Origin of the sequence: Qipengyuania flava (genome assembly GCF_011762005.1) — a bacterium.
Lineage (GTDB): Bacteria > Pseudomonadota > Alphaproteobacteria > Sphingomonadales > Sphingomonadaceae > Qipengyuania > Qipengyuania flava.
The window spans coordinates 280,201-393,255 of record NZ_JAASQU010000001.1 but is presented as its reverse complement, the minus strand read 5'-3'; the positions used below and the strand labels follow the sequence as shown (position 1 = coordinate 393,255).

Annotated in this window: 108 protein-coding genes (2 of these 108 cut by a window edge); 36 read left to right on the top strand and 72 right to left on the bottom strand. The window is 65.0% G+C overall.

From position 1 onward, the window contains the following. Together FHS69_RS01950 and FHS69_RS01945 are read right to left on the bottom strand one after the other, a co-directional pair. Positions 1-1,086 carry the 5' portion of a pyridoxal-dependent decarboxylase, exosortase A system-associated gene (locus tag FHS69_RS01950; RefSeq protein ID WP_166776125.1) on the bottom strand. The gene continues 141 nt to the left of window position 1, outside the view, so the window shows 1,086 of its 1,227 coding nt (coding positions 1-1,086); the start codon lies at positions 1,084-1,086; its stop codon lies off the left edge, out of view. Then, positions 1,083-2,597, bottom strand: coding sequence for an acyl-CoA ligase (AMP-forming), exosortase A system-associated (locus FHS69_RS01945; RefSeq protein WP_243844505.1), 1,515 nt, complete (start codon positions 2,595-2,597; stop codon positions 1,083-1,085). The genes FHS69_RS01950 and FHS69_RS01945 overlap by 4 nt, the downstream gene beginning before the upstream one ends. Before the next feature lie 26 nt (positions 2,598-2,623). On the opposite strand from FHS69_RS01945, the gene FHS69_RS01940 reads away from it, so the two are divergent. The 4 genes from FHS69_RS01940 to FHS69_RS01925 are packed head-to-tail and all read left to right on the top strand — an operon-like array spanning position 2,624 to position 5,396. Beyond that, entirely contained in the window at positions 2,624-3,589 is a 966-nt protein-coding gene (locus tag FHS69_RS01940) for a GNAT family N-acetyltransferase (protein WP_341801650.1), read from the top strand. Positions 3,590-3,632: 43 nt separating this feature from the next. After that, complete coding sequence (locus FHS69_RS01935; protein ID WP_067466371.1) at positions 3,633-3,935, top strand: acyl carrier protein; 303 nt, start codon at positions 3,633-3,635, stop codon at positions 3,933-3,935. Positions 3,936-3,993: 58 nt separating this feature from the next. Continuing rightward, positions 3,994-4,623 (top strand): alpha/beta hydrolase family protein, encoded by a 630-nt coding sequence (locus tag FHS69_RS01930; RefSeq protein ID WP_243844504.1) that lies wholly within the window; start codon positions 3,994-3,996, stop codon positions 4,621-4,623. Continuing rightward, complete coding sequence (locus FHS69_RS01925; RefSeq protein WP_166776119.1) at positions 4,620-5,396, top strand: hydrolase 1, exosortase A system-associated; 777 nt, start codon at positions 4,620-4,622, stop codon at positions 5,394-5,396. The genes FHS69_RS01930 and FHS69_RS01925 overlap by 4 nt, the downstream gene beginning before the upstream one ends. Here the strand turns inward: FHS69_RS01925 and FHS69_RS01920 are convergent. The 7 genes from FHS69_RS01920 to FHS69_RS01890 form a co-directional block, all read right to left on the bottom strand. Further along, complete coding sequence (locus FHS69_RS01920) at positions 5,393-6,589, bottom strand: class I SAM-dependent RNA methyltransferase (RefSeq protein WP_166776118.1); 1,197 nt, start codon at positions 6,587-6,589, stop codon at positions 5,393-5,395. The two genes, FHS69_RS01925 and FHS69_RS01920, sit on opposite strands and share 4 nt — an antisense overlap. Continuing rightward, entirely contained in the window at positions 6,586-7,971 is a 1,386-nt protein-coding gene (locus FHS69_RS01915) for an NAD(P)H-hydrate dehydratase (protein ID WP_341801649.1), read from the bottom strand. The genes FHS69_RS01920 and FHS69_RS01915 overlap by 4 nt, the downstream gene beginning before the upstream one ends. Then, positions 7,964-8,314: a hypothetical protein gene (locus tag FHS69_RS01910; RefSeq protein ID WP_166776116.1), complete on the bottom strand. Its 351-nt coding sequence runs from the start codon at positions 8,312-8,314 to the stop codon at positions 7,964-7,966. The genes FHS69_RS01915 and FHS69_RS01910 overlap by 8 nt, the downstream gene beginning before the upstream one ends. Positions 8,315-8,353: 39 nt before the next feature. Next, positions 8,354-10,201 carry a dihydroxy-acid dehydratase gene (gene ilvD, locus FHS69_RS01905; protein ID WP_166776114.1) on the bottom strand — a complete coding sequence of 616 codons (1,848 nt, stop codon included), beginning with the start codon at positions 10,199-10,201 and terminating at the stop codon, positions 8,354-8,356. A gap of 313 nt (positions 10,202-10,514) precedes the next feature. Beyond that, positions 10,515-11,240: an N-formylglutamate amidohydrolase gene (locus FHS69_RS01900; RefSeq protein WP_166777029.1), complete on the bottom strand. Its 726-nt coding sequence runs from the start codon at positions 11,238-11,240 to the stop codon at positions 10,515-10,517. After that, positions 11,240-12,049: a 4-(cytidine 5'-diphospho)-2-C-methyl-D-erythritol kinase gene (locus tag FHS69_RS01895; protein WP_166776112.1), complete on the bottom strand. Its 810-nt coding sequence runs from the start codon at positions 12,047-12,049 to the stop codon at positions 11,240-11,242. Before FHS69_RS01895 ends, FHS69_RS01900 begins: the two co-directional genes overlap by 1 nt. Before the next feature lie 107 nt (positions 12,050-12,156). Then, on the bottom strand, positions 12,157-13,806 hold the full coding sequence (locus FHS69_RS01890; RefSeq protein WP_166776110.1) for an electron transfer flavoprotein-ubiquinone oxidoreductase: 1,650 nt from the start codon (positions 13,804-13,806) through the stop codon (positions 12,157-12,159). A gap of 83 nt (positions 13,807-13,889) precedes the next feature. Here FHS69_RS01890 and FHS69_RS01885 point away from each other — a divergent pair, with 83 nt between their 5' ends. Genes FHS69_RS01885 through FHS69_RS01870 form a run of 4 tightly spaced genes read left to right on the top strand, consistent with a single transcriptional unit; the run spans position 13,890 to position 18,058 of the window. Next, on the top strand, positions 13,890-14,672 hold the full coding sequence (locus FHS69_RS01885) for a uracil-DNA glycosylase family protein (protein WP_166776108.1): 783 nt from the start codon (positions 13,890-13,892) through the stop codon (positions 14,670-14,672). Then, on the top strand, positions 14,669-16,393 hold the full coding sequence (locus FHS69_RS01880) for a lytic transglycosylase domain-containing protein (protein WP_166776106.1): 1,725 nt from the start codon (positions 14,669-14,671) through the stop codon (positions 16,391-16,393). Before FHS69_RS01885 ends, FHS69_RS01880 begins: the two co-directional genes overlap by 4 nt. Continuing rightward, positions 16,393-16,920, top strand: a complete 528-nt coding sequence (gene moaB / locus FHS69_RS01875) for a molybdenum cofactor biosynthesis protein B (RefSeq protein WP_166776104.1) — start codon at positions 16,393-16,395, stop codon at positions 16,918-16,920. The genes FHS69_RS01880 and moaB overlap by 1 nt, the downstream gene beginning before the upstream one ends. A gap of 40 nt (positions 16,921-16,960) precedes the next feature. Then, positions 16,961-18,058, top strand: coding sequence for a PA0069 family radical SAM protein (locus FHS69_RS01870; RefSeq protein ID WP_166776102.1), 1,098 nt, complete (start codon positions 16,961-16,963; stop codon positions 18,056-18,058). A gap of 22 nt (positions 18,059-18,080) precedes the next feature. On the opposite strand, the gene FHS69_RS01865 is transcribed toward FHS69_RS01870, so the two are convergent. From FHS69_RS01865 to FHS69_RS01840, 6 genes are all read right to left on the bottom strand, one after another. Next, a complete protein-coding gene (locus FHS69_RS01865) occupies positions 18,081-18,512 on the bottom strand; it encodes a DUF1330 domain-containing protein (protein WP_166776100.1) in 432 nt (143 codons plus the stop codon). Positions 18,513-18,514: 2 nt separating this feature from the next. Beyond that, a complete protein-coding gene (locus FHS69_RS01860) occupies positions 18,515-20,116 on the bottom strand; it encodes a long-chain fatty acid--CoA ligase (RefSeq protein WP_166776098.1) in 1,602 nt (533 codons plus the stop codon). A 132-nt stretch (positions 20,117-20,248) separates the two neighbouring features. Beyond that, positions 20,249-23,725, bottom strand: coding sequence for a DNA polymerase III subunit alpha (dnaE, locus tag FHS69_RS01855; RefSeq protein WP_166776096.1), 3,477 nt, complete (start codon positions 23,723-23,725; stop codon positions 20,249-20,251). A gap of 111 nt (positions 23,726-23,836) precedes the next feature. Next, a complete protein-coding gene (locus FHS69_RS01850; RefSeq protein WP_166776094.1) occupies positions 23,837-24,115 on the bottom strand; it encodes a hypothetical protein in 279 nt (92 codons plus the stop codon). Positions 24,116-24,163: 48 nt separating this feature from the next. Further along, complete coding sequence (locus FHS69_RS01845) at positions 24,164-24,850, bottom strand: ABC transporter ATP-binding protein (protein WP_067466326.1); 687 nt, start codon at positions 24,848-24,850, stop codon at positions 24,164-24,166. Next, complete coding sequence (locus tag FHS69_RS01840; protein ID WP_166776092.1) at positions 24,843-26,084, bottom strand: lipoprotein-releasing ABC transporter permease subunit; 1,242 nt, start codon at positions 26,082-26,084, stop codon at positions 24,843-24,845. Before FHS69_RS01840 ends, FHS69_RS01845 begins: the two co-directional genes overlap by 8 nt. Positions 26,085-26,253: 169 nt before the next feature. On the opposite strand from FHS69_RS01840, the gene purF reads away from it, so the two are divergent. The 3 genes from purF (at position 26,254) to FHS69_RS01825 (ending at position 28,881) form a co-directional block, all read left to right on the top strand. Next, a complete protein-coding gene (gene purF / locus FHS69_RS01835) occupies positions 26,254-27,726 on the top strand; it encodes an amidophosphoribosyltransferase (protein WP_067466319.1) in 1,473 nt (490 codons plus the stop codon). After that, a complete protein-coding gene (locus FHS69_RS01830; protein WP_166776090.1) occupies positions 27,726-28,436 on the top strand; it encodes an SDR family NAD(P)-dependent oxidoreductase in 711 nt (236 codons plus the stop codon). Before purF ends, FHS69_RS01830 begins: the two co-directional genes overlap by 1 nt. A gap of 100 nt (positions 28,437-28,536) precedes the next feature. Then, positions 28,537-28,881, top strand: coding sequence for a PilZ domain-containing protein (locus FHS69_RS01825; RefSeq protein WP_166776088.1), 345 nt, complete (start codon positions 28,537-28,539; stop codon positions 28,879-28,881). A 39-nt stretch (positions 28,882-28,920) separates the two neighbouring features. Here FHS69_RS01825 and FHS69_RS01820 read toward each other — a convergent pair whose 3' ends face one another. The 7 genes from FHS69_RS01820 to FHS69_RS01790 form a co-directional block, all read right to left on the bottom strand. Continuing rightward, positions 28,921-30,159, bottom strand: coding sequence for a serine hydrolase domain-containing protein (locus FHS69_RS01820; protein ID WP_341801648.1), 1,239 nt, complete (start codon positions 30,157-30,159; stop codon positions 28,921-28,923). Beyond that, positions 30,156-31,400 carry an SAM-dependent methyltransferase gene (locus tag FHS69_RS01815; protein WP_166776087.1) on the bottom strand — a complete coding sequence of 415 codons (1,245 nt, stop codon included), beginning with the start codon at positions 31,398-31,400 and terminating at the stop codon, positions 30,156-30,158. Before FHS69_RS01815 ends, FHS69_RS01820 begins: the two co-directional genes overlap by 4 nt. A 71-nt stretch (positions 31,401-31,471) precedes the next feature. Then, positions 31,472-32,866, bottom strand: coding sequence for a cryptochrome/photolyase family protein (locus FHS69_RS01810; protein ID WP_166776085.1), 1,395 nt, complete (start codon positions 32,864-32,866; stop codon positions 31,472-31,474). A 6-nt stretch (positions 32,867-32,872) separates the two neighbouring features. After that, the gene (locus FHS69_RS01805) at positions 32,873-33,817 is read right to left on the bottom strand and encodes a metal-dependent hydrolase (RefSeq protein WP_166776083.1); all 945 of its coding nucleotides are present in this window, start codon (positions 33,815-33,817) and stop codon (positions 32,873-32,875) included. Between the two features lie 45 nt (positions 33,818-33,862). Further along, positions 33,863-34,243: a GxxExxY protein gene (locus tag FHS69_RS01800; RefSeq protein ID WP_279588308.1), complete on the bottom strand. Its 381-nt coding sequence runs from the start codon at positions 34,241-34,243 to the stop codon at positions 33,863-33,865. A 56-nt stretch (positions 34,244-34,299) separates the two neighbouring features. After that, entirely contained in the window at positions 34,300-35,334 is a 1,035-nt protein-coding gene (locus FHS69_RS01795; protein WP_067466290.1) for a 2-oxoacid:ferredoxin oxidoreductase subunit beta, read from the bottom strand. Continuing rightward, positions 35,331-37,346, bottom strand: a complete 2,016-nt coding sequence (locus FHS69_RS01790; RefSeq protein WP_166776079.1) for a 2-oxoacid:acceptor oxidoreductase subunit alpha — start codon at positions 37,344-37,346, stop codon at positions 35,331-35,333. The genes FHS69_RS01795 and FHS69_RS01790 overlap by 4 nt, the downstream gene beginning before the upstream one ends. Positions 37,347-37,524: 178 nt before the next feature. Here FHS69_RS01790 and FHS69_RS01785 point away from each other — a divergent pair, with 178 nt between their 5' ends. Beyond that, positions 37,525-38,475, top strand: a complete 951-nt coding sequence (locus FHS69_RS01785; protein ID WP_166776077.1) for an alpha/beta hydrolase — start codon at positions 37,525-37,527, stop codon at positions 38,473-38,475. Further along, positions 38,472-38,948 carry an RNA pyrophosphohydrolase gene (locus tag FHS69_RS01780; RefSeq protein WP_082834475.1) on the top strand — a complete coding sequence of 159 codons (477 nt, stop codon included), beginning with the start codon at positions 38,472-38,474 and terminating at the stop codon, positions 38,946-38,948. Before FHS69_RS01785 ends, FHS69_RS01780 begins: the two co-directional genes overlap by 4 nt. Positions 38,949-39,002: 54 nt before the next feature. Here FHS69_RS01780 and FHS69_RS01775 read toward each other — a convergent pair whose 3' ends face one another. From FHS69_RS01775 to guaB, 4 genes are read right to left on the bottom strand one after another with little or no spacing between them, the layout of a single operon-like run. Beyond that, positions 39,003-39,566, bottom strand: a complete 564-nt coding sequence (locus tag FHS69_RS01775; RefSeq protein ID WP_243844502.1) for a tetratricopeptide repeat protein — start codon at positions 39,564-39,566, stop codon at positions 39,003-39,005. 11 nt (positions 39,567-39,577) lie between these two features. After that, positions 39,578-40,750, bottom strand: a complete 1,173-nt coding sequence (locus tag FHS69_RS01770; protein ID WP_166776075.1) for an RsmB/NOP family class I SAM-dependent RNA methyltransferase — start codon at positions 40,748-40,750, stop codon at positions 39,578-39,580. Then, positions 40,747-41,013 carry a hypothetical protein gene (locus FHS69_RS01765; protein WP_166776073.1) on the bottom strand — a complete coding sequence of 89 codons (267 nt, stop codon included), beginning with the start codon at positions 41,011-41,013 and terminating at the stop codon, positions 40,747-40,749. The genes FHS69_RS01770 and FHS69_RS01765 overlap by 4 nt, the downstream gene beginning before the upstream one ends. 3 nt (positions 41,014-41,016) lie before the next feature. Beyond that, positions 41,017-42,519: an IMP dehydrogenase gene (gene guaB, locus FHS69_RS01760; RefSeq protein WP_166776071.1), complete on the bottom strand. Its 1,503-nt coding sequence runs from the start codon at positions 42,517-42,519 to the stop codon at positions 41,017-41,019. A 130-nt stretch (positions 42,520-42,649) separates the two neighbouring features. Between guaB and FHS69_RS01755 the strand changes: the two genes are divergently transcribed. Then, positions 42,650-43,057, top strand: coding sequence for a hypothetical protein (locus tag FHS69_RS01755; protein WP_166776069.1), 408 nt, complete (start codon positions 42,650-42,652; stop codon positions 43,055-43,057). Positions 43,058-43,082: 25 nt separating this feature from the next. On the opposite strand, the gene FHS69_RS01750 is transcribed toward FHS69_RS01755, so the two are convergent. From FHS69_RS01750 to FHS69_RS01740, 3 genes are read right to left on the bottom strand one after another with little or no spacing between them, the layout of a single operon-like run. Then, complete coding sequence (locus FHS69_RS01750; RefSeq protein ID WP_166776067.1) at positions 43,083-44,108, bottom strand: alcohol dehydrogenase family protein; 1,026 nt, start codon at positions 44,106-44,108, stop codon at positions 43,083-43,085. A 31-nt stretch (positions 44,109-44,139) separates the two neighbouring features. Further along, complete coding sequence (locus tag FHS69_RS01745; protein WP_166776066.1) at positions 44,140-44,469, bottom strand: hypothetical protein; 330 nt, start codon at positions 44,467-44,469, stop codon at positions 44,140-44,142. Positions 44,470-44,473: 4 nt separating this feature from the next. Continuing rightward, entirely contained in the window at positions 44,474-45,226 is a 753-nt protein-coding gene (locus FHS69_RS01740; protein WP_166776064.1) for a 3-hydroxybutyrate dehydrogenase, read from the bottom strand. Positions 45,227-45,331: 105 nt separating this feature from the next. On the opposite strand from FHS69_RS01740, the gene ypfJ reads away from it, so the two are divergent. Then, a complete protein-coding gene (ypfJ, locus tag FHS69_RS01735; protein ID WP_166776062.1) occupies positions 45,332-46,189 on the top strand; it encodes a KPN_02809 family neutral zinc metallopeptidase in 858 nt (285 codons plus the stop codon). A 69-nt stretch (positions 46,190-46,258) separates the two neighbouring features. On the opposite strand, the gene FHS69_RS01730 is transcribed toward ypfJ, so the two are convergent. Continuing rightward, on the bottom strand, positions 46,259-48,004 hold the full coding sequence (locus FHS69_RS01730; RefSeq protein WP_166776060.1) for a M56 family metallopeptidase: 1,746 nt from the start codon (positions 48,002-48,004) through the stop codon (positions 46,259-46,261). After that, entirely contained in the window at positions 48,001-48,390 is a 390-nt protein-coding gene (locus FHS69_RS01725) for a BlaI/MecI/CopY family transcriptional regulator (RefSeq protein ID WP_166776058.1), read from the bottom strand. Before FHS69_RS01725 ends, FHS69_RS01730 begins: the two co-directional genes overlap by 4 nt. A gap of 136 nt (positions 48,391-48,526) precedes the next feature. Here FHS69_RS01725 and FHS69_RS01720 point away from each other — a divergent pair, with 136 nt between their 5' ends. Further along, positions 48,527-49,192 (top strand): peptidylprolyl isomerase, encoded by a 666-nt coding sequence (locus tag FHS69_RS01720; RefSeq protein WP_166776056.1) that lies wholly within the window; start codon positions 48,527-48,529, stop codon positions 49,190-49,192. Here the strand turns inward: FHS69_RS01720 and FHS69_RS01715 are convergent. Genes FHS69_RS01715 through sdhC form a run of 5 tightly spaced genes read right to left on the bottom strand, consistent with a single transcriptional unit; the run spans position 49,189 to position 54,014 of the window. After that, the gene (locus FHS69_RS01715) at positions 49,189-50,052 is read right to left on the bottom strand and encodes a glycoside hydrolase (RefSeq protein ID WP_166776054.1); all 864 of its coding nucleotides are present in this window, start codon (positions 50,050-50,052) and stop codon (positions 49,189-49,191) included. The two genes, FHS69_RS01720 and FHS69_RS01715, sit on opposite strands and share 4 nt — an antisense overlap. A 10-nt stretch (positions 50,053-50,062) precedes the next feature. After that, positions 50,063-51,376 (bottom strand): M20/M25/M40 family metallo-hydrolase, encoded by a 1,314-nt coding sequence (locus FHS69_RS01710; RefSeq protein WP_166776052.1) that lies wholly within the window; start codon positions 51,374-51,376, stop codon positions 50,063-50,065. Beyond that, positions 51,376-53,235, bottom strand: a complete 1,860-nt coding sequence (gene sdhA / locus FHS69_RS01705; RefSeq protein ID WP_166776050.1) for a succinate dehydrogenase flavoprotein subunit — start codon at positions 53,233-53,235, stop codon at positions 51,376-51,378. The genes FHS69_RS01710 and sdhA overlap by 1 nt, the downstream gene beginning before the upstream one ends. Then, positions 53,235-53,621, bottom strand: coding sequence for a succinate dehydrogenase, hydrophobic membrane anchor protein (gene sdhD, locus FHS69_RS01700; protein ID WP_067466243.1), 387 nt, complete (start codon positions 53,619-53,621; stop codon positions 53,235-53,237). The genes sdhA and sdhD overlap by 1 nt, the downstream gene beginning before the upstream one ends. A 12-nt stretch (positions 53,622-53,633) precedes the next feature. Beyond that, complete coding sequence (gene sdhC, locus FHS69_RS01695) at positions 53,634-54,014, bottom strand: succinate dehydrogenase, cytochrome b556 subunit (RefSeq protein WP_067466240.1); 381 nt, start codon at positions 54,012-54,014, stop codon at positions 53,634-53,636. Between the two features lie 110 nt (positions 54,015-54,124). Between sdhC and FHS69_RS01690 the strand changes: the two genes are divergently transcribed. Genes FHS69_RS01690 through FHS69_RS01675 form a run of 4 tightly spaced genes read left to right on the top strand, consistent with a single transcriptional unit; the run spans position 54,125 to position 57,374 of the window. Continuing rightward, the gene (locus FHS69_RS01690; RefSeq protein ID WP_067466237.1) at positions 54,125-54,835 is read left to right on the top strand and encodes an SDR family NAD(P)-dependent oxidoreductase; all 711 of its coding nucleotides are present in this window, start codon (positions 54,125-54,127) and stop codon (positions 54,833-54,835) included. Continuing rightward, on the top strand, positions 54,825-55,733 hold the full coding sequence (locus FHS69_RS01685) for a subclass B3 metallo-beta-lactamase EFM-1 (RefSeq protein WP_122630822.1): 909 nt from the start codon (positions 54,825-54,827) through the stop codon (positions 55,731-55,733). Before FHS69_RS01690 ends, FHS69_RS01685 begins: the two co-directional genes overlap by 11 nt. Next, a complete protein-coding gene (locus FHS69_RS01680; protein WP_425128213.1) occupies positions 55,726-56,631 on the top strand; it encodes a 50S ribosomal protein L11 methyltransferase in 906 nt (301 codons plus the stop codon). The genes FHS69_RS01685 and FHS69_RS01680 overlap by 8 nt, the downstream gene beginning before the upstream one ends. After that, positions 56,604-57,374 carry a DUF2459 domain-containing protein gene (locus tag FHS69_RS01675; protein ID WP_341801647.1) on the top strand — a complete coding sequence of 257 codons (771 nt, stop codon included), beginning with the start codon at positions 56,604-56,606 and terminating at the stop codon, positions 57,372-57,374. Before FHS69_RS01680 ends, FHS69_RS01675 begins: the two co-directional genes overlap by 28 nt. Here the strand turns inward: FHS69_RS01675 and FHS69_RS01670 are convergent. Together FHS69_RS01670 and FHS69_RS01665 are read right to left on the bottom strand one after the other, a co-directional pair. Continuing rightward, positions 57,317-58,405, bottom strand: coding sequence for a serine hydrolase (locus FHS69_RS01670; protein WP_341801646.1), 1,089 nt, complete (start codon positions 58,403-58,405; stop codon positions 57,317-57,319). The genes FHS69_RS01675 and FHS69_RS01670 overlap by 58 nt on opposite strands. 72 nt (positions 58,406-58,477) lie before the next feature. Beyond that, positions 58,478-59,956 carry an FAD-binding protein gene (locus FHS69_RS01665; protein WP_166776046.1) on the bottom strand — a complete coding sequence of 493 codons (1,479 nt, stop codon included), beginning with the start codon at positions 59,954-59,956 and terminating at the stop codon, positions 58,478-58,480. Positions 59,957-60,098: 142 nt separating this feature from the next. Between FHS69_RS01665 and FHS69_RS01660 the strand changes: the two genes are divergently transcribed. Then, on the top strand, positions 60,099-60,770 hold the full coding sequence (locus FHS69_RS01660; protein WP_166776043.1) for an SDR family oxidoreductase: 672 nt from the start codon (positions 60,099-60,101) through the stop codon (positions 60,768-60,770). Here the strand turns inward: FHS69_RS01660 and FHS69_RS01655 are convergent, their stop codons facing one another. Both FHS69_RS01655 and ligA read right to left on the bottom strand, forming a co-directional pair. Then, on the bottom strand, positions 60,771-61,262 hold the full coding sequence (locus FHS69_RS01655) for a CinA family protein (RefSeq protein WP_166776041.1): 492 nt from the start codon (positions 61,260-61,262) through the stop codon (positions 60,771-60,773). Position 61,263: 1 nt separating this feature from the next. Beyond that, entirely contained in the window at positions 61,264-63,453 is a 2,190-nt protein-coding gene (ligA, locus tag FHS69_RS01650) for an NAD-dependent DNA ligase LigA (RefSeq protein WP_166776038.1), read from the bottom strand. Positions 63,454-63,530: 77 nt separating this feature from the next. Between ligA and FHS69_RS01645 the strand changes: the two genes are divergently transcribed. Continuing rightward, the gene (locus FHS69_RS01645) at positions 63,531-64,538 is read left to right on the top strand and encodes an acyl-CoA thioester hydrolase/BAAT C-terminal domain-containing protein (protein WP_166776037.1); all 1,008 of its coding nucleotides are present in this window, start codon (positions 63,531-63,533) and stop codon (positions 64,536-64,538) included. 93 nt (positions 64,539-64,631) lie between these two features. Here the strand turns inward: FHS69_RS01645 and FHS69_RS01640 are convergent, their stop codons facing one another. Both FHS69_RS01640 and recN read right to left on the bottom strand, forming a co-directional pair. Next, a complete protein-coding gene (locus tag FHS69_RS01640; RefSeq protein WP_243844501.1) occupies positions 64,632-64,991 on the bottom strand; it encodes an endonuclease domain-containing protein in 360 nt (119 codons plus the stop codon). Between the two features lie 101 nt (positions 64,992-65,092). Further along, positions 65,093-66,757: a DNA repair protein RecN gene (gene recN / locus FHS69_RS01635; RefSeq protein ID WP_166776032.1), complete on the bottom strand. Its 1,665-nt coding sequence runs from the start codon at positions 66,755-66,757 to the stop codon at positions 65,093-65,095. A 131-nt stretch (positions 66,758-66,888) separates the two neighbouring features. Here recN and FHS69_RS13940 point away from each other — a divergent pair, with 131 nt between their 5' ends. Further along, positions 66,889-68,052, top strand: coding sequence for a diguanylate cyclase (locus FHS69_RS13940; protein WP_166776030.1), 1,164 nt, complete (start codon positions 66,889-66,891; stop codon positions 68,050-68,052). Between the two features lie 3 nt (positions 68,053-68,055). Here the strand turns inward: FHS69_RS13940 and FHS69_RS01625 are convergent, their stop codons facing one another. Then, complete coding sequence (locus FHS69_RS01625; RefSeq protein WP_067466221.1) at positions 68,056-68,859, bottom strand: outer membrane protein assembly factor BamD; 804 nt, start codon at positions 68,857-68,859, stop codon at positions 68,056-68,058. A gap of 111 nt (positions 68,860-68,970) precedes the next feature. Next, entirely contained in the window at positions 68,971-70,119 is a 1,149-nt protein-coding gene (gene proB, locus FHS69_RS01620; protein WP_067466218.1) for a glutamate 5-kinase, read from the bottom strand. 203 nt (positions 70,120-70,322) lie between these two features. Here proB and FHS69_RS13935 point away from each other — a divergent pair, with 203 nt between their 5' ends. Beyond that, positions 70,323-71,117: a pyrroline-5-carboxylate reductase family protein gene (locus FHS69_RS13935; protein WP_319003064.1), complete on the top strand. Its 795-nt coding sequence runs from the start codon at positions 70,323-70,325 to the stop codon at positions 71,115-71,117. 44 nt (positions 71,118-71,161) lie between these two features. Further along, entirely contained in the window at positions 71,162-72,427 is a 1,266-nt protein-coding gene (locus tag FHS69_RS01610; RefSeq protein ID WP_166776025.1) for a glutamate-5-semialdehyde dehydrogenase, read from the top strand. A 37-nt stretch (positions 72,428-72,464) separates the two neighbouring features. On the opposite strand, the gene FHS69_RS01605 is transcribed toward FHS69_RS01610, so the two are convergent. The 4 genes from FHS69_RS01605 to FHS69_RS01590 are packed head-to-tail and all read right to left on the bottom strand — an operon-like array spanning position 72,465 to position 76,030. Beyond that, positions 72,465-72,803, bottom strand: coding sequence for a hypothetical protein (locus tag FHS69_RS01605; RefSeq protein ID WP_166776023.1), 339 nt, complete (start codon positions 72,801-72,803; stop codon positions 72,465-72,467). Between the two features lie 7 nt (positions 72,804-72,810). Then, positions 72,811-73,494 carry a TadE/TadG family type IV pilus assembly protein gene (locus tag FHS69_RS01600; RefSeq protein WP_243844500.1) on the bottom strand — a complete coding sequence of 228 codons (684 nt, stop codon included), beginning with the start codon at positions 73,492-73,494 and terminating at the stop codon, positions 72,811-72,813. Further along, positions 73,485-74,090 carry a TadE/TadG family type IV pilus assembly protein gene (locus FHS69_RS01595; protein ID WP_067466202.1) on the bottom strand — a complete coding sequence of 202 codons (606 nt, stop codon included), beginning with the start codon at positions 74,088-74,090 and terminating at the stop codon, positions 73,485-73,487. Before FHS69_RS01595 ends, FHS69_RS01600 begins: the two co-directional genes overlap by 10 nt. After that, the gene (locus tag FHS69_RS01590; RefSeq protein ID WP_166776021.1) at positions 74,087-76,030 is read right to left on the bottom strand and encodes a pilus assembly protein; all 1,944 of its coding nucleotides are present in this window, start codon (positions 76,028-76,030) and stop codon (positions 74,087-74,089) included. The genes FHS69_RS01595 and FHS69_RS01590 overlap by 4 nt, the downstream gene beginning before the upstream one ends. 474 nt (positions 76,031-76,504) lie before the next feature. On the opposite strand from FHS69_RS01590, the gene FHS69_RS01585 reads away from it, so the two are divergent. Next, positions 76,505-77,365: a hypothetical protein gene (locus FHS69_RS01585; protein WP_166776019.1), complete on the top strand. Its 861-nt coding sequence runs from the start codon at positions 76,505-76,507 to the stop codon at positions 77,363-77,365. 240 nt (positions 77,366-77,605) lie between these two features. Here the strand turns inward: FHS69_RS01585 and FHS69_RS01580 are convergent, their stop codons facing one another. Both FHS69_RS01580 and FHS69_RS01575 read right to left on the bottom strand, forming a co-directional pair. Next, positions 77,606-78,502, bottom strand: a complete 897-nt coding sequence (locus FHS69_RS01580) for an HNH endonuclease (RefSeq protein WP_166776016.1) — start codon at positions 78,500-78,502, stop codon at positions 77,606-77,608. Positions 78,503-78,504: 2 nt separating this feature from the next. After that, positions 78,505-79,119, bottom strand: a complete 615-nt coding sequence (locus tag FHS69_RS01575) for a hypothetical protein (protein ID WP_166776013.1) — start codon at positions 79,117-79,119, stop codon at positions 78,505-78,507. Between the two features lie 793 nt (positions 79,120-79,912). Between FHS69_RS01575 and FHS69_RS01570 the strand changes: the two genes are divergently transcribed. Continuing rightward, positions 79,913-80,326 (top strand): hypothetical protein, encoded by a 414-nt coding sequence (locus FHS69_RS01570; protein ID WP_166776011.1) that lies wholly within the window; start codon positions 79,913-79,915, stop codon positions 80,324-80,326. A gap of 510 nt (positions 80,327-80,836) precedes the next feature. Here the strand turns inward: FHS69_RS01570 and lepA are convergent. Together lepA and FHS69_RS01560 are read right to left on the bottom strand one after the other, a co-directional pair. Next, positions 80,837-82,672, bottom strand: a complete 1,836-nt coding sequence (lepA, locus tag FHS69_RS01565) for a translation elongation factor 4 (protein WP_166776009.1) — start codon at positions 82,670-82,672, stop codon at positions 80,837-80,839. Positions 82,673-82,788: 116 nt separating this feature from the next. Then, complete coding sequence (locus tag FHS69_RS01560; protein WP_166776006.1) at positions 82,789-85,008, bottom strand: EAL domain-containing protein; 2,220 nt, start codon at positions 85,006-85,008, stop codon at positions 82,789-82,791. 180 nt (positions 85,009-85,188) lie between these two features. Between FHS69_RS01560 and FHS69_RS01555 the strand changes: the two genes are divergently transcribed. The 3 genes from FHS69_RS01555 to FHS69_RS01545 all read left to right on the top strand — a co-directional run bounded on the left by FHS69_RS01555 (position 85,189) and on the right by FHS69_RS01545 (position 89,339). Beyond that, a complete protein-coding gene (locus FHS69_RS01555; protein WP_166776003.1) occupies positions 85,189-86,499 on the top strand; it encodes an FAD-dependent oxidoreductase in 1,311 nt (436 codons plus the stop codon). Positions 86,500-86,580: 81 nt separating this feature from the next. Then, positions 86,581-88,332, top strand: coding sequence for an N-acyl-D-amino-acid deacylase family protein (locus tag FHS69_RS01550; RefSeq protein WP_166776000.1), 1,752 nt, complete (start codon positions 86,581-86,583; stop codon positions 88,330-88,332). Beyond that, positions 88,329-89,339 (top strand): zinc-dependent alcohol dehydrogenase family protein, encoded by a 1,011-nt coding sequence (locus tag FHS69_RS01545; RefSeq protein ID WP_166775998.1) that lies wholly within the window; start codon positions 88,329-88,331, stop codon positions 89,337-89,339. Before FHS69_RS01550 ends, FHS69_RS01545 begins: the two co-directional genes overlap by 4 nt. Here the strand turns inward: FHS69_RS01545 and FHS69_RS01540 are convergent. The 5 genes from FHS69_RS01540 to FHS69_RS01520 form a co-directional block, all read right to left on the bottom strand. Then, complete coding sequence (locus tag FHS69_RS01540) at positions 89,336-90,406, bottom strand: DUF2855 family protein (protein WP_166775996.1); 1,071 nt, start codon at positions 90,404-90,406, stop codon at positions 89,336-89,338. The two genes, FHS69_RS01545 and FHS69_RS01540, sit on opposite strands and share 4 nt — an antisense overlap. 58 nt (positions 90,407-90,464) lie before the next feature. Beyond that, positions 90,465-91,589: a DNA polymerase III subunit beta gene (gene dnaN / locus FHS69_RS01535; protein WP_166775994.1), complete on the bottom strand. Its 1,125-nt coding sequence runs from the start codon at positions 91,587-91,589 to the stop codon at positions 90,465-90,467. A 257-nt stretch (positions 91,590-91,846) separates the two neighbouring features. Beyond that, complete coding sequence (gene fabG, locus FHS69_RS01530) at positions 91,847-92,599, bottom strand: 3-oxoacyl-[acyl-carrier-protein] reductase (protein WP_067469073.1); 753 nt, start codon at positions 92,597-92,599, stop codon at positions 91,847-91,849. Further along, positions 92,599-93,537: an ACP S-malonyltransferase gene (gene fabD / locus FHS69_RS01525; protein WP_067500709.1), complete on the bottom strand. Its 939-nt coding sequence runs from the start codon at positions 93,535-93,537 to the stop codon at positions 92,599-92,601. Before fabD ends, fabG begins: the two co-directional genes overlap by 1 nt. Positions 93,538-93,559: 22 nt before the next feature. After that, positions 93,560-94,384 carry an LD-carboxypeptidase gene (locus FHS69_RS01520; protein WP_166775992.1) on the bottom strand — a complete coding sequence of 275 codons (825 nt, stop codon included), beginning with the start codon at positions 94,382-94,384 and terminating at the stop codon, positions 93,560-93,562. A 54-nt stretch (positions 94,385-94,438) separates the two neighbouring features. Here FHS69_RS01520 and FHS69_RS01515 point away from each other — a divergent pair, with 54 nt between their 5' ends. After that, positions 94,439-95,866: a glutamate ligase domain-containing protein gene (locus FHS69_RS01515; RefSeq protein ID WP_166775990.1), complete on the top strand. Its 1,428-nt coding sequence runs from the start codon at positions 94,439-94,441 to the stop codon at positions 95,864-95,866. Here FHS69_RS01515 and FHS69_RS01510 read toward each other — a convergent pair. Both FHS69_RS01510 and FHS69_RS01505 read right to left on the bottom strand, forming a co-directional pair. Beyond that, on the bottom strand, positions 95,863-96,507 hold the full coding sequence (locus tag FHS69_RS01510; protein ID WP_166775988.1) for a glutathione S-transferase family protein: 645 nt from the start codon (positions 96,505-96,507) through the stop codon (positions 95,863-95,865). The two genes, FHS69_RS01515 and FHS69_RS01510, sit on opposite strands and share 4 nt — an antisense overlap. Then, positions 96,494-97,444, bottom strand: coding sequence for a DUF808 domain-containing protein (locus FHS69_RS01505; RefSeq protein WP_067671031.1), 951 nt, complete (start codon positions 97,442-97,444; stop codon positions 96,494-96,496). The genes FHS69_RS01510 and FHS69_RS01505 overlap by 14 nt, the downstream gene beginning before the upstream one ends. Before the next feature lie 215 nt (positions 97,445-97,659). Here FHS69_RS01505 and rpsF point away from each other — a divergent pair, with 215 nt between their 5' ends. The 5 genes from rpsF (at position 97,660) to FHS69_RS01480 (ending at position 101,267) form a co-directional block, all read left to right on the top strand. After that, positions 97,660-98,025, top strand: a complete 366-nt coding sequence (gene rpsF, locus FHS69_RS01500) for a 30S ribosomal protein S6 (protein WP_067468983.1) — start codon at positions 97,660-97,662, stop codon at positions 98,023-98,025. Next, the gene (gene rpsR, locus FHS69_RS01495) at positions 98,025-98,249 is read left to right on the top strand and encodes a 30S ribosomal protein S18 (RefSeq protein ID WP_094062939.1); all 225 of its coding nucleotides are present in this window, start codon (positions 98,025-98,027) and stop codon (positions 98,247-98,249) included. The genes rpsF and rpsR overlap by 1 nt, the downstream gene beginning before the upstream one ends. Positions 98,250-98,260: 11 nt before the next feature. Continuing rightward, complete coding sequence (gene rplI, locus FHS69_RS01490; RefSeq protein WP_067500700.1) at positions 98,261-98,896, top strand: 50S ribosomal protein L9; 636 nt, start codon at positions 98,261-98,263, stop codon at positions 98,894-98,896. A gap of 100 nt (positions 98,897-98,996) precedes the next feature. Next, positions 98,997-100,469 carry an AMP nucleosidase gene (locus tag FHS69_RS01485; protein ID WP_224801704.1) on the top strand — a complete coding sequence of 491 codons (1,473 nt, stop codon included), beginning with the start codon at positions 98,997-98,999 and terminating at the stop codon, positions 100,467-100,469. A 27-nt stretch (positions 100,470-100,496) separates the two neighbouring features. Further along, complete coding sequence (locus FHS69_RS01480; RefSeq protein ID WP_166775986.1) at positions 100,497-101,267, top strand: SDR family NAD(P)-dependent oxidoreductase; 771 nt, start codon at positions 100,497-100,499, stop codon at positions 101,265-101,267. A gap of 144 nt (positions 101,268-101,411) precedes the next feature. On the opposite strand, the gene rimK is transcribed toward FHS69_RS01480, so the two are convergent. The 13 genes from rimK to FHS69_RS01415 form a co-directional block, all read right to left on the bottom strand. Next, positions 101,412-102,317: a 30S ribosomal protein S6--L-glutamate ligase gene (gene rimK, locus FHS69_RS01475; RefSeq protein ID WP_166775985.1), complete on the bottom strand. Its 906-nt coding sequence runs from the start codon at positions 102,315-102,317 to the stop codon at positions 101,412-101,414. Continuing rightward, entirely contained in the window at positions 102,314-102,778 is a 465-nt protein-coding gene (locus tag FHS69_RS01470) for an ATP-dependent zinc protease family protein (protein ID WP_067469002.1), read from the bottom strand. The genes rimK and FHS69_RS01470 overlap by 4 nt, the downstream gene beginning before the upstream one ends. Then, positions 102,775-103,791, bottom strand: coding sequence for a beta-propeller fold lactonase family protein (locus tag FHS69_RS01465; protein ID WP_166775983.1), 1,017 nt, complete (start codon positions 103,789-103,791; stop codon positions 102,775-102,777). The genes FHS69_RS01470 and FHS69_RS01465 overlap by 4 nt, the downstream gene beginning before the upstream one ends. Further along, the gene (locus FHS69_RS01460) at positions 103,785-105,632 is read right to left on the bottom strand and encodes a M2 family metallopeptidase (RefSeq protein WP_166775981.1); all 1,848 of its coding nucleotides are present in this window, start codon (positions 105,630-105,632) and stop codon (positions 103,785-103,787) included. Before FHS69_RS01460 ends, FHS69_RS01465 begins: the two co-directional genes overlap by 7 nt. Positions 105,633-105,695: 63 nt before the next feature. Continuing rightward, positions 105,696-106,217: a hypothetical protein gene (locus FHS69_RS01455; RefSeq protein ID WP_166775979.1), complete on the bottom strand. Its 522-nt coding sequence runs from the start codon at positions 106,215-106,217 to the stop codon at positions 105,696-105,698. Beyond that, positions 106,214-106,969 carry an alpha/beta fold hydrolase gene (locus FHS69_RS01450; RefSeq protein WP_166775977.1) on the bottom strand — a complete coding sequence of 252 codons (756 nt, stop codon included), beginning with the start codon at positions 106,967-106,969 and terminating at the stop codon, positions 106,214-106,216. Before FHS69_RS01450 ends, FHS69_RS01455 begins: the two co-directional genes overlap by 4 nt. Beyond that, positions 106,966-107,613: a 2-hydroxychromene-2-carboxylate isomerase gene (locus FHS69_RS01445; RefSeq protein ID WP_166775975.1), complete on the bottom strand. Its 648-nt coding sequence runs from the start codon at positions 107,611-107,613 to the stop codon at positions 106,966-106,968. The genes FHS69_RS01450 and FHS69_RS01445 overlap by 4 nt, the downstream gene beginning before the upstream one ends. A 98-nt stretch (positions 107,614-107,711) precedes the next feature. Next, complete coding sequence (locus tag FHS69_RS01440) at positions 107,712-108,290, bottom strand: hypothetical protein (protein WP_166775973.1); 579 nt, start codon at positions 108,288-108,290, stop codon at positions 107,712-107,714. Beyond that, positions 108,287-109,312, bottom strand: a complete 1,026-nt coding sequence (locus FHS69_RS01435; RefSeq protein WP_067469022.1) for an aspartate-semialdehyde dehydrogenase — start codon at positions 109,310-109,312, stop codon at positions 108,287-108,289. The genes FHS69_RS01440 and FHS69_RS01435 overlap by 4 nt, the downstream gene beginning before the upstream one ends. Before the next feature lie 86 nt (positions 109,313-109,398). Continuing rightward, positions 109,399-111,687 (bottom strand): S9 family peptidase, encoded by a 2,289-nt coding sequence (locus tag FHS69_RS01430; RefSeq protein WP_166775971.1) that lies wholly within the window; start codon positions 111,685-111,687, stop codon positions 109,399-109,401. A gap of 156 nt (positions 111,688-111,843) precedes the next feature. Continuing rightward, the gene (rplS, locus tag FHS69_RS01425; protein ID WP_067469028.1) at positions 111,844-112,212 is read right to left on the bottom strand and encodes a 50S ribosomal protein L19; all 369 of its coding nucleotides are present in this window, start codon (positions 112,210-112,212) and stop codon (positions 111,844-111,846) included. Positions 112,213-112,224: 12 nt separating this feature from the next. Continuing rightward, positions 112,225-112,950, bottom strand: a complete 726-nt coding sequence (trmD, locus tag FHS69_RS01420; RefSeq protein ID WP_166775969.1) for a tRNA (guanosine(37)-N1)-methyltransferase TrmD — start codon at positions 112,948-112,950, stop codon at positions 112,225-112,227. 51 nt (positions 112,951-113,001) lie between these two features. Continuing rightward, a protein-coding gene (locus tag FHS69_RS01415; RefSeq protein WP_166775967.1) for a hypothetical protein crosses the window boundary here: on the bottom strand, positions 113,002-113,055 show its 3' end. The gene runs 261 nt beyond the window's last position; the window shows 54 of its 315 coding nt (coding positions 262-315); the start codon falls outside the window, past its right edge — the gene reads right to left on this strand; its stop codon occupies positions 113,002-113,004.

The window sequence follows — 113,055 nt, the reverse complement described above, 5'->3', positions numbered from 1 at the left end:
GAGCGGGGTGCACAGGCAGCCCACCACATTGGCGACTTCCTCGGCATCGGCGGCAAACCGGCTGGCGATCGCCACCGGGTAATTGCGCCGCACCACCGTGCCGAAATTTCCCGAAGCGGCAAGCTGGTGATGCAACCCGCCATCGGTAATCAGATAAGTTTCGCCGTAGCTGTCCTTGCGATCGACTATCCGCGTCAGATAAACGCCTGCCTCGCCAACGAGATAGCGACCGAGTTCGATAAACAGTTCAGCATCGGCCAGCGTATCGGGGAGCGCGGCGAACCGCGCTTCGAGCGCTTCGCCGACGGCCACGATGTCGAGCGGTTCGTCACCGGGAAAATAGGGGATGCCGTAGCCGCCGCCCATGTTGAGCTTGGGCAGCGTGACCCCGGCCTCGCGCGCCAGCCGGTCGGCGCAATCGAGCACCTTGGCCTGCATGTCGATCACCGCATCGGCGTTCAAGGCCTGGCTGCCGGTGAAGATATGCAGGCCTCGAAAGTCGGCCCCGGCCGCGTGAATCCGCTTGATAAGCTGCGGGACGCGCGCGGCATCGATGCCGAATGGCTTGGGTCCGCCACCCATCTTCATGCCCGATCCCTTGAGTTCGAAATCGGGATTGACCCGCACTGCCAGCCGCGGCTGCTTCTGGAGCCGGGCGGCGATCGCCAGCGCGCGTTCGGCCTCGGCCTCGCTTTCGAGATTGAGCGTCACCCCCACAGCAATCGCAGCCTCGAGCTCGGCATCGCGCTTCCCCGGCCCCGCGAAACTTACACGGCCGAGATCGAACCCGGTGGCGCGGACCATGTCCAGCTCCCCGCCCGAGGCGATGTCGAGCCCGTCTGCAAGTGTCGAAACATAAGCAAGAAGCGGTGAAAAGCTATTGGCTTTTATAGCATAATTGATCTTGAGCCGTTCGGGCATCGCCGCGCGCAGATCGGCGAAGCGCTGCGCGATCAGCTCCTTCGAATAGACGAACAGCGGGGTCTTTTCCGCCTGCTCCGCCCAATGGCTGACGCGCGCCCCGCCGATCGCGAGCTCGCCGTCGATCGCCGCATATCCGGCGGGAATGGGGCCAAGCGGCTTCATGCGCCGATCTCCACGGCAATCGCGGTTCGATCGAGCTTGCCGTTAGGATTGAGCGGGAGGATGTCGCGCCAGTGGATCACGTGCGGCTGCATGAAATTGGGCAATTCCTTCTTCAGGGCCTTGGGGAGATCGGCTGCTGGATTATTTGCTTCCGGAGTCGGCCGAACGACCAGATGGATCGCATGGCCGAGGCGTTCGTCCGGCACGCCCAGCGCAACGGCTTCGGCGACCAGCCCGGTGCCCAGCGCGGCGCTTTCCAACTCCTGCGGGCTGATGCGGTTGCCCGCGCTCTTGATCATGGCGTCACGCCGCCCGACGAAATATAGCAGGCCACCCTCATCACGCGTGACGCGGTCGCCCGACCATACCGCCGTGCCGCCATATGCGGACATTGCAGGCGCGGGTTTGAACCGCTGCGCAGTCCGTTCGGCATCCTGCCAGTACCCCTGCGCCACCAGCGGACCGCAATGCACCAGCTCCCCCTCCTCGCCCGGCTCGGCGAGCTGGCCATCATCGGTGACGACGAGGATCTCGGCCATGGGAATCGCGCGCCCCATCGAGGTCGGATGTTCGTCGACAAGTTCCGGATCGAGATAGGTCGAGCGGAAGGCTTCGGTCAGGCCATACATCGGAAAAAGCTTGCTTTGCGGGAACATGCGTCGAAGATCTTCGACGAGATCGCGGGTCAGTGCCCCACCAGAATTGGTCAGGCGCCGCATCGCCGCGACCGCTTCGGCGGGCCAGTCGATCTCGGTCAGTTGCACCCACAGCGGGGGCACGGCCGCCAGCGTCGTGACCCCATGCCTGGCGCAGGCCTTGGCGACGTCGCGCGGGAACAGATAGTCGAGCGGCACGACGCAGCCGCCCGCGTACCAGGTCGAGAGCAGCTGGCTCTGGCCATAATCGAAACTGAGCGGGAGCACCGCGAGCGTGACATCGTCTGCCGCCATGCCGAGATAATGCGCCACGCTGACCGCGCCGAGCCACATATTGGCATGGCTGAGCATGACGCCCTTGGGCTTGCCGGTCGATCCGCTGGTATAGAGGATCGCAGCGAGCGCGTCGGGATCATGCGCGGAGGGCGACAGCGCACCGTTCCGCTCTTCGGCTCGCGCAAAGGTCTCGCTTTCCTTCAGGACACGACAACCTGTGGGGACGTCGCCTGCTTCGAGCGAGGCAAGGCGGGCCTTCGTCCCCAAGAGCAGCACCGCTCCGCTGTCCGCGAGGATATGCGCGACCTGCGCGCGCTTAAGCAGCGGATTGATCGGCACATGCACCAATCCCGCACGAGCAGCAGCGAGCGGCAGCAGGCAGGTCAGCTCGCCTTTTGCCGCCCAACTCGCCACGCGCGCACCGGGCCGTGCCTGCTCCGCGAGCCAGGCCGCCAGCAGCGAGACACGATTTCTCAAGGCCTCATAGGTAAGCACCGTGTCGCGCAAAACCAGCGCAGGCGCCTGTGCACGCCCGCGCTCGGCTAGTTGATCGAGCGGATGCGGCGTGGGATCAGGCATCATTGCTCCTGAGCGAGGGAATTGGGGTGAACATCGCGGTCAGCTATCACGAGACCCTTACCAAACTGCAAGGGCTGGATTGGCCCGCGCAGGGGCCTTTCGACAGGCTCGACTGGTTCGCCTTGCTCGCCGATCCGCTCTACGCGCTTGCCGAAAGCGGCAGAGGGCGGGTGCTTCTTCCGCTGCAACGCGAGGAACACCAGCTTGCCAGCCTCGCGAACTGGTTCAGTTTCACGTGGCGGCCGCTGGGTGATGACCCGGCCCTGCTTGCCGCGCTCGCGCGCAACCTGCGCCGGCAGACACACCGGGTAGAACTGGCCCCACTTCCTGACGAAGATGGCAGCGCCACCGCGCTCGAAATCGCTTTCCGCGACGCGGGCTGGCTGGTCGCGCGCGAGGTATGTGACGAGAACCATGTCCTGCCCGTCGCCGGGCGCAGTTTCGCCGAGTACTGGGCAACGCGGCCGGGCAAGATGCGTACCACGCTCAAGCGCAAGGCGCGCAAGGTCGAGATCACCATCCTGACCCATTTCGACGAGGCGGCATGGGCCGAATACCGCGCGGTCTATGAAAGCAGTTGGAAACCGCAGGAGGAACGCGCCGACCTGCTCGAAGCATTCGCCCGGGCAGAGGGGGCCGCGGGACGCATCCGCCTGGGTATCGCACGCGCTGCGGGCGAACCGGTCGCGGCACAATTCTGGTCGGTGGAGAACGGCACTGCCTACATCCACAAGCTCGCTCATATCGAGGCCGCCAAGCCGCTGTCGGCAGGCACCACGCTAAGCGCCGCGCTGTTCGAGCATGCAATCGACATCGATGGTGTCGAACTGGTCGATTTCGGCACCGGTTCCGACGGCTACAAGCGCGACTGGATGGAAGCCAACCGCCCGCGCTACCGACTGACCTGCCTCGACTGGCGCAATCCGCGCGCATGGCCCGCCATCGCCAAGGCACGGCTCCGCCACCTTGCACCGCACAATAGGCCCAGCTAAGGGCACGCCTTTGCAAGCTGGCACACGCAGGGGAAGCCGAGGAATGACCGCCGAAACCGCACACGCCGCGCCCACCGGGCCGAGCCGCAGCGACATCGACCAGACGCTGCGCGCGATCCTGCGTGACGTTCTCGGGCTCGACGAGGCGCAGGTCGCAGGCTTCGACAGCGACACCGGCCTGTTCGGTCACCTGCCCGAACTGGATTCGATGGCGGTCGCGGGCCTGCTGACCGAAATGGAAGACCGGCTCGACATCGTCATCGAGGATGAAGACGTCGATGGCGAGATGCTCGAAAGCTATGGCGGCTTGCTCGCCTTCGCCGAGGCCAAGGTCGTCGAGGGCTGAGCCCGTTATGTATGCCACATGGCCTTGCCCACGACCGGACGGCAGGTCGGGCGAGGAAATGGTCCTCGGCTTCGACAAGGCGCGCAAACCTCGGCTGCTGGTGATTCCGCCGCTGTTCGAAGAAGCCAACAAGTTTCGACACCAAGTCACTGAAATAATGCGAAGGCTTGACGAGGCAGGAGTGGACTGCTTCTGCCCGGACCTGCCCGGCTGCAACGAAAGCCTCGCCCCGTTCGCGGCGCAGACACTCGCCGGCTGGCGCGAGGCTGCAACCCGCGCGAGCGCGCATTTCTCCGCGACGCATGTCCTCGCGCTGCGCGCCGGATGCTGGCTCGCACCCGAAAGCCTGCCCGGATGGCTCTATGCCCCGGCCAAGCCCGCGACCGTACTTCGCACCATGTTGCGCGCCCGCGCGCTCGCCGCGCGCGAGGCGGGCCGCGAAGAGAATGCAAACGACCTGCTCGCGCAGGCGCGTACCGATGGAATCGAACTCGCCGGATGGTCGCTTGGCGCGGCGCTCGTGGCGGAACTCGAACGGGAAGAATTTGCACCGTCGGCTAAGCACGCCGTGATCGATCAGGCCGATGTCGGCGGGCAACCGCTGTGGCTGCGTGCGGAGAACGCTTACGATGCCAAGCAGGCCGATGCGCTGGTTGCGATCCTTGCCCGCGGGATGACGCAAGCATGAAGCGCCTGCATCTCAGCTTCGAATGCCGCGAGGACCGCTGTGCTGCGACGCTCGACAGTGCGCCGGGGACCACCGGCCTGCTAATGGTCAGTGGAGGCAACGAAATCCGCGCCGGCGCCTTCAACGGCCAGTCGCGCCTCGCGGCCGAGATTGCCGCGGCGGGCTTTCCCGTCTTCCGGTTCGACCGCCGCGGGATCGGCGATAGCGAGGGGACCAATCGCGGCTTTCGCAAATCGACCAAGGACATCGCGGCGGCGCTGCTCGCCTTTCGCGCAATCGCACCCCAGTTGCAGCGCGTGGTCGGGTTTGGCAATTGCGACGCGGCCAGCGCGCTGATGCTGGGTGCGGGCGCCGAATGCGATGCGCTGGTGCTGAGCAACCCCTGGACGATCGAGGATACAGAAAGCGATGCTCCGCCACCTGCGGCCATCCGCTCTCGCTATGCCGAGAAACTCAAGGATCCGCGCGAAGTCGCGCGGCTTGTTTCAGGCCGGGTCGATCTAAAGAAACTGGCCGGGGGAATGGTCCGCGCGATGAAACCTAAAAGCGCTCCCTCCTCGCTCGCCGAAAACATGCGGGCGGGTCTGGACGCCTTTACGGGGCCGGTACGCTTCCTGCTCGCCGAGGACGACCGTACTGCACAGGTCTTTGCCGAGCGCTGGGACGCGGAGGATACGCGTATTGCTCGTTGCCCAGGAGCGGACCACGCCTATTCGAGCGCCGAGGCGCGCGGCTGGCTGCGCGACCGCCTGCTCGAGGCGCTGCGCCGCTAGCGGGTGAAATAGCTGGTCAGCTCGACATGGGTCGACCAGCGGAACTGGCCTACCGGCCGCAAGCACTCGAGACGAAAGCCTGCTTCGACCAGCGTTTTCGCGTCGCGCGCCCAGCTTGCCGGGTTGCAACTGACATAGGCCACGCGGCTGGCCTCGCTGGCTGCGATCTGCGCCACCTGTTCGCGGGCTCCAGCGCGCGGAGGATCGAGCAAGAGCGCTCCGAAGCGTGACGCTTCCGCGCTTTGCAACGGGTTGCGGAACAGGTCGCGATGCAGCGTTAGTACCGGGATGCCGCGCGCATTCGCGCCCGCCTTGCACGCCATATGCGCGTCACGCGCGGCCTCGACCGCCAAAACCTTGCGCGGGCCGGCGAGCGCGAAGGCGAAGGTGCCAAGGCCCGAGAACAGATCCGCCACCGTATTTGCCCCGGCGAGGTAGCGTTGCGCATCGCCGACGAGCACGGATTCGCCATCTGCGGTTGGCTGCAGGAAGCTGCCGTGCGGGAACGGGACCGGGATATTGCCCAGCGTGATGGTGAGCGGTTGCGGCTCCCACACCGTTTCGGGTCCGAAACCCCGGTCGAGCGACAGGCGCGCGAGATTGTTGTCGCGCGCGAAGTCGAGCATGGCTTCGGTCGCAGCGAGACCTTCGGCCTCTATCCCCTTGAGCGTACAGTCGATTCCCTGATCACCGAGCGCCAGTTCGATATCGACCGGTGTACGCGTTCCGTACTCGGCCACCAGCGCGCGAAGCGGTGCGGCAAGCGCGAACAGTTCGGGCCGGAGGATGTGGCATTCGCGCATGTCGACGATGCGGTGCGAGCCGCCCTCGCGGAACCCCAGCACTGCGCCCTTGGCTGTACGCAATGCGTGCAGCGTGGCGCGTCGGCGCGAATTGGGCGGCGACAGATGCGTCGGCAGCACCTCTCCGACCCGCACCCCCTGCCCTTCGGCAGCGTGCATCACGCGATCGGTGACGAACTGCCGCAAGGCGGTCTCGTCGGCATGCTGGAGCTGGCAACCGCCACAGGTCGGGAAATGGCGACAGGGCGGCGCGACGTGATGCGGGCCCGGGGTCAGTGTCCCGTCACCAGCAACCGTGTCGCCCGGCGCCGCACGCGCAACATGGCGTCCCGATGCGGTAATCCCGTCACCGCGCGCCGCGATCCGTTCGATGATTTCGCCGGCGCTCACAGGAACTCTCCCATTGCCGGGGCAACCGCATGGGCGAGTTCGCCCGCGGTGAAGGCCGGCCCCGCCCGGCGCGCGGCCTCGTGATGCAGCCATACCGCCTCGCTTGCGGCGCGGGCAGGTTTGCCGTGCAGGGCGAGGCGCGAAGCCGCGATCCCGGCGAGCACGTCGCCCGTTCCCGCGACCGAGAGCCAGCTCGAACCGCGTTCGAAAAGTGACGTCATGCCGTCTCCTATAAGGATCGTATCGGGCCCTTTCGCCAGCACGGTCACCCCGGTGACGTCATGAAGTCCGCGGCTGCGGTCGAGCTTGCAATCCGCCGCGACGCCGAAGCTCTCGCACAGCTTTGCCAGTTCGCCTTCATGTGGCGTCACGCACAATTTCGCCGGATTGGCTTTAGCGAGCAGCGCGCGATCGATCAGGTGGAGCGCATCGGCGTCGAGTATTGTCGGCCGCCCCCGTTCGAGCACTGCGGCGAGGCGTTCGCAGGCCTGCTCGTCGCGTCCGAGGCCGGGCCCTACCAGGAAGGCGGAGATCCGTTCGTCGTCGATCGCCCGCGCAAAGTCGCCCTGCTCGATTACCAATTCGGCGGGGGCGTCGGGATGGGCATGTTCGCTCAGCAGCTTTACATACCCCGCCCCGCTGCGCATCGCGGCTTCGGCGGACAGCAGCGGTGCGCCCGGCATGGCGCCCGCAACCACGGCCAGCAGGCCGCGGCGATATTTATGCGCATCGGGCGATGGCGCACGCAATTGTGGGGGCGAGGCAAACTGCATGCCGGTATCAGGGATATCGATGCCGATCGGAACGAGGCGACGCGCGCCCATCGCCGCCATCGCGGGCATCAGCACATGCGCCAGCTTCCAAGCGCCGAGTGCGAGCGTCAGGTCGTAATGGGGCAAGGGCCCCAATACGGCTCCACTGTCACTTTCGACAGCACTGGGCACGTCGATAGCGATTTTATAACAGTCACTTGCGGCAATATACTCGAGCAGATCGGCAAACTGCCCCTCGACGGCGCGCGTCAATCCGTAACCGAACAGGCAATCGACGATGATCGCGTGCCGGGGCATGGCATCGCTCGCCACATCCCCGGCATAATGATCGCGCGCAATCTGCGCGGTCTCGGTCCTCGGAGCGAGCGGGGCGATGACTTCGACACCCAGCCCTCCGCGGCGGAGCGTTTCGGCGATGACATACCCGTCACCGCCATTGTTCCCCGGGCCGCACAAGACGCTCACCGGACGACCAGCCGCGATGCGCGCGACCCACTCTGCAGCACCGCGCCCGGCCCGCTGCATCAGTTCCCAGCCGTCGGTGGCCGCAGCCATGGCCGCTTGTTCGGCAGCACGCATTTGTTCCACGGTTAGGATCGCGTCAGTCACCAGTCTGCTCCTGCCACCGGTAGCGATCCGCACCGATGGTCAAGACGATGCTGTCGCCTTCGAGCCGGCTGTTGGCTCGCTGCGCACCATCGAACTCTGCATAGCCTGCGGGCGTATCCGCTTGAACGAGCTTGCGAAATCCGCCGTCGGGATGGCGGATCACCGCGCCCGAGCCGTCACCCAGTTCCACAAGCCGGCACTCGCTTGCGAAGTCGGTCGCGCCGCCAAGCGCACAGGCGACCGGAGTCCCGCCTTCGCTGGCGATGTCGGGGGCGGCTTCGCAGGCGCAAAGCGCCAGCGCCGCCAGCAGCGGCGCGGTTCGGAGGGTTCGATCGATGGCCATGTCTTCGCCGCTGCCACGCGCGCGGCGGGAGAGCAAGTCTCAGCGCTGCTTGAACTGCGACACGTCGCGAATGGCGCCGCGCGCGGCCGAGGTGGTCATGGCCGCATAGGCTTCGAGCGCGGGCGACACGCGCCGGTCGCGCGGCTTGGCGGGTTGCCAGCCCTTCGCCTCCATCGCTGTGCGGCGTTCGGCGAGCACATCGTCTGAGACCGCGAGGTTGATCGTGCGCTCGGGGATCGAGATCTCGATCAGATCGCCGGTCTCGACCAGCCCGATCGCGCCGCCTTCGGCCGCCTCGGGCGAGACATGGCCGATCGAGAGGCCGGAGGTGCCACCCGAGAAGCGCCCGTCGGTCAGCAGAGCGCAGGCCGCGCCCAACCCCTTCGATTTCAGGTAGCTGGTCGGATAGAGCATTTCCTGCATGCCTGGCCCGCCGCGCGGCCCTTCGTAGCGGATCACCACCACGTCGCCTTCGACCACCTGACCCGTGAGGATCGCGGTCACCGCGTCGTCCTGGCTTTCGTAGACCTTGGCGTGCCCCGAGAAGGTGAGGATGCTTTCATCGACCCCCGCAGTCTTCACGATGCAGCCGTCGCGCGCGATATTGCCGTAGAGGACGGCAAGGCCGCCATCCTTGCTGAAAGCATGCTCGGCACTGCGGATGACGCCATTCTCGCGATCGATATCGAGTTCGGGCCAGCGGTTCGACTGGCTGAAAGCGGTCTGCGTCGGCACGCCGCCCGGCGCGGCAGCGAAGAAATCGCGGACCATGTTGTTGTGCGTCCGGCCGATGTCCCAATCGTCGAGCGCATCGGCCATGGTCGGGCTGTGCACGGTGGGCAGCGCGGTGTGCAGCAGCCCGGCTTTCTCGAGTTCGCCGAGGATCGCCATGATACCGCCTGCGCGATGGACATCTTCCATATGGACGTCGCTCTTGGCCGGGGCGACTTTCGACAGGCACGGCACCTTGCGGCTCAGCCGGTCGATATCCTGCATGGTGAAATCGACCCCCGCCTCATGCGCGGCGGCGAGCAGGTGGAGTACCGTATTGGTCGAGCCGCCCATCGCGATGTCGAGGCTCATCGCGTTCTCGAACGCCTCGAAACTGGCGATCGCACGCGGCAGGACGCTTTCGTCGTCTTCCTCGTAGTAGCGCTTGGCCAGCGTCACCACGAGGCGCCCAGCCCGCTCGAACAGGCTCTTGCGATCGGCATGCGTGGCGAGCGTCGAGCCATTGCCGGGCAGCGACAGGCCCAGCGCCTCGGTCAGACAATTCATCGAATTGGCAGTGAACATGCCGCTGCACGATCCGCAGGTCGGGCAGGCGTTCTGCTCGATCGCGGTCACTTCCTCGTCGGTGTAGCTCTCATCCGCCGCTGCGACCATCGCATCGACCAGGTCGAGCGCGACTTCCTTGCCCTTCACCACGACCTTGCCCGCTTCCATCGGCCCGCCCGAAACGAACACGCTGGGGATGTTGAGCCGCATCGAGGCCATCAGCATGCCCGGCGTGATCTTGTCGCAATTCGAGATGCACACCATCGCATCGGCGCAATGCGCGTTGACCATATATTCGACGCTGTCGGCGATGAGGTCGCGGCTGGGCAGCGAATAGAGCATCCCGTCGTGTCCCATGGCGATACCGTCATCGACCGCGATGGTGTTGAATTCCTTGGCTACGCCGCCCGCCGCCTCGATCTCGCGCGCGACCAGCTGGCCGAGGTCCTTGAGGTGGACATGGCCCGGCACGAACTGCGTGAAGCTGTTGACCACGGCGATGATCGGCTTGCCGAAGTCGCCATCCTTCATGCCCGTTGCGCGCCACAATCCGCGCGCGCCGGCCATGTTGCGGCCGTGGGTGGTAGTGCGGGAACGATAGGCGGGCATGATACTGGTCCGGTCGGCTGCGTGGAGGATGCCAGACTAGAGGATCGCGGGTGCGGGTCGAAGCGGAAAATCTTTACGCGAAGCTAGATGCGGGATTTGCGCGCTAGGGGGCGGACAGGCGAAGAAGAGGTTTCTCCCGACTCATCGACATCCCCGCGAAGGCGGGGATCCAGCCGACGTTCCGTTCAAGAACGATGGTCATCTGGGCCCCTGCCTACGCAGGGGCGACGCGTCGATGAGGGGCCGACAAGTCCCTCAACGCCTTCGCAAAGAGAAACGCGGCACCGCAAACTGCAAGCGACGAAGCGCCTCCTTAGACCTCGAGCGCGACGCGGCCCATCACATCGGCCAGCAGCGTCGCCCAGCGCGCCTGTCCAGCGGCGGTGCCGATCTGGTCCTGGCGGATTTCGACCGTGCAATAGGCGATGCCCTGCGCCTCGGCATGGCGGTCCATCGTCGCATTGAGCTGCTTGCCGGAATAGGGCTGGTTGTCGCCCACATTGAGGCCCTGCTCGCCGAACAGGCGGATCGCATGCCGCGCCGCGCGGTCGTCCTGGTTGTAAAGCAGCGCGACTTCCCACGGGCGCTGTTCGTCGCTGGTCGCCATTTTCGGCGTGAAGCTGTGCAGCGCCAGGATCAGGCGCGGCTGGGCCCGCGCGATCAGTTCGGCCAGCGCGGCATGATACGGACGGTGGAACCGGTCCAACCGGGCTTCGACATTGGCGCCGATATTGCCGGGGATCAGCGTCCCGTCGCTCTCGCTCGGCACCGCTGCAGGATCGTCCTCGCGCCGATGCAGGTCGCACACGAGGCGGCTGACCGTGGCGATATGCGCGGGCATGCCGTGGCGCCGGGCCAACCGGTCGGCAATGCCCTCGACACCGATATCGACCGCGATATGCGCGTCGAGCAAGGCCGGGTCGATGCCCAGCTCGATGTCTTCGGGGACGTGGTTGGAGGCGTGGTCGGCGACGCACAATAGCCCTCCCGGACGCAGGTCGTCGATCGCGACCTGGCGGTGGGGGAGGTTGTCGATCATCATCGCAGGAGCCCTTTCATCTGCCACCAGCCCGTGTGGAGCTTACCGATCTGCGAAGCTGCCGCGTCACGCGCCGCGACGCTTTCGTAGAGCGCAAAACACGTTGCGCCCGAGCCCGACATACGGGCGAGGATGGGCGATGTTCCGCCCAATTCGGCCAGCACCCCGGCGATCTGCGGACATAGCGAAATTGCCGGCCCCTCGAGGTCGTTGCGGCCCGCGATCGCGACGCTGCGCGCATCTCCGGCAGGCAGCGCGCCGCGGTCCTGGCCATCCCAGTGTCCGAACACCGGACCGGTGGCGAGCGGGAGGCGCGGATTGACCAACAACACCGGGGTGCCGGAAAGGCTGTCGTCCGCCGCCTCGATCTCGGTGCCGGTCCCGCGGCCGATACAGGTGCGGCTCTCGACGCAGGCTGGCACATCGGCGCCGAGCGACGCGGCGCGCGCGTGCCAGTCCTCGGGCAGGCCGTAGCGCGCCTGCACCATGCGGAAGATCGCGCCGGCATCGGCCGATCCGCCCCCCAGCCCGGCTGCGACCGGCAGGTTCTTCTCAAGTGTGATCGCGAGGCCGTCGGTGCGTGGCAGCTTGCCAAGCGCCTTGGCAACGAGATTGTCGAACGGATCGTCGAGCCCGTCAGCAAACTCTCCAAGCACGCGGACACTGTCCTGCGCCGCGCCCGAAGCCGAAAGCACATCGCCCGTATCGACGAAGGCGAACAGCGTCTCGAGCTCGTGATAGCCATCTTCACGCCGCCTGCGAACATGCAACGCGAGGTTGATCTTGGCGTAGGCGGTTTCAGAGGCCAACCTTGCGCTCCCTAGTCATTGCGAGCGAGGCGACGCAATCCAGGACGGCACCGTGGATTGCCGCGTCGCTTCGCTCCTCGCAATTGCAGAGCAAGCGACGCCGGCGATCACATATTCGGGTAGTTCGGGCCGCCGCCGCCTTCGGGCGTGGTCCATTCGATGTTCTGGTTCGGATCCTTGATGTCGCAGGTCTTGCAGTGGATGCAGTTCTGCGAATTGATCTGGAACTTCATCTCGCCCGTATCCTCATCCGCCAGCCATTCGTAGACGCCGGCGGGGCAATAGCGGTTCGACGGGCCGTCATATTCGCCCAGCTCGCTGGTCTTCTGCAGTTCCCAGTCGCACACCTTCAGATGAACCGGCTGGTCCTCGGCGTGGTTGGTGTAGCTGAAGGCGACATTGGTCAGCTTGTCGAAGCTCAGCTTCCCGTCGGGCTTGGGATAGGCGATCTTCTGGTGCAGGTCGGCGCGCTGCAGCATTTCGTGGTCGCGGTGGTGCTTCATCGTGATCGGCAGGCCGATCTTAAGCGTGCGCATCCACATGTCGATGCCCGCCAGCACGGTACCGAGGTCTTCGCCCCACTTGGCCACCGCGGGCTGCGCGTTCTTCACCTTCTTGAGCTCTTCGGCAATCCAGCTCGACCGGACCGCATCGTCGTAATCCATCAGCTCGCTGTGCTCGGCACCGCCGGCGATCGCCGCGGCGATGCTTTCGGCTGCCAGCATCCCGCTCTTCATCGCGGTGTGGCTACCCTTGATCCGCGGGACGTTGACGAAGCCCGCGGCGCAGCCGATCAGCGCGCCGCCAGGGAAGGCCAGCTTGGGGACCGACTGCCAGCCGCCCTCGTTGATGACGCGGCCGCCATAGGCGACGCGCTTGCCGCCCTCGAGGATCGCCGCGATCGCCGGGTGGTGCTTCCAGCGCTGGAATTCCTGGTAGGGCGAGACATAGGGGTTCTTGTAATCGAGCGCGGTGACGAAGCCGAGCGCGACCTGGCCATTCGCCTGGTGGTAGAGGAAGCCGCCGCCCCAGGTGCCGCTCTCGCTCAGCGGCCAGCCCTGCGTGTGGATCACGCGGCCGGGCTCGTGCTTGGCGGGGTCGATATCCCACAGTTCCTTGATGCCGAGTCCGTAAACCTGCGGCTCGCAATCGGCCTCGAGGTCGTATTTCGCCTTCATCTTCTTGGTCAGATTGCCGCGCGCCCCCTCGGCGAAGAGCGTGTATTTCGAGTGGATCTCCATGCCCGGCTGGTAATCGCCCTTCTGCGAGCCATCCTCGGCGATGCCCATGTCCTGCGTCACCACGCCGGTGACCGCGCCCTGCTCGTCGAACAGCACCTCTGCCGCAGGGAAGCCGGGGAAGACCATTACGCCAAGACCCTCGGCCTGTTCACCCAGCCAGCGGGCGAGATTGCCGAGCGAGCCGGTGTAATTGCCGTGATTGCCCATGAAGGGGGGCAGCAGGAATTCGGGCAGGTCCGACTGGCCGGTTTCCGACAGCACCCAGTGGTGGTTCTCGGTCACCGGGGTTTCTGCCATCGGGCAATCCATGTCGCGCCACTCGGGGAGCAATTCATCGAGCGCACGCGGATCGACCACGGCACCCGAAAGGATATGCGCGCCGATTTCGCTGCCTTTTTCGAGCACGACGACCTCGAGGTCCTCGTTGATCTGCTTCAACCGGATCGCGGCTGCCAGGCCTGCCACGCCACCGCCGATGATGACGACATCGCAGGGCATCGATTCGCGTTCGCTCATGTCTCTCTCTTTTCGTCGCGTAACTTGTGCGTGTGCCTTGATTGGTGGCGCTATTGAGGTCAAGACCTGCCGACCTAGGAATGATGCACGCCGAACCCCCGTCCCCGCGCGAATTCAGCGCCCTGGAAAGCCTCGAGGGCGCGCTCGACTGGTGGCGCGAAGCCGGCGTCGACGCCGATTTCTCGGACGAGCCGAGCGGTTGGCTGCTCGAGCCCGAGAGCGAGAATTCCGTAGCGGCCCCGCCACCGCCTGCCCCCCCGCCGGTCCAGCGCCAGACGCCGTTGCAGCGCGCACTCGATCGGCCCGCCGAAGACAAGAACCGGTTCGACCGCGAGACACTTCCCGGCACGCTCGAAAAATTTCGCGAATGGTGGATGACCGAACCCGCGCTGGCGGATGGTTCGCTCGACCGGCGCGTGCCGCCACGCGGCGTAGCCGAAGCGCGCCTCATGGTCGTGTTGCCGCAGCCCTTCGCAGACGACACCGATGGCTTGCTGACCGGCGGGACCGCGCCTTTCGTTGCCGCGATCCTGCGGGCTATGGGGATCGCCGAACACGAAACCTATCTCGCCAGCGCGCTGCCCACGCCCATGGCGATGCCCGATTGGGACGATCTGCGCGCCGCCGGCTTCGGCGATGTCGCGCGGCATCACATTGCGCTGGCCGCGCCGCAGCGCGTGCTGATGTTCGGCCGCGCACCGCTCGCGCTGCTCGACATCGCCGCCGACCGCGCGCGTGAGCCGCTGGTAATCGAATGCGCGGGCCGACAAGTGCCGCTGCTCGCCGCCCCTGATCTGCACAATCTGGCGCGTTCGGCCGGACGGCGCGCCAATTTCTGGAATCGTTGGCTGGATTGGACACGATGAGCTTTCGCACCCTTGCTGTCGCCCTGCTTGCCGGCGGCGCCTCTGCTCTGCTTCCCACCCCTGCCGCCGCGCAGGCGGATAGCGTCGAATATTTCACCCGCGCGCATGCCGCAGCGCTGCCCCAACTGCTGTCGAGCGACGACCGCGCCTATTACGGCTCGTTGTTCGAGGCGGTCGATGCGCGCAACTGGGACCGGGTCGAAGTCATGCTGGCCGCGCGCGACAGCGGGCCGCTGCATGGCGCCGCGCTGGCGGCCTATTATCTCCATCCGCAAAGCCCGCGGATCGAACTGCCCCGGATCGAGGCGTGGCTGGCCCGTTATTCGCGGCTGCCGCAAGCCGAAGCGATCGTCCGGCTGGGCCAGACCCGGGGCCTCGAGAACCCGCCCAGCCTCCCACGCGCGCGCGATCTCGTGCGCCAGCCGAGCTCGAGCAAGCGCATTCGCCCGGGCACGATTACCGATGGGACGATGCCCGAAAGCGTCCGCTCGGCGATTCTCGAGCGGATCACCAATGACGATCCCGACGGCGCGCGGCTGCTGCTCGACGGGGTCGACGCCACGCTCAGCCCGCAGGCGCGCGCCGAATGGCGCTATCGCGTGGCGTGGAGCTATTACATCGAGAACCAGGATGCGCAGGCCTGGGCGCTGGCGGACACCGCGCGTGACAATGGCAGCGGGCCATGGGTTGCCGAGGGCGACTGGGCCGCAGGGCTCGCGGCGTGGCGGCTGGGGGATTGCGACAAGGCGGCCGAAGCCTTCCAGCGCAGCGCCGCCGGATCGACCAATCCCAACCTTACCGCTGCCGCGCATTACTGGGCCGGCCGCGCGCTGATCCGCTGCCGCTTCCCCGAGAAGGCCGACGAGCAATTGCGCGGCGCGGCGCGTTTCCCCGAAACGCTCTATGGCATGCTCGCGCATGAGCAGATGGGCCGCGACCTGCCCGAAACGCATGCGCAGCCCGATTTGACCGAGGCCGACTGGCGGCGGCTGCGCGATGAGGAAGCGGTTCAGCAAGCGGTGATGCTCGCCGAGATCGGGCGGCGCGACGAGGCGGCGGACGATCTGGTCTGGCTGGTCCGTCACGGCAACAGCGACGATTATGCCGCGCTTTCGCGGCTGGCGCGCGCACTCGGGCTGACGGGTGCACAGACTTTCATGGCCTACAATGCGCCGCGCGGAGAAGGAGCGCATCCCAGCCTGCGCTATCCCGTCACTTTCCGGACGCCTGTGGGCGGCTGGCGGGTCGATCCGGCTCTGGCCTTTGCGCATGCGCTGCAGGAATCGAATTTCCGCGAACGCGTGGTCAGCCCCGCTGGCGCCATCGGCCTGATGCAGATCATGCCGATCACGCAGCGCGAATATGCTGCCTCGATCAACATGAGCAGCAATGCCGATCTCAAGGACCCCGCGGTCAATCTCGCTTTCGGGCAGCGCACGCTGGAATCGCTGTCGACCGCAGGCTACACGCAGGGTCGCCTGCCCAAGATCATGGCCGCCTACAATGCCGGCCCGTCGCCCGTAGGGCGCTGGGAAAGCGAGATCCGCGACGACGGCGACCCGCTGCTCTACATGGAAAGCATCCCTTATTGGGAAACGCGCGGCTATGTCGCGGTGGTGATGCGCAATTACTGGATGTATTTGCGGCAGGCCGATGCCCCCGCGCCCAGCCGGATCGACCTCGCCGAGAACGACTGGCCGCTATTCCCCAAGGTGCGCTGATGCCGATCGACCAGAATCTCCGCTTCCAGCCCGTCCGGATCGCGCTGCTGACTGTCTCCGACACGCGCACGCTGGCCGACGACAGCTCGGGTGACATCCTCGCCGCGCGGATCGCCGATGCTGGCCATGAACTCGCCGCGCGCGAAATCAGTCGCGACAGCAAGAACGAGATCGCCGCGCATCTGCATCGCTGGATCGACGATGAGACGGTCGATTGCGTGATCACCACGGGCGGCACGGGGCTGACCGGGCGCGACGTCACGCCCGAAGCGCTCGACCGCGTAAAGGACAAGGACATTCCCGGCTTCGGCGAACTGTTCCGCTGGCTCAGCTACGAGACGATCGGGGTCAGCACGATCCAGAGCCGCGCCTGCGCCGTGCTCGCACGCGGCACCTACATCTTCGCCCTGCCCGGTTCGAACGGTGCGGTGAAGGACGGGTGGGACAAGATCCTCCTCCACCAGCTCGACAGCGGCTTCCGCCCCTGCAATTTCGTCGAACTTATGCCGCGGCTGCGCGAACGCTAGACGCTGTTCACGCGTCAATGTTCCATGTATGTTCTCATGCATGGAACGACGACTCGCCCCTGCCATATCGGGACGCGGCGCACAGGGCGCGGCGGTGCCTACGCGTTTCGGCCTCGCCACGCGCGAGGAGGACGGCGACTGGCGCGATTACATGGAGCAATTGGTCTCACACGATGAAGGCCCGCCCGTAAAGCTGCGCACCGAGGTGACCGAGGAATTTCCGCGCACCATCCTCAGCTTCAACCAGTCGCCCGACGTGCCCTTCGACCGTTCGGTCAACGCCTATCGCGGCTGCGAGCATGGCTGCGTCTATTGCTTCGCGCGGCCCACGCATGCCTATCACGATCTCTCGCCCGGGCTTGATTTCGAAACGCGCCTGTTCGCCAAGCCCAATGCGGCAGAGCTGCTGCGCGCCACGCTGGCCAAGCCCAAATACCGCCCGCGTCCACTGGCGATGGGGACGAATACCGATCCCTACCAGCCGATCGAGGCGCGCTACCGCATCACGCGGCAGGTGCTGGAGGTCTGCCTCGACGCGCGCCACCCGGTGACGATCACCACCAAGTCCGATCGCGTGCTCGCCGATCTCGACCTGCTGGCCGAACTGGCCGAGCGGCGGCTGGTGGCGGTGGCGATCTCGGTTACCTCGCTCGACCCTAGACTGTCGGGCAAGCTCGAGCCGCGCGCAGCGGCCCCCGCCAAACGACTGCAGGCATTGGGGAAACTGGCCGAGGCAGGCGTGCCGACGCATTGCTCGGTATCGCCGATCATTCCCGCGATCACCGACGAATTCATGGAAGAGATTGTCCAGCGCGCCGCCGCGCTCGGGGTCGACAGCGTGGGCTGGATACCCCTGCGGCTGCCGCACGAGGTCGCCCCGCTGTTCCGCGAATGGCTCTCGGTCCATTATCCCGAACGCGGCGACAAGGTGATGGCAATCGTCCGCTCGATCCGCGACGGGAAGGACAACGATCCCGACTTTCACACACGCATGAAACCCACCGGCGTATGGGCCGACCTCTTCCGCGCGCGTTTCCGGCTCGCCTGCAAGCGCGCCGGGCTGGCCAAGGCGAAGTTCGAGCTGGATTGCACGCAATTCAGGCCCCCTGCGATAGGCGGACAGATGCGGTTGTTATGATATCCTCCCCGTATTGGGGAGGCTAGAACCCCTCGCCCGCTTCACCGGGTTCGAAGCGCATCAAGCGGCTGTCGACCAGCGCGGCCGTGCGGTTGACCACCGCCTGCTGGTATTCGGGGTCCTTGATCATTTCGAAGAAGGCGCCGGCATTGGGGTATTGCGCGACGAAACCGTCATGCCAGCGCTTGGCGTCGGGACCGGTCACCATGGTCTGGAAGCTCCCGCGCCAGACGATCGTGCCGCCAACGCGGCGAAAGATCGGACCGCTGGTCTTGCCATATTCCTCGTAGGCACGGCACCCGCTCCAGCCCTTGCCGGCGTGCTCGTGGCCCTGCGGATACTCCGCCTGCTCGCGATACTCAAGCAGGTTGAGCATGTGGATCGGCTCGTCACGGGGCAAGTCCTTGAACGCCTGGAAATTCGCGGGGCTCGGATCGATATAGCTGCTCGCCATGGTCAGATTTCCAGCTGGTAGTCGCTGAACCGGTCGCGCAAATCCTTCTTGCTGATCTTGCCGGTGGCGGTGTGCGGGATGTCGTCGACGAACTCGACCGCATCGGGCAGCCACCACTTGGCGACCTTGTCGGACAGGAAGTTGATCACCTCTTCCGCGGTGACGTCCTTGCCCGCCTGCTTGACCACGAACAGCACCGGGCGCTCGTCCCACTTGGGATGCATCATCCCGATGGCGGCAGCTTCGGCGACCGCTGGATGGCCCACCGCGGCGTTCTCGAGTTCGACCGAGCTGATCCATTCGCCGCCCGACTTGATCACGTCCTTGGTGCGGTCGGTGATCTGCATCGTGCCGTCGGGGTGCAGGATCGCCACGTCGCCGGTGTTGAACCAGCCCTCGGCGTCGATCGCGTCTTCCTCCGCCTTGAAATAGCGCTTCACCACCCAGGGCCCGCGGATGTGCAACGCGCCCGAGCTTTCGCCGTCGCGCGGGAGGACCTTGCTCGGATCGTCGAGATCGACCGTGCGCAGTTCCACGCCGAAAATCGGGCGGCCCTGCTTCATCGTCTTCTCGACCTTTTGGTCGAAGGTGAGCTGTTCCCAGTCGCCCGTCGGCCCGCCGACCGTGCCGATCGGCGAGGTCTCGGTCATGCCCCAGGCGTGCTGGACGCGCGTGCCGTTTTTCATCAGCCGCTCGATCATGAAGCGCGGCGCGGCCGACCCGCCGATGGTCGCGGCGCGCAGCTTGGGCAGCTCGAGATCATTGGCGTCGCAATACTGGAAATGCGCCAGCCATACCGTCGGCACACCCGCTGAATCGGTCACGCCTTCGGTCTTCATCACTTCGTCGAGCACCGCGGGATCGTTGACCGCGCTGAAGACGAATTTGATCCCTGCCATCGCGCCGGCGTAGGGCAGGCCCCAGCTGGCCGCGTGGAACATCGGCACCACCGGGAGCATCACCGAGGACGCGGTAAAGTTGAAGGTCGACGGCTGCAGTCCGGCCAGCGCATGCAGCAGCGTCGAGCGGTGCTCGTACTGCACGCCCTTTGGATTGCCCGTGGTGCCGCTGGTATAGCAGATCATGCAGGGATCGCGCTCGTCGCCATCGACCCATTCGAAATCGCCGTCCTGCTCGCCGATCCAGTCTTCGAAGCTGGTCGCGTGCTCGCCGCTGTCGAAGCAGATGTAATGTTCGACCGTGGGCCATTTGTCGCGCATCTTGTCGACGATCGGCTGGAACGCCGCATCGTAGATCATCACCTTATCCTCGGCGTGATTGACGATGTATTCGAGCTGGTCTTCGAACAGGCGCGGATTGCAGGTGTGCAGCACGCCGCCCATCCCCGCGACGCCGAACCAGCTAACGAGATGGCGCGCGTGGTTCATGGCGAGGCTGGCAACCTTGTCGCCCTTGCCGAGGCCCAGCGCCTGCAGCGCCTGGCTCATCTTCTTCGCGTCCCGGCGCACGCCCGCCCAGTCGGTGCGGGTCTCGCTGCCATCCGCCCAGCGGGTGACGATTTCACGGTTCGGGGCTTCCCGGGCTGCGTGGTCGATCACATGCGAGATCCGCATGCTCCAGTCCTGCATCGCGCCAAGCGACATATGTATTCCTCTCCGTTTTATGGTCATTGCAGGGCGCCGATGGCGACGCAGCGATCCAGAGCCCATTCGCCGCCAGCAGGCGACTGTGGGCGCTGGATGGCCACGCCGTGCGGGCGTGCAACGACCGTGTACTCAGGCGACGAGGCGCAGGTTCGCCTTGCCCCGCCGCGCGGTCAGCTGCACCTTGGCAAGCCCGGGCACGCTTGCCAAGCGTTCGGCAAGCTCCCCGTCGATAGAAAATGTTCGCCCCAATCGCATGACGGGCGCGGCGGCATCGCCGGTCAACAAGGTGGCGACCGCTTCGTCGCCACCCTCGCCACCTTCGCCCAGTGCCAGCGCCAGCTGCGCCATGGCCTCGACGCTCTCGACCTCGAGCGTCAGCAGCATCGCCATGCTCCCGCGCACCGCGTCGAGTGGGACCGCCCCGCGCACCGTGATCCGCGGCGGTTCGTCGGGGCTGGGGCTGTCGAGCTCGACATCGAGCTTCACACAGGTCCCGTTCCTGGCCCATTCGAGGAACTTCTCGACCAGCCCCTCTTCGAAACAGGCGGCGCTGAACTGGCCCGAGGCGTCGGAGAAATCGGCACGGATGAAGGGCTTGCCGCGCTTGGTCGTGCCCTTGCTGGCGCCTTCGACCTGCACCGCCATCACCGCCCCCATGCGCCCGCCACCGGGCACGCCGCCGGACATCAGCGAGGCGTGCGACCGCGCGCCCTGCGCGCTGGCGATCTCGCGATAGGCGGCGGTCGCATGCTGCTTGAAGGAAAAGCCCATGTTCTCCTTCTCGCGAGCGCGTGCCTCGCTGAGCGACCAGTCTTCCGCGTCCTTCAATCGCAGATCGTCCTCGACCGCTGCGTCCTCGCCGCCGAACAGGCCCGCCTGCCCGCTCGAGCGTTCGCGCTCGGCCGCATCCGCTACCGCCAGCAGCATGTCCGCATTGGCCATCAGCTTGGCGCGGTTGGCTTCGAATTCGTCGAGCGCGCCCGCGCTGATCAGTGCCTCGAGCTGGCGCGAATTCATCGATCCCTTGGGCAGCCGTTCGAACAGGTCCTTGAGGCTTTCGAACCGGCCCGCCGCCTCGCGTTCCTCGACGATTGCCTCCATCGCGCGCTCGCCGACATTGCGGATGCCCGCAAGGGCATAGCGCACGGCATAGCCGTCGTCGGTCTGCTCGACCGTATATTCGGCTTCCGAGTAATTGAGCGCGGGCGGCAGCACCGTGATCCCGCCACGCCGCGCATCGTCGACGAAGATTGCCAGCTTTTCGGACTGGTGCATGTCGAAGCACATCGAGGCGGCGTAGAATTCTTCCGGGTAATGCGCCTTGAGCCAGGCGGTCTGATAGGCGAGCAGCGCATAGGCGGCGGCGTGTGACTTGTTGAAGCCATATCCGGCGAACTTGTCGATCAAATCGAACAGCGCGTTCGCCTCGGCCTTCTCGATCCCGCTGACCTCCTTGCACCCCGCCACGAAACGCTCGCGCTGGATGTCCATCTCCGCCTGGACCTTCTTGCCCATCGCACGGCGCAGCAAATCGGCGTCGCCGAGCGAATAGCCCGCGAGGATCTGCGCCGCCTGCATGACCTGTTCCTGGTAGACGAAGATGCCGTAGGTCTCGGCCAATATGCCTTCGAGCTTGGCATGGGGGTACTCGATTTCGACCTCGCCCGCCTTGCGCTTGCCGAACAGGGGGATGTTGTCCATCGGGCCCGGACGGTAGAGCGAGACAAGCGCGATGATGTCGCCGAAATTGGTCGGCTTCACCGCGGTCAGCGTGCGCCGCATGCCTTCGGATTCCAGCTGGAACACGCCCACCGTGTTGCCCGCCTTCATGAGTTCGTAGACCTTGGGATCGTCGAGCGGCAATTGCGACAGGTCGATGTCGATCTCGCGCCGCTTGAGCAGGTCGACCGCCTTCTTGAGCACCGACAGCGTCTTCAGGCCGAGGAAGTCGAACTTGACCAGCCCCGAGCTCTCGACATTCTTCATGTCGTACTGCGTCACCGGCATGTCCGAGCGCGGATCGCGGTAGAGAGGCACCAACTTGGCCAGCGGGCGATCACCGATCACCACGCCCGCCGCGTGGGTCGAACTGTTGCGCGGAAAGCCTTCGAGTTGCATCGCCAGGTCGACGAGCCGCTTCACCTCGTTGTCGTTGTCGTATTCGGCCTTGAAATCGGCCGCGCCATTAAGCGCGCGCGGCAGCGTCCACGGGTCGGTCGGGTGGTTGGGCACCATCTTGCACAGCCGGTCGACATGGCCGTAGCTCATTTGCAGGATGCGCCCCGTATCGCGCAGCACCGCGCGCGCCTTGAGCTTGCCGAAGGTGATGATCTGCGCGACGTGGTCGTGCCCGTATTTCTGCTGGACGTAACGGATCACCTCGCCGCGGCGGGTTTCGCAAAAGTCGATATCGAAGTCGGGCATCGACACGCGTTCGGGATTGAGGAAGCGTTCGAACAGCAGGCCCAGCTGGATCGGATCGAGATCGGTGATCGTCAGCGCCCAGGCGACGAGGCTGCCCGCGCCTGAACCACGCCCCGGGCCCACGGGAATGTCGTGGTCCTTGGCCCATTTGATGAAGTCGGCAACGATCAGGAAGTAGCCGGGAAATCCCATCTGGTTGATGATGTCGACTTCGAATTGCAGCCGGTCGAAATAGACCTTGCGCTGCTCGTCGCTCATCTCGCCATAAGGTTCGAGCCGGGCTTCCAATCCCTTGCGCGCGTCTTCTTCCAGCGCGCGCGCCTCGCCCTCGAGGTCGCCCGCGAGGCTGGGCAGGATCGGCTTGCGATAGGGTGGCGCATAGGCACAGCGCTGCGCCACGACGAGCGTGTTCTCGACCGCTTCGGGCAGGTCGTCGAAGGCCTCCTCCATCATGTGGTAGGTCTTGACGTAACTTTCGGGGTTCGACTTGGCGCGCTCCTCCGCATCGACATGCGTCGAACCGGCAATGCACAACATCGCATCATGCGCCTTGTGCATGTGCGGCTCCGCGAAATTGGCGGGATTGGTGGCGACCAGCGGAAGGTCGCGTGCATAGGCGAGATCGACCAACGCTGCTTCGGCGCGTTCCTCGACCGCGTTCCCGCGCCGCGCGAGTTCGATGTAGAGCCGTTCGGGGAACAGCGCCTGCAACCGGTCGAGCGCGGCTTCGGCATGGCTTTGCTGGCCTTCCGCCAGAAGCCGCGTGACCGCGCCCTCGCTTGCCCCGGTGAATGCGATCAGCCCGTCGGTATATCCGGCGAGATCGTCCATCCCGACATGCGGATCATATTCAAGCGGCCGTTCGAGATGCGCCTTCGAAACGAGGTGGCAAAGATTGTCGTAACCCGCCTCGTCCTGCGCATAGAGCGGGAGGTAATCGACCTGCTTGCCCTCGCTGTCGCGCGCGACACCCAGCAGCGTACCGATGATCGGCTGCACGCCTTCCGCCTTGCAGGCATTGGCGAACATGACTGCGCCATACAGCCCGTTGCGGTCGGCGATCGCGATCGCGGGAAAACCGCGCTCCTTGGCAAGCTTGGCCATCGCCTTCGGATCGATCGCGCCCTCGAGCATCGTATAGGCGGAAAGGATACGAAAGGGGACGAAGGGCTTGTAAGGCATGCTGCGCAATATGCGCAGCGCGCGGGGATTCGCCAAGCCGTGCGCAGCCCGCTTTCCTCCATTCCGTCAGCTGGCCGCGGTCAAGACCCTTGATGGCGTTACCGCCCGGTCTCAGGCGTGCGGGAAATCGGGTAGTGCGGCCAGTTGGGCGACTTCGGCGGCGTGGTATTCGCGGTCACCTGCCTTCTCGATGCAATAGGCAGCGCGTTCGTTCTCCGGCAGCAGCATCATGTGGCGGATCATCTCGGCGAAAGTGCCGCTGCGCAGGCCCTTGGCCCCATCGAGCACGCCATCGCCGTCATCCACGCGGTGCAGGCTGGCGCGATCGTCCCACGCGATGCCTTCGTGGTGGGTATCGTCGGCGCGGAAGGTGCTGGGATGGTCGGTCATGCAAAATCTCCTTTGCCCGACCAACGACTGAACCGCATTCGGGGTCCGTCAGGCGAGCAGGCCTTCGTGCAACCGCACAACGCGATCCATCTTCTGCGCCAGCCGCTCGTTATGCGTTGCGATCAGCGCCGCGCTGCCCTCGCCACGCACCAGCGAGAGGAACTCGGCCAGCACCCGGTCCGAGGTCACCTCGTCGAGATTGCCGGTGGGTTCGTCGGCGAGCACGAGATCGGGCTTGTTCGCCAGGCCGCGGGCGACGGCGACACGCTGTTGCTCGCCCCCCGACAGCTGGCTCGGGCGATGGTCGAGCCGGTGCCCCAGCCCAAGCGCGACCAGCAGTTCCTGCGCCCGCGCCTCGGCTTCGGCGCGCGGGGTGCCGGCGACAAGTTGCGGCAACACGACATTTTCCAGCGCGTCGAAATCGGGCAGCAGGTGATGGAACTGATAGACGAAACCCAGATGGTCACGGCGCAATGCGGTGCGCGCGCGCGAGTTCGACTTCTCCGCCGAATGGCCCGCAATCACGATCTCGCCGCCGAAGCCGCCCTCGAGCAGCCCGACCGCCTGCAGCAGCGTGGATTTGCCCGAACCCGAAGGGCCAAGCAGCGCAACGATCTCGCCCGGGCGGATCGCCAGATCGACCCCGCGCAGCACGTCGATCCGCTCGCCGCCCTGTTCGAAGCTGCGGGTGAGCGCCTTGAGCTCGACCACCGGTTTGACGCCCAGATCATTCATAACGCAGCACCTGCACGGGATCGGTGTTCGCCGCCTTCCACGCCGGGTAGAGCGTGGCGAGGAAGCTGAGGCCCAGTGCGAGCAGCGCGATCATGGTCACCTCGCCGCCGTCGACCTTCGAAGGAATGGTGGTGAGGAAGCGGTATTGCGGATCCCACAAGTCCTGCCCGGTCAGCGCGCCGATCGCCTGGACGATCTGCTGCCGCCCGGCGAGGATCGCGAAACCCAGCGCAAGCCCGATCACCGTCCCGATCGCGCCCACGGTGAAGCCGGTGGTGACGAAAATCTTCATCAGGCTCTGCCGCGTCGCGCCCATCGTCCGCATGATCGCGATGTCGCGCGTCTTGGCCCGTACCAGCATCACGAGGCTGGAGAGGATGTTGAACGCTGCCACCAGCACCATGAAGCTGAGCGCAAACGCCATCGCCGCGCGCTCGACCTGAAGGGCGTCGAACAAGGCTGAGTTTATCGTTTTCCAATCGTTGACGACTGCCCGCCCCTGCACCGCACGCTGCACGGGTGCGAGAATTTCGCCGACCTCGTCGGGATCATTTACCGTAACCTCAATCATGCTCACCGCATCGCCGATCAGCATGAGGGTCTGCGCGTCCTGCATTGGCATCACCACGAACGCGCCGTCGTAATCGTAGACGCCGACCTCGAAGATCGCGGCGACTTCGTAACCGATCTGCCGCGGCATGGTGCCGAATGGGGTCGAACGTCCCTGCGGATTGATTACAGTGATCGTGTCACCAACGCGGGCGCCAATATTTTCGGCGAGGCGCACCCCGATGGCGACCTTGCTTGCACCGGGCAGCAGCTGGGCGAAGTCGCCGCTGATCGCCTTCGTAGCGAGATCGTCGAGGTCTTCCTGAATATTACCACGTATGAGAATGGCTTCGACACGGCCGTTGAAGCTGCCCAACAGCGGCTGTTCAATCAAGGGGCTCGCGTCGACCACCCCCGGCGTTGCACGCACTTCCTCGAGGATGTTTTCCCAATCGTCCATCCGGCCGCCATAAGCCTGGACGATAGCGTGCCCGTTCAACCCGGTGATCTTGTCTAGCAGTTCGGCGCGAAAGCCGTTCATCACGCTCATCACCACGATCAGCATCGCCACCGACAGCATCACCACGCCGATGGAGATGCTGGCAACGAGGGCGATGAAAGCCTCGCCCTTGCCCGGAAGCAGGTAGCGTTTGGCGATCGTCCATTCGAAGGGAGAGAGGATCAAGGCAGCCCTTGTCTTTGCCTGCGGGAAGCGACGCGTTTAGGCAGAGGCACCTTGCTGCGCAATGAAATCGTGCGCGGCAGCGTGGGTTTGGTCGCACTGCCCTTGTAATCAGAGCGTAACAACGCCATTGGGCGCGCATCCCGATCAGCCGCCGCGGACAGGCCATTCGATGAACCTCACCCACCCGTTTCTCGACGAGGATGGCGACAAGCTGCGCGAAGAGTGCGGCGTGTTCGGCGCCGTCAATGCCACCGATGCTGCCGCGGCCACCGCGCTCGGCCTGCACGCGCTGCAACACCGTGGGCAGGAAGCCGCCGGCATCACCAGCTTCGATGGGACCGAATTCTTCACCCGTCGCGGGCTCGGCCATGTGGCCGAGAATTTCTCTTCGCAGGAAGCGATCGCCGAATTGCCCGGCATGATGGCGGCAGGCCATGTCCGCTATTCGACCACCGGCGGGTCGGGGCTGCGCAACATCCAGCCGCTCTATGCTGATCTCGCCAGCGGCGGTTTCGCGGTCGCGCATAACGGCAACATTTCCAATGCGGGAATGCTGCGCGAGGATCTCGTCCGCCGCGGCTCGATCTTCCAGTCGACCAGCGACACCGAGGTGATCATTCACCTCGTTGCCACCAGCCGCTATCCCACCATCATGGACCGGCTGATCGATGCGCTGCGCCTTCTCGAAGGTGCCTATGCGCTGATCGTCATGACGCCCGAAGGCATGATCGCCTGCCGCGATCCGTTGGGCATCCGCCCGCTGCAGATGGGCCGGGTCGGCGATGCGACGCTGTTCGCCTCCGAAACCGTCGCTTTCGACGTGGTCGGTGCCGAGTTCGTCCGCCAGGTCGAACCGGGTGAAGTGATCAAGGTCGATTTCGACGGCAATGTCGATTCGCTCCATCCCTTCGGCAACCATTCCGCGCGTCCGTGCATCTTCGAGCATGTCTATTTCAGCCGCCCCGATTCGGTGTTCGACGGACGCAGCATCTACGAGGCGCGCAAGGCGATCGGTGCCGAACTGGCGCGCGAAACGCCGATCGAGGCCGATCTGGTGGTGCCCGTGCCCGACAGCGGCGTGCCCGCCGCGATCGGCTATGCGCAGGAATCGGGTATCCCCTTCGAACTGGGCATCATCCGTTCGCACTATGTCGGACGCACCTTCATCCAGCCCAGCGACGGCGCGCGCCACTCGGGCGTGAAGCGCAAGCACAATGCCAACCGCGCGCTGGTCGAAGGCAAGCGGATCGTGCTTATCGACGACAGCATCGTGCGCGGGACCACCAGCCTGCAAATCGTCGAGATGATGCGCGATGCGGGCGCGACCGAAGTGCATTTCCGCGTCGCCAGCCCGCCCACCGCGCACAGTTGCTTCTACGGTGTCGACACGCCCGAACGCAGCAAGCTGCTCGCCGCGCGGATGGATGTCGAGCCGATGCGCGAATTCATCAAGGCGGACAGCCTCGCCTTCGTGTCGATCGACGGGCTCTATCGCGCGGTCGGCGAAAAGCCGCGCGATGCCGCCTGCCCCAAGTTCTGCGATGCCTGCTTTACGGGTGACTATCCCACCTCACTGACCGATCTCGCGCGGCGCGACGACAAGCAGCAGCAGCTCGCCTTCCCTTCCGAACAGGTCGCCTGATGACGAAACCGCTCGACAACCGCCTCGCTCTGGTCACCGGAGCCAGCAAGGGCATAGGCGCCGCGACGGCGAAGGCGCTTGCCGCTGCCGGTGCGCATGTGGTGCTGACCGCGCGCGACGTCCGCGCGCTCGAAGCGGTCGAAGACGCCATCCACGAAGCCGGCGGCGCCTCCACCATCGCCCCGGTCGACCTCGCCGAAAGCGACGGGATCGCGCGGTTGGCCTCGGCGATCGGCGGGCGCTGGGACAAGCTCGACGCGCTGGTGATCGCGGGCGCCTACCTGCCCGCGCTGACGCCGGTCACGCAGATCGACGGCAAGCAGCTCAGCCAGGCGCTGACGGTCAACTTCCTCGCCACGCATGCGCTGATCGCCAATTTCGATCCGCTGCTCAAGCGCGCCGAAGCGGGCCGCGTTATCGGGCTGACCAGCAGCGTCGGCGCAGCTCCGCGGGCCTACTGGTCGGCCTATGGTGCGACCAAGGCGGCGTTCGACAATTTGCTCGAAAGCTACGCGCAGGAGGTCGAGAAAGTCTCCAAGGTCCGCGTCGCAGTGATCGACCCGGGCGCCACGCGCACCGACATGCGCGCCAAGGCCTATCCCGGCGAAGACCCGAAGACGGTAAAAGATCCCGCAGTGGTCGCCGACCGGCTGGTCGAACTGCTCGTTAACGATTTCGATGGCTGCCATCGCGAGCGCGTCGACGGCTGAGTTAACCACGCCTGCCAAGGTTCCGGAAAGGCTGATCGGGGATACTCCCCGCTCGCCCGCGCATCCCCGCGCGGCTTTGGGATCGAAAAGAGGGCGCCGCATGATTCAGCAACAGGACAGCTATTCGCTGGCCGCGCAGGAGGACCGTAGCGGTCCGCGCGCGAAACTGACGATCCCCGCGCAGCTACGCGCCAGCGGGGGCCGTGCATTCCAGACCGTGATCCACGACCTGTCGGTGTCGGGCTTTTCCGCCGCGGCGCTCAACCGCATGCATGAAGGGCAATTGTGCTGGCTGACGTTGCCGGGCCTCGAATCGCTTCAGGCGCAAGTCGTCTGGTGGGAGAAGTGCTTGGTCGGCTGCGCGTTCAGCGAACTGCTCAGCCCGATCGTCTTCGACAGCATCATCACTCGCTTCGGGAGCGACGAAGCACTGCGCAGCGCGTAGGGGCGGCGCGCCCTGAAAGCCCGCCACCCAGGCGCCACATCAATCTGCCGCCGCCTCGCGGATCGACCCGACCAAGGCGCGGAAACCGTCGCGCGCCGGGGCGCTGGTCGCGGTCTTCCAATTGCTCACCACGGCCACCACCAGGTTCTCTTCCGGAACGATGGTGATCGCTTGGCCGAAAATGCCCTGCGCGCCGTACATCTCGCCGGGATAGGTCCACCATTGGTAGCCATAGCCGAAGCCGGGTGCCTGCGGTCCGAAATTAACCAGTGGCGAGCCAGCCTTGGCGAACCAGCCTTCGGGGACCACCCCGTCACCGCCCTCGAGTGCGAACTGCCCCATCCGCGCGTAATCCGACAGGCGCAGCGACAGGCAGCAGCCGCCGATGTTTCCGCCAGTTAGATCCTGCATCCAGAACATCCCGCCTGCGAAGCCGGCCGGGTTGACGATCTTCTCTGCGGCATAGGCGGCGAGCGACTGGCCCGTCGCCTGTTCGACGATCAGCCCGAGCAGGTTGGTTTCGAGCGTCTTGTAGACCCATTTCTCACCCGCCGGGGCTTCGCGCTCCAGCGTCCGCGCATAGGTCACAGCCTGCGATTCTCCCGCCACCGGCGCCACCGCGAGCATCTTGGCCACGTCGCTGTCCGGGTCGGTGTAATCCTCGTTCCACGCCACGCCCGAAGTCATGCTGGCGATCTGGCCGACGCTGACGCCGTCATAGGCGGTGCCTGCGAGTGCGGGGATGATATCGGTCACCGGCGTATCGACGCTGGCGATGGCGCCATCGGCAATGGCGGCGCCCAGCAGCGTGGAAGTGAAGCTCTTGGCGACCGAGAAGCTCGTCCAGCGTCCTTCGGGCCCGAAGCCGAGCCCGTAATGCTCGGCGATCACCTTGCCGTCCTTCAGCACCATGACGCCCGCAGCATTGGTCTCGTCCATATAGGCGCGGATTTCGCGCTGGATGGTGCCGGGCAGCATTTCGCTCGCGCGTGGCAGCACACGCGGATCGGCAGCGGGCGCGACCTCAAGCCCGGGGAAGCTGTCCTCCATCGCGCGGAACGCCGCCGAACGGCGCTCGTCGCTCCAGAACAGGATCGAATCCGACGGATCGAGGCTGGCCATGTCCGCTGGCATCGATTGCGTGACCGCTGGCACTGCCGCCGCTGGAGCTGGCGCAGGCACAGGGACGCTGTCCGCGCTGCCATAGGCGCTCGTGCAGCCGGCCAGTGCCAGTGCGGTGGTCGTGGCCCACAGGACCCGCTTGATCTGTCGCATCATTTCTCTCCCTCTTTCACCAGCGTGACCTGGTGGACGTCGATCCCGCCACCGCGGAAACCGCCCTCGCAATACATCAGGTAATAGCGCCACAAGTCGCAGAATTCGCTGTCGAAACCTGTCGGCAGCCGCCCCTCTGCGGCGGCCTTATCGAAATTGCGCCGCCATTCAAGCAGCGTCCCCGCATAGTCGGCACCGAAGTCGCGCTGGTCGGTCCAGGCGAGGCCGCGCTCCTCGGCCAGCGTGCGAAACTCGCTGGTGCGGATCAGCAGCCCGCCGGGGAAGACATAGGCCTGGATGAAATCGGCGCTCTGCGCATAAGCATCGAACAGGTCGTCGCGCATGGCAATGAACTGGATCGCCGCACGCCCGCCCGGCGTCAGGTTCCGCGCGACGCAGTCCATGAAGGTCGGCCAGTACTCGCGACCCAGCGCCTCGACCATCTCGACGCTGACGATCGCATCGAAGGTGCCGGCCGTGTCACGATAGTCCTGCTTGCGGAAATCCACACCGGGATGACGCGCGCGCGCCCAGTCGAGCTGTTCCTCGGAAAGGCTGATCGCGGTGACGCTGCGGACCTGCGCGGCAAGTTCTGCGGCCAGCGCACCCCATCCGCAACCGATCTCGAGCACGCTGCCCGCATCACCGATGCGTTGGGACAGACTTGCCCACTTGCGCCGCTGGGCTGCCTCGAGCCCGTCCTCGCCCACCGCAAGCGCCGAGGAGTAGCTCATCGTCGGGTCGAGCCAAGCGGCATAGAAATCGTTGCCCAGGTCGTAATGCGCGGCGATGTTCTTGCGCGCGCCGGAAGGCGTGTTTCGGTTGACCAGGTGCGCGAGGCGGAGCGCGTGGCGGAACGGCCCCTTCGCGCGCGCCGTATCGCCCAGTCGCGCGGCATGCTGCATGAACAGAGCGAACAGCGGCACCGGATCGGGGCTCCACCACTCGCCCGCGACCCAGGCCTGGTACCAGCCGACCGAACCGTTGCTGGCCAGCCTGACCAGCGCGTTCCAGCTGCGCAATTCCACCGTGCAGTCGAAGCCCGGCGCGCGCCCGCCCAGTTCGCGGCGGCTGCCATCGGGCAAGGTGGCGGCGATGCTGCCGCTGATCAGCGCCTTATCGATGCGGTCGAGAATCTTGCCGAAGCCTGGCGCCACCAGCCGGGCAAGCATACCCGGGCGGCGGGCAAAATTGAACGAGCCCTCGATCAGGTCGCGGCCGCGCGGGGTGGTCGGCATGGTCATTGCCCCGCTATGCCGTGCAGGTCGCGCGCCGACAAGCGATGCGCTTCCCGCGTGCCGCTTGCCGCGAGTCCTCAGTCCTTGGAAGATCGGTAGGCTTCGAGCGCGCGCTCGCGAGCTTCCTTGTGGCCGATCATCTTGACCGGATAATCGCCGCGCCGCTCGTCGGGCGGATCGTGGATACAGGCATCGTCGAGATCGGCCAGTTCGGGCACGTACTCGCGGATATAGGCCGCTGCGTCGAACTTCTCGCTCTGCGTGAGCGGCGCCATGATCCGCACGAACATATTGCTGTCGACCCCGGTGCCGCTGATCCATTGCCAATTGACGCCGTTGTTGCCGTAATCGGCATCCACCAGGCAGTCCCAGTACCACTGCTCGCCGAAGCGCCAGTCGATCAGCAGATGCTTCACCAGAAAGCTGGCGCAGATCATCCTTACGCGGTTGTGCATCCAGCCGGTCTGCCACAGCTGGCGCATGCCGGCATCGACAATGGGATAGCCGGTCATGCCCTTCTGCCAGCATTCGAGGTCCTGCGCGATCAGATGCCCCGCATTGGGGTTCCGCCACAACGTGCGCTCGTCATAATCGCGGTAGCTTTGCGTGGGATAATCGGGGAACTGGTCGATCACGTTCTGCGCGTAATCGCGCCAGATCACTTCCTTGGCGTAGGTCTTCCAGCCGTCCGAGCGCTTGTCCTTCAGCTTGTGCCAGACCTGCGCGGGGCTGATTTCGCCCCAGTGCAGATGCGGGGACAGGCGCGAGGTGATGTCCTCGGACGGCAAGTTGCGCCCCTCGTCGTACTCGGCGACCACATCGCTCCACCATTCGAGCCGTTCATGCGCGGCGTCCTCGCCGAAGTCCCAGAAGTCGCGGATGCCCCCGGCCCAGTCGGGCTTGGTCGGAAGCAGGTCCCACTCGGCCAGTTCGTCGCTTTCGGGCCAGCTGTCGGGCGAATGGATCGTCTCGGGTTCGGGCAGCGGATCGCGCGGCGGCATCCGTTCGAGCATCGCTTTCGAGAACGGCGTGTAGATCTTGTACGGATCGCCCGACCCTGTCGTGACCGAGCCGGGCGGCAGCAGGTAGTTGCCATCATAGAGGCACAATTTCGTGTCCTCGCCCAAGGCGTCACGAAGCTCGTCTTCGGCCTCCTTCCACCACGGCTCGTAATGCCGCATGGCGTGGATGCAGGTGGCGCCGGTTTCGTCGGCCAGCGCGGCAAGCACTTGCGGGGCGTCGCCGCGGCGCAGCACGATCCGCGAATTGCGCGCACCATAGCTCCTGCCGAGGCTTTCAAGCGAATGATGCAGCCAGACCTTCGACGCTCCACCATCGGCATGATCGCCCGCACGGTCCTGATCGAACACATAGACGGGGATGACGGGGCCGCCCTGGGCCGCGGCATAAAGGGCGGGCTGGTCGGCCATGCGCAAATCGCGCCGCAGCCAGACTATCTGCGGTGAACTCATGCCAACCTAACCGCCGGGTCCGGACGTGGGTTCCGTGCGGACCTGCGGGCAGGCGCGGGCAGGTATGGCGACACTGAACCGGCCCGCGGCGCGCGGGTCGGAGAAGCGCGCATCCTGCAACAGCAAACTGCCGTCCTCTTGCGGTACGACATAGGGAGTGCGTGCCCAGAACAGGAAAGCATCGACCTGGCTATCGGCCGCGCGCACCGCGTCGAGATCGCAACGGTCGAGCGGCACACCGGGAAAGGTCGTGTCCGCATTCATCGTATACAGCCCGTTGCCGCCGGTGATGATGTCGCGCTTCCACGACATGAGCGGCGGCGGGCTGGCGATGACCACAGCGGTTCCGGTCGGGCTCTCGGTAACACCGCGCTCCGCCGCACCGGTGATCATGCCCTGCCCCGCGATGTAAAGCGCGCCCAGCGTCAGCGCCCAATGCGCAGGCTTCCTCCCGTCCCCGCCCCGCTTCTCCCGGCGCAGCGAAAACCAGGTTGCAAAACCCATCAAGAGCCACAGCCAGATGTCGATGATGAACAGCGTATCGCCGTAGAACCACTGGCTGGAGAACGGTTCGAGCAGGCGGATACCGTAGACATTGAGCCAGTCGAGCGCGGGATGCGTCAGACAGCCGAGCAGCGCGAGCGCGTAGAGCCATTTGAAGCTAACCGGCAGCCGCCCCTGGGGCCGCGAGCCACGCCGAACCTGCCAGCGGTCCCAGCCCCACAGCACGCCTGCGAGCAGCAGCGGCAGCAGCACTAACGCCGGCGGACCATGCGTGATCCCGCGGCGGAAACCGAGATGCCCGACCCCCTCGAGCCAGAACAGGCAGGCTGCATCGACATCGGGTAGGTTCGCCCCCACGATCAGCGCGGGCATGGCGAGCCCGGTCTTCCGCTTGAGCCCCGCCTGCCCGATCAGCGCCCCGACGAGGCTGTGCGTGAGATTATCCATGTTGCTATCTCACACGAAGCCACGAAGTCACGAAGGCGACGGCGCTCATCCGATCTTTCCGTAGTAGTCGTTGGCGACGCGCTGGAGGCCGGTCTTGAAAGTCGACTGGCCGAAATTCATGACAAAACCCAACGGCAGGTCCATAAGTTTAAGGTAGGTAAGCACCTGTTTGGCATGCACCGGCGCTACGCGCTCAGTCGACTTGAGCTCTATCACCAGGCAGTTCTCGACCAACAGATCGATCTTGAAGGCGTTATCGACGACAACGCCCCTGAATTTGATCGGGACCGGCACCTGCCTTTGGCAACTCAATCCGGCAGATCGAACGCTCTCGGCGAGCAGTATCTCGTAGACCGACTCCAGCATGCCGGGACCGGTGTCTCGATGCAGGTGATAACCACAATCGACAACGGTCCTGGCTATCAACTCGAGTTCCAAATGCTCGACCTCTTCGTGCCTTCGTGGCTTCGTGTGAGAACTGCCTACACAGGATCCTGCGCGGTGCCGTCGACGGTCCAGGTCTGCCCCTTGCCGAGCAGCTTGGCGAGATTGGCTTCCTTGCCTTCGCTTGCCGCGGCCTTTTCTGCCAGCGCGGCAGCCTCGAAGGTCGGCTTGGGATCGTCGTAAAGCACCCCCAGCGCCATCGGGAACGGACCGAAGGGCATCTCGACCAGCATGTGCGCGATCGAGCGATTGGTCACGTCATGGACGATCACGCCCGCGGCTTCCCAGTCGCCATCGACCACATCGACGACCTCGAGGCTCAGCGTGTCGCGATTGAGCGCGATGCCCTTGCTTTCCTTGGCGAACAGCATGGGTTTGCCGTTCTCCAGCCACAGCTGCTGGTCTTCCGCGCCCTTGGGGGCGGCGAAATCGTTGAACACGTCCTTGTTGTAGACGATGCAGTTCTGGAATATCTCGATGAAGGCGGCACCCTGGTGGGCATGCGCGGCCTTGAGCACGTCGGGCAGGTGCTTTGACACGTCGAACCCGCGGCCGACAAAGCGCGCGCCCGCACCCAGCGCGAAAGCGGCGGGGCGTGCGGGATGGTCGTAGCTGCCGATCGGGGTCGAGGGCGACTTGGTGCCCTCGCGGCTGGTGGGCGAGGCCTGACCCTTGGTGAGGCCGTAGATCTCGTTGTTGAACAGCATGATCTGCATGTTCACGTTGCGGCGCAGAACATGCATCAGGTGGTTGCCGCCGATCGACAATCCGTCGCCGTCGCCGGTCACCAGCCAGATATCGAGATCGGGGTTGGCCAGCTTCGCACCCGTGGCGAAGGCGGGCGCGCGGCCGTGGATCGTGTGGAAGCCGTAGCTTTCGACATAATAGGGGAACCGGCTCGAGCAGCCGATGCCCGAAATGAACACGGTGTTGGCCGGGTCCGCGCCCAATTGCGGGAGCGTGCGCTGCACAGCCTTGAGGATCGCGTAGTCTCCGCAACCCGGGCACCAGCGGACCTCCTGGTCGGTTTCCCAATCCTTGAGCGTGGTTTCGATTTTCACTGGTGCGTTCACGAGCCGTGCTCCTGCGATTGCGGCGAGGCTGTGTCGTTCAACGAGCCATCGTCGTGCCCCGCCTCGAGATGAGGCAACTGGTCGTCATTGACGAGCACCTGCCCGCCCTCATTGCCTTCGACGCCGTCGAAATACTTGCCGATCGCCTCTTCCAGTTCGGCGATCTGGAACGGTTGGCCGCTGATCTTGGTCAGCGGCGTTGCATCGACGAGGAACTGGTCGCGCAGCACGGTCTTGAACTGGCCGGTGTTCATCTCGGGCACCAGCACATGCTCGAAGCCGTGCAGCAATTCGCCGAGATTGGCGGGCATCGGCCAGATGTGGCGGACATGGATGTGGCTGACATCGAGTCCCTTGCGGCGCGCATTGTCGACCGCGCGATGGATCGGGCCATAGGTCGACCCCCAGCCGACCACGGCGAGCTTGCCCGACGTGTTGCCGAGGCAGACCTCCTGATCGGGCACCGCGATGCCCTCTACCTTGCCCTTGCGCAGGTCGGTCATCCGCTGGTGGTTGTCGGGCGAATAGTCGATATTGCCCGTCAGTTCGTGCTTCTCGATCCCGCCAATGCGGTGCATCAGCCCCGGCGTACCCGGCTTGACCCACGGGCGCGCGCCCTTGTCATCGCGCTTGTAGGGCAGGAAGACACCCTCGCCGTCATCGTCCTGCGCGTTCTTCTCGGTCAGGAAACTCGCCGGGAACGGCGTGTAGCTGGCCGGGTCGGGCACCTTCCACGGCTCGGCGGCATTGGCGATATAACCATCGGTCAGCAGCATGACCGGGGTCATGTACTGGACCGCGATGCGGCAGGCCTCGATGGCGACATCGAACGCGTCCGACGGGCTGCTGGCGGCGATCACCGGCATCGGCGCGTCGCCGTTGCGGCCGTAGACCGCTTGGTAGAGATCGCTCTGCTCGGTCTTGGTCGGCAGGCCGGTCGAAGGGCCGCCGCGCTGCGAATTGACGATCACCAGCGGCAGTTCGGTCATGATGCCCAGCCCGATCGCTTCGGTCTTGAGCGCGATCCCCGGACCCGACGAACTGGTCACGCCGAGGCTGCCCGCATAGCTGGCGCCGATTGCGGCGCAGACCGCAGCGATCTCGTCTTCCGCCTGGAAGGTGGTGACGTCGTATTCCTTGAGCCGCGCGAGGTGGTGCAGGATCGCGGAGGCCGGCGTGATCGGATAACCGCCGAAGAACATCGGCAGTTCGGCCAGCTGCGCGCCGGCGACCAGCCCCAGGCTGACCGCTTCGGCACCGGTGACGGTGCGATAGAGGCCGGGCTCGGACGGAACCGGATCGATATGGACCTGCTTCAGCGGCCCCGCGAGTTCGGCCGTTTCGCCATAGGCATGCCCCGCGTCGAGCGCCGCGATATTGGCATCGGCAATCTCGGGCTTGGACTTGAACTTGCTCTTCAGCCAGTCGTGGATCGGGTCGCGCGGACGATCGAACATCCACAGCGCAAGGCCCAGCGTCCACATGTTCTTCGACCGCAGCGCATCCTTGTTGCCGAGGCCGTAGGGCTTGACCGCCTCGATCGTCTTCTCGCTGATATCGAAGGCGAGCACGTCGAACTTGCCGAGGCTGCCGTCCTCGAGCGGGTTGGCGGCATACTTCGCCTTTTCGAGGTTGCGCTTGGTGAAGGCTCCGGTGTCGGCGATGATCAGCCCGCCGGGCTTCAATGCGGCAAGGTTCACCTTGAGCGCGGCGGGGTTCATCGCCACCAGCACATCGGGCGCATCGCCCGCAGTGTTGATTTCGCGGCTGCCGAAATTGATCTGGAACGCCGAGACGCCGAACAACGTGCCCTGCGGCGCGCGGATCTCGGCCGGGAAATCGGGGAAGGTCGCCAGGTCGTTCCCCGCCAGCGCGGTCGACAGCGTGAACTGCCCGCCGGTGAGCTGCATCCCGTCGCCGGAGTCTCCGGCAAAGCGTACGACGACGCTTTCGGGGGTGTCGGGCAGGCCGTCCTGCGGCAGGCCGGGGTCGTTCGGGGCGGCTGTCGCCATCCGGGTCATCCTTGTCTGCGCCCGCGTGCCGGGGCGCCGTTTCCAGTGGGATGCGCCACCTAAGCGCCACCCCATCCTCTCGCAATGAAGTTTCTCTGCTAGGCCAAAAAAGGCGCATGGAAAAGCGCTCCAAACACGCTAAGTCCCAAAAAGCAACGCAAATTGGAGAGAGAGCGTTATGGCCGATACAGAACATTATGTGCGCGAGGACGTACGCGGCTTCCTCGACATGCTCGAGGCTATGGGCACGAAAGGCGTCGAGGAAGTCGGCGCGGTCGAGGGGCGCGAACAGATGCGCACGCTGGGTAGCGTCGCCGAGGCCGAACCGCGCCCGATGGCGATACGCCGCGACCTCATCTGCCCCGGCCCCGCGGGCGACATTCCGCTGCGCTTCTACGATCCGCGCGACACCCGCGCGGCGGGTCCCTGCGTCATGTTCATCCACGGCGGCGGTTTCGTGATCGGCGATCTCGAAGTCTACGACGCGCTGTGCACCGAGATCGCGCACCACCTCGATCTGCCGGTGGTCTCGGTCGATTACCGCCTTGCCCCCGAACACCCCTTCCCCGCCGCGCCCGACGATTGCGAAGCGGCCGCGCGCTGGATCGCCTCGTCGCCCGCCGAACTGGACCGCGAGATCACCGGCCTGGTGATTACCGGCGACAGCGCGGGCGGAAATCTGACGATCGTGACGACCAACCAGCTGGCCAACGAACCCGCCGCGGTCCCCGTGGTGGTGCAGGCGCCGATCTATCCGGTTGCCAGCGACCTCAGCCGCCACAGCAGCCTGGCGATGTTCGCCGAGGGTTTCCTGCTGACCGGCGCGGCGATGGCGTGGTTCACCAGCCAGTATGGCGGCGATGCCAGCGACCCGCGACACACGCCGATGGTGGGCGACTGTTCGGGCACGCCGCCGACCGTGGTCTGCACCGCCGGGCTCGACCCGCTGCGCGACTCGGGACGGGAATACGCCGCACATCTGGTGCAGCTCGGCACGGAAACCGTCTATCTCGAGTTCCCCGGCATCATTCACGGTTTTACCACGCTGAGAAAAGCGATACCGAGCGGCCAGAACGATCTCGAGGCGTTTCTCGACGCCGTAAAACTGATGGTGGAGCGACACAGGTGAGCGAAGAGCTCGGTTACCGCCCCTGCGTGGGCGTGATGCTGGTGAATGCGGACGGCAAGGTTTTCGTCGGCCGCAGGATCGACAACAAGGAAGGCGACTGGTGGCAGATGCCGCAAGGCGGCGTCGACGAGGGCGAAGACCTCAGGGATGCCGCGCTGCGCGAACTGGCCGAAGAAACCGGTGCGCGCGCGGAGCATGTCACCATCCTCAAGGCGATGGACGAACCGGTGCGCTACGACCTGCCCGAGGACCTGATCGGGAAGCTGTGGGGCGGAAAGTACCGCGGGCAGGAACAGGTGTGGTATCTCGCGCGCTTCACCGGCAGCGATGCCGATATCGATCTCGAGGCGCATGACCCGCCCGAATTCTGCGACTGGAAATGGGTCGATGCCGAGCAACTTCCCGAACTGATCGTGCCCTTCAAGAAGCGCGTTTACCGCGCGGTGGTCGAGGCGTTTCGCGAGCTGGTGTGACCCGCTTCGTCCGCCGCCCAGCGGGGTGATGGACGATTTCCGGGCGCGCCGGCCTCAGTTGGCTTGCGGCGAATTCGCTTCGGGCAGGACCGCCTCGGCGGTCTGTACGCGCGCCGGCGGGCCCGCGGCGATCGTGGCCGACAGCGTCTGCGTCTCGGGACAGCTCGCGCCGCAGAGCGATTCCAGCTTGGCGAGACTGCCCTTGGCCTTTTCCAGCGCGCCCTTCTCGACCAGCGCCTGTCCCTCGCCCGCAATGGCGGCGAGATTGCGCGGGTCGCGGTCGAGCGCCTCGCGGTAATAGCGGATCGCCTTGCCCTGCAATTGATCGGCGCGCGCGGCTTCAGCCAGCCGCAGGAAGATCGGCGTATAGCCCGGGTCCACCGTCAGCGCGGCTTCATAGGCGTCGATCGCGCCCTGCACGTCGCCCTGTTCGAGCGCGGCCTGCCCTTCGGCGAGCAACACGCCCGCGCGCGGTGCCGGCGCGCGTTCACCCGCCCAGCCGACACTGGAGGTCACGACGAGGGCCAGCGAAAGTGCAGCAGCGGCGGGGGCAAAACGCATCATCGTCTCCAGCAGGGTGTTCCGTTCTTCTTGTGGCGGATCAGCCATAATCGACATGGCTAACACGTTCACCCTGCACAGGCGATGAAAAATCCGTCCGTACCATCGCGAGACGGGCTCAGCCGAACACCCTGCCCATGCGCGCGGCCGAGCGGCAGCGCGAGCTCGCGCATAGCGAGCTGCCGGTGCCGCGCGAGAAAGCCGGCGAACTGGTCCGCGCCTTCCTCGTCGAGCAGCGAACAGGTTACATAGACGATCCGTCCGCCGGGCCTGACCAGCCCGACCGCGAGGTCGAGCAGCCGCGCCTGAATCGCGCACAGCCGCGCGAGTTCACCCTCGTCGAGCCGCCAGCGCGCTTCGGGATTGCGCCGCCACGTGCCCGTGCCCGAACAGGGCGCATCGATCAGCACCGCATCGGCCTGTCCGGCAAATGGCTGCAAGGCGTCCATTTCGCGCTGCGGATCGAGCAGCACGGTCTCGATATTGGTCGCGCACGCACGCTCGGCGCGCGGTGCCAGCCGCGACAAGCGGCCGTGATCGGTGTCCGAAGCGATCAGCCGCCCCTGATTGTCCATCGCCGCGGCCAGCGCCAGCGTCTTGCCGCCGCCGCCCGCGCACAGATCGATCACCGTTTCACCCGGCTGCGCTGCCAGCGCCGCGCAGGCGAGCTGCGAACCGGTGTCCTGCACCTCCACCGCGCCTTCGCGGAACGCGGGCCATTGCTCGATCAACGTTCCCGTGGGCAGGCGCAGGCCTTGCGGCGCAGCGGTCGTCTCGAACGGCTCGGGCAGCGTCAGCGTGGCGCGTTCGGCCTTGAGTGTGTTGACCCGCAAGTCGAGCGGCGCACGTTCGAGCAGGGCGGCCGCCTCTGCATCGTCCACCGCGGAGCCGCGCAGCCGTTCGACCAGCCATGCGGGTGCAACGCCGCCCTCGGCAACCGCCTCGCCCTCGTCGATCGGCGCGGGACCGTAGTTCGATCCGTCGAACAGCGGGCGGATGTCGCCATCGGTTTCGGCCAGCCGCAGCATCGCCGCACGGCCCGAGGCGGGCACCGGCCCGCAGGCGCGGATCGCGGCATAGACCAGCGCACGGATCGCACGCCGGTCCTTCGACCCAGCGAAACGGTTGTTACGAAACCAGTCGGCGAGGATGCGATCGGCGGGCGCACCCTTCGCGCGCGCCGAAGCGATGATCGTGTCGAGCAATTCGATCGACGTCTGGACGCGCGCTGCCGGGGTCATGACTTGTCCGCGCGCGCCGCATCGCGCCGCGCATCCATTGCTTCGAACAGCGTTTCGAATTCCTCGGGTCCGGGGATCGCGGTGCAATAGGCGTGGACCGGCCCGGGGGCATCGCCCCCCGCACGCTCTAGGATCCGCTTGCCCGCGGCCTCGCAGGCCTCGACGGTTTCGAACAGGACCGAATGACGCGTCAGCTCGGGGCGTGCGCCCTCGGCATCTCCCGCGTGCAGGAGAAAGAGCATGATCGGATAGAACAGTTCCACCGGTCAGCGCGTCGGGTAGTTGGGCGCCTCGCGCGTGATCGCGACGTCGTGGACATGGCTCTCGGTCAGGCCGGCATTGGTGATGCGCACGAATTGCGCGCGCTTGCGCAGGTCTTCGATCGTGGCGCTGCCGGTATAGCCCATCGCCGCCTTGATCCCGCCGACGAGCTGGTGAACGACCGCCGCGGCAGGCCCCTTGTAGGGCACCTGCCCCTCGATCCCCTCGGGGACCAGCTTCTGCTGGCTGACATCGGCCTGGAAATAGCGGTCGGCACTGCCGCGCGCCATTGCGCCCACGCTGCCCATGCCGCGATAGGCCTTGTAGCTGCGGCCCTGGTAGATGAAGGTTTCGCCCGGCGCTTCCTCGGTCCCGGCAAGCATCGACCCGACCATGACTGTGCTCGCACCCGCAGCCAGCGCCTTGGCGGCATCGCCGCTGGTGCGCAGGCCGCCATCCGCGATCACGGGGATGCCGTGCCGTTCGGCGGCTTCGGCGCTGTCCATCACCGCGGTCAGCTGCGGCACGCCGACTCCGGCGACGACGCGGGTGGTGCAGATCGATCCCGGACCGATCCCGACCTTGACCGCGTCGGCGCCTGCCCCCGCGAGCGCCTTGGTCGCTTCGGCGGTAGCGACATTGCCCGCGATCACCTGGACGCTGTTCGACAGCTTCTTCACGCGTTCGACTGCGCGCGCCACGTCCTTGTTGTGGCCATGCGCGGTGTCGATCACCACCACGTCGACACCCGCATCGATCAGCGCTTCGGTACGTTCGAAGCCCTTGTCGCCGACAGTCGTCGCCGCGGCCACGCGCAGCCGGCCCTGCTCGTCCTTGGTCGCTTCGGGATAGGCAACCGCCTTCTCGATGTCCTTGACCGTGATCAGCCCGACGCAGCGGCCGCTGTCGTCGACCACCAGCAGCTTCTCGATCCGGCGCTGGTGCAGCAGGCGGCGTGCCTCGTCCTGCCCGGTGCCCAGCGGCACGGTAGCAAGATCGTGCGTGGTCATCAGTTCCTTGACCGGCTGCAGCGGGTTCTCGGCGAAGCGCACGTCGCGATTGGTGAGGATGCCCACCAGCTTGCCGCCGCGATCGGTTACGGGAATGCCGCTGATGCGGTTGGCCGCCATGATCTGCTGCGCTTCGCCCAGCGTCGCATCGGGATGGATTGTGATCGGATTGACCACCATGCCGCTTTCGAAACGCTTGACCGCGCGCACTGCGGCGACCTGCTGGTCGACCTCGAGATTGCGATGCAGCACGCCGATCCCGCCCAGTTGCGCCATGGCGATCGCCATGTCCGCTTCGGTAATCGTATCCATTGCGGAGGAAACCACCGGGATGTTGAGCGCGATCTCGCGCGTCAGCCGCGTGGCGGTGTTGGCCATCGAAGGCAGGATATCGCTCTCGGCCGGACGCAGCAAAACGTCGTCGAAAGTCAGACCGAGGGGGATGTCGAGATGTGCCACTGAGAGAATCGCCTGCCGGGGAGAAATGTGGCGGCCCATGTAACGACGGTTTCCCCTGCGCGCTAGAGGGGCGCCGAGGCCGCGGTACATCCGGAGTGGATGCAAACCGGGTCAGCAGTCGCCCCGCAACGATCTACGCTTCGGCTTCCAACAACGGGAAGGAAGCAAGATGACGGAAGAAAGCGAAGTCGGCGATGTCGAAATCCTCGAGGCCTCCGCCGAGGAAACGGCACGCTTCGAACATTACAAGCAGGGCCTGACGCCCGACGAGAATGGCCAGGTCTCGATCGATATTCCGTTCGGCTTCACAGTCGGCGCGGCGACCGTTGCGGGCATCTTTCACCTGCGCGATCCGATCGAGGACAGCTCGGCCGAAGGTGTCGTGGCAGGCGTCATCAACGGCACTTTCAAGCTCAACCGCAAAAAGACGAGCGCCAAGTTCTACGATCCCACCGGCAGCCTGCTGCGCATGGTCATCGAGCTGAACCTGCAGAAGAACTACCTGCGGGCGCGGGTCGATACGCGCAAACCCTTCGGTGGCTGGAGCAAGGGCAGCTGGGTCTACGCAAGGTTCTGAGGCCTGCTGGAATCGGGGTCGGACGTCAGCCGACCTCGAGCACAATCTTGCCGACATGGCCTTTCTGCTGGAACAGATCCTGCGCCTGCGCAATCCGTTCGAGCGGGAAGGTCTCGGCCACCAGCGGACGAATCTGTCCGCTCTCGATCCGCTCGACCAATCCTGCGAACACCCCCTCGCCCAGCACGGTGCAGCCGAACAGGCTGAGGTCCTTGAGGTACAGCGTGCGCAGGTCGAGTTCGACGCCATGCCCGCCGATCGCGCCCGAGACGGCGTAGCGACCGTTCCGCTTGAGCACTTCGAGCAGGACCGGCCAGCCGGGGCCGCCCACCAGATCGATCACCACGTCGTAGCTCTGCCCGCCGGGGTCGTTCAGCAAATCGGCATCACGCGCGAAGGTCCGCTGCGCGCCGAGCTTTTCGAGATGTTCGAACTTTGCGGGCGAGGTTAATGCATCGACCAGCGCCCCGCGCGCTGCGGCGAGCTGGATCGCGGCCGATCCCACCCCGCCCGATGCGCCGGTGACCAGCACGCGGTCGCCCCGCCCGACAGCTGCACGGGTCAGCATGTTCTCCGCGGTGGAATAGGAACACGGGAAGCTGGCCAGTTCGACATCGCTCAGCGCGCTGTCGACCTGGTGCGCGTGCCGCGACGCGACGCGCGTATATTGCGCGAAACCGCCATCGCATTCGGAGCCGAAATACCAGGGCGTTTCCAGCCGCTCCCCCGCGATCTCGGTCAGACTGGGTTCGATCAACACCCGTTCGCCAACCCGGTCGGGCTCGACGCCTTCCCCCACTGCGGCGATGTACCCGCAGACATCGGCGCCCCGGATCAGCGGAAGCGGTAAGGCCGTGCCCGTCCAGCCCGCATCCGCAGCATCGTTATCGCCCTTCGAATACCAGCCGATGCGCGTGTTTATATCGGTATTGTTCACCGCCGCCGCGGCGACCCGCACCAGCACTTCGCCGCGCCGCACTTCGGGAACCGCGACCTGGCGCAGTTCGAGCATCTCGGGCCCGCCATGTCCGACAAGCTGCACAGCACGCATTTTTGCGGGGATGGTCCGGGTAAAGGCCTCGTTAGCGAGCGGGGGAAATGCGGCGATGAAGTGCGACACGCAACAAAACCGCGAGTGCGCCGAGGGGGAAGAGGACACGCAGAGTTTGCGGTTCCCAGCTTCCCGGCACCGCGCTGTAGGACACGGTGGGCAGCGCAATGCCGAAGAACCAGTAGATCTCGGCCGGGTCCTGCCATGCTGCCGCGCCGCCGCCCACGCCCACCAGCGCAAGCACGGCCCACGGCAGGCGGAAGCGCAAAGCCGGTTCGCGCAACGCTGCGAGCAGCCCGACGAGGCTCAGCAGCAGGCTGCCGGCCAACGCCGCGTAGAACAGGATCGCGGTGGAAATCACACCGCTATTCCGCGGTCCAGCCGCCGTCGACACTCAAATTGGCGCCGTTCACATTCTGCGCTTCGTCGCGGCACAGGAACACGGCGAGCGCGCCGATCTCTTCGGGCTGGACGAATTTCTTGGTTGCCTGCTTGACCAGCAGCACATCGTTGACGACCTCGTCGCGCGTCATCCCGCGCGCCTTCATCGTGTCGGGAATCTGGTTCTCGACCAGCGGGGTCCAGACATAGCCGGGACTGATGCAATTGGCAGTGACGCCGTGTTCGGCAAGCTCGAGCGCGACCGTCTTGGTGAAACCGTCGAGCCCGTGCTTGGCCGAATTGTATGCGGACTTGAACGGGCTCGCGACCTTCGAATGCGCCGAGGCGGTGTTGATGATCCGGCCCCAGCCCTTCCGTTTCATGCCGGGGACTGCGTGCCGCGTGGTGTGGAAGGCCGCGGTAAGGTTCAGCGCGATAATCGTGTCCCACTTCTCCACCGGGAAATCCTCGACCGGCGCGACATGCTGCATCCCGGCATTGTTGACGAGAATGTCGATCTCGCCCGCGTCTGCCATCATCGCCTCGATCTGCGGCACATCGGTCAGGTCGGCGCCCGAATGGGTCGCGCCCAGTTCCGCGCACAATGCGGCGATCTGCGCTTCGTCGCCGAAGCCATTGAGCACCACTTCGGCACCCTCTGCCGCCAGCGACCGGGCGATCGCGAGCCCGATCCCGCTGGTCGAGCCGGTGACGAGTGCGCGCTTACCCTTAAGCAATTGACCGTGTGACAATTGGCCCTCCGGACGTTGTAGGAATGGTCGATATCGGCCATTGCGGAGATACTCCGCGCTGTAAAGCGGCCAGGCAACAAGGGAATGCGCATGCGGCTCAATCCGTTCAACACCGGCAATATCAATGTGCGATCGAGCGGCGGCGGCGGCGTGCCCGGCGGCAAGGCGGGCGGCCTTGGCTGCGGTACGATCGTGATCGCGGCGCTGGGGTATTTCGTCTTCGGGCTCGACCCGATGCAGACCGCGGGCATGGTGGAAAGCGTCCAGCAGGGCCAGCAGCAGTCCGGTCCGGCAAACACCGATGAACAGGCGATCTGCACCAGCAGCGCCTATGCGCGCGAAGCGTGCAACGGGCTCGATTCGCTTAACCAGACCTGGGCGGCAACGTTCGAGCAACAGGGCTTCGGCGACCAGTTCCAGCAGCCCACGCTCGATCTTTACGGCGGCGGCGGGGTCAACACGGGCTGCGGCGCGGGCAATTCCTCGATGGGCCCCTTCTACTGCCCCGCCGACCAGACGATCTATATCGACACCAGCTTCTACGACACGCTCGAACGCCAACTCGGCGCAGGGGGCGATTTCGCGCGCTATTACGTGCTGGCGCATGAATACGGCCACCATATCCAGACGATCACCGGGATCTCGCAGCAGATCCGCAGCGCGCAGCAGCAGAACCCCTCGCGCCGCAACCAATTGCAGGTGCTGATGGAACTGCAGGCCGATTGCTATGCCGGCGTATGGGCAGGCAAGAACCGCAATCTGATCGAGCCGGGCGATATCGAGGAAGGCATGAATGCCGCCGCGGCGATCGGCGACGACCGGCTGACCGGCGGGCGCGTTTCGAAGGAGAACTTCACCCACGGCACCTCGCAGCAGCGCAGCCAGGCGCTGCGGCTGGGCCTGCAGGGCGACGACCGCGCCTGCGACAGGATCACCAATATCGGCTGACGCGGAGGGCGGGCAGCAAAAAGGGCGCGGCCCCGTCGACCGCGCCCTCATGGGTCGCACTGCATGCGATCAGCGCGAGAGCCGGGCGATCTCCGCATCGATATCGGCCAGTATTTCGGCGCGGGTTTCATCGGACCACTTGCTATCCGATGCGATCGACTTGCGCGTGTGCTTGAGCGCCTTCAGCGCCACCATGTCGCCATAGCTTTCGCACACATACATGGTGGTGCGCCCCTTGGCGTCGACCTTGGTGGTGACCGCGCGGTCCTTGTCGAGGCATTTCATCACCACCTTGGGAGCGCTGGCGACGGCCTTCTCGGCCACGGCCTCGGCGCGGACCTGCGCTGCTTCGGCATGCGCCTCCGCGAGTGCAACCTGGACCTCGCGTCGGCTTTCCGCCCGGTCGACCTGCCGCGCTTCGATCTGCTGCAACTCGCGCTGCACCTTGCCGCCATCGGCCAGGTCCTTGCGCAACTGAGCCATTTCCTTCTTGAAGGCGCGCTTTTCCTTGTCGCTCATCTGATCCCAGTTGCGGCCGTCCCAGCGGGCATGGCGCGCCGGGTCGCGCTCGACCCGTGCCACGGTCTCACGGGCGCGTTCGATATCGCGTTCGGCACGCTCGATATCGCGCTCGGCGCGGATGAACTCGCGTTCGATCCTGCGCTCCACAGCGGCGGTGAATTCACGCTCGCCCGGCTCTTCGGGCGCTGGCGGGGCATCCGGCACATCAGGAGCGGGCGGCGCATCAGGCGCAGCGATGGCGGGGGCGACCGGCGCGGTGGGCGCGAAAGGTGCAGCGGGTGCCTCTGGCGCCGCTACGGGCTCGGCATAGCTGATGCTGGCGGTCATCGGCACTGCCAGCAGCGCCGCAGCCACAGCGCCACGCGCCGCCCAGCGGCGCCCGCGCGAATCATCGTCCATCGGCAGGCTCTTGAGACGGTGGATGATCGACTTGTCGCCCAGAACCGGGCAGGCCATCGGCGCGGCCAGCGCGGGGCGCGGCGCGATCTGCGGACGGCGCGCGAAATCGGCGATGATTGCGGCATAGGCGGCGCGCTCGTCGCGGCTGCGGCTGGCGACGACGCGCGCATCGCAGGCGGCTTCCTGGTCGCGGCGCATCGCGTCCCACCCCATCCAGCCGAGCGGATTGAACCAGTGGATCGCGAACAGCGGCTGGACCAGCATGTTGACGAGGATGTCGTGCCCGCGGTGATGCGCCAGTTCGTGCGCGATCGCGAGGTCGCGGACCTGCCGCTCGCGGCTGGCCATGAAACCGTCGGGCAAGGCGATGACCTTGTCGAACACGCCGAATGCCATCGGGCCCGAGATCGCGGTGGTCTCGATCATGCGGATATCGTCGACTTCGCCGACCGGGCGCGCATTCTCGAGCAATTCGCGGCGCAGCTGCGCATAGAGCCAGAAGCGACGGCCCATGAAGATCGCCGCGCCGATCAGCCACAGCACGACCAGCGGCGAAAGCAGATCGATCGGCGAATCCATCGGCACCGGCGCCAAAGTGGCACCCATCTCTGTCTGACCGAGCACTTCCGCCCCTTCGGGGACCAGCGCCGCAGCGGTGGCAGTGTCGGCCACCGGCGCGGTGTCGGACAGCGCCGGACGCATCCAGCCGGGCAGCGTCACGGGCGGCAGTATCAGCCGCGCGAGCGGCAGGAACCACAGCGCATAGGCTGCCCCCGCCCCGAAATGGCGCGCCACGGGACGGCGCAGCAGCAACACCAGCGCGATCAGCGCGCCGGTCCACATCAGCGTATCGAACAGGAAGCCGTCCCAGCCGGCGTGGATAAGCTCGGTCATTTGCGCATCTCCCTCAAGAGCGCCTCGATTTCGGTGAGATCGTCATCGGTCAGCGCCTCGCTTTCGGCGAGCTGCGCAAACAGCGGCGCAGCGCGGCCGCCGAACAGGCGATTGACCAGCCGGCGGCTTTCGACCCCGACATATTCGGACCGCGCGATCAGCGGACGATAGAGAAACTTGCGTCCCTGCGGCTCGGTACCGACGGCCTCCTTCTGGACCAGCCGGCTGAGCAGCGTCTTGACGGTGGGGATCGACCAGTCGCGATCGGCGCAGATCGCCTCGCACACTTCGGCGGCGGAAATCGGGCTGCGATCCCACAACACTTCCATCACCGCATGTTCGGCTTCGCTGATCCGTTCGCCCGGACCGTTGCTCCGCTTGGCCATTTCCAACTCCTGAAGTCTGTCGCGCAATTTACGATTACGTCTGTAGCCGCAACGACTACGAATGTAAACCTGAAGCGTGGATGAACGCGCGCGAAAGGAACTTGCTTATCGACCAACGTCAGATCACTCTGGATAAATGACGAGGATTCTTGCTGCCCTTGCCCCCTTCGCGCTTTTGGCTACCCCGCTCGCCGCGCAGGACGAATCACCTGCTCCCGCTGCCCCGCCCGAGCGCGAGTTTGCAACGCAACTGGTCCTGATAGAGACCAGCATGGGCGACATCACCGTGTCGCTGGAAACCGAACGCGCCCCGATCACCGCCGGCAATTTCCTGCGCTACGTCGACGAGGACCGGTTCGACGGGACGAAATTCTACCGCGCGATGCACCTAGACTATGGGGAGCCGCCCAACGGGTTGCTGCAGGGAGGCACGCAGATGCATCCCGACCGCGTGCGCGACCCGATCGCGCATGAGCCGACCAGCGCAACAGGGCTCAGCCACACCGATGGCGCGCTGTCGATGGCGCGCTACGACCCCGGCAGCGCGACGGGCGATTTCTCGATCATGATCAAGGACCAGACCGGGCTCGATGCCAATCCCGCCTCGCCCGATCCCAGCCTGCAGGCGGGTTTCGCAGTGTTCGGCCATGTCGTCGACGGGATGGACGTCGTCCATGCGATCCACGCCGCGCCGATCGATCCCGACAAGGGCGAAGGCTGGATGAAGGGGCAATTGCTGGCCGAACCGGTCGAGATCATCGACATGCGGCGCGTCGGCGACGCATCCGCCCCCGCGGGCTAGCAAACCTCGGCAGTGTTTTCCGGCAACGGTCCCGGCGGGACGCGCGCGGGATGCATGTGGAAGGGATCCGACTGCAGCCGGTGGTTCTCGCCATAGGCCGCTTCGAGCACTGCATAGAGCTGCGGGTCGTAGGCCGCGAGGTCGGTGTGGTTCAGGATCTGACGCCCGTCGAACGCCTGTAGCCGGTTGGAATTGAACCAGAACTGCGAGCCCTCGGCCCAGTATTCCTGCACCGTCGTCGTGGTGTATTCCTCGAACCACAGCCCGTTTGCCAGCGCATGGGCATAGGCCGCCTCGACCCGGGCGTAGAGCGCCGGATCCGCACCCTGGATCGCGAAGAGCACATTGTGGGCGAATTCGTGGACGAAGATCGTCTCGCCGTAATAGCGGCTGACCGGCAGGCCCAGCACGTCCTCTTCGGCACCGGCCATGCGCTCGCCGCCAATGCCGCGGGCGCGCTCGTCCCAATATTCGCGATCGGTCTTGGCGCCGATACGCTCGTCGTAATGCTTGCGTTCGCAGCGGGTGAGGCGCGGATCGCCGCGGGCGGGTTTCGTCCAGTGTGCGTTTTCGGGCAGGTCCAGCAGCCCTTCGTCGCGCGCAATCAGCGCCACGCGATAGTCGTTGGCGGCGAGCCATGCAGCCAGATCGGGCCGGTGCGCGAGCATTCCGCGCATCATGTCGCGCGCGGCGAACAGCGCTGCGTCGGGCACGCGCTGCGAGGACAGGATCGGAATGCCCGCAGCAGCGAGATGCTTGGCATAGAAGGGCGCAGCGCCAAGCCGCTCGGGCGGAGAACCGGCAGTGGTCGCACAGGAGGCGAGCAGCACCGCAAGTCCGAGCGTTGCCAGCGACCGCATCGGCGCAGCGCTATTTCGCGGAAGCGTCTTGCGCCAAGCGACTCATCAATATCGCCGAGCGCTGCGCCTGCCGAACGATCGAGCGCAGGTCGATCGTCTCGCCTTCTGCATGGCTGCCGCTGCCCGCGGGCCCCATTCCGGCAAGCCCGTCGACATGGGGCGCGACGAAGCTGATGTCGGCGGCGCCGCGCCGCGAAGGGGGATAGGGCTGCATCGCCCCACGCCCGAGATCGGCATTGATCGCATTGAGCCGGTCGAGCAGCGCGGCATTGCCCGCGCTCGGCGCCATCGGCGGATAGCGGAACTCGATTACGATTTCAGCCTCGGTGCCCGGCAGGTGATCGGCGACGATGGTGCGCATGCGTTCGGCGGTCGCCTCGTTCTGTGCCGGGGTCAGCGCGCGCAGGTCGCCGCGCGCCACCGCATGCGAGGGGATGATGTTGGTCTTGCCGCCGGTGGTCGCCGAAAGGCCGTCCTCGCCCAGCTCGGCTGGCGTGCCGCCCGCCATGAAGCCGACGTTGTAGGTGAGGTTTTCCTCGGGCAGTTCGCGCCGGAAGCTGTCGAGAATGCGCGCCATTTCATAGATCGCACCATAGCCCGCATGATCGGAGAATATGCCCGAGCTGTGCCCGCTCTTCGCGCTGGTGGTGAGCGTCCAGCTGCCTGACGAACGCCGCGCGATCACGCCCGCATCCTTGCCATCGAGCTGCGACAGTCCCTCGTAGCCAAGCGCGACATCGGCCCACTGGCCCGCCTCGACCAGGTCCGCGCGTGCCGCTTCCAATGGTTCGCCGGCATCTTCCTCGTCGCCGGTCAGTGCGACGACGATGTTCGCGCCTTCCAGCGTGCCCGCCGCTTCCATCGCGCGCAGCGCGGCGAGGATCACTACGATCCCGCCCTTGTCGTCGACCACGCCCGGGCCGGTCGCGCTGTCGCCATCGCGGACGAAGCCGGTGAAGGGGGAATCGGGCTCGAACACCGTATCGAGGTGCCCGATCAGCAGCATCTTGGTGGTGCCGGGTGTGCCTTCGTGCCGCGCGAACAGATGGCCTGCGCGCCCGTTCGCCGACTGGTCGATCCACTCCACCTCGAAGCCAAGCGATGCGAGTTCGGGTGCAAGCACATCGGCGACTGCCTTCACGCCCGCATGGTTGTGCGATCCCGAATTGATCAGCGTGATCTGCTCGAGCAGCGCGACGTCGCGCTCGAACCCGCTCTCGACGGATTCGACCATGACCTCTTCCGCATCGCTGAGCTGCGCGGTGGCGGGGGCGGCAAGCAGCGCCGCGAGACCCGCGACGAAGCCGAGCGCCCCCGCCCGCATCAGTAGACGCGCTTCTTCGGCTCGATGTACTTTACATCGTCGGTCAGCGTGTATTCGTGCACCGGACGGTAGTCGATCTCGACCGCGCCCTTGCCCGAACCCTGCGCACCGCCGCCCCAGCCGTCGAACCAGGCGATGGTGTGCTTCATCCATTCGGCATCGTTGCGGTCGGGGAAGTCCTCATGCGCATGCGCGCCGCGGCTTTCCTTGCGGTTTTCCGCGCTGACCATGGTGACATTGGCCTGCGCCATCAGATTGTCGAGCTCGAGCGTCTCGATCAGATCGCTGTTCCAGATCAGCGAGCGATCGTGGACCTTAATGTCGGCCATGCGCGCGTTGATCGCGGCGAGGTTCTCGACGCCTTCGGCCATCAGCTTGCTGTCGCGGAACACCGCCGCGTGGCGGGTCATGGTCTTCTGCATGTCCGCGCGCAACGCCGCAGTCGGCGTATCGCCATCGGCATAGCGGAAATAATCGAGGCGACTGAGCGAAAGCTCGGCGCTGTCGGTGGGCAGCTCGTCATGGCTGGTGCCGGGCTTAATCAGTTCCTTGAGCCGGTGGCCGGTCGCGCGGCCGAAGACCACGAGGTCGATCAGCGAGTTCGAGCCGAGGCGGTTCGCTCCGTGGACCGAGACGCAGGCTGCCTCGCCCACCGCGAACAGGCCGGGGACGATCTTTTCGGGATCGCTCTTGTCGCCCGCCATCACTTCGCCGTGATAGTTACAGGGGATGCCGCCCATATTGTAATGGACCGTCGGCGTCACCGGCAGCGGTTCGCGGGTCAGGTCGACGCCGGCGAAGATCTTGCCGCTCTCGGTGATCCCCGGAAGGCGCTGGCCCAGCACGGCCGGATCGATGTGGTCGAGATGCAGGTAGATGTGGTCCTTTTCAGGGCCCACGCCGCGGCCTTCGCGCATCTCGAGCGCCATCGAACGCGAAACGACGTCGCGGCTGGCGAGATCCTTCGCGCTGGGCGCATAACGCTCCATGAAGCGCTCGCCCTCGGAATTGGTGAGATAGCCGCCCTCGCCGCGTGCGCCCTCGGTGATGAGCACGCCCGCACCGTAGATGCCGGTCGGGTGGAACTGGACGAATTCCATGTCCTGCAGTGGCAGGCCGGCGCGCAGCACCATACCGCCGCCGTCACCGGTGCAGGTATGCGCGCTGGTGGCGGTGAAATAGCAGCGACCATAGCCGCCCGTCGCCAGCACCACCGCTTTCGAACGGAAGCGGTGGATCGTGCCGTCGTCGAGGCACATGGCGATCACGCCGACGCATTCCTTCTCGCCGTTCGCACCGGTCTTCATGATCAGGTCGAGCGCGAAATATTCGATGAAGAAGTCCGCGTCGTACTTGAGGCTCTGCTGGTAGAGCGCGTGCAGCATGGCGTGCCCGGTGCGGTCGGCAGCGGCGCAGGTGCGCTGCACCGGCGGGCCTTCGCCCATGTTCTGCATGTGGCCGCCGAAGGGGCGCTGGTAGATCGTGCCGTCGTCGTTGCGGCTGAAGGGCACGCCGGCATGCTCGAGTTCGTAGACCGCCTGCGGCGCCTCGCGCACCAGATATTCGATCGCGTCCTGGTCGCCGAGCCAGTCGGAGCCCTTGACGGTATCGTACATGTGCCACGACCAGTGGTCGGGGGTGTTGTTGCCGAGGCTGGCGGCGATCCCGCCCTGCGCGGCGACGGTGTGCGAACGCGTCGGGAAGACCTTGGTGATGTTGGCAGTCTTGAGACCGCTTTCGGCGGCGCCCATCGTGGCGCGCAGGCCCGAACCGCCCGCCCCGACGACCACCACGTCATAGGTGTGATCGGTGATCGGATATTCGCGACCGTTGATGCTGAAAGTGTCGTTCCGGGCCATCAGGCGGCTCCTCCAAGGGCGAGGCGGGCGATCGAAACGAGGCCGAAGGCGCCGCCGCCGATGGTTGCAAGGTTGAGAAGGGCGAGCGTGCCGAACTTGGTCCCGGCATCGTGGACATAGTCCTCGACCAGCACCTGCAGGCCGAGGCGGGCGTGCCAGAAGACCGACACGATCAGCAGCGCCAGCGCGGTTGCGGGCAGCGTCTGCGACGCCCAGCCGGTCACGGTCGCGAAGGAATAATTCGGCAGCAGCGCGAGGCTGAGCGCAAGGAACAGTGCCAGCACGATGTTGCCGATGGCGGTAAAGCGCTGCACCAGCCAGTGATGCGCGCCCTCGTGCGCCGAGCCAAGCCCGCGCACGCGTCCGATGGAGGTTCCGTTACCCATGGATGATCCCCTTTAGCGAAGCAGGACGAGGGCCCAGAAGCCCGCGGTGAGAAGAATGCCGATGACCGGCGCGAGGATCGACCAGGTCTTGTTCGTGTCGAGCTCGTAGCCCGCACCGATGTCGAGCACGAAGTGACGCAGCCCGCTCATCATGTGCGTGAAGAAGGCCCAGCTCAGCCCGACCAGCACGACCATGCCCAGCGGCGAACCCATCACCGTCTCGAAGGTCGCATAGGCCGCGGGGCCGGCGGCCATTGCGCCCAGCCACCACAGCAACACGCCCAGACCGACCAGCGCCATCCCGTCTCCGGTTATGCGGTGCAGGATCGAGACCGCCATATGCGGACCCCATTTCCAAATCTGCAGATGCGGCGCCATCGGGCGATTGGCCATTGTTCTCTTCCGATAGAAAGTTCTTGGTGCGCATCCCCTTAGCGATGTGAACGTGTGTGACAAGGCGCGCGGCCTCGACAAATTGCGCAAATTTTTCGAATAGGCTTTGCATGACATGCATTCTTCTCACCGGCTCCAGCCGTGGCATCGGCGCCGCGGCCAAGGCCGCGCTGGAGGCGCGCGGGGCCCGCGTCGTGGGCCAGGCGACGCGCAGCGAATCGGTCGACACCGTGCCCGCCGATTTCTGCGAACCGGGTGCGCCGCAGGAATTGTGGCAGGCCGCGCTAGCGCGCGCGGGCGGCGCGATCGACGTGCTGGTCAACAATGCCGGCCTGTTCGATCCCAATCCGATCGACCGGTCGGACATCGGCTGGCTCGATGCCTGGGAAGACACGCTGCGGATCAACCTGACCGCCGCTGCACAGCTCAGCCGCTTCGCGGTGCGCCACTGGCAGGCACGGGGCGTGCCCGGCCGCATCGTTCATGTCGCGAGCCGCGCGGGGCACCGCGGGGATTCGCCCGCCCACTGGCATTACGCCGCGAGCAAGGGCGGAATGCTGGCGATGCACAAGACCATCGCCCGCCAATATGCGAAGGACGGAATCCTCAGCTTCGCGATCACGCCCGGCTTTACCGACACGTCGATGGCGGGCGACTATCTCGAAAGCCGCGGCGGGCCGGGCCTGCTGGCGGACATTCCGCTCGGCCGCGTGGCCGAACCCGAAGAAATTGCACGGCTCGTCGAATTCTGCGCGCTCGATGCCCCCGCCAGCATGACCGGCGCCACGCTCGACGCCAATGGAGCCAGCTATGTCCGCTAGATGCCTGCCCGCGCTGACGCTGCCGCTGGCCCTTGCGGCTTGCGCCCCGCCGATCCAGACGCCCGATCCACTGCCCCCGCGCGAAATCGTCACGCCGCAGCAATGGGCGCAGCAATGCACCGACTGGGACGAATGGGACAAACCCGCCCCGCCCTACCGCATCCACGGATCGACCTATTACGTGGGCACTTGCGGCATCGCCGCGATCCTCGTCGCGGGCGACGGCGGCCATATCCTGATCGATAGCGGGACCGAGGCGGGCGCGGATGTGGTGCTCGACAACGTCGGCAAGCTCGGCTTCCGTCCCAACGAGATCGCCAGCCTGCTGCACAGCCACGAACATTTCGACCACACCGGTGGGCACGCGCTGGTCAGGCGGGAAAGCGGCGCCCATGTCGTTGCCTCGCCGCAGGCCGCGCCGGTCCTGCGTACCGGCGAAGACGACCCCGCCGATCCCCAGCACGGCCTGCACGATGCGATGGAGCCGGTGCCGGTCGATGTCATCGTGCGCGACGGTGAAACCGTGCGCAGCGAAAGCGCGACGCTTACCGCGATCGCGACCCCGGGGCACACGCCGGGGGCGTTGAGCTGGGCATGGCAATCCTGCGATGAGGCAGGTGATTGCCTTTCGATAGTCTATGCCGATTCGCTTTCGCCGATCAGCCGCAAAGGCTATCGCTTCGGCGACCACCCCGAGTACCTCGAGGGCTTCCGTGCCGGCCTCGAAAAGCTCCGTGCGGTCGATTGCGACATCCTGCTCACCCCGCATCCCTCGGCCAGCGACATGGTGACACGCGCCGCTGCGGGATCGATGGTCGGGGGCATGAGCTGCGTGGACTATGCCGATGCGGTCGAAGCGCGGCTCGACGCGCGGCTGGTGGAGGAAGCGGGTGACTGACGCCTGGAAGATCTATGCCGAGGTTTCGAAGCCCGTCGCCAAGGCCGCGCTCGTCGCGCATGAAGACGCGCTCGACTGGCCGGCGGACTGGGTAATCACCGGGATGGAGGTGGCCGACCACCTGCCCGACGAATGGACCTTCGAGGTCTATCTCGATCACCGACCCAGTGAAAAGGAAATGGCGCGGGTCGCCGCGCTGTTCGAGGACGGGCCGCCGGAATTCACCGTCGAGAAACTGCCCGAGACCGACTGGGTCACCGAAAGCCAGAAAGGCGTCGACCCGATCCGCGCGGGACGGTTCCACGTCCGCACGCCCGACCACCAGCCCGACCCCGAACTGGTCGATTTCGTAATCCCCGCCAGTCAGGCCTTCGGGACCGGGCAGCACGAGACCACCGCGGGTTGCCTCGCGATGCTCGACCTGATGAAGCGCGAAGGCGTGGTGTCGCGCAACCACATCGATGTCGGGACGGGCACCGGCCTGCTCGCCTTTGCCGCAATGGAACTGTGGCCGCATGCACGCGCCACCGCTTCGGATATCGACCCGGTCTGCGCAGGCGTGGTGCGAGACAATATGGTGGGCAATTTCGTGCCCGAGGGCGACGGTCCGGGCGAACTGACCATGGTTATTGCCGATGGGATGGAGGCCCCGCTCCTGCGGTTGCGCGGCCCCTATGACCTGTTCATCGCCAACATCCTTGCCGGGCCGCTGGTCGAACTGGCCCCGTCCTTCGCGCAGGCCATCGCACCGGGGGGCAATTTGTTGCTGGCGGGGCTGCTCGAGACGCAGGAGCCGCGCGTACGCCGCGCCTACCGCGCACTCGGTTTCCGGCTCTCGCGACGACTGATCAACGGCGATTGGTCGATCCTGTGGCTGCGCAAGAGCCGCGTGCGGTGATCCGCTGGCGGCGCTGGCTGTCCGCGCTGGTCGCGCTGCCGCCTGCCGCCCTTGCGTTGTTCCTGCTCGCCGCGTGGATCGGCAGCAGCCTGCCGCGCAACGCCGACTGGACACCCCCCGCCGCGGGTATCACCATCATGGTCGAAACCAATGGCATCCACACCGGCATCGTCATGCCCGTGAACACCCGGGTCAAGGACTGGCGCGAGACTTTCCCTTCCGCCGGTCGACCACGGGCCGACGGGCAAATGCCGACTCATGTCGCGATCGGCTGGGGTGAGAAAGAGGTTTTCCTGAACACGCCGACCTGGGCCGATCTGGAAGCGCGCACCGCACTGCGCATCGCGCTGCAAGGCGGTGACGGGTTGATGCGCGTGGGCCACTACGTGCGTCCCGCATCATCCGTATATCACCGCCCCTTGCGACTGCGCCCGGCCGAATATGCGCGGCTGGTCGAGCGGATCGAAGCCGCCCTCCCCCCGCTCGCGCCGGAAGAAACGCGGCGAACCTACCGGAGTTTCGAACCGGGTGCGCGCAATTACGACGCGCTCGGCCGCTACACGCTGGCCAACACCTGCAACCAGTGGGTCGGCGATACCCTCGCCCATGCTGGCATCGCCATGGGCCGCTGGACCCCGCTGGCAGGGGGCGTGATGAAATGGGTGCCGGAGCCCGGCCTCGACAGTCAGTCGATCGCTGCATCCGGCCGGGATGCAGGTACGGGAGCGCGCATCGCCTCGTAGCGTGCCACTGCGCGCACCACCTGCTGCATCATCTCCATCCGCACCGGCGTGGGCTCGCGGGTCCGTGCGATCATCACCGCTATCGCATAGCTGCGCCCGCTCGGCGCGGTGAACAGGCCGATATCGTTGTAGCCCGATTGCTCGCCGTCGAAAAACTGCCCGGTGCCCGTCTTGTGGCGTACGATCCAGTCCTCCGGCGCGCCCGCCTTGAGCCTTTGCGGCCCGCTCTTGGTTCGCGCCAGCGTGCCCAGCAGCAGGCCGGTCGATCCCGCTGACAGCAATTCACCGCGCTGCAACCGCGCCAGCGCCTCGACCAGCGCAACCGGGGGTGCCCCGTCGATCGGGTCCGCCAGGTAGCTTTCGAAGGCCTCGCGCCGTGCGGCCTCGTCCACGCGGTCGCGCGCGTCGAAGAAGGCGGGGCCCTGCGCATAGGACTGGCGCCATTCGAGACCCGCTATCGCGCTCTGCTTGCTGCGTTCGTCGGTCCCGAAACGGATGCTTGCCAGCCCGTGCGTGTCGAGAAAGTCCTGCACCGCCTCGGCGCCGCCCACCCGCCGTAGCAGGCGGTCGTTGGCGGTGTTGTCGCTCTCGGTAATCGCGCGCTCGATCAGCTCGGCATAGTCGCTGGAGAAACTGCCGTCACGGCGCACGATGTCGCGGATAGGCTGGTGGAACACGGTCAGGTCGGCGGTGCGGATCGCGACCATTTCGGATAGGTCGAGCCGCCCCGCGTCAACCTCGTCGAGCGCGGTCATCGCCACCCATAGCTTGCTCACGCTTTGCTGCGGGAACAGCTCGAGCCCGTTGAAATGCAGCGTGCGTCCGCCCTCGATATCACGCACCGCGATGCCGACATGACCGTCGAAGGTCCCACCGATCCGGCTGACCGCTTGATCGAGTGCCCGTTGCTCCGGCGTCAGCGGCGCGGCTTCGACCGCCTCGTTTGCCTGTTCGACCAGCGGGTCGCGTGCGCTGTCACCCAATCGCGGAAGCCAGACGGTGAGCAGCGCGAGCAACAGGACGGGTAACACCAGGAGGAGGAAGCGGAACGGGTGCGACACATGCTATCAACGCGCTGCGTCGCGCCGGTTCCGCAGGCGCTGTCAGGCGAGGCCCGCATCCGCCGCGCTCTCGCCCGCCAGCGGCTGCCCGACATCGAGCATCGCGCGCACGCGCTCGGAGAACATCAGGTTCCCCTGCGGGAAATGCCGCGTGTAAATGTCCATCAGCTGTTCGAGATGGTCCTGCCCGTCGCTGTTCAGCGCTGCGCGGAAATCGGGACCCAGCGCGCTCTTGCCGAAATGCGGCCGCGTGTCGGGTTCGTAATGCATCACGAGACGCTGCAACCGTTCGAGCCAGGCATAGTCGCGCGGATCGGCGAACAGGTCGATCGCCGCCATCGGCTGGCGCGCATTCGCGGCGAAGACCGGCCCGGCGGTGCCGGGCAGTTCGCGCACCGAGATGATGCCTTTCAGGTAAAAGCCCAGATCGCGCAGCGCATCGGCCTCGCGGATGATGAATTTTACCACCGCAGGGGCCTTCTCGACCGGTACGAAAAAGGCGAGATTGTACCCCGTATAGGTGGTCGAGAAGAGCCCGCGGGTGATGCTCGGCGCGCGGTTTTCCTTCAGCCCTGGCTTGGGGTCGTAGAGATAATCGAGATCCTGCGGGTCGGTCACCACGCGCTCGCTCTGCTTGAGGTCGAGCCAGTCGATGAAGCGCTGCATCGGCCGGCGAAACCACGGCAGGAAGCGGTCGAAATTGTAGTAATGCTTGAGAAACCACTTGGCGAAATGCCCGCCGCCGCCCTTCGCCTCGGGATGCGCGGTCGGTTCCACTCCCTTGTCGCATTCGGCCAGCGCATGCAGCATGATCACCGGGTCTTCGGGGTCGGTATAGGGCATCACCGCCCAGTTGGCCGCGATCGCGCCCTGCTTAAGCTCGGCCAGCTTGGACAGGCGGCTCATCGAGCTGACCGAGACGTAGGGTTCGAGCGGCTTGGTCTCGAGCACCAGTTCGATGATCGGCGCGATTGTGCCGAAAGACAGCGCGACATGCGCGAAATCGGGATCGCCACGCCGCAGCGTGACGCGCCGGCCCGCGCCGTCGAGAAAGGTCAGCTCGACCACGCTGTCGGCCATGACCGCGCGCGGGCCGAAGCCGTGCGTCCCCGTCGCCAGCGCGCCGATGACCGACTGTTCCATGTAATTGCCCGAATTGAGCAGCCCGCGGCCGCGCCCGTCGCGCAGGAACAGCTTGAGCTCGCGTACCGAGACCGAGGCGCCCACGCGCACCGTCTCGCTGGCAGGGTCGTAGGCGAGCGTCTTCAACCCGCCCTCGCGCATCAGCATCGCGGTGACACCGGGCACTACCTGCACGCCATTGTAGGAATGCGACTGCCCCACGCAGCTGTAGCGTCCCTCGCACACCAGCCGTTGCAGCGCCGCCTCGTCCTGCGGAATGCGTGCCTCGGTCTCGCAACGGAAGACGTTGATCCACGAACGGATCCAGCGTTTTCCCTCGGTCCCGATGGCGCGTGCGTCGGCCGCGCGCTCGCGGCGGCTCAGATTGCTCCCGATCATGGCGTATCCCCCTGCCAAGCCCCTGTGGTCCCTGCATAACCCGTTGAGGCGCGCGATGCGAGGACAGGATCGACATGACCGCACGCGGAACTTCGCCTGCGCCGACGCGCTGTGACGGGGCAAGGACAGACAAGGACCAATCATGACCCAGACCCTCCTCATCACCGGTGCCTCGAGCGGCATCGGCGCCGCCACCGCCCGCGCTGCCGTGAAAGCCGGATGGCAGGTGGCATTGCTCGCCCGCTCGCGGGACGCGCTCGAACAGCTGGCCGCCGAACTGGGCGACGCCGCGCTGGCCCTGCCCTGCGACATCACCGAACGCGACCAGCTTAGCGACGCGGTCGGCAAGACGGTCGAGCGTTTCGGCGGCCTCGACGCGGTCTATGCCAATGCGGGCAAGGGTTCCTCCAGCCCCGGCATCGAGCAGGGCGATCCCGACGACTGGCACGCGATGATCCATCTCAACGTGCTCGCCGTGCTCACCACCGCGCATGCCACGCTGCCGCATCTGCGCAAGACGAAGGGACATTTCGTGGTCACCGGCTCGAAGGCCGGGCGCGATCACATGAAGGGTTCGGTCTACGGCGCGACCAAATGGTTCGTGCAGGGGCTCGCGGGCAATCTGGCGGAGGAAATGCGCGAATGGGGTGGCCGCTGCACGCTGATCACCCCGGGAATGGTCGACACGCCCTTCTTCGACGAGCCCAAGCCCGACAAGATCCAGCCCGGCGATGTCGCCAATGCGGTGGTCTTCGCGCTGTCGCAGCCGCGCAGCGCGGATGTGCGCGAGATCCACATCATGCCAAGCGGCTAATCAGCCGCGCAGCGCGTTTTCCAGCGTCTGCAGCGCGGCGCGCGTAAAGGCTTCCATATTGGCGATCCGCTCATCGCTGCCGGTCTCGGTTACCCGGACGAATTCGAAGCCGCCGGGCCCCGCTACTGCCGCACAGCTGCGCCCCGCAGGCGCGCCGCTTGGGTGGCTCGACCCGCCGACCGAACCGCTTTCGGCGATGCCCCATTGCGCGCCGAAATTGTCGCGGATCGCGCCTGCCTGCAGCAGCGCATAATCCTCGCTTGCCCCGCGCATTCCGGCATAGGCTTCGCGCGGGAGATCGAACAAAACGTCGCGCGCGCGGAAGGAATAGACCACTCCGCTTCCAACGAAAAAGTCGAGCGCGCCGGGCACGGTCAGCAGCGAGGCCGCGATCAGCCCGCCGGTAGCGCCATCGGCCACCGCGACCTTTTCGCCGCGCTCGCGCAGCAGCTGTGCGATCCGCAGCGCCTGTTCGTGCGTCTGTTCGAGCATGTCAGCCGGCCGCCTTGACGATTTCCGCCCAGCCGGCCTCGTCCACCACCTCGATCCCGAGTTCGGCGGCCTTCTTCAGCTTGCTGCCCGCACCCGGCCCCGCGACCAGCAGATCGGTCTTGGCGCTGACCGAGCCGCTGGCCTTGGCGCCCAGCCGTTCGGCCTGCGCCTTGGCCTCGTCGCGGCTCATCGTCTCGAGCTTGCCGGTGAACACCACCGTCTTGCCGCTGACCGGGCTGTCACGCGTCTCGACTTCGTAGCGCTGCGGTTCGACCACTCCCTCGCCCGGTGCCGCGCCGATCAGATCGTCCCACACGCTGCGGTTGTGCTCCTCGTGGAAGAAATCGGCCAGCGCCTGGCCCACCGCAGTGCCGATCCCGTCGGTGCGGACCTCGAAGATGCGCTTCACCGCTTCGACCATGCGCGTGTTGAACGGGCTTTCCTTCTCGCCCTCGGCGCGCGGGTGCTCGAGGCAGTAGGTGCGGAATTCGGCAGCCTTCCGAGGCAGCTGGCGAATATCGCCCAAGCCCTTCATCAGATCGCGCGCGGTGACCGCGCCGACATGGCGGATCCCCAGCCCGAACAGCAGCCGCGCGGCATCGGGTTCACGGCGCGCTTCCACGGATTCCAACAGGTTGTCCACAGAGCGTTCCTTCCACCCGTCGAGCGCAAGAATATCCGCGCGCCGCTGCTTCAGACGGAAGATGTCGGCGGGGCTTTCGAGCCAGCCAAGCGCAAAGAACTGGTCGATCGTCTTCTCGCCCAGGCCATCGATGTCAAGCGCCCCGCGACTGACGAAATGCTTAAGTCTTTCCGTGCGTTGCGCGGGACAGATAAGACCGCCTGTGCAGCGCACGTCGACCTCGCCCTCCTCGGCCACCGCCTCGCTGCCGCATTCGGGGCAATGATCGGGGAAGTGGAAAGCCTCGCGCTCGGCCTCGGGGGTGAGGTTATCCACAAGCTGTGGAATAACATCGCCCGCGCGCTGGACCACCACGCGGTCGCCCGGACGCACGCCCAGCCGTTCGATCTCGTCGCGATTGTGCAGTGTGACATTGGTCACCGTCACACCGCCGACGAGGACCGGGGCGAGCCGGCCGACGGGGGTCAGCTTGCCCGTTCGACCGACCTGGATATCGATGCTCTCGAGCGTGGTCTCGGCCTGTTCGGCGGGGAACTTGTGCGCCAGCGCCCAGCGCGGCGCCTTGGCGACAAAGCCCAGCCGCTGCTGGTAGTCGAGCCGGTCGACCTTGTAGACCACGCCATCGATTTCATAGGGCAGGTCGGGCCGCGCCGCGGCGATGGTCTCGTAATGCGCGAGGATTGCTGCGGCGTCGTCGAACCGCGCGAACAGCGGCGAGACGGGCACGCCCCAGCGCTCGATCACGCGGACCACCTCTTCCTGCGTCTCGCCCGGCACATCGGAAGCCGCGCCCCAGCCATGCGCCCAGAACTTGAGCGGGCGCTGCGCGGTGACCTCGGCGTCCTTCTGCCGCAGCGATCCCGCCGCCGCATTGCGCGGATTGGCGAACTGGCGGACCTTGCCCGGGTCGAATTCCTCGCCCTTTTCCTCCGCCGCGACGCGCGCGTCATCCATCAACCGCGTGTTGAGCGCCTCGAAATCGGCGCGCGCCATATAGACCTCGCCGCGGATCTCGAACACCTCGGGCGCATCGCCGGCAAGCTGCTGCGGGATATCGGCAATATGCGCGACATTGGCGGTAACGTCCTCGCCCACCTGCCCGTCGCCGCGCGTCGCCGCGCGCACCAGCTTGCCCTTCTCATAACGCAGCGAGCAGGACAGGCCGTCGATCTTGTCCTCGGCCGTAAACACCACAGGATCGCCATCGGACAACGACAGGAACCGCCGCACGCGGGCGACCCATTCTTCGACCTCCTCCGCATTGAAGGCATTGTCGAGGCTCATCATCCGGACCTCGTGCGTCACCTTGGAAAGCGGCGAGGTGGTGGCGGTGTGGCCGACCTTGCGGCTGGGCGAATCCTCACGCACCAGATGCGGAAACGCTGCCTCAAGTTCGGCATTGCGCCGCACCAGCGCGTCATATTCCTGGTCGGTGATCTCGGGCGCGTCCTCGGCATGATAAAGCCGGTCGTGCTTTGCGATCTGCCGCGCCAGCCGCATCAATTCGTTGGCGGCTTCTGCCTCGGAGGGGATTGTGTCGCTGTTCATCGAAGAATCGCCGCGTATTGCTTGCTCTCGGCTCGAAGCCATTACACATTGGCTTTCGGGGGAACAGGGGAACGGGAATGCGTACACGCGGCAAAGTGGGGATCGGGTGCCTGGTGATCGTGCTGGCGATCGTCGGTATCGGTGCATTCATGTGGTTCAACCGCGAACCCCGCCCGATCGTGGTCGCCGAAGCCGGCACCGGCGGCGAACGCGTGATGCTGGGCGACACGCCGGCCAATTTCTTCCCCGGATCGGGCGACAGACCGCGTCCGGCGATCCTGCTGCTCGGCGGGTCGGAAGGCGGGCTGAAGGAAAGCCGCAACGTCTTCGCGCGCCAGCTGGCTGCGGAAGGCTATTCGGTACTTTACCCCGGCTACACCGCGACTAGCGAGGCGAACCGGGCGTTCGACATGGTCCCGCTCGAAATCTTCGATGCCGCGCTCGACTGGCTCGCCGCGCGTCCCGACATCGCCGCAGGCCCGGTGGCGGTCATCGGCCATTCGAAGGGTGCCGAAGGCGCCTTGCTGCTCGCCAGCCGCGACCAGCGGATCGGCGCGGTGATCGCAGCAATGCCGAGCGACGTGGTATGGCAGGGCTTCTCCTTCGATCCGGTCGACGTCTCGAAGCTGCAATCGTCGTGGAGCGTGGGCGGCAAGCCCGTCCCCTACGTGCGCTACGACATGCCCGCCTGGTACGAATGGATTACCGGGGCAACCATGCTGGGCATGTTCGAGGAGAGCCGTGCTGCGGCGGACGGCAATTCGAGAGCGCTGATCGCGATCGAGGCCATCGACGCGCCGGTGATGCTGGTCTGCGGCGAGCAGGACAATCTCTGGCCGGGCTGCGACATGGGCGGCAACCTGCGCGATCGCGCCAAAACTGCGGGCGCGCCCGAGGTCGAATTGCTGGCATACGAGGATGCCGGCCACTGGGGCTTTGGTCCCGCAAGCGATCTCGACGAGGGCGACAAACGCTATCTGGGACAGATGGGCGGCACCGCCGAGGCCGACATGGCCGCGCGCGCGGATCAGTGGCCCAGGATATTAGCGTTCCTCGACACCAATCTCGGCGAGCGCGAGGACTAGATTGCCTCTGACACTTGGTCGTGATGTGCGATCTGCTTCGCCAGCCGCATCAGTTCATTCGCGGCCTCCGCCTCGATGATGTCGGTCGGCACTCTAAGCCCCCTCTTCTTTAGAGGAGGGGGTTTGGGGGTGGTGTTCGCGACCTTTCGGCCAACGATCCACAGCGTCCTCAAGCACGCATGTCAACTTCTCCAGCACCCCGCCCAGATTGCGCATGACCTGATGATTGGTGAAACGCAGCGTCGTAAACCCGAGGTCCCGACGCATCGCCAGATCGCGATCAGCATCGGCCACGGGATCATGGGTATCGCCGTCCACCTCGATCACCAAGCCCTTTGCGGGACAGAAGAAATCGACGATCCGGTGCCCGATAACCACTTGCCGCCTGAATTTGAAACCGGACAGGCGGCTGCCGCGCAACTCGTTCCACAACCGCCGTTCGGGTTCGGGCATGTCGCGGCGCAATTCTGCGGCTCTGGCTCGAAGCGTCTCAGGCGAGACGCCACCACCCCCAACCCCCTCCTCTAAAGAAGAGGGGGCTTTTGGCGCGGACATCACACCCCCTCCAGCAGCCGGTCCGCCTGCGCCCGCGCCTCGGGGGTGACCTCGGCGCCGCTGAGCATCCGCGCGATCTCTTCCTGGCGGCCGGCCTCGTCGAGCAGGACCACACCGGTCTTGGTCACCGTGCCCTGGCTCGACTTGGCGATCATGTAGTGCGTGCGCCCGCGCGCGGCGACCTGCGGGCTGTGCGTCACTGCGAGCAATTGCCCGTCGGCCGAGAGCCGCGCGAGCCGTTCGCCGATCGCGGAGGCCACCGCGCCGCCGACACCGCGGTCGATCTCGTCGAAAATCACCGTCGCCGCCCCGCCCTGCTCGGCCAGCGCGACCTTGAGCGCGAGGATGAAGCGCGACAGTTCGCCGCCGCTGGCGATCTTCGCGAGCGGCGCGAAATCGGCGCCGGGATTGGTAGCGATGAGGAATTCGACCGTATCCATGCCTGCGGCGCCCCAGCGCTCTTCGGGCAATTGCGTGACTGCAGTGCGGAAACGCGCGGCATCGAGTTTCAGCGGCGCCAGCTCGCCCGCCACCGCCTTGTCGAGCCGCGCGGCGGCGGCCAACCGCGCATCGTGCAGCGCCCCCGCCTCCTTGCGATAGCGCGCGCCCGCATCCTTGGCCGCAGCTTCGAGCGCGTCGAGCTGCGCCTCGCTGCCCTCGATGCTCTCGAGCCGGCTGCGCATGTCGCGCATCAGTTCGGGCAGTTCGTCGACCTCGCAGCGATGCTTGCGTGCCAGCGCGCGAAGTTCGAACAGCCGCGTTTCGGCAGCTTCGAGCGCGGCGGGGTCGTGAACCAGCGCCTCGGCGGCCGCCTCGAGCTTGTCTTCGGCCTCGCCGGCTTCGATTACCGCGCGGTCGAGCGCCGCCAGCGCTTCGGCGAGCAGCGGGTGCTCGGGGGCAATCCGGTCGAGCCGGCGCGCGGCGACGCGCAGCGATGCGAGCGGCGAATCCGAGCCTTCCCACAGGTGCCGCAATTCTTCCAGATCGCCCGACAGCTTCTCGCCCTTCTGCATGTCGGCGCGTGTTTCGGCGAGCCGCGCTTCCTCGCCCGCCTGCGGTTCGAGCGCGGTCAGTTCGGCGAGATGCGCGAGCAGCAGGTCCTGGTCGGCCTTGGCAGTCTCGACCGCGAGCCGTGCCTCGGCCAGCGCATCCTCCGCGCGGCGCCAGCCGGTCCATGCCGCGGCCAGCTTCGCGCCGTCGACGCCGGCAAAGCGATCGAGCAACGCGCGATGGCCGCGCGGGTTGACCAGCCCGCGATCGTCGTGCTGGCCGTGCAGCTCGACGAGGAAGCCCGCGATTTCGCGCAGCAGGCCGACGCTGACCGGCTGGTCGTTGACGAAGGCCTTGCTCTTGCCGTCGGCCCTGAGCTGGCGGCGCACGATCAGCGGCTCGCCATCCTCGATCTCGATGTCGGCATCGTCGAGCCGTTCGGCGAGCGCAAGCGGGAGCGCGGCGAATTCGAAGCTCGCGGTCACGCTGGCCTTGTCCTCGCCGCCGCGGACCAGCCCACTGTCGGCGCGATTGCCCAGCACGAGGCCGAGCGCATCGAGCAGGATCGACTTGCCCGCGCCGGTTTCGCCCGTGAGTACGCCCAGCCCGCGCCCGAAGGTCAGGTCGAGCGCCTCGATCAGCACGATGTTGCGAATGGACAGGCGGGTCAGCATGCGGCCTCCCTCCTAGCCGCTGGCGCAAGGCAAGTCAGCAGGGCTTGCGCGGCAATCGACAAGTGCGAAGCGGCATTGAGAAGAGACGTTGTAAACGCCGAATTAGCAAATGCTGCATTAGTCCGCTCTGCGTGACAGGGAGACGCTTTTTCGCCGGGCTGCTGGGGCCCGATATTCCCGCGCATCTGCGCGACGAATTCACCTTGCTCACCGCCGACCACATGCGCGGCCAGGCACGGCTGCTGTTCATCGGCTTCATACTCAGCCTGCCCATCTGCATCTATGGTGCGAGTCCCGGCGCGGGGCCGGTGATCGCCTACGGCACCCCGCTGCTAGTGCTGGCACTCAGCGTGACCGCGCTGGTGCGCATCCGCCGGCCGATCGACGAGGCCACCGACGTAAGCGAAGCGCGCGCGGTGATCGATTCGGTGTGGCAGATCTGCCTGCTGACCGCCGCGGTGGGGAGCATCTGGTGCATCGCCAGCTGGGCCAGCGCGCCGGTCGGGATACGGCTCTACTACCCCGCCATCATGTCGCTGGGCGCGCTGATTACCGGCTATTGCCTGATGGCGGTGCGCAGCGTCGGAATGACCGTGCTGCTGGTGACGATGGGCCCGGTGGCAATGGTGCTGCTGGGAACCGGCGAGTTGATGGACCGCGTGCTCGCATTGACCATCCTGATCGCGGCGGGGTTTCAGCTGGTGATGATGGTGCGTCACCAGGGCCTGCTGCTCAGCCTCGTCGAGGCGCGGCACCGTTCGGGCGAACTGGCGCGCCGCGACCCGCTGACCGGGCTGGCCAATCGCCGCGCATTGCTCGAATGTTTCGAACGCTTCGCCGCGCGCGGCACGGCGGTGCGGCTGATGGTGGTCGACATCGACCGCTTCAAGACGATCAACGACCGCTTCGGCCACGATGTCGGCGACGCGGTGCTGCAGGCGATCGCGCATCTGCTGCGCACGCACGCCCGGGGCGAAATCTGTGCGGCGCGGCTCGGCGGCGAGGAATTCGCGCTGCTCGCGGGCACCGAGGCGCTCGATCCGGCGATCGCGCTACAACTGCTGGGAGAAATCGCCGCCGCCGATATGCCGCATGGCGAAGCGATCACCGCCAGCATCGGCGTCGCCGAGGCGCGGGTGACGGCAGGCGAGGACTGGACAGCGCTCTACGGCCAGGCCGACCGCGCGCTCTATCGCGCCAAGAACGAGGGCCGTAACCGGGTGCGCGATTCGCGCGATCCCGCCGTGCCGCGGCACGCCTCGCACTCGGCGGCCGCGTGCGTCGGCACCGGTTGAGGATCAGCCCGCGCTGGCGCCCGGGGCGTGCTTCTGCACGAGGTCGTAGGCCTTGTCGTACCACTCGCTGCCCGGATAGTTCGCGCCGAGCACTGCGGCGTATTTCACCGCTTCGGCGGGGATGCCCAGCGCAAGGCTGGTCTCGGTCAGCCGATACAGCGCCTCGGGCGCGTGGCTGGTGGTCTCGTAATTGTCGACCACGTTCTGGAAGCGAATCTGCGCCGCGATCCACTTGCCCGAGCGTTCGTAATGCCGCCCGATCTCCATCTCCTTGCCCGCGAGGTGATCGCGCACGAGGTCGATCTTGAGCCGCGCGTCGGCGGCATAGTCGCTGTTGGGGAAGCGGCGGTTGATCTCGTTAAGCGCGGTCAGCGCCTGGTCGGTGATCTTCTGGTCGCGCTGCACGTCGCTGATCTGCTCGTAATAGCTGAGCGCGATCAGGTAGAAGGCATAGGGCGCGTCCTTGTTGCCCGGGTGGATCTGCAGGAACCGCTGTGATGCGGCGATTGCCTTGTTGTAATCCTTGGCAACGTAATAGCTGAACGAACCCATCAACTGCGCACGGCGCGCCCAGGGCGAATAGGGGTGCTGGCGCTCGACTTCGTCGAACAGCGCGGCAGCCATTTCGGCCTGGCCGTTGTCGAGCCGGCGCTTGGCTTCCCAGTAGAGCGATTCCACGTCGCGCGCGACATAGGCGGTGTCGCGCGGGCCATTGTCGCGCCCGGCGCAGCCGGCAGTGAGGACAGTCGCACCCGCCAGCGCGGCGCCGAGGATGAGCTTGGTTGCGGAACGGGTCTGGGTCGTCATGGGAAGCAGCCTATAGCCAGCGTCCCGATGAACGCCAAGTGAAGTTCGCCGCCCTGTCCCCCGCGCGTCGGCATGCCGCAGCGGCCGCCCCGGCTCGCCCCGTGCGTCCGGTCAGACCTGGCCGACGATTTCCTCGGGCGCATCCCACAGCAGGTGACGGTTCTCGAGCATTACCAAATTGGCGCTGCGGACCACCTCGCCCTTGGTGCGGTAGCCGAGCAATTGTTCGGCCTGCGTGTCGGGGTTGCTGGTCAGCACGCGCAATTCCTCCGACGTGAAGTCGCTTAGCCCGCGGGCGCGTTCGATACCCTTGCTGTCGTAGATGTGCAGCACGTCGCCGCGCGTGAAATCGCCGGTCATCGAGATCACGTCCTCGCGCCGGATCGGGCGATCTCCGCTGAGCGAGGCGGCCAGCGAATCCGAGATCACCAGGCTCCCCGCCATTTGCAGGCGGTTGGCGATCCAGCTGTCCCAGCCCGACAGCGGGTTGGGATGCGGCAGGATCTTGGTCGAACGACGCGAACCGTCGAGCACGCTCGATACCGGGTGGTCGACCTCGCCTTGCGCGATCCATGTGGTGACCCCCGCTTCCTGCGCCATGTTCGCCGCGAGCAGCTTGGTTTCCATCCCACCGGTGCCCAGCGTGCTCTTGCCCTTGGTCGCATCCATATACATGCCGACATCCTCGACCTCGGCGATGAACTTGGCCCCGGGCTCGTCCGGATTGCGATCGTACAGCCCGTCGACCCCGGTAAGGATGACGAAATCGTCCGCCCCGACCATCTGCGCGACCTTGGCCGCCAGCCGGTCGTTGTCGCCGACACGGATTTCCTCGGTGGTGATGGTGTCGTTCTCGTTGACGATCGGCACCACGTTCGATTCGAGCAGGCGATGCACCGTATTGCGCGTGTTGAGGAAGCGCCGGTGGTCTTCGAAATCGCCCAGCGTCAGCAGCACCTGCGCGATATCGAAGCCGAATTCGTGCCCCACCTGCTTGTAGGCGTTTAGCAGCAAGGGCATGCCGCAGGCTGCAGCCGCCTGCTTGTCGGAAACTCCTGCGCTTTCGGGCGTTTCACCGATGATGCGCAAGCCCAGCGCGACCGAGCCCGACGAACACAGGATGACGTTCGTCCCTTCGGCGCGAAGCTGGGCTATATCCTCGAGCAGGCGCTGGAGGAAGCCATAGCGCGGCGTGAGGAGTTCAAGGTTGGCAAGGAGGGCCGAACCGATTTTGACGACAATGTTTCGCTTTTTGGTCATGCTTTCCAAAAGTTGCGGAGGCTTGAAATATCTAGAGCGTAATATAGATAGTGATGGTGCAGCGCACAACCACATTCTGCCGAATATCGGCCAAGCGCTTAAAACATGGTAACTGTCAAAGTAGCAGTCGAGTTCCCGGGCGTCGGGAATTCTGTAGTCAAGTAAGCGGAAGAAATCACAAGAGCATATAGGCTCGGAAACGGATTTTAGTCATTACGAAAACTGTTTGTATTGTCGGATGCGGAAAAATGGGTTCCGCTTTACTTTCGCAATGGGTCGAGGGTCCCGAAGCGATAACCGTGGTCGATCCCGCGGGCAGCGATGTGCCCGATGGGGTCACGCTGGTTGCCGACCGCGGCGACATCGCCGGGCAGCGCTTCGATCTCGTCATCGCGGCGGTCAAGCCGCAGCTGATCGACGATATCCTCGCCGACTATACCGAACATCTCGCACCCGGCGGCTACGTGCTTTCGATTGCCGCGGGCTATTCCGCAGGCCGGCTGTCGACGCTGATGGGCGATGCGCCCGTCATCCGCACCATGCCCAACCTTCCCGCTGCCATCGGCCAGGGTGTCAGCGGCATTTGCCCGGGTCCGCATGCCACGGGCGATCACGTCGCCCATGCCGAGGCCTTCATGCGCCGAGCGGGCGCAACGATCACCGTCGACAGCGAAGAGAAGCTTGACCGCGTCACTGCAGTTGCAGGCTCGGGCCCGGGCTACGTCTTCGAAATCGCACGCGCCTACGCCGAGGCGGCGATGGCGCAGGGCTTCGACGAGGACGAAGCGCGCGACATGGTGCTGGGCACGATCGGCGGTGCGATCGCCATGGCCAGCGAGGCCGGCGCGCCCAGCCTCGAGGAATTGCGCAATTCGGTCACCAGCAAGGGCGGCACGACCGCTGCCGGGCTCAACGCGCTCAATGGCGACGGTGGCCTTTCCACCCGGCTGCATGATACACTGCAGGCCGCATACGACCGGGCGGTCGAGCTGCGCTGATGCCCAGCGCCTCCCGCCCCAACACACGTTAACGGAAGATTTTTATGACCGACCAGACACTTGATCCGCAAATCCATATCCATGAACTGGGCCAGCGCGCGCGGAAGGCGGCGCGTGGCCTGTTGTCGGCCAGTACCGACGCGAAGAACACCGCGCTGCGCGAAGCCGCCAAGGCGCTTCGCAGCCGGACCGGCGAATTGCTGGAGGCCAACGCCGAAGACGTAAAAAGCGTCGAGGGCAGCAAGCCCGAAAGCTTCATCGACCGCCTGCGCCTGACCCAAGACCGGATCGAAGGCATGGCCGGCGCGCTTGAGGAGATCGCCGAACTGCCCGATCCCGTGGGTCGCCAGCTTGCCACGTTCGAGCGCCCCAACGGCCTGACCATCGATCGCGTTGCCGTACCTATCGGCGTGATCGGCATGATCTATGAATCGCGCCCCAATGTCGGTGCGGATGCCTCCGCCCTGTGCCTCAAGTCGGGCAATGCGGTGATCCTGCGCGGTGGCAGCGAAAGCCGCCATTCGACGCGCGTGATCGTCGAATGCATGCGCGCCGGACTGAACGCGGCGGACCTTCCCGAAGATGCGGTACAGACCGTGGGCACCACCGACCGCAATGCCGTCGCCGCATTGCTCAAGGCCGATCAGTTCGTCGACCTCGTGATTCCGCGCGGCGGGCGCGGGCTGGTCGAGCTGGTCCGCGACCAGGCGAGCGTGCCCACGCTGCTCCACCTCGATGGCAATTGCCACAGCTATGTCCATGCGGCAGCCGACCTCGACAAGGCGGTCAAGGTGATCCGCAATGCCAAGCTGCGCCGTACCGGCGTGTGCGGCGCGACCGAAAGCGTGGTGGTCGACCGCGCGGTGGCCGAGGATTTCATACCCAAATTCGCCGACACGATGGGCGCCGATTGCGAACTGCGCGGCGATGCCGATGCAGTGGCTATCGACGATCGGCTCAAGCCCGCTACCGAGGAAGACTGGAATACCGAATATCTCGACCCGATCGCCAGCGTGAAGATCGTCGACGGCCTCGATGAAGGCATCGCCTGGGTCGAAGAGCATTCGAGCCATCATACCGACGCGATCATCACCGAGGATGAAGCCGCCGCGCGCAAGTTCATGACCAGCATCGACAGCGCGATCGTGATGCACAATGCCAGCACGCAGTTCGCCGATGGCGGCGAATTCGGCATGGGCGCGGAAATCGGCATCGCGACGGGCAAGATGCACGCGCGCGGCCCGGTCGGGCTCGAACAGCTGTGCAGCTTCAAGTACCTCGTGCACGGCGACGGACAGACCCGTCCGTAAACGACACGCTGAAAGCGTTTGAGACGGCCAGCCCGGTCTATCGGATCGGGCTGGCCGCTACTTTGTCGGGATCGAGGATTTCCTGCGGTATCGCGACCGGTACATTGCGATATTCGTAAACGGGGATCGCGGAGGCGGCCGTAATGCTCGCGCCGTGCGGCGTCGCAGGCGTATCGGCCGACACCGCCCAGGGCGAGGATGCGCCCGGCGCCGATACAGGCTGCGGATCGCCGCCCCGGCTCAAGATCCGGCGTGCCTGTTCGGTCTGCGCGGCATCCGCCTGCGCAATGTTCGATACGGCACCGCCCTCGCCCAGCATGGCGAGGACCAGCAGCATCACCGTCGCCGCGATCGACAAGGCGAACTTGCTGTTCATCCAGTCCTCAACAGGCGTTGGTGGCCAGTCGCTGGATATTGGAAATATCCTGGTCGTTGCGCTCGCGTACGTTGAAGGCGCTCTCGTAGCGCAGGTCGATCCCGTTGCTGACGATGCTCGGCAGGATCCTGGGCGTGTAGCGATAGGACACTTCGGCGAACATCACCGCGGTGCCTTCGGCGGCGCGGATCCGCGAATTGAGCGATCCCATGCCCAGCGCCAGCGAATTGTCGTTCTTGCCCGTGCCTTCGGCGCCGTAGCGTGGCGACACCGGGAGCGCGCCATAGCAGCGTTGCCAGGTGATCATCTGGCCCGCCCGGCTGCCCGTCTGCTTGTTGGGTTCGAGCGACGACAGGATCACGCGCGCGTCGCGGTGGAAATCGCCCCCGCCGACCAGGTTCGCGCCCGCGAACACTTCATAGATGTCGGCCTCGTCGATCTTGGTCCGCACGCGTCCGGCGTTATCGGCCACGCTGATCGCGACCTGGCTCATCCGCATATGCGCCATCACCAAACTGATGATCTCGAGCCCGCCGAACAGCAGCGTCACGAAGATCGGCAGCGAAATGGCAAACTCGGTCAGCGCGATGCCGCTGCGCGACGCGCGCAGCCGTGCGAGCAGGCCGGTCACGGGGATCGGCCGCCTGAGAGGGAATGGCCGCCGGATAAGAGCGAAATCGGTCATACGCATACGGTCGGCGGCACCTTCTGCACCGCATAGGGCTGGTTGCGGATCGCGCTGGTAGCGGTAATCGCATATTCGGGCGAGACGTCGAGAAAACGATGGATCGGGAACAGCCGCGGCATTGCCAGCTCGACCTTGTAGAACACCACGTCGTCCGCGCCGCCGCGCCCGGTGCGTCCTGCGCCCTCGTCGAAGCTGCCGTTCTCGTTGAGATCGACGAAACAGTCGCCCGCGTCGTAGCGCCCGTTGCGGTTGTTGTCGGAGACCAGCTTTTCGCTGCGGCCGATGCCGGAGAAATCGTAGAAACTGGTCATCGAGATCCGATAGGTCGCATTGCGCGCGACCACGTCGGACCGGGTGCGGATAGCGCAGTCGATCTTCTTCTCCACCGTTTCGCCCGAACAGGAAATGCCCGGCGCCTCGAGCGAGCTGCTGCGCGCGACATCGTTGAGCGCCCCCTGCACCACCGAGCGCAGATAGGCCTGGTAGCCGAGGTCGAGCCCGCCGAAGAGGAAAAGCACCAGCGGCACCAGTACCAGCGCGAATTCGACGATTGCCGCGCCGCGTTGCGCGCGCCGCAGCCGGGCCAGCAGCGCGATCACTGCGTCAGCCTCAGCGCGCCGATCTGGTTGCCGATCTGGCGGAACTTGGCGATCAGCGCGGTGCGGTTGGCGGCCGTGTCGGCCTGCGCCGGGCTGCTCGCGCAGCCGGTCAGGTTCGCGTTGAGCCCGGTGGCGAAGCCGATCACCCAGACCGAAGTGTTGGTGTTCTTGGCCGCGTTGCAGGCCATGCGGAAGCGCTGCTCGTGGCGTGCCACCAGGTTCTTGACCGTGGAATTGTTCGGATCGTCCGACGAACAGCCGCCGCTGCCGCGCACGCGCATATCGTTGCGCTCGAGCCCGTAGGAGCCATAGACGTTGCAATAGGCGGTCTGGTCGCCGTCGGTCATGAAGATCACGTGACGGTTGCAGGGCATGCCGTTGTAGACATCGCAGCTGTCGCCGAACACGCCGCCGGTCGAGATGAACCGCGCGCCCCAGATCATGCCGATGTCGTGATAGGTCCCCCCGACCGTCTGCAGCCCCTTCACATAGCCGTCGAGCGCGCCGCGGTCCCACACCTGCAGCCGCCGCGCCTCGGTCGGGCAGGCCCAGTAACCGGACTCGTAACTGTTGCCCTTTATCCACCCGGTGGTGCTGCTCGCGCCGGCGGTCGAATTGGCAGAGCCGGTGCCCGCATTGCGCTGGTAGATGAGATCGGGGACCATCGCCCGCCAGCGCGTGGCATCGCTGTTGGGCACGAGGTTGATATCGAGGTCATGCGCCCCCGCGGGGATCGCGAGGCTGCTGCCGCCATCGATCGAGGTGACCGTGTCGCGCTCCTCGATGCAGCCGTTCCACACCGCATTGCCGACCCCGCCGCCGGTCACCGCGCCTGCCAGCGCCTGCGCATTGTACGCACCCGCGGTCCGCACCGTCCCCTCCGCCGTGGGCGCGATCGGCATTGCACCGCCCGGCTTGAGATAGTCGCCGATCGCGTATTCGCTGTGGCGATAGGTCCAGCCATTGTGCGCATAGGCGGTGTCGTAGGTGGTTGTCTCGACGATCTTCCACCGCCGGCAGCTGCCGCTCTGCCCGTTGTAATTCCAGTTCTGCGACTTGACGTAACCGCTGCTCGAGGCCGTCCCCTGGTACCTGGTCACCACCTTGGGCGAAGGCGCGCCGGGGTTCGAGGTCACGTCGTTCGCGCCGACATAGCTCTGGCACTGCGACTCGGTGCGCGTGCCGTTGTAGACCTCCCAGTCCGCGCTCGTCGTCGGCGTATTGGCGGTGTAGACCGGCTTGGTCATGTTCGACACGCGCGAAGGCACGGTGACGTTCGCGCGCAGGTTTGCCGGGTCGTCGGCATAGAGCAGCCGCCCGACATTGACCGTGCTCGAATAGGGCACCACGCCATAGCGCAGCCGCAGCCCCTGCGAGGCGAGCTGCGCCTGGATCGGCGCGAGCTCGTCATACAGCGCCATCACCGCGTCCTGCAGCGCCTCGATCTTGCGAGTCCCGTCGACCCGGTCGTTCATCGAACCGGTCACGTCGAGCACCAGCACGATATCGGTGTTGACGAAATTGAGCGAAGCATCGCAGCTCACCGCCACCGGCAGGGTGGAGAAGCCGAACATCTGCATCACCACCGTCGGGATCCTGGCATCGGCGGCGATCCGGATCACCCCCGCCTCGGGCTTGCTCACCGCGGGGTTGAACCGGCTCGCGCCATACAGCCCCTGCGGATAGTTGAAGAAGAAGAACTCGAGCCCCGTCGCGCGCACCGCCTCGGTCAGCTGGTCGTCCTTCATCACCCGCCGCGCGGCAAGGCTCGCGGCGTCGCAGGCGCTCTGCATCTTGGCCTTGGCCATATAGGCGCGGCTCAAGTCGATGCCGCTACCGATCATGATGGTCAGCGGCACCAGCGCCGCACCCACGATGGCCAGCACGTTGCCCCGCTCATTGCGCCGCAGACGTGCCAGCAGACGACACACAGATGCCATCGGACCAAACTTTCGAAATGGGGTTGGACCCGGCGCCCGATGCACCGCCCCCGCCTGACTGTTATCGTGGCCGGGTTAAGATTTGGTAAGCGGGATGTGGGTTTGTTTTTTTGTTTTGCGCACCCGCATCCGCGGGTGCGTCCTCGCTAGACGTGCAGCAAGCTGCACCCGCTGCGGGCGGCCAGTCGGCCTTGCCTCGCCTGCGGCTCGGAACCAGCGCCCGCTTGCTCCATCGTGCCAGATCCGGGCCGGCGGAGGCCCGGCAAGGCCGACCGGCCGCCCGCAGGGGCCCGTAGGAGCGCAGCGACGGAGGAACAGCCCCGAGGATGCACCCGCGGATGCGGGTGCGTAACACAAGGACTCACCAGGGGATGCACCCGCGGATGCGGGTTCGTAACGCAAAAACGCCTTCCTCTCCCCCTCCCCCTCCCCCGGAATTTTCCTACTCGCGCCAAATCTGCTCCACCCTCGCAGATGACCGACCACGACCACGACCCCGATACCGGCCCCACCCAACACCCCCGCACCGCGCGCGGCACGCTGCCCGCCTTCACCCCCGTCCCGCGCGCGAAGGAACGCTCCAACGGGTGGAAGCCGCATGTCCAGCGCGCCTTTATCGAGGCGCTGGCGGATACCGGCAGCGTCGCCAGCGCCTGCCGCGCGGTCGGCCGCGCCGAGGTCGGCGCCTACCTCCTTCGCCGCCACCCCGAGGCCGCCAGCTTCCGCTCCGCCTGGCAGGCCGCGCTCGACCTCGGCATCCAGCGGATCGAGGATGTCGCGATGGACCGCGCCTTGAACGGGGTCGAGGTGCCGGTCTATTCCTATGGCAAGCTCGTCGGCAGCCGCACGGTGCACAACGACCGGCTGCTGATGTTCATGCTGCGCAACCGCGCGCCCGAGCGATTTGCCGAAGGGCGGCCCAAGGGCCCCGACGCGGTGGGCAAGATGGAGCGCGAGCGGCTGAAGAAGCAATGGCGCAAGGAATGGGAGGCCGAGCGCAACGCCGCCGCGGGCGAGGAAGAGGCCGAGACGCTGCGCTCGCTCAACGCCAAGCTCAACGCGGGCTACGAAAACTGGCACGCCCAGCTGAGCCCCCGCACCCGCGCGGCATGGGCGGAGTACAAGCGGCTGGAGGCGCTCGACCGCGCAGAAGGCTACCTCTGCTACGACGACCCCGAACACGAGCTCTACGACGATCCCGACGCGCGGTGGGACGCGGTGGAGGAGGCGATGCCGCTACCGTCGCCCGAGGCGAGCGCGGGCGAGGCGTCGGAGGAGCCTGCCGAAGACACGGGGCCCCGGTGTCGGACGATCAAGGATGCGGGGTGGGATTGACCCCCAACTGTCCGCACACCCTGCGGATCGTTGGGCCCGCACCGGTCTGGCGCTAGACCGCGAGGCGCAGCCGAGTGCAAGCGCGGAGTCGAAGCCGAAGGCGCAGACGGCCAAAGGCCACCTGCAAGCGCGTCGCGGCTTATGCCGCGTAGCCAAGGGGCGCGGATGCGCCCCGCCCGGCGCTTGAGGGCGCAAACAAAAACCCGACGCTCGGAATGACTTCACGGAACCGGGTTGATGCTACGTGTCGAAGCCGTGAAATTCACGATGCCACGACAGGAACTTGGGATGCGGGCGGTAGGACTCGATCTCTGGCGCCTTGAGCTTGCCCGTCGGATTGATGATCGCTTCGACACCTTCGCGGTCATTGACTTTTCGATGCACGATGATCTCCAGATCATCCCTGAAACCAATCAGTCCCCTGTCGAACATCCAATGCGCCGTGCCTGACAGCGCCAGCCCATTGCGCACGCTGTCAGGTCCGCCGTGCTCGACCGGGCGGATATGCGCGGCCTGCGCTTCCAAGCGACCGCCGCCATTGACCAGCTTCCAGCCAGTTACCGCGCAGCGGCCATCATAAGCATGCATCACGGCGCGGCGAAAAGCGCGGTCGCGGAATGGCTTGGAGACAAGCGACTGAACAATGGGCCGCTCGATTTCGAACGGGGTCTGATGGTCGCGAACGCGGTTGTCCTCGACCACTTCGTCATCGCTGCGGGGCAGGAAGTTCTCATCCGGCAGGCCGAGCGATATGATCCGCGCGAAGTCTGAATGCGAAAGCGGGCGGACGGCCGCTTGAGCGCGGCCAGATACCTTGCCTTCTTCATTGAGAACACCGCGCTCAACCTGCTCGCCGTTCAGGATATGCGGAACGGTCGGCTCGAAAGGCAGATAGCTGCCTTGCTCGATGATCGCGCGATAGCGATCAGGCTCTGTCGGGTCAGGAATGATTTCCTCGACCTTCGCCACCGCGAAGAAGCCCTTGGAGTTCGGAATCTTGACCGGTTCGCGATAGACGATCCAGTCGCCGACCATCTGCTGGGCGCGGGTGAGATAGCTCTTCGGAAACTGGTAGTGCACTTCGGGAATGTCGTCGTAAATCGACCCATCCTTGTGCATAAAAACACCGAAGGTCATCCCTAGGACTGCTGGTCATTCGCCGAAAATTCGATCGCCTGCCCCATCGCCAAAAGCTTCGCCCGGTGCTGTTTCATCCGTTCAGAAATCTCGTCAAAGTCTTTTGAGCTTCGTTTGATAAGGCTGACTGCCTTTGAAAAAGGCAGAGACTTTAAGCGAGTATCTAGAGTTTTCTGGCCGTTGCGGACCGCGCACAAGTATTCATATGTGCAACCTACGCTAGTCTCCCATCCATCACAAAATATGACTCGGTCCGCTCTGTCGGTAATGACACTTTCCCAGAACCTGTAAAATTCATTCTGGCTCCAAAGCTGGTTTGGCGACTCAAAACTTCCAGGCTCGATAACATTCAAATTCTTTTCCGACCTAAAGCTCTCCGCAAATCTGATCAGATCCTTGATATTTGGGTCAATCACCTGCCTCTTTCGCAAAAGTCGATAGGTCTGCTCATCATCAGAGAGTGAGATACCCACACTTCTTTCCCAATTAATAAAGCGCGGACCGCCAGTTATCGGACCACTAAGATAGTCATATTTTGCGGCACCTAAAGCCGACCTCATCATTGATGCGATCGCCTCAGTTTGCTGCTCAAAAGTCAATGCAGATGGCTCCGTCATCCCCTCACGCCCTTATACTATTCCCACAATAGATATATACTATAGAAAAGGCCGACGATCCCGACAACTGTTGATCCGAGGAATACCACCTTGAAGCAATAGCTATAGGACCATGCTCGGGCGACACGGCTTTGCGCGTTTTGCCAACGATCGAATGCACCTCGCTCATTACCAACGAGCCGACATTCAGTCGCGATGACACGACTCTCACTCTTGCTCAAAGCGAGCTCTGCATGCTTGATAAGAAAGGAGGTTCGCCGATCAAGCTTGTAGAATACTAAGCTTAGAAGAATGAGGAGAGCCGAAAGAAAGAGAGCACTCAATGGGAAAACATTATCTCCCATTAGAGACGCCCCTATACCGCCTGATAGGGCTCCCGAAAGTAAGAGAAAGAAATTAAATACTGTCATACGTTGAGCGGCATGCAGCTCAAAATACTTGAACGCGTAGTTCAAGGAGTGCGCGTCCAACTCACACTCACAATCGATCTGACTAGTCATGCTCCCCAACCCCAGCTTTAGGAACTAGATTTGAGGCACAAGATGGATCATTCGTACTCCTCTCGCAAGCGATCTCGCTCTTCGATCAGCCGCGCATAGCGTGCACGAAACTCAATCTCTTCCTCTCCAGTAAGGGGACTCCGATCAACAGAAAAGGTAGTGCCACGGATGATATCCAAGATCCTTAGCTCATTCGCAGGGATCGTTGGGAACGTTTGGGACAGAAGCCACAAACCCAAACGGGCTCCGTCCACTGATAGCGACGGCTCGGGTGAAAAATACGAATAAACGACATGCTCATCGCCATTGCCGTCTACGACCGTCAGGATGTTATCAATTTTGACAATTGCGTCGAGCTCGTGAAATCGAAACCGATCTCTGAGCTTCCGTCCGGGATTGAAAGGAAGGTTTGTCCAACGCCTTCTCTCGTCCCACCAGTTCAGAAAGCCATCTCGCAACTGCGGGTACAAATTGCTTCTGCGAGCGTTGGCGGCAATCCTTTCTGCCGTGGATATCCTAAGGTCCGGGCCTCCAAACACGTGCGCCTTCGCATCGGCCCAGAATGGGGAGTAGAAATCTCCGCCCCCTCCAATCTCGCCTGCTTCGCGCCGGACGTCCTCGCGAATGTCTGTCCGCAAAGCCGAACGACGCTTGTTCGGCTCAAGGTACATGAGCTTCAGCAGCTTCCGAAGGTGTATGTTCTCTAACGCCATTTCTTACAACTCGCTTCAAAGCTGAATTGGGTTGTGGAAAATCCTGTTGAAAGCCTGTTTGCCGACCCAATTCATATTTAGAGCAGTTGCTTGACGGGTCTTGCCCCACGAGATCATACACACGAGGTTTCCAGCACGGAAACGACCTCCACCACAACCGCTCAGGTTCGGTGGTTGAAGGGGAGTCAGGCGCCAATCCTGGCTCCCCACTTCAGTCAACTTCCGCGAATCGCATTGCCGTGGTTAATCTGCAAGTGGCGAGATCTAACAATCCACAGCCATTACTTCGTCACATGTGACGCTGGCAGTCCGCCTACTCACCTTTAAACGCAGCACGAACACGACGCGACGTTAGGCAACCTTCGAGCAGCTTCGCTTTCAGACGGATACGGGCCTGAGCTAAAGGCGGTGCCCCTTCACCACCTTCGGTGGTACCCCTCCCCGGTTCGGGGAGGCTATCCCTCGCCCATCCGCATCCTTCGACAGGCTCAGGATTAGCGGAGGTTACTCCTCCCCCATCCGCAGCGCAGCAATAAAGGCTTCCTGCGGGATGCTCACGTTTCCATATTCCCGCATCCGCGCCTTCCCCTTCTTCTGCTTTTCGAGCAGCTTCTTCTTGCGCGTGATGTCGCCGCCATAGCATTTGGCGGTCACGTCTTTGCGCAAAGCGGCGATGGTTTCGCGGGCGATTACCTTGCCGCCAATCGCGGCCTGGATCGGAATCTTGAACAAATGGCGCGGGATCAGGTCCTTCAGGCGCTCGCACATGCCGCGGCCGCGTTCCTCGGCCACGCTGCGGTGGACGATCAGCGATAGCGCGTCGACGGCTTCTGCATTGACGAGGATGTTCATCTTGACGAGGTCGCCCTCGCGCAGGCCGATCTGCTCGTAATCGAAGCTGGCATAGCCGCGGCTGATGCTCTTCAGCCGGTCGTAGAAGTCGAACACCACCTCGTTCAGCGGCAGCTCGTAGCTCACCTGCGCGCGGCCGCCGACATAGGTGAGGTCGGTCTGGATGCCGCGGCGGTCCTGGCACAGCTTGAGGATCGCGCCGAGATATTCGTCGGGCGTGTAGATCACCGCCTTGATCCACGGCTCCTCGATCGTCTCGATGCGGTTGACGTCGGGCCAGTCGGCGGGGTTGTGGATGTCGATCGTCTTGGCGTCCTCGGTCTTCGAATGGCCGAGGTGCACGCGGTAGACGACGGATGGCGCGGTGGTGATGAGGTCGAGATCGTATTCGCGGGAGAGGCGCTCCTGGATGATTTCCAGGTGCAGCAGGCCGAGGAAGCCCGCGCGGAAGCCGAAGCCCAGCGCGGCGGAGCTTTCCATCTCGTAGCTGAAGCTCGCATCGTTCAGCCGCAGCTTGCCGATGCTCTCGCGCAATTTCTCGAAATCGGCGGCGTCGACGGGGAACAGCCCGCAGAACACCACCGGCTGGACTTCCTTGTAGCCCGCCAGCGCTTTCTCCGCCCCGCCCTTCACCGTGGTGATCGTGTCGCCGACGCGCGCCTGTTCGACTTCCTTGATCTGCGCGGTGATGAAGCCGATCTCGCCCGGGCCCAGTTCGGGCAGGTCGGTGCGCTTGGGGGTGAAGCAGCCGACGCGGTCGATCAGGTGCTGCGTGCCGCCCTGCATGAATTTGACGTTGAGGCCCTTCTTGATGACGCCGTCCATCACGCGGACGAGGATGACCACGCCGAGATAGGGGTCGTACCAGCTGTCGACCAGCATCGCCTTGAGCGGTGCATCGCGGTCGCCCGTGGGGGCGGGGATGCGCCGGACCAGCGCCTCGAGCGTGTCCTCGATGCCGATGCCCGACTTGGCGCTGGTGAGGACCGCGCCGCCCTCTTCCCACGCGCCGGTCGCCTCGATGCCGACGATTTCCTCGATCTCCTCGGCGACCCGTTCGGGTTCGGCGGCGGGGAGGTCGATCTTGTTGATCACGGGGACGATCTCGTGGTCGTGCTCGATCGACTGGTAGACATTGGCGAGCGTCTGCGCCTCGACGCCCTGCGCCGCGTCGACCACCAGCAGCGCGCCTTCGCAGGCGGCGAGGCTGCGCGAGACTTCATAGGCGAAGTCGACATGGCCGGGCGTGTCCATGAGGTTGAGCTCATAGGTCTCGCCGTCGCGCGCGGTGTAGTTGAGGCGCACGGTCTGCGCCTTGATGGTGATGCCGCGTTCCTTCTCGATGTCCATGTTATCAAGGACTTGCTCGGACATCTCGCGGTCGGTCAGCCCCCCGCAATGCTGGATCAGCCGGTCGGCGAGGGTCGACTTGCCATGGTCGATATGGGCAATGATGCTGAAATTGCGGATTTTCGAGAGATCGGTCATAAAAACTGCTTAAGCGAAAATGATGGCACACAGAATGCCTTGCGCGCGCCTTAGCTGCGCGCGGCAATCTCGCCAAGCGTGCTGTGCGGTGTGATGATGCGAAGCGGAATTGCGCTTCAGTACGCGGTGCCGGGCTTTGGTCCGCCGACTTCGACTTCGACGAATTTGCGCTTCAACGCATCGTTCACCGCATCACCCGCGATCAGCGCGTAGGGATCCTGCGGCAAAGCGGCGAGCGGGCGGCCGGCGGCCTCGATCTGGTAGGGCGAAACACGATGGCGGGTGCACAGACCATCGGCGCCGTCGCTGATCAGGGGAGTTTCGAATTCGACCCCCTGCACCGCCCCGCGCGACCGCCGTACGGTGGCGACCGCCAATTGGCCGTTCCCGAGGTCGAGCACCACTTGCGTACCCGGTGGCACGTCCATCACGCCCTCGATCATCGCGCCGGTCTTCGACAGGTTGCGCATCACCACGCGGTAGCGGCTATCTTCGTGGATCAGCCCGACCCGGCGGAACACGGTCTTGCGCGCAGCGCGGTGCTTGGCGGGCCCGCGCGGCTCATATTTCAATTGCTTCTTCTCGAGACGCTGGAGCAGCTCCTCGTTGGGCACGGCGCGCGAGAAGATATGCCCCTGCACCAATGTGGCGCCGCGCTCGGTAACGAGGTCGAGTTCGTCTTCGGATTCGACACCCTCGGCGACGGTCTCCATGTCCAGTGCAGCGGCCAGGCTGACGATCGCCTGCATGATCGCCGCATTGTTGTTGTCGGGCTCGGTGGCACCGCGCACGAAGCTCTGGTCGATCTTGATCTTGTCGAACGGCGCGGTGCGCAGATAGCTGAGCGAGCTGTAACCCGTACCGAAATCGTCGAGCGCCAGTTTTACCCCGATCGCCTTGAGATCTTCGAACACCCTCTGCGTGCCGCCATTGTCGCCGAGGAAGACGCTTTCGGTAATTTCCAGCTCGAGCCGTTCGGGCGGCAGGCCGCTCTGCTTGAGTGCGCGGCTGACGATCTGCGGGAAATCGTCCTGGGTGAACTGAACCGCCGAAACGTTTACCGCAACGCGCAGATCCACCGGCCAAGCCCGCGCCTCGCGACACACTTCGTGCAATGCCCATTCGCCCATCGCTTTGATCACGCCGATTTCTTCGGCGATAGGAATGAACACGTCGGGCCGGATGTCCCCACGGTCGGGGTGGTGCCAGCGCATCAGGGCTTCACAACTGCGTACCAGCCGCGTCTTGGTACAGACGACCGGCTGATAATGCATGACCAGCTGCCCCTTGTCGATCGCATCGCGCAAGTCCTGCTCGATCTGCCGACGCAACTTCGCCCCATCGGCGAGATCGCTCGAATAGAACCGATACTGTCCGCGCCCCCCGCCATTGGCGGCTTGGACGGCGAGTTCGGCCGCAGTGACCAGCGCGTCGGCATCGAGACCGTCATAGGGCGCGACCGCGACCCCCACCGTGGTCCCGATTATCGCGCGCGAACCTTCGACCGAATAGGGCTGCGAGAGCAGCTGAATGACCCTCTGCGCAAGATCGCCCAGCGTGCCGCGATCGTCCGTGTCGGGCAGGACGATCTGGAAAGCGTTACCACCCCGACGAGCAATTTCGGCCTTGCCGCCGGCAATCCGTTCGAGGCGAGCTGCCGCCTGCTTGAGCAGTTCATCGCCTGCCGCATGACCGAGCGTTTCATTGATGTGCTTGAACCGGTCGAGATTGATGATCAGAAGGGCACAGGATCGCTTGGTATTGCGATAGGCCTTGAGCATCTCCGTCAGCCGAAGATTGGCGCGCTGGCTGTTCGGCAGGCCCGTCACTGGATCGAATTGCGCGAGCCGTTCGGCATCGCGCTGGCTTTCGCGCGCCTCGGTAATGTCCTTCGCACTTCCGCGATAGCCGACGAATTCGTCATGGGCGTCGAATTGCGGCTTGCCGGCGATTTCCCACCAGACCTCGCGTCCTTCGATAGCCAAGCGCACGTTGAGCTGGCTGATCGAATTGCGCGCGCGCAGGAGGAAGGTCAGCGGGCGTTCGGGACGATCGGGATCATCGGCCTGTTCGGCAATGAACAATTCACCCAGTGACTTGCCGATCGCCTCCCCCGTTTCCCAGCCAAGCTCGCGTTCGGCATTGGGAGAGAGGTAGATGAGCCGGCCTTCCGAATCCGTCGCCCAGAACCAGCCCAGGCCCGCCGCTTCGAAGCTGTCCAGCAATTCGACCCGACGCGCGATATCGGATGCTCCGATGGGGCGCAGGACAGACCCGTCCGCAGTACCGCTGCGTTCAGTCCGCCCTCGCCCTGCGCGCGAGAAAAACCCTGCCATGGTGAATTCGGCTCCCGAATGATGAGGACGCGACGCATCCGCCGGTGTCCCGAGTAGACATAAAGGTAACCATGAATCCTTGCCAAACGAATAACCACGGCGCGATGCGCTGACGGGACGAGCTGCTTGCCAGCATAGGGGCAATCGTGCTTCATCGCGCGCTCCGGAAGGGAGAGATGCATGCGACATATCGCGATCGTCGGTTCGGGCCCGGCTGGCTATTACACCGCCGAGGCTGCGGTAAAACAATGGGGTGAGGATGCCAGGGTCGATATCTTCGACAAGCTGCCCGTCCCATTCGGTCTGATCCGTACCGGTGTCGCCCCCGATCATCAATCGATCAAGGCGGTTGCGCGTCGCTACGAAAAGACCGCCATCGGCGACACCGTCCGTTTTGCCGGAAATGTCGAAATCGGCCGCGACATTGCGATCGAGGAATTGACCGAACTGTACGACGCAGTGATTCTGGCTACCGGTGCGCCGCGCGATCGCGACTTGCCCATCCCCGGCGCGGACAGTGCGAACGTCTTCGGCAGTGCAGCTTTCGTAGGCTGGTACAACGGCCATCCGGAATATGCCGCGCTCGCCCCGGACCTGTCCGGTCGCCATGCGGTCATTATCGGCATGGGCAATGTCGCACTCGATGTGGCGCGCATCCTGTCGAAGACCGAAGCCGAATTCGAAGGGTCCGACATCGTGGCGCATGCGCTTGAGCTGCTGCGCGACAGCAACATCGAGACGATAACGATTCTCGGCCGCCGCGGGCCTCACCAGATCATGATGACGCCGAAGGAACTTGGCGAATTGCTGCGCCTCGAACGCGCCGTCCCCCGCGTCGAGAATGCCGATCTCCCTCCTCCTGAGAGCGACGATATGCTCGATCCGGGGCAGCGCAAGTCGGTCACGCTGCTGCGCGAATTCGCCGCGCTTTCCCCATCCGACCGTGCGGGCAAGGCTCTCTCGATCAACTTCGACTTTTTCGCCAGCCCCACCCTTATCGAACAAGAAGGAGGCAATTTGTCGGGCCTGGTGATCGAGCGCACCGAGTTGAAGGACGGGCGCGCCGTCGGATCGGGCGAAACCTATTGCATCCCCGCCGATCTGCTGATCAGCTGCATCGGATACCGGACATCGCCCATCGTCGGGGTTCCGTTCGACGAGCGCGCGGGCCGGTTTCCAAACGAAGAAGGACGAATAGCGCCCGCGCTCTATTGCGTCGGCTGGGCCAAACGCGGCCCCAGCGGCACGATCGGAACCAACCGGCCCGATGGCTATACGGTGATCGAAAAGGTCGCGGAAGACATTGGCGAGGGAGCCGGAAAGCGCGGCCGCGAGGACTTCGACGAGCTTGCGCAGAAGCGTGCGCTCGACGTCGTTAGCTTCCGCGACTGGCAACGGATCGAAGAGGCCGAAATTGCCGCGGCACGCAGCGGTGCCCCGCGCGAGAAGTTCGTCGACATAGAGAGCATGATTGCCGCACGGGGGGCGTGACCCGCCCTACTCTCCCCCGCAAGACGCTGGACTCATCGGTTGCATTGTGAGACCTTCCTCGGTGGAGAGAGGAGCACAAACATGCCCGCATATGATCTGATCATCCGCAACGGGACCATCGTCGATGGAACCGGACAGGACCGGTTTGCCGGCGATATCGCCATCAAGGACGGGCTCATTGCCCAAGTCGGAGAAGTCGGTGGCGATGCCGCCGAGGAGATCGATGCAGGCGGTCATCTGGTCACACCCGGCTTCGTCGACATCCATACGCATTACGATGGCCAGGCGACCTGGGACCAGGAAATGGCGCCCTCGAGCTGGCATGGCGTGACGACGGTCGTCATGGGCAATTGCGGCGTCGGTTTCGCACCCGCCAAGCGCGACAAGCATGAATGGCTCATCGGCCTGATGGAAGGCGTCGAGGATATTCCCGGCACCGCGCTGGCCGAAGGGATGAAATGGGACTGGGAAACCTTCCCCGAGTATCTCGACGCGCTGGAGAAATTGCCACGCACGGTCGATGTGGGAACGCATGTGCCGCACGGTTCGGTGCGGGCCTACGTGCTCGGCGAGCGCGAGCGCCCCGGCGCGGTGCCGACCGAAAAGGACATCGAGGAAATGGGGCGCATCGTCGAGGAAGGCGTGCGTGCAGGCGCGCTCGGCTTTTCGACGTCGCGCACCGTGCTGCATCGCGATATCGATGGCGAAGTGGTGCCCGGCACCACCGCCACCGCCGAGGAACTCGTCGCCATCGGCCGCGCGATGGGCCGTGCGGGCCACGGCGTGTTCGAAATGGCGAGCGACATGATGCGCGAATGGGACGAATTCGGCTGGATGGGCAAGATGAGCCGCGAAACCGGCCTACCCGTCACTTTTGCTGCGCTGCAATCGATCGCCAAGGAACTGCCGCTCGACGAACAAATCGCCAGCATGCGCGCCGAAAACGACAATGGCGCCAATATCGTCGCGCAGATTGCCTTGCGCGGCAACGGCATCGTCATGGCCTGGCAGGGAACGGTACACCCTTTCCGGCTGAAGCCGAGCTGGAAGGAAATCGAGGACCTGCCGTGGGAAGAGCAGAAGGCGAAGCTCTTCGATCCCGAGTTCAAGGCGCGTATCCTGGCCGAGCAGCACGACTTTTCGGAGGTCAATCAGGACATCATGGGTCTGATCATGGTGGTCTGCGGCGGCTGGAACATGCAGTTCGAAATGGACCCCGATTTCAATTACGAACCCACTGCACAGGAAAGCATACTCGAACGCGCCAAGGCGGTGGGCATGTCGGGCGACGAATATGCCTACGACCTGCTGTGCAGCGATGATGGCAAGGGCTTCATCTACTTGCCGATCCTGAACTACGCCGACGGCAACCTGGACTTCCTGATGGATCTCCAGCAGTCCGACGACACGGTGAATTCGCTGTCCGACGGCGGGGCACACTGTGGCACCATCTGCGACGCAGCTTCACCCACCTTCATGTTGCAGCATTGGGTGCGCGATCGGGCGCGCGGCACGATCGGATTGGAGAACGCCGTCAAGCGCCAATGCAGCGACACAGCCCGGCTATACGGGTTGGAGGATCGCGGGATCCTAGCGCCGGGCTATCTGGCTGATCTCAACATCATCGACATGGACCGGATCAGGCTGGGCAAACCCTGGCTCGCCTTCGACCTGCCCGCGGGCGGCAAGCGCCTGCTTCAGAAAGCCGACGGCTACATTGCGACGATCAAGAACGGCAAGGTCACCTTCCGAGAAGGGCAGTGGACCGGTGAAGCACCCGGCGGCCTGATCCGCGGCCCGCAGCGAGCAGAACTGCTGGAGGCGGCCGAATGAGAGCGATCCGCACGGGCGCGACGCCCTCCACGCTCGAAGCACTCGAAGTGACAGAACTCGACGAAGCGGCGGCTCCCGGCCCCGGAGAGATTACCGTCGATCTCAAGGCCAGTTCGCTCAACTACCACGACTATGCCGTGGTCAAGGGCATGATCCCGACCGCGCAGGGGCGCATTCCGATGTCCGATGGCGCGGGTGTGGTAACGGCTGTCGGCGACGGGGTCAGCGAATTCGCCGTCGGCGACCACGTCGTCAGCACCTTCTTTCCCGATTGGCTGGACGGTGGTCCTCCTTCGAGTGCCTTCACCCGGGTCCCGGGCGACGGGATCGATGGCTACGCACGCGATGCGGTGACTGCGCCTACGCACTGGTTCACGCGCGCGCCGCGGGGATACAGCCATGCCGAAGCGGCGACGCTGACCTGCGCCGGGTTGACTGCATGGCGCGCCCTGTTCGTCGATTATGCGCTCAAGCCGGGGGACACGGTGCTGGTCCAGGGTACCGGCGGCGTCTCGATCTTCGCATTGCAATTTGCCAAGGCCGCAGGCGCAACGGTGATCGCCACCAGTTCCTCCGACGAGAAGCTCGAACGCGTCAAGGCGATGGGCGCCGACCACCTCATCAACTACAAGGAAGTGGAGGCCTGGGGCCCCAAGGCGCTCGAGATCACCGGCGGTCGCGGGGTCGACTGCGTGGTGGAGATCGGCGGCGCGGAAACGCTCGACCAGTCGATGCTGGCCACCCGCGTGGGCGGACACATCGCATTGATCGGCGTGCTCGCAGGCTTCGCCGGCCCGGTTCAGACGGCGGTGCTCTTTTCCAAGAACCTCACCGTTCAGGGGCTGACCGTGGGCAGTCGCCGGATGCAGCAGGATATGATCGCCGCGATCGAGGCGAATGGAATCAAGCCGGTCATCAGCGACACGTTCACGCTCGAGGATCTCGCCGAGGCGTTCCGCCACCAGGAAAGCGGCGGACATTTCGGAAAGATCGCGATCGAGATCTAGGGCTCGATCACGATTCCCTTGGCAGGGTCCACCCTGCCCGCCACCATGTGCACAAAGACATCGCGAGCGGCGGCGAGACCCTGTTTGCGCTCGATCGTGACGCTGTCGCCCGCGTCGGCAAGGAAGCCGCGCCAGCTTTCGGCCATCTGGCGCCCCGCATCCTCGGGTCCGACCTGCTTGAACAGCGCGACCGCATGGTCGGGGGCGAAGAACAGCGTTGGCGTCGGCCCGGGGATGTCACCCGTGCCGCCCTCGCGTTGCTCGATATGCGTTGCACCGACGAGGCATGAATAGGCCAGCGCACTGCCGAGATGTTCATGCAGGCTTTTTAGCAACCCGGCGTTGCCCGCGAAGTCCACCGACACGCTGGGCTCGCCGGCAATCTTGCCGACATCGTCATAGGCGAACACTTCGTCATACAGCCCGCTGTCCTTGACGAACCCGGCATTGCCCGCCGAAGTCAGACCGATACGACGGATATCGGGCGAACGGTGCTTGGCGACGCTCGCCAGCCCCATCGCGGTCTTGGACGATGCGCTGGTGAGGATTGCCTGGCGCGCGCCGAACCAGCTTTCCGAACGCATGAAATATTCGATCAGGAAGCCCGTCTTGAACAGCGGTCCGAAGATCATTCGTTCTCCCTCGCGCGCGGGATCGTGTTCGGGATCGGCTGCGAGGCGCGTGTAGCTGTTGTAAACCGGGCTCATCGGCTGCCGGTGTTCGGCCATGTCGGTGAACCCCGCGGCGCTGACCTTGTCGGGGACCACGTCGAGATGGGTTGCCATGGGCAGATAGCCGTAGACGCGTTCGTCCACCGCGACCTCGGGATGGTTGCTCTCGATCACCCGCGCATGGCCCCACATGGGAACGATGCCCCGACCATCGGGCGCGGGGAAGAAGTTCCAGTATCCGAAGCCGTCACCGACCACGGCATAGGTCACATTGTTCGCAGTGACCGAAAAGCTCTCGATCGCAAGCCGCACTGCGCCCGCGGCCAGTGGCCCTTGCGCGGTTTCAACCAGTTCGGTCTCGCCGATGGAATCCTTGCGGACGTGGACCTGCTGCATTCGAAATCCTCCCTTTGCGGGGAGGACGCTAGCGGCAGGCGCGCGGCAATGCGAGCGCTTAGACGCGCATCGGCATCAGGACATAAAGCGCAGGCGAATTCTCGTCCTTGCGGATCAGCGTGGGCGCGCCCGCATCCGCCAGATGGATCTCCACCGTGTCGGCATCGATCTGGTTGAGAATATCCTTCAGATAGCCCGCGTTGAAGCCGATCTCGAAACCATCGGCGCCATATTCGGCGGGCAGTTCCTCGGTTGCGCTGCCGTTGTCCGGACTGGTGACGGTCAGCGTCACCTTGTCCTTGTCGAGCCCCATCTTGACCGCACGGGTCTTCTCGGTGGCGATCGTCGCGACACGGTCGACCCCCTCGTGGAAGCTCTTCGGATCAAGCTTGAGGAGCTTGTCATTACCCGTTGGGATAACACGCGAATAATCGGGGAACGTGCCGTCGATCAGCTTGCTGGTGAGAACCACGCCGCCTTCCCCACCAAGCGTGAAGCGGACCTTGCTGGCCGACAGATCGATCTGGACATTGCCATCGAGCGATTCTTCCAGCAGCTTGCGAAGCTCGGCCACGGCCTTCCGCGGGACGATCACATCGGGCATGCCCTCTGCACCGTCGGGCCGCGGCAAGGTGAAGCGCGCAAGGCGGTGGCCGTCGGTCGCGGCGGCCTTGAGTACCGGCTCGCTGTCGTCCGAAACGTGGAAGAATATCCCGTTGAGATAGTAACGCGTCTCTTCGGTCGAGATGGCGAAGCGTGTCCGGTCGATCAGCTCGGCCAAGGTCTTGGCAGACAATTCGAAGCTGGTCGGTAGATCACCCTCGACGATCACCGGGAAGTCGTCGCGCGGGAGCGTGGGCAACGAGAAACGGCTGCGCCCGGCCTTGATCGCCATGCGGTTCTCGGCCGCTTCGAGGCTGACCTGCGATCCGTCGGGGAGCTTTCGGGCGATATCGAACAGCAGATGCGCCGACACGGTTATCGAGCCTGCGCTGTCGACATTCGCGTCCATGTGCTCGATCACCTGGAGATCGAGGTCGGTGGCCATGACGCGCAGCGAATTATCGCCTTCCGCCTCGATCAGCACATTCGACAGGATCGGAATGGTGTTGCGGCGTTCCACAACCGACTGGACGTGACTGAGACAACGCAGCAGCGTCGCGCGTTCGATGGTGGCCTTCATGGTCCTACTTTCGTCCCTCTAGGGCGCAGGCAGGGCCGGAATCGCCCCTGCAGCGCCGGAATATGAACGGTCACCCTAGCGGGGCGCTCGGGTGGAGCAAGCCGCAAGCCGCCCGCGTCCGATTTCCTTGGGGAAAAGTGGGCGTTTATCGCTTCGGGAAGACCATATACGGCGTTTGCGAGTGTCCGCGAGGCGGACCGGGCCCCTGCGCCCGGGTCGCGCCCGGGTCGCGCCCGGGTCGCGCCCGCTGGGGCGTCTCAGCCCGGCATCGCCATGCCGCCGTTCACATGCAGCGTCTGGCCGGTGACATAGGCGGCCTCGTCACTGGCGAGATAGGCGACTGCGGCACCGATTTCCTCGCCCTCGCCCATACGGCCCATGGGGATCCGAGAATTGATCGCGCTTTTCTGGTCGTCGGTCAGCGCATCAGTCATCGCAGTGCGGATGAAGCCGGGCGCGACGCAATTCACAGTGATGTTGCGGCTGGCCAGTTCCTGCGCGAGGCTCTTCGACATCGCGGTGAGGCCCGCCTTCGCCGCTGTGTAGTTCATCTGGCCGGGGTTGCCGGTGTGCCCGACCACGCTGGTGATCGAAATGATCCGCCCGCCCTTGGCTTTCATCATCGGCCGCGCGCTAGCCCGCATCAGGCGGAAGCTGGCTTCGAGATTGATGCGGATCACCTGGTCCCATTCCTCGTCCTTCATCCGCATCGCGAGATTGTCGCGCGTGATGCCGGCGTTGTTGACGAGGATGTCCATGCGGCCCAGCGTGTCGACGGTGGCCGGGATCAGCTCCTCTACCTGCGTCGGATTGGAAAGATCGCAGGTAATCTCGACATGGTCGTGCCCGAACTCGTCGTTGAGCTGCTCGCGAAAGGCGCGCAGCTTGTCGGCATTCGATCCCGACAGCGCGAGCCGCGCACCCTGCTTGGCCAGCGCATAGGCGATCGACGAACCTATCCCGCCGCTGGCACCGGTAACCAGAGCGGTCTTTCCTTCGAGACTGAACATCATGCGTTCTCCTTGGCGAAATTCTCGAGGTCTTCCATCGTCACGAGGCTGACGGTTTCGGCTTCCTTGGCGATGCGCCCGACCATCGGGGCGAGCACCTTGCCGCCTATTTCAACGAAGCGCGCAATGCCTGCGTCATGCATGGCCAGCACGCTTTCGCGCCAGCGGACGCGCCCCGTAATCTGTTCGACGAGCAATCCCTGTTCTTCCGCCGGGTCGGTAACGCGGGTTGCAGTGACATTGGCGTAGATCGGCACGGCGAAGGCCTGCGGCGGAGTTTCTGCCAGCGCATTCTTCATCCGCAGCGCTGCGGGGCCCATGAGCGAGCAATGGAAGGGTGCAGAGACGGGCAGCTTGATACCGCGCTTGATGCCGTGATCCTTCGCCAGCGCAATCGCGCGTTCGATGGCCTCGGCGTGACCCGAGATGACCACCTGCGTCGGGTCGTTGTCATTCGCGACTTCGCACACCTGCCCTTCGGCAGCGGCTTCGGCCAGCGCGCTGGCCTTCTCGATATCGGCACCCAGCAATGCGGCCATCGCGCCCACACCGATCGGCACCGCGTCCTGCATCGCAATGCCGCGCAGGCGAAGGAGCTTGGCGGTATCCGTCAGCGAGAACGCACCCGCGGCGCACAGCGCACTGTATTCGCCGAGCGAATGGCCGGCGACACATTCGGCCTTGTCGGCCAGCACGATCCCGAAGTCCTTCTCCAGCACGCGCGCGGTGGCAACCGAATTGGCCATTATCGCGGGCTGCGCATTGGCAGTCATGGTAAGCTCGCTCTCCGGGCCGTCCTTCATCAACGCCGACAGCTTCTGCTTGAGCGCCTCGTCGACCTCTTCGAACACCTCGCGGGCATGCGCGCTGGCTTCGGCGAGTTCGACGCCCATGCCGACCTTCTGGCTGCCCTGACCGGGAAAGATAAATGCAGTCATCGATATCTCCTCGTGGGCGCGCCTAGGCCCGTGGGACGCGTGCCTCAAGCCCGAAGGGGACAATCTTGTTGGCAGCGTCGTGGCCGATGTCGGCGCGGCCGAGATAGGGAATGCCGCTGCGCGCGCACCAATCTTCGACGATGGCGACCTCGTCCGTTCCAAAGGGCCGGTCGTTTTCCGGCACATCGCTGATCCGGCCGAGACGTAGCCCCGCGATGCCTTTCAGGTGCTGCGTAACATGGAACAGCATCCGGTCGACCGCATAGAGATGCTCGGCCACTTCCTCGATCAGGACCACATGCCCCCCGAGGTCGGGCGCGAGATCGGTCCCGACGAGCATCGCCAGCGTGGTGAGGTTGAATGCGACCGCCGGGCGTTCGTCGAGACCCGGTTCGAGCCCGGAAACATGCCCCTTCAGCCAGTCCAGCGCACGTTCGACGGCCCTCTCCCCGCCCTCGCGCCGGATGTCGCCAGCCAGCGGCCCATGCGCCACCCGTCCGATGCCGTCGCGGTAAAGCGCGCCGAGCAGGAAGCCGGTGTCCGAATAGCCGAGGTAGGATTTCGCCCGCGCCGCCGCATTCATCTGCGCGATTGCCTGCGCTGCGATCCGGTTCGAGCCATAGCCGCCCATCGCGAACCACACGGCATCGAAGGCGGGATCGTTCGCGCAGTCGACCAGCGCGCGCAACCGCACGCCATCGTCACCAGCAAAATGCCCGTCTTCGGCGAAACACTGTTCATGGAAATGCAGCGACACGTCGTCACGTCCCGCCGCCAGCGCCTCGACCATATCGGCGCGGTCGCGCTTGAGCCGTTTTCCAGGTGCACAGATCGCAATTCTGACCATTCGCGCGTGCTAGCGCGCTTGTGTCGGGCGACACAACTCAATAGCTGCACGCGAATGAGCGATATGCCCACTCCAGATGAACTCTTCGCGCGCCCGTTCTTCTTTTGCGGCATCGGCGGATCGGGAATGCTGCCGCTGGCGCAGATCCTGCGCGGCCGTGACTGCACGGTCGAGGGTTCGGACCGCAGCCGCGACCAGGGCCGCATGCCGGACAAATTTGCTGCACTCGAAGCGCAGGGCTTCGGCCTCCACCCGCAAGACGGCAGCGGCATCGTATCGGGTGAACAGATCCTCGTCGCCAGCGCCGCGGTAGAAGACAGCGTGCCCGACGCACGCCGCGCTCGCGAACTCGAATGCCTGCGGCTCACCCGAGCCGAGCTCAATTCGATCCTGTTCAACACCAGCGGCGCCGGGCTGGCGGTTGCGGGGACCAGCGGAAAGTCGACCGTTACCGGCATGCTGGGCTGGATCCTCCAAGCCTGCGGCCGCGAACCCACGATCATGAACGGCGCGGTGATGAAGAATTTCGTCGCGCCCGACCGGCCCTATGCCAGCGCCGTCGTCGGCGGACAGAGCCTCTATGTCAGCGAAGTCGACGAAAGCGACGGTTCGATCGCGCTCTATCGCCCTGCGGTCGGCGTACTGCTCAACGTCAGCCTCGACCACAAGAGCATGGAGGAACTGCGACAGCTGTTCGGAGACTATCTCTCGCGCAGCCGCATCGCCGTTATCAATGCCGACGATCCTGAAGCGCTTGCGCTGCTGCCGCTGGCGAAGGAAGTGATCACCTTCGGCATCGCGCAGGAGAAGGCGCAGATCGGCGTCGTCGCAGGGTCGCTCGCCGAAGGTCCCATGCGCCAGGCCGCGCTGGTGATCGACCGGCACGATGGCAGCGAGCACGCGCTGACGCTCAACCTTCCCGGCCGACACAATCTGTCCAACGCGCTTGCCGCCATTGCGGGTGCCGCCGCTGCCGGGATCCCGGTGGCGAAGGCGGTCGAGGCCCTGGCCGGGTTCGACGGTCTTGCCCGGCGTTTCGACGTGATCGGCTCCAGCCCGTCGGGCATTACGGTGATCGACGACTTCGGCCACAATCCCGAGAAGTGTGCGGCGACCTTGCGGACGCTCAAGGCGCATCCGGGGCGCGTTCTCGCCTTCTTCCAGCCGCATGGATACGGCCCCTTGCGGCAAATGGGCGAGGAATTGGCGCAGACCTTCGCTAGCGAACTCGACGAGCAAGACCGCGTGTTCCTATGCAATCCGGTCTATTTCGGGGGCACGGTCGACCGCAGCGAGGGCAGCGAACGGATCGTCGCGCTGGTCGAACAGGCCGGTGGTCATGCCGAACACATAGCCGAGCGCAGCGCAGTCGGCGATCGGCTGGCGCAGATCGCTCGCCCCGGCGACCGGATCGTCATCATGGGTGCGCGCGACGATACGTTGAGCGCCTTCGCCCGCGACCTGTTCGACCGGCTGGCCTAGATCGCCGCGGGTCCGGCGGCCTCGCGTTCGACGGCGCGGAAGTAGCCTTCACGCGCGGTCAGCCGCTCGCGATAGGCCTTGAGCGTTGCCGGAACGCCTTCGTCGAGGCCGACCTTGCGCGCAAGGATGAGCGCGTAGCCGCAACAAATATCCGCAACGGTAAAGCGGTCGGCGCACAGATATTCGCGGCTCTCGAGCCTTTGCTCGAGCTTGACGAGCCGTTTCCAGAACCACTTTGCATAGGCCTGTCCCGCCTCGCCCCAGCCCTTGTCCTTCTCGAACAGCGCGAACCGCATGTAGACGGTTTGCGGGAAGGTGATCGTGGCATCCGCGTGATAGGTAAAGTCGAGATAGGCGGCAAAATCCGCCTCGTCCGGCTCCACCACCAGTGAGCGATCGCTCCCCTTGCTCGCCAGATAATGCGCAATCGCGCAACTTTCGGTCATTGCGGTTTCACCATCGACCAGCATGGGAACGGTGCCCAGCGGGTTGATCTCGAGAAACTCGGGCGCCTGGAAACGCGGCGGGAACGGCAACAACCGCAGGTCGATCGCGACGCCCGCTTCTTCCGCCGCCCAAGTCGCGCGCAGCCCACGCGATCCTGCACAGGTGTAGAGGACCGGCAACTCAGTGCTCGGCATGCGTCTGACCGAGCTTGAAGACATTGTGCACCAGCAGCGCGATCACCACGCCGAGCACGAGCCCCGCCAGAGCAGAGAGGCCCGCATAAGTCGCCCAGCCCAGAATGCCCGACAGCCCGCCGGTCACCGCCTCGACCGTGTGTTGCAGGCCATGCGCCCAGTCCGAGGGGCCGTGCAGTCCGAGCTCATGCAGGCTGTGCAGGATGATCCCGCCGCCAACCCACAGCATGGCGATGGTGCCGACGAAGGACAGCGTCGTCAGCAGGTAGGGCACCGAATTGACAAGAAACTGGCCGAACGCCTGCGCCGCCTGCGAGGATTTCTCGCGCAGGTGCAGTCCGATATCGTCGAGCTTCACGATCAGCGCCACCGAGCCATAGACCACCAGCGTCACGGCGATGCCGACAATCGCCAGCACGCCCGCGCGGACGATGAAATCCTCGGCCGCGACTTCGTTCAGCGTGATCGCCATGATCTCGGCCGACAGGATCAGGTCGGTGCGGATCGCCCCGGAAACGCGCTGCTTTTCGAATGCCACCGGATCGACGATCTCGTCTTCGACGGTGAGGCCGTGCTTTTGCCCGCCGAGCTTTTCCATGACCTTCTCCGCGCCTTCGTAGGAGAGGTAGGCGCCGCCCGCCATCAGGATGAAGAGGATCGCGCTGGGCAGCAGCCAGCTCAGCAGTAGCGCGCCGGGCAGCAGGATGATCAGCTTGTTCTTCAGGCTGCCCTTGGTGATGTTCCAGATGATCGGCAGCTCGCGTGCGGGGCTGAGGCCGGTGACATAGCTCGGCGTGACCGCCGCATCGTCGATCACGACGCCGGCGGTCTTCGATCCCGCCTTGGATGCTGCGACACCGATATCGTCGATCGAGGCGGCGGCCGTCCGGGCGATGATCGATACGTCGTCAAGCAGGGCTACTAATCCACCGGGCACGTCTTGCTCCTTCGTTGCACATGCAATACCGCCCTGCCCGCAGCGTTCCCGCGTGCCAAGCCCCGAACTTGGCTTGCAATCCCCGCCAATCCCGCTATGTGCGCGCATCCCTCGTGTCCGGCCCGCCGGATTCGCCGGGATGTCGAAGAAAGCCGGAGGGGCCCCGCAATCCCGCGGACAAGCCAGCGATCGGCCACATGTGAAAGGACAAGGGCATGGCTCTATACGAGCATGTTTTCTTGGCGCGACAGGATCTGAGCCAGGCTCAGGTCGACCAGCTCGCCGCCACCGCTACCGAGATTGTCGAGAAGAACGAAGGCAAGGTCACCAAGACGGAGACCTGGGGCCTCAAGAACCTCGCCTACAAGATCGACCGCAACCGCAAGGCGCATTTCGTGATGCTCAACATCGAGGGCCCCGGCGCCGTCGTGCAGGAGCTCGAGCGCCAGACCCGCATCAATGAAGACGTCATCCGCTACATGACCATCCGCGTCGACGAGCACGAGGAAGGCCCCAGCGTGATGATGCGCAAGAACGAGCGCGATGCGAAGAAGCGCCGCGACCGCGAGGAGCGTAACTGATGGCCCGCCCGTTTTTCCGCCGCCGCAAGTCCTGCCCCTTCTCGGGCAAGAACGCCCCCGCGATCGACTACAAGGATGTGCGCCTGCTGCAGGGCTTCATGTCCGAGCGTGGCAAGATCGTCCCCAGCCGCATCACCGCCGTCAGCGCGAAGAAGCAGCGTGAACTGGCCAAGGCCATCAAGCGCGCGCGCCACATCGGCCTGCTGCCGTACATCGTGAAGTAAGGAGAACTTCGATGGATATCATTCTCCTTCAGAGGATCGAAAAGCTCGGCTCGATCGGTGACGTCGTCACCGTGAAGGACGGCTATGCCCGCAACTTCCTGCTCCCGCAGAAGAAGGCGCTGCGCGCCAACGAAGCCAACAAGAAGGTCTTCGAGGCGAACCGCGACCGCCTGGAAAAGGAAAACGCCGAGCGTCGTACCGAAGCCGAAAAGTCAGGCGAAAAGGTCGCCGGCGAGGAAATCGTCCTGATCCGCGCCGCGTCGAACACCGGCCAGCTTTACGGTTCGGTCAATGTCCGCGACATCGCTGCTTCGCTTGGCGAAAAGGGCCACGAGATCGACAAGAAGCAGGTCATCATGGGTGACCCGATCAAGTCGATCGGCATGCATGAAGTCCGCATCGACCTGCACCCCGAAGTCTCGGTCACGATCAAGGCCAATGTCGCTCGTTCGGACGACGAAGCCGAACTGCAGAGCCAGGGCATCGACGTGATGGCGCAGATGTTCGAAGACGAGCAGCGCGAGATCGAAGAGCAGGCCGAAGCCAACCGCATCGATTCGACGCTCGAGCCCGGCGAAATCCCCGCCGACATGCTCGAAGGCGAAGGCGACGAAGCAGACGCTGGCGAAGAGACCGCCGAGGGCTGATCTTCGTTTCGTACGACAGACAAACAGGGCGCGGTGGCTTCGGTCGCCGCGCCCTTTTTGTAAGAACCGCGAACGCACCCTATGTTGGGCGGCGACGCAAATCCGAAAACAACAAGAGGCAGGAGAAACGCCCATGGAATCAATCGAACAAACACTCGATCGGCTCGAGAAGATCTACGACGCTGCCGTCGCGCGGCTGCGCGAAGATGTCATCGCCTTCGGTCGCGAACGCATCCTCCCCGCACCCGAGCGCCGCAGCGACGGCAGTTATGCCTATCCCGAACTGCGCCTGCGTTTTCGCGGCGGCGACCAGCCCGAGGACCGCAATCGCGCCTTCGGTCGGCTCAATGCACCAGGTCTGTACACGACCACGGTGACGCGCCCCGTCCTGTTCCGCGATTACCTGCGCGAACAACTCGAACTGATCGACGAGAATTACGAGGTCGAACTCGAAGTGGGATCTTCCAAGCAGGAGATCCCTTTCCCCTACGTGCTCGACGGCGAAGCCGGTGCGGAACTGGTCGGGGTCGATCCCAATCTGATTGCACGCCACTTCCCGTCGACCGAACTGGCCGACATCGGCGACGAACTGGCCGATGGCATCGTGCTCGAGAACGACGAGGACCCGATCCCGCTGTCGCTGTTCGACGGGCTGCGTACCGACTTCAGCCTCGCGCGGCTGGCCCATTACACCGGCACCAGCACCGATCACTTCCAGCGATTCATCCTGTTCACCAACTATCACCGCTATGTCGATGAATTCGTTGACTGGGCAGGCGCGCAGTTGGGATCGAACGGCTATACCGCGCTGGCCGGCGCAGGCGGGCTGATGCTGACCGAAAAGACCGACAATGCGCGCGCGCAACTGTCGGATACTGCGTGGCGGCGTCACCAGATGCCCGCCTACCACCTGGTCGGGCCCAATCGCGAAGGCATCACGCTGGTCAATATCGGCGTCGGGCCCTCCAACGCCAAGACGATCTGCGATCACCTCGCCGTGCTGCGTCCCGAAGCGTGGCTGATGATCGGCCACTGCGGGGGCCTGCGTCCCAGCCAGAAGATCGGCGATTACGTGCTCGCGCACGCCTATCTGCGCGATGATCACGTGCTCGACCCGGTGCTGCCGCCCGAAATCCCGCTGCCAGCGATCGCCGAAGTGCAGCAGGCGCTTGCCGGCGCGGCGGAGCAGGTCTCGGGCGAACATGGCGCGGACCTCAAGAAGCGCATGCGTACCGGCACCGTCGTCACCACCGACGATCGCAACTGGGAACTGCGCTTCACGCAATCGGCCAAGCGCATGAGCCTTAGCCGCGCGGTCGGCGTCGATATGGAAAGCGCCACGATCGCGGGCCAGGGGTATCGCTTCCGCGTACCCTACGGCACGCTGCTGTGCGTGTCGGACAAGCCGCTGCACGGCGAGATCAAGCTGCCGGGCCAGGCCAATGCTTTCTACGAGGAAGCGATTGCGGCGCACCTCCAGATCGGGGTGACGGCCTGCAAGCTGCTCAAGGAGGAAGGCCCGCGCCTGCACAGCCGCAAGCTGCGCGCTTTCAACGAGCCGCCGTTCAGGTAACCTTTCCCCCGACAAGGGAGAGACTGCATGACCAAGACACCGGACCGCTCGCGCTCGATCGCTGGGCGGGTGGCGATCGTGACCGGTGCCGCCAGCGGCATGGGCGCCGCCACCGCCCGGCTATTTGCAGCCGAAGGCGCGCAAGTTGCGGTGACCGACCTCGATCTGGGCGCGTGCGAAACGGTGGCGGCGGAATGCGGCAAAGGCGCGCGCGCCTTTGCGCTCGACGTGTCTGACAAGGACGCGATCACGCAGGTGGTAAGCCGGATCGCCGCCGATTTCGGCGGCGTCGACATCCTCGTCAACAACGCCGGCGTGTCGAGTTTCTGCGCCCTCAACGACGATGGCTACGAGGAGATCTGGCACCGTGCGCTCGCGGTGATGCTGACGGCGCATCAGCGCATGGTGCGCGCGGCACTGCCCTACCTGCGCGCGAGCGACGCACCGCGTATCGTTAACATCGCCAGCACCGAGGGACTGGGCGCGACGCCCGGCGACACGCCCTATATCGCTGCCAAGACGGGTGTCACCGGCCTTACCCGAGGGCTGGCGGTCGATCTGGGCCCCGAAGGCATCACGGTGAATTGCATCTGTCCCGGCCCGATCCGCACGGCGATGACCGAGGCTGTGCCCGATGAGCACAAGATTATTTATGCCAAGCGGCGGACCGCGCTCAAACGCTATGGCGATCCCGAAGAGGTCGCGCATATGACGTTGTCGCTGGTACTTCCCGCGGCCAGCTATATTACCGGCGCGGTGATCCCGGTCGACGGCGGCCTGATGGCGCGCAATGCGTGAGAGGCGCTATTTGTCGGAATTTGACACGCGCTAGGCCGGATCGTCGCAGGTCCAGGCTCGTCATGGACTATTGCGAAGCGAAGCCTTTAAACGGATTGTCAATTATCCAAGGGCCCTTGCCGAGGCCCTATCCGGCTTCCTGCGTCATCCTTGCCCCTTGGTCTTGGTCTTGCCGTCCTTGGCGCTCTTCTCGATGAAATCGATGATCATCCCGGCAATGTCCTTGCCCGTGGCGTTCTCGATGCCCTCGAGCCCGGGCGAACTGTTTACCTCCATGATCACGGGGCCGTGATTGGACCGCAGCATGTCGACGCCGCAGACATTCAGCCCCATGCGCTTGGCCGCGCGAACGGCGGTGCTGCGTTCCTCGGGGGTGATCTTGATCAGCTGCGCGCTGCCGCCACGGTGGAGGTTGCTGCGGAAATCGTCGGGCGCACCAGTGCGCTTCATCGCCGCGACCACCTTGCCGCCGACCACCAGCGCGCGAATGTCGGTACCGCCCGCTTCCTTGATGAACTCCTGTACCAGGATGTTGACGTTGGCGCCGCGGAACGCCTCGATCACCGATTTGGCCGATGACATCGTTTCGGCAAGGACGACACCGATGCCCTGAGTGCCTTCCAGCAGCTTGATCACCACCGGCGGCCCCTTGACCGCCTTGATGATCTCTTCGGCTGCCTTGGGATCGTTGGCATAGGCGGTCAGCGGCAGGCCCAGCCCGTGCTTGGCGAGGATCTGCATGCTGCGCAGCTTGTCGCGGCTGCGCCCGATCGCGACGCTTTCGTTGAGCGGCCAGCAACCCCGCATCTCGAACTGGCGCAGGATGGCGAGACCGTAATTGGTAATCGACGCACCGATCCGCGGGATTACCGCATCGTAGCCGATGCAAGGCTCGCCATTGTAGAACACCTCGGGCTTGTGACTGGCGATATGCACCGTGCAGCGCAGCGTGTTGAGGATGTCGAACTGGTGTCCGCGATCCTCCGCCGCTTCCTGCAAGCGGCGGTGCGAATAAAGATTCGGATTGCGCGCCAGCATCGCGATTTTCATGGTTTGTGGCCTTTCGTGACCTTCATTTCCGGCGTCTGCAGCCAAGAATAGCCGCTGTCGACTACAAAACGACGGCGCAGCGACGAACGGCCGATCAGCATCGGGAAGCGCATGTCGCGCCGGTCGGCAAGGCTGATCTCGGCTCGAAACTCCACGCCGCCGATCTTCAATGGCGTCTTGATAACATAGCGGCGCTGGGTTTCGCCATTCGAACTGGTGATCCCACGAACATCGACATGCACCGCCTCGCACACCTGCCTGACGTGCTGCTGTGCGAAATCGACTGCGAAGCGGACGTATCGCTCACCGTCACGCTCGAATTCCTCGAGCACCGTGCCGTGCAGCGAGGAGGTGCGCGCGCCCGTATCGATCTTCGCGGGAACGGCGTGCAGCCCGAGTTCGGGAAGGTGGACCAATTCGCGCCAGCCCACCACCGGGAGTTCCTTGCGCTTCACGCTCATTCGATGATGGCAATTCCGTCGCCGCCGCCCTCGCCCGGCAGCCGCCGCAAAACGCGCCCGCTGGCGAAATCGACTTCGGCGATCGTGTTCGCAGTGGTTTCGGCCACGTAGATCCGCTCGCCATCGGGTGAGAACAGTATGGTTACCTGCGTCCGCTCCATCGCTTCTTCGACGCTTGAAACGACGATGGTACGCACGACTTCACCGCTAGCGGTGTCGATCACGCTCAGCGCGCCATCTGCAAGATCGGACGTCACGGCATAATCGCCTTGCGGCCGTAGCGTTATACGCAGGGGAAAGCGACCGGTGGCGATCCGCTGGCGAACCGCAAGCGTCTGCGGGTCGAGTTTGAAGGCAGCATCCGACTTGCGTGCGGACACCCACAGCGTTTCGCCATCGTCCGAAAGCCAGATGCCTTCGGGCTCCTCGCCCACCTCGACCGAGCGCGGTGCGCGCCGCGTCTCGAGATCGATCAGGCTGACCGTGCGCGATCCCAGATTGGTCGTCCACGCATGATTGCCGTTGGGCGCGACCGCGAGCATATGCGTGCCGTCCTGGCCCGAGGCATATTCGAAGGTGTCGGCCTGGCCGAGTGGATCGCGGATCCAGAAGATCGAACGGCGCCCCTCGGCAGTGGCGTAGAGATCGCCATTGGCGTGCCACACGATGCCATGCGGACGCGCGCCATCGCCCAGATCGATGCGTGTCACCTTCGCCAGATCGGACGTGCGGAACACATCCACACTCTGTCCGCCATAGCAGGCAAGCGCGACATGCACCGCATCGGGTGAAGTCGCCAGTTCGTGCGGATTGGCGCAGCTACCGACCGTGATCGTCACCGAGCCGCTAGCGAGATCGACCTTCGACAAGGTGTTGCCGAACTTGCCTGCGACGAACAGTGCACCCGGCACGCTTGCCTCCTGCGGCGGTGCGAGCGCGTCCTCGCCCCCCGCGACGGGCGCACAGGCGACCGCCAGCGGCAGGGCGAGGAGTAGGGCGATACGGCTTACCACCCTTCGGCCATACCCGCGTTCTGCTCGTCGAGCCAAGCCTTGAGCGGGGCGAAATACTCGGCCATCGCTGCGCCGCTCATCTGACGTTCGCCGGTGAAGGCTTCGAGCGCATCGGGCCACGGCTTGCTCGCGCCCATTTCGAGCATCGCGTTGAGGTTCTTGCCGACTTCCTCATTGCCGTAGAACGAGCAGCGATGCAGCGGCCCTTCCCAGCCCGCCTGATCGCATGCGGCCTTGAAGAACTGGAACTGCAGGATCCGCGCAAGGAAGTAGCGCGTGTACGGTACGTTGCCGGGGATATGGTACTTGGCGCCCGCATCGAAACCGCTTTCGTCGCGCTCGACCGGGGGTACGATGCCCTGATATTCGAGCCGCAGGTCGTTCCAGCCCTTGTTGAGCTGATCCGCGGGAATCGAACCGTCGAACAGGCCCCAGCGATAGCGATCGACCATCAGGCCGAAGGGCAGGAAGGCGACCTTGTCCATCGCCTGACGCAGCAGCAGGCCGATGTCCTTGTCCGCGCTGGGCACGTCCGCCTCGTCGAGCATGTCGATCTGCACCAGGTATTCGGGCGTGATCGACAGCGCGATCATGTCGCCGATGGCCTCGTGGAACCCGTCATTGGCGCCGTTGAGGTGCAGATAGTCCTGCTGGTTGTAGGCGCGCTGGTAATAGTTGTGGCCCAGCTCGTGGTGGATCGTGATGAAATCGTCCGCGTTCTTCTTGATGCACATCTTGATGCGCAGGTCGTCGACATTGTCCACGTCCCACGCGCTGGCGTGACATACGACCTCGCGGTCCTGCGGCTTCACGAACTGGCTGCGTTCCCAGAAAGTTTCCGGCAGCGGCTCGAAACCGAGCGAGGAGAAGAACTGCTCACCGGTCCGGACCATCTCGATCTCGTCGAGACCCTTGGCGGTGATCAGGTCGGTGAGGTCGTAACCGATGTCGCCGGCTCCCTCGGGCGCGACCAGCGGATAGATATTGCCCCATTCCTGCGCCCACATATTGCCGAGCAGATCGGCGCGAATCGGGCCGGTGGCGGGCTGGACTTCAGCGCCGTACTTGGCGTTGAGCTTGCCGCGGACATAAGTGTGCAGCGCCATGTAGAGCGGCTTCACTTCCTGCCACATGCGTTCGGTCTCGGCCGCGAACTGGTCGGGGTCCATATCGTAGTTCGAGCGCCACATCGCGCCGAGATCCGCGAAACCGAGCTCTTTCGATCCTTCGTTGGCGATGGCGATCATGCGCTGGTAGTCGCCGCGCATGGGCGCACCAACATTGTCGTGCCAGCTGGCCCACATCTCGGCCAGTTCAGCGGGGGTGCGATCGAGGTTGCCCATCTCGGCCTCGATGTCGCTGCCGTTGATTTCCTCGCCATTGAGCGTGCCCTTGCCCTTGCCATAGGCCGAGCCGAGCTTGGTTGCGATTTCGTTCAGCTCGGTCGCCGCGCCATCGCGGACCGGAGCGGGCATGACGATGCCGTTGCGCAGGATGTCGAGTTTGCGCGCGACCTCGGCATCGAGCCCCTCGACGCGCGCATATTTCGCCGCTTCATTGGCGTAGCGGACCGACTTCTCGGTCGCCTCGGCGCCGTATTTCGCCGCGAGCTGGTCGCTGTCATGGACGATGTAAGTGTTGTTGAGCCACAGCACGCGCCCGTATTCGACCGAGAAATCGAACATGTCTTTCTCGACCATGGCCACCCAGTCGGCCGCACCCTGCGGCGTCATCGGGTAGGCGCTGGCCGCCGCCTCGGTTCCGGCAGCGTGATGGTCGGCCATTGCGGGCGTGGCCAGCGAGACGGCGAGCGCGGAGAGCGCGACGGTTGCGAATTTCATGCAGGACCTCTCAGAAACGATGATGTGGTTTCACGTGCTACCGGATTGCACCTGCAGCGCGGGTTAATCAAGCGGCCCAGCATCGATCCGTCGCATGACCAGCGCTACCGGCACGCCGACGAAAGTGACGATCCAAGCGATTACCTTGAAGGGCCGCGCGGTGGCGGCGGACGCAGCGAGGGGATCCGATCCCTTGTCGGCGATGAGCTGGATGATCTGGAGCACCGTTTCGGTATAATCGGTCAGCACGAATACCAGCGCCGCAGCGGCAATGAATGCGCCGATGACCCGGACCCTGCCGCCCGCCGGCATGAAGCTGCGGCCAGCGCGCCAACTGCCCCAGCCGTAGATTGCGATGAAGACGAGATCGCCGATCATCGCGAGGACGGCCAGCGGGCGCACCCCGCCCTCACGCCATTGCGTCTGGATCGCGTCGACCCGCGCGGCGGTGCCTGCCGCCTGGTGATCGGTGATCCCGAATGTGACCGGGTCTGGTGCGGTGACCCCGGCGCCCAATCCTATCACCACCACGAAAGCGAAGAGGCCCCACAACCACCAGCGCAGTTCCGGGGCCGCCGCGTTCATGCCTGCCGCCCCAGCCATTCGGCGATCGCCTGTCCGAGATCGGGCTTGGTCACGCTGCTCATGTGCGTTCCCGGCACCTCGACGAAGTCGGCATCGGGCAGAAGTCCGGCCAGTTCCTCCGCCGAACCATTGTCGCGATCTTCGTCACCACACACCACCAGCGTCGGCATGGTGATGTTGTCCAGCAAGGCGAGATCGAGGTCGGGCATGGTGTCGAGCAGCAACCGTGCCGCCACGCGATCGACCCCTTGCGACTTGAGGAACTGCATCGAGAAATAATCGGGATCGCCTTTGGGGATGGCATCGAATTCGTCGATCACGCGGCGGAACTTGGCCGCGCGGCGCTGCCATTCGCCAAGCCCCGCGGTCCCCATCCCCCCGATCACCAGATGCGCGGGCGTCAACACGCCGTGCGCTACTGCGTGCAGCGAGGTGCGCGCGCCGAGCGAGAAGCCGCCGAGGTCGTAATCCTCCAGTCCGAGATGATCGACCAGCGCGGCCACGTCGCGCACCAACACGTTGCCGGGATAGCTCTCGGGATCATGGGGTGCGGCGCTTTCGCCGTGGACGCGGAAATCGAGCATGAGAACTTCATAACCCTGCGCCGCGATCGCTTCGTGATGCCCCCATTTGATCCAGTTCATCGCCGCACTGGAGAACAGGCCGTGAAGCAGCACGAACGGCCGCCCTTCCCCGTGTCGATGCAGCGCCAGCCGCGTACCGTCGAAGCTGTCGAAGAATTCGGTGTTCATCGTTCTGTCAGCCCCTTCTGGTCCATTCTCCAGCGGACCATTTCGATACGGTCCTGCCCGAAGAACGGTTCACCGTCGAACACAAGGGTGGGCACACCCCAGTGACCTGCCGCCTCGAGCGCATCCTGGTTAGCGGCGATCTCGGCGTCGAGCGCATCGGGCTGCGCGGTGACTTCGCGTTCGATCTCGGCCGGATCGAGACCGGCCCGGGCGAGCGCGCCGCCGAGATGATCGCCCTCGTGCCAATTTTCCTGTCCGCCCCAGATCAACTGGCCCGCTTCATGCGCGAAGGGCAGACCGGATCTTCGCCGTGCCGCAGCCTGTCCCATGCGGGTGACCCGGCGGATATGCGGTTGGTCGGCAGCGATCCTGCGCGTCGCGACATCCTGCACGATCGGATCGGGTCGTGGTGCACCGAAGGGAATATCATGGAACTGCGCCACGCGCAGCATGTCGCGCATCGTGTAGCCGAGCCAGTTGGGATGGTTGCGCTCGAAGAAATCGGGTTCGCGGATTGCCAGCGGCCAGACGGGGCGCAGCGCAATGTCGAGATCGTATTTCTCGGTCATCGCGCGATAGCGCCCGACCGCGAGGTAGCTATAAGGCGAGCGGAAGCTGAAATAGAGCTCTGCGGTCAGGGTCATGCAGCGGAGTTATACATCTCCGGCCTCGCAGCGAAAGCGCGGACCGCAACCGGCCTTCGCAGGAGGTCGTTCGATCCCGGCTCGCCCGCGGATAACGACTACCGGAAGAAGCAGCTGATCCCCGCCTGGAGCCCGCTTACCAGTTCACCATCCTCGGCGAAGCCGGTGATCGTGCCGTAATCGGCGGCGGTATATTCGAACTCGCCGTCAAGCGTCGTGTCGAGTGCGCGAACCTGCCGTTCGCGCTTGAGCGTGTCGAGCGTTGTCGTACCGGGCTGAACGCCATCGGAGGTTGCCACTCCTTCGCCTTCGCGCAGGAACCAGCCGCGGAATTCGTCATCCATATAGGCGATCTGCAGCGGGCCGAACTGGCTGAATTCCATAGGCCCCGCGCCGCATTCTTCGTTGCTCGAGCGTTCCGGAGCGGAGCCGAAAGCCGCTTCGATTGCACCGTCGACTTCTGCGCGTGGCGCGCCGAAACGCAGCGGCTCTTCGCCCTTGGGCCCAAGCCCGTTTGCATCGACCACCACCACGGCATCGTGGAACTGCTCGATTGAAGGATTGGTGAGCGCAGCCTCGGCCCCTTTGGGATCGACGCTCGTCGCCGCGTCTTCCGGCCCACCCGAGCAGGCGAGCAGCAGGAGCGGCAGGGCGATGAGCGGGGCTGTACGGATCATCCCTTCTTAAGACATTCGCGGCCGAGCAGTTCCGCGATCTGCACCGCATTCAAAGCGGCGCCCTTGCGCAGATTGTCCGAAACGCACCACAGCGTGATGCCATTGTCGACCGTCGGATCGTCGCGCACGCGGCTGATGTATGTGGCGCTGTCGCCCGCGCTTTCGACGGGGGTCACGTATCCCTCGTCCTCGCGCTTGTCGATCAGCATTATACCCGGCGCCTCGCGCAGGATTTCCTGTGCGTCTTCGGCGCTCAGCTCGTTCTCGAACTCGATATTGACCGCTTCGGAATGGCCGACGAAAACCGGCACGCGCACGCAGGTGGCGTTGAGCTTGATCTTCGGGTCGAGGATCTTCTTGGTCTCGACCACCATCTTCCATTCTTCCTTGGTCGAACCATCGTCCATGAAGACGTCGATATGCGGAATGACGTTGAAGGCGATCTGCTTGGTGAACTTCACCGGTTCGATCGGATCGCCGACAAAGATCGCCCGGCTCTGCTGGAACAGCTCGTCCATTCCCGCCTTGCCCGCACCCGAAACCGACTGGTAGGTCGAAACAACCACGCGCTTGATCTTCGCGGCGCGATGCAGCGGGGCCAATGCGACTACCAGCTGCGCGGTCGAGCAATTGGGATTGGCGATGATATTGCGCTTGGCATAGTCGTGGATCGCATCCGGGTTCACCTCGGGCACGATCAGCGGCACGTCCGGGTCCATCCGGTAGAGCGAGCTGTTGTCGATCACGACACAGCCGGCAGCCGCCGCCTTGGGGGCGTATTCCTTTGCCGGACCGCTGCCTGCAGCAAACAGCGCAATATCCCAGCCCGACCAGTCGAAATGCTCGATGTTCTTGCATTTGAGCATCTTGCCGGTGTCGCCGAACTCCACCTCAGTGCCATGCGAGCGACTGCTGGCCACCGCCGCGACCTCGTCGCAGGGGAAAGCACGCTCTGCGAGCACCTGCATCATTTCACGACCGACATTCCCGGTCGCGCCGACCACGGCAACACGATAACCCAAATCAATTCTCCAGTCAGTATACGCCCGCGGAGATAGCGATTACCCGCGTCCCCGCAAGCGCACATACGTTTGCGCGGCCTAAAGCCTCACTCGGGCGGCGTGACGCCGTGGCTTTCGAGGAAGCGGAACACGGTGTTGTAGCGGTGCGGCGAGATCTGCTCGCCCGAAACGCGGTGGGTGTATCCGGGATAGAGCATCATCTCGAACGGCACGTTGGCCTCCTGCATCGCGGAGATCACTTCGGTCGCGTTTTCGAATACGACATTGTCATCGGCCATGCCGTGGATAATCAGCAGCGGATCGGTGATCTTCGTGGCTTCGGGAATGGCGCTGGCAGCGGTGTAGGCCTCGCCATCGGCCTGCGGTGTACCCATGTAGCGCTCGGTATAATGGGTGTCGTACAGTTCCCAGCGGGTTACCGGGGCGCCGCTGACGCCTGCTGCGTACAGACCCGGATCGGCCTGCAACTGCTTCAGCGTCATGTAGCCGCCATAGGACCAGCCATCGATCGCGATCTTGTCGGGATCGACGAAGTCGAGCGTCTTGAGATATTCTGCCCCGGCCTTCTGGTCGCGCACCTCGACCCCGCCCATCGCGCGGTAGAGCGGCTGTTCGAAAGCGACCCCGCGATAGTTGCTGCCACGATTGTCGAGCGCGAACCAGATGTAGCCCTTGTCGACGATCGCCTGCCTGAGCGCGCCGTTCCAGCCGCGATCAACGATCTGCGGCCCCGGCCCGCTGTAGTGATAGTAATAGACCGGGTAACGCTTGCCCGGCTCCATTTCGGGCGTGACCATCTCCCAATAGAGCGGCGTGCCGTCCTCGGCTTCGATCGTCCCGTATTGCGTGGGCCGGTGGCTGGCGAGATAGGGCGCATAGGGATGATCCGCGTCGAGCGCGTTCTCCTCGATCCAGGCGAAGCGCTGGCCCTGCTGATCGGCGATGTAGCTGTGCGGCGGCGTGTCATCGTTCGAGCGCGTTATGACAAGCGTCTGCCCCTTCCCGTCCATCGTCGCCGAGTGGGTATAGTCAGTCTCGGTCAGGCGCTGCGGCTGCGCGGCAGGGTCGGCATAGTCGAGCGAATAAATGTGCTGCTCGAGCGAATCCTCCGCGCTAGTGGCGAGATAGAACAGGCGCTTCGCTGCCTGGTCCACCCCCACCAGCTTGCTAACCACGAATGCGCCACGCGTCAGCTGGCGCGCATCCTGCCAGTCGTCGCCCGCGGAATAGAGATAGAGGTGGCCGTATCCGTCGCGCTCGGACCACCACACCAGATCGCCGTTGTCGAGCAGCTTGTAATCGTCGCCAAGATTGATCCAGTAATCCGCCACTGCAGCCTTCTCGGTGAAGACCGGCGTCGCCGCACCTGTTTCCGGATCGACCTTGAGCATGTCGAGCACGGTCTGCTCGCGGTTCTGGCGCTGGACGTAAAGTGCGCTGCCATCGGGCGCCCAGTCCACCCGTGCAAGATAGAAATCGGTCGGATCGCCTTCAGTATAGATACCGGGCTGCTGGTGCGCGGCGAGATCGACCTTGACGCGGTTGTTGCCGTCGGGATCCATCACGTAGAGTTCGACATCGGCATTCTCGCTGCCCGCGACCGGATAGCGCTGGTCGAATACCTTGGTGCCGGTGGCGCCGATCGCCGCGCGGGTGACAATGCCGACCATGCTCTCGTCGAAGCGTTCGACCGCCACGCGCCGGTCGTCGGGGCTCCACCAATAGCCGGTCAGCCGCGCCATTTCCTCCTGCGCGACGAACTCCGCCTCGCCCCAGCGCACGTCTTCGCCTTCCTTTGGCGTAACGGGCTGCGCTTCCCCACCCGTTTCACCGACCCAGAGCCGGCGGTCGCGAACGAAGGATACGTAGGCACCGGTGTTGCTCAGTGCGGGATTGAGCTCGCTCTCCTCGGTATCGGTAAGTTGCACCGTTTCCCCGCTCAGCCGCGCGAGGTAGAGGTCGCCGTCGAGCGGGACGAGCACGCCGCTGGCATCTTTGGTCCACTGATAGTCGATGATCCCCTTCAGACTGCCGACCCGTGCGCGCTCGCGCTGCATCTTCTCGTCTTCGGACAGGTCGCGGCCCGATCCCAGCGCCTCGCTGTCGACCAGCATCGCCCATTCGCCCGCGTTCCGGTCATAGGCCCACAGATCGTAGCGCTCGCGGTCGGCTTCGCGATTGCGCAGCACGGTTAGATAGCGACCATCGGGGGACAGCTTCACCTTGCGCGGCGTGGGCCCGTCGAGCCCGGGCGAGGCAAAGACGCGTTCGAAGGTCAAATCCATGGGCGCGGTCTCCGTCGTGGTCTGCGCCTGGCTTGGCGCGGTCAGGCAGGTGCCGAGCATGAGTGCGGCGGCAAGGGTCAGGGCTTTCATATGGTCTCCGCAGGAACAGTTGCGGGTTCCTCGCAACGCGCGTCGGCGAATGCAAGCGCGGCCGCCCGAGATCTCCGGCGCCGCGACAGAAAAAGGGCGGTCTCCCCGAAGGGAAACCGCCCCAAGATTCTCGCGAAGAGAACTGGTGTCGTAAGCTTACGCCTTAGGCGCGTTGTCGCGGCGTTCCGCGATACGCGCGCGCTTGCCGGTGCGGCCGCGCAGGTAGTAGAGCTTGGCACGACGCACGATGCCGCGACGCACGACGGTGACGCTGTCGAGGATCGGCGAGTAGAGCGGGAACACACGCTCCACGCCTTCGCCGAACGACATCTTGCGGACGGTGAAGTTGCTGCCCATGCCGCGGTTCGAGCGGGCAATGACAACGCCTTCGAAATTCTGAACGCGTTCGCGGTTGCCTTCGACAACGCGGACGCCGACGCGCACGGTGTCACCGGCGCGGAAATCGGGAATGTCCTTCCCGAGGTTCTCGATCGCTTCTGCTTCGAGCTGCTGAATGAGGTTCATCGAACCGTATCCTTAGTCTTTTCGCCGCGCGCCAGAGGCAGGTCGGTCCCGATCGCCACTGTAGCGATCCCAAAGGTCCGGCCTGCGTAACCGTGTGTCTTCCTCGCTCCTGGCCTTGCGCCAAGCAGCGATCTTCGCATGATCCCCCGATCGCAGCACTTCAGGGATCGTGCGCCCTTCCCATTCCTGAGGTCGGGTATATTGCGGATATTCGATGAGCCCGTTCTCGTAGGACTCCTCGACTCCGCTATCGGGCGCGCCCATTACTCCGGGAAGCAGGCGAATGCAAGCGTCGAGAATGGCCAGCGCGGCGGTCTCCCCGCCCGACAGGACGATATTGGCAAGGCTGACCTGCTCGATCTGCGGATAGGCCTCGAAGATGCGTTCGTCGAAGCCTTCGAACCGCCCACACAATATGGCAACGCCGGGCCCGGCAGCGATTTCGCGGATACGTGCCTGCGTGATCGGCTTGCCACGCGGGGTCATGGCCAGGATCGGTCGCCCCTCCCCCACGCTGGCAATGGCCGCGCCCAGCACGTCGGGCTTGAGCACCATGCCCGCCCCGCCGCCGGCGGGCGTATCGTCGACCGTACGATGCTTGTCGGTCGCGAAATCGCGGATCTGTACGGTTTCGCACGACCAGTCCCCGCGCTCGAGCGCGCGTCCGGCAAGGCTTACGCCCAAGGGTCCGGGAAACATCTCGGGATAGAGCGTAAGAATGGTGGCGGCGAAACTCATGCGCCGCGCCCTAGCCGCCTATCGATGACAGCGCCATAGCAGGCCGCGGGCCTAGTTCGGGAGCGCGTGCCGATCGTCGACGCCCTGCGGCGGGATCCTAGCCGA

Excerpts from the sequence above, each read along its gene's own strand:
- FHS69_RS01945 (WP_243844505.1), bottom strand. The coding sequence starts at position 2,597 with ATGCCTGATCCCACGCCGCATCCGCTCGATCAACTAGCCGAGCGCGGG.
- FHS69_RS01935 (WP_067466371.1), top strand. The coding sequence starts at position 3,633 with ATGACCGCCGAAACCGCACACGCCGCGCCCACCGGGCCGAGCCGCAGC.
- FHS69_RS01930 (WP_243844504.1), top strand. The coding sequence starts at position 3,994 with ATGGTCCTCGGCTTCGACAAGGCGCGCAAACCTCGGCTGCTGGTGATT.
- FHS69_RS01925 (WP_166776119.1), top strand. The coding sequence starts at position 4,620 with ATGAAGCGCCTGCATCTCAGCTTCGAATGCCGCGAGGACCGCTGTGCT.
- FHS69_RS01910 (WP_166776116.1), bottom strand. The coding sequence starts at position 8,314 with ATGGCCATCGATCGAACCCTCCGAACCGCGCCGCTGCTGGCGGCGCTG.
- ilvD (WP_166776114.1), bottom strand. The coding sequence starts at position 10,201 with ATGCCCGCCTATCGTTCCCGCACTACCACCCACGGCCGCAACATGGCC.
- FHS69_RS01900 (WP_166777029.1), bottom strand. The coding sequence starts at position 11,240 with ATGATCGACAACCTCCCCCACCGCCAGGTCGCGATCGACGACCTGCGT.
- FHS69_RS01890 (WP_166776110.1), bottom strand. The coding sequence starts at position 13,806 with ATGAGCGAACGCGAATCGATGCCCTGCGATGTCGTCATCATCGGCGGT.
- FHS69_RS01885 (WP_166776108.1), top strand. The coding sequence starts at position 13,890 with ATGCACGCCGAACCCCCGTCCCCGCGCGAATTCAGCGCCCTGGAAAGC.
- FHS69_RS01880 (WP_166776106.1), top strand. The coding sequence starts at position 14,669 with ATGAGCTTTCGCACCCTTGCTGTCGCCCTGCTTGCCGGCGGCGCCTCT.
- moaB (WP_166776104.1), top strand. The coding sequence starts at position 16,393 with ATGCCGATCGACCAGAATCTCCGCTTCCAGCCCGTCCGGATCGCGCTG.
- FHS69_RS01870 (WP_166776102.1), top strand. The coding sequence starts at position 16,961 with ATGGAACGACGACTCGCCCCTGCCATATCGGGACGCGGCGCACAGGGC.
- FHS69_RS01865 (WP_166776100.1), bottom strand. The coding sequence starts at position 18,512 with ATGGCGAGCAGCTATATCGATCCGAGCCCCGCGAATTTCCAGGCGTTC.
- FHS69_RS01860 (WP_166776098.1), bottom strand. The coding sequence starts at position 20,116 with ATGTCGCTTGGCGCGATGCAGGACTGGAGCATGCGGATCTCGCATGTG.
- dnaE (WP_166776096.1), bottom strand. The coding sequence starts at position 23,725 with ATGCCTTACAAGCCCTTCGTCCCCTTTCGTATCCTTTCCGCCTATACG.
- FHS69_RS01850 (WP_166776094.1), bottom strand. The coding sequence starts at position 24,115 with ATGACCGACCATCCCAGCACCTTCCGCGCCGACGATACCCACCACGAA.
- FHS69_RS01845 (WP_067466326.1), bottom strand. The coding sequence starts at position 24,850 with ATGAATGATCTGGGCGTCAAACCGGTGGTCGAGCTCAAGGCGCTCACC.
- purF (WP_067466319.1), top strand. The coding sequence starts at position 26,254 with ATGAACCTCACCCACCCGTTTCTCGACGAGGATGGCGACAAGCTGCGC.
- FHS69_RS01830 (WP_166776090.1), top strand. The coding sequence starts at position 27,726 with ATGACGAAACCGCTCGACAACCGCCTCGCTCTGGTCACCGGAGCCAGC.
- FHS69_RS01825 (WP_166776088.1), top strand. The coding sequence starts at position 28,537 with ATGATTCAGCAACAGGACAGCTATTCGCTGGCCGCGCAGGAGGACCGT.
- FHS69_RS01820 (WP_341801648.1), bottom strand. The coding sequence starts at position 30,159 with ATGATGCGACAGATCAAGCGGGTCCTGTGGGCCACGACCACCGCACTG.
- FHS69_RS01815 (WP_166776087.1), bottom strand. The coding sequence starts at position 31,400 with ATGACCATGCCGACCACCCCGCGCGGCCGCGACCTGATCGAGGGCTCG.
- FHS69_RS01810 (WP_166776085.1), bottom strand. The coding sequence starts at position 32,866 with ATGAGTTCACCGCAGATAGTCTGGCTGCGGCGCGATTTGCGCATGGCC.
- FHS69_RS01805 (WP_166776083.1), bottom strand. The coding sequence starts at position 33,817 with ATGGATAATCTCACGCACAGCCTCGTCGGGGCGCTGATCGGGCAGGCG.
- FHS69_RS01790 (WP_166776079.1), bottom strand. The coding sequence starts at position 37,346 with ATGGCGACAGCCGCCCCGAACGACCCCGGCCTGCCGCAGGACGGCCTG.
- FHS69_RS01785 (WP_166776077.1), top strand. The coding sequence starts at position 37,525 with ATGGCCGATACAGAACATTATGTGCGCGAGGACGTACGCGGCTTCCTC.
- FHS69_RS01775 (WP_243844502.1), bottom strand. The coding sequence starts at position 39,566 with ATGTCGATTATGGCTGATCCGCCACAAGAAGAACGGAACACCCTGCTG.
- FHS69_RS01770 (WP_166776075.1), bottom strand. The coding sequence starts at position 40,750 with ATGACCCCGGCAGCGCGCGTCCAGACGTCGATCGAATTGCTCGACACG.
- guaB (WP_166776071.1), bottom strand. The coding sequence starts at position 42,519 with ATGGGCCGCCACATTTCTCCCCGGCAGGCGATTCTCTCAGTGGCACAT.
- FHS69_RS01755 (WP_166776069.1), top strand. The coding sequence starts at position 42,650 with ATGACGGAAGAAAGCGAAGTCGGCGATGTCGAAATCCTCGAGGCCTCC.
- FHS69_RS01750 (WP_166776067.1), bottom strand. The coding sequence starts at position 44,108 with ATGCGTGCTGTGCAGCTTGTCGGACATGGCGGGCCCGAGATGCTCGAA.
- ypfJ (WP_166776062.1), top strand. The coding sequence starts at position 45,332 with ATGCGGCTCAATCCGTTCAACACCGGCAATATCAATGTGCGATCGAGC.
- FHS69_RS01730 (WP_166776060.1), bottom strand. The coding sequence starts at position 48,004 with ATGACCGAGCTTATCCACGCCGGCTGGGACGGCTTCCTGTTCGATACG.
- FHS69_RS01725 (WP_166776058.1), bottom strand. The coding sequence starts at position 48,390 with ATGGCCAAGCGGAGCAACGGTCCGGGCGAACGGATCAGCGAAGCCGAA.
- FHS69_RS01720 (WP_166776056.1), top strand. The coding sequence starts at position 48,527 with ATGACGAGGATTCTTGCTGCCCTTGCCCCCTTCGCGCTTTTGGCTACC.
- FHS69_RS01715 (WP_166776054.1), bottom strand. The coding sequence starts at position 50,052 with ATGCGGTCGCTGGCAACGCTCGGACTTGCGGTGCTGCTCGCCTCCTGT.
- FHS69_RS01710 (WP_166776052.1), bottom strand. The coding sequence starts at position 51,376 with ATGCGGGCGGGGGCGCTCGGCTTCGTCGCGGGTCTCGCGGCGCTGCTT.
- sdhA (WP_166776050.1), bottom strand. The coding sequence starts at position 53,235 with ATGGCCCGGAACGACACTTTCAGCATCAACGGTCGCGAATATCCGATC.
- sdhD (WP_067466243.1), bottom strand. The coding sequence starts at position 53,621 with ATGGGTAACGGAACCTCCATCGGACGCGTGCGCGGGCTTGGCTCGGCG.
- sdhC (WP_067466240.1), bottom strand. The coding sequence starts at position 54,014 with ATGGCCAATCGCCCGATGGCGCCGCATCTGCAGATTTGGAAATGGGGT.
- FHS69_RS01690 (WP_067466237.1), top strand. The coding sequence starts at position 54,125 with ATGACATGCATTCTTCTCACCGGCTCCAGCCGTGGCATCGGCGCCGCG.
- FHS69_RS01685 (WP_122630822.1), top strand. The coding sequence starts at position 54,825 with ATGTCCGCTAGATGCCTGCCCGCGCTGACGCTGCCGCTGGCCCTTGCG.
- FHS69_RS01665 (WP_166776046.1), bottom strand. The coding sequence starts at position 59,956 with ATGATCGGGAGCAATCTGAGCCGCCGCGAGCGCGCGGCCGACGCACGC.
- FHS69_RS01660 (WP_166776043.1), top strand. The coding sequence starts at position 60,099 with ATGACCCAGACCCTCCTCATCACCGGTGCCTCGAGCGGCATCGGCGCC.
- FHS69_RS01655 (WP_166776041.1), bottom strand. The coding sequence starts at position 61,262 with ATGCTCGAACAGACGCACGAACAGGCGCTGCGGATCGCACAGCTGCTG.
- ligA (WP_166776038.1), bottom strand. The coding sequence starts at position 63,453 with ATGAACAGCGACACAATCCCCTCCGAGGCAGAAGCCGCCAACGAATTG.
- FHS69_RS01645 (WP_166776037.1), top strand. The coding sequence starts at position 63,531 with ATGCGTACACGCGGCAAAGTGGGGATCGGGTGCCTGGTGATCGTGCTG.
- FHS69_RS01640 (WP_243844501.1), bottom strand. The coding sequence starts at position 64,991 with ATGCCCGAACCCGAACGGCGGTTGTGGAACGAGTTGCGCGGCAGCCGC.
- recN (WP_166776032.1), bottom strand. The coding sequence starts at position 66,757 with ATGCTGACCCGCCTGTCCATTCGCAACATCGTGCTGATCGAGGCGCTC.
- FHS69_RS01625 (WP_067466221.1), bottom strand. The coding sequence starts at position 68,859 with ATGACGACCCAGACCCGTTCCGCAACCAAGCTCATCCTCGGCGCCGCG.
- proB (WP_067466218.1), bottom strand. The coding sequence starts at position 70,119 with ATGACCAAAAAGCGAAACATTGTCGTCAAAATCGGTTCGGCCCTCCTT.
- FHS69_RS01610 (WP_166776025.1), top strand. The coding sequence starts at position 71,162 with ATGACCGACCAGACACTTGATCCGCAAATCCATATCCATGAACTGGGC.
- FHS69_RS01605 (WP_166776023.1), bottom strand. The coding sequence starts at position 72,803 with ATGAACAGCAAGTTCGCCTTGTCGATCGCGGCGACGGTGATGCTGCTG.
- FHS69_RS01600 (WP_243844500.1), bottom strand. The coding sequence starts at position 73,494 with ATGCGTATGACCGATTTCGCTCTTATCCGGCGGCCATTCCCTCTCAGG.
- FHS69_RS01590 (WP_166776021.1), bottom strand. The coding sequence starts at position 76,030 with ATGGCATCTGTGTGTCGTCTGCTGGCACGTCTGCGGCGCAATGAGCGG.
- FHS69_RS01585 (WP_166776019.1), top strand. The coding sequence starts at position 76,505 with ATGACCGACCACGACCACGACCCCGATACCGGCCCCACCCAACACCCC.
- FHS69_RS01580 (WP_166776016.1), bottom strand. The coding sequence starts at position 78,502 with ATGACCTTCGGTGTTTTTATGCACAAGGATGGGTCGATTTACGACGAC.
- FHS69_RS01575 (WP_166776013.1), bottom strand. The coding sequence starts at position 79,119 with ATGACGGAGCCATCTGCATTGACTTTTGAGCAGCAAACTGAGGCGATC.
- FHS69_RS01570 (WP_166776011.1), top strand. The coding sequence starts at position 79,913 with ATGCTCATCGCCATTGCCGTCTACGACCGTCAGGATGTTATCAATTTT.
- lepA (WP_166776009.1), bottom strand. The coding sequence starts at position 82,672 with ATGACCGATCTCTCGAAAATCCGCAATTTCAGCATCATTGCCCATATC.
- FHS69_RS01560 (WP_166776006.1), bottom strand. The coding sequence starts at position 85,008 with ATGGCAGGGTTTTTCTCGCGCGCAGGGCGAGGGCGGACTGAACGCAGC.
- FHS69_RS01555 (WP_166776003.1), top strand. The coding sequence starts at position 85,189 with ATGCGACATATCGCGATCGTCGGTTCGGGCCCGGCTGGCTATTACACC.
- FHS69_RS01550 (WP_166776000.1), top strand. The coding sequence starts at position 86,581 with ATGCCCGCATATGATCTGATCATCCGCAACGGGACCATCGTCGATGGA.
- FHS69_RS01545 (WP_166775998.1), top strand. The coding sequence starts at position 88,329 with ATGAGAGCGATCCGCACGGGCGCGACGCCCTCCACGCTCGAAGCACTC.
- FHS69_RS01540 (WP_166775996.1), bottom strand. The coding sequence starts at position 90,406 with ATGCAGCAGGTCCACGTCCGCAAGGATTCCATCGGCGAGACCGAACTG.
- dnaN (WP_166775994.1), bottom strand. The coding sequence starts at position 91,589 with ATGAAGGCCACCATCGAACGCGCGACGCTGCTGCGTTGTCTCAGTCAC.
- fabG (WP_067469073.1), bottom strand. The coding sequence starts at position 92,599 with ATGTTCAGTCTCGAAGGAAAGACCGCTCTGGTTACCGGTGCCAGCGGC.
- fabD (WP_067500709.1), bottom strand. The coding sequence starts at position 93,537 with ATGACTGCATTTATCTTTCCCGGTCAGGGCAGCCAGAAGGTCGGCATG.
- FHS69_RS01520 (WP_166775992.1), bottom strand. The coding sequence starts at position 94,384 with ATGGTCAGAATTGCGATCTGTGCACCTGGAAAACGGCTCAAGCGCGAC.
- FHS69_RS01515 (WP_166775990.1), top strand. The coding sequence starts at position 94,439 with ATGAGCGATATGCCCACTCCAGATGAACTCTTCGCGCGCCCGTTCTTC.
- FHS69_RS01510 (WP_166775988.1), bottom strand. The coding sequence starts at position 96,507 with ATGCCGAGCACTGAGTTGCCGGTCCTCTACACCTGTGCAGGATCGCGT.
- rpsF (WP_067468983.1), top strand. The coding sequence starts at position 97,660 with ATGGCTCTATACGAGCATGTTTTCTTGGCGCGACAGGATCTGAGCCAG.
- rpsR (WP_094062939.1), top strand. The coding sequence starts at position 98,025 with ATGGCCCGCCCGTTTTTCCGCCGCCGCAAGTCCTGCCCCTTCTCGGGC.
- rplI (WP_067500700.1), top strand. The coding sequence starts at position 98,261 with ATGGATATCATTCTCCTTCAGAGGATCGAAAAGCTCGGCTCGATCGGT.
- FHS69_RS01480 (WP_166775986.1), top strand. The coding sequence starts at position 100,497 with ATGACCAAGACACCGGACCGCTCGCGCTCGATCGCTGGGCGGGTGGCG.
- rimK (WP_166775985.1), bottom strand. The coding sequence starts at position 102,317 with ATGAAAATCGCGATGCTGGCGCGCAATCCGAATCTTTATTCGCACCGC.
- FHS69_RS01470 (WP_067469002.1), bottom strand. The coding sequence starts at position 102,778 with ATGAGCGTGAAGCGCAAGGAACTCCCGGTGGTGGGCTGGCGCGAATTG.
- FHS69_RS01460 (WP_166775981.1), bottom strand. The coding sequence starts at position 105,632 with ATGAAATTCGCAACCGTCGCGCTCTCCGCGCTCGCCGTCTCGCTGGCC.
- FHS69_RS01455 (WP_166775979.1), bottom strand. The coding sequence starts at position 106,217 with ATGAACGCGGCGGCCCCGGAACTGCGCTGGTGGTTGTGGGGCCTCTTC.
- FHS69_RS01450 (WP_166775977.1), bottom strand. The coding sequence starts at position 106,969 with ATGAACACCGAATTCTTCGACAGCTTCGACGGTACGCGGCTGGCGCTG.
- FHS69_RS01445 (WP_166775975.1), bottom strand. The coding sequence starts at position 107,613 with ATGACCCTGACCGCAGAGCTCTATTTCAGCTTCCGCTCGCCTTATAGC.
- FHS69_RS01440 (WP_166775973.1), bottom strand. The coding sequence starts at position 108,290 with ATGATCCGTACAGCCCCGCTCATCGCCCTGCCGCTCCTGCTGCTCGCC.
- FHS69_RS01430 (WP_166775971.1), bottom strand. The coding sequence starts at position 111,687 with ATGAAAGCCCTGACCCTTGCCGCCGCACTCATGCTCGGCACCTGCCTG.
- rplS (WP_067469028.1), bottom strand. The coding sequence starts at position 112,212 with ATGAACCTCATTCAGCAGCTCGAAGCAGAAGCGATCGAGAACCTCGGG.
- trmD (WP_166775969.1), bottom strand. The coding sequence starts at position 112,950 with ATGAGTTTCGCCGCCACCATTCTTACGCTCTATCCCGAGATGTTTCCC.